The 112,672-nt window shown below is 62.6% G+C and carries 113 protein-coding genes and 1 tRNA gene (1 of these 114 cut by a window edge); 55 read left to right on the top strand and 59 right to left on the bottom strand.

The genetic code is table 11. From position 1 onward, the window contains the following. Positions 1-391, top strand: the 3' portion of a protein-coding gene (locus FHR23_RS10075) for a lipopolysaccharide biosynthesis protein (RefSeq protein ID WP_184003522.1). Its footprint begins 1,124 nt before the window's first position; the window shows 391 of its 1,515 coding nt (coding positions 1,125-1,515); its start codon lies beyond the left edge, outside the window; it ends in the stop codon at positions 389-391. A gap of 23 nt (positions 392-414) precedes the next feature. Here the strand turns inward: FHR23_RS10075 and FHR23_RS10070 are convergent, their stop codons facing one another. Together FHR23_RS10070 and FHR23_RS10065 are read right to left on the bottom strand one after the other, a co-directional pair. Continuing rightward, on the bottom strand, positions 415-681 hold the full coding sequence (locus FHR23_RS10070; protein WP_184003868.1) for an HNH endonuclease: 267 nt from the start codon (positions 679-681) through the stop codon (positions 415-417). Between the two features lie 59 nt (positions 682-740). Beyond that, on the bottom strand, positions 741-1,793 hold the full coding sequence (locus tag FHR23_RS10065; RefSeq protein ID WP_184003520.1) for a mannose-1-phosphate guanylyltransferase/mannose-6-phosphate isomerase: 1,053 nt from the start codon (positions 1,791-1,793) through the stop codon (positions 741-743). A gap of 152 nt (positions 1,794-1,945) precedes the next feature. Here FHR23_RS10065 and FHR23_RS10060 point away from each other — a divergent pair, with 152 nt between their 5' ends. The 5 genes from FHR23_RS10060 to FHR23_RS10040 are packed head-to-tail and all read left to right on the top strand — an operon-like array spanning position 1,946 to position 9,636. Continuing rightward, positions 1,946-3,334 carry a TIGR03013 family XrtA/PEP-CTERM system glycosyltransferase gene (locus FHR23_RS10060; protein ID WP_184003518.1) on the top strand — a complete coding sequence of 463 codons (1,389 nt, stop codon included), beginning with the start codon at positions 1,946-1,948 and terminating at the stop codon, positions 3,332-3,334. Between the two features lie 7 nt (positions 3,335-3,341). Beyond that, a complete protein-coding gene (gene prsK / locus FHR23_RS10055; protein WP_184003516.1) occupies positions 3,342-5,393 on the top strand; it encodes an XrtA/PEP-CTERM system histidine kinase PrsK in 2,052 nt (683 codons plus the stop codon). Next, complete coding sequence (gene prsR / locus FHR23_RS10050; protein ID WP_184003513.1) at positions 5,390-6,748, top strand: PEP-CTERM-box response regulator transcription factor; 1,359 nt, start codon at positions 5,390-5,392, stop codon at positions 6,746-6,748. The genes prsK and prsR overlap by 4 nt, the downstream gene beginning before the upstream one ends. Further along, positions 6,732-8,798 carry a tetratricopeptide repeat protein gene (locus FHR23_RS10045; RefSeq protein ID WP_184003511.1) on the top strand — a complete coding sequence of 689 codons (2,067 nt, stop codon included), beginning with the start codon at positions 6,732-6,734 and terminating at the stop codon, positions 8,796-8,798. Before prsR ends, FHR23_RS10045 begins: the two co-directional genes overlap by 17 nt. Before the next feature lie 31 nt (positions 8,799-8,829). Next, positions 8,830-9,636, top strand: a complete 807-nt coding sequence (locus tag FHR23_RS10040) for an ATP-binding protein (protein WP_184003509.1) — start codon at positions 8,830-8,832, stop codon at positions 9,634-9,636. A 51-nt stretch (positions 9,637-9,687) separates the two neighbouring features. Here the strand turns inward: FHR23_RS10040 and FHR23_RS10035 are convergent, their stop codons facing one another. Then, complete coding sequence (locus FHR23_RS10035; protein WP_184003507.1) at positions 9,688-9,864, bottom strand: DUF4169 family protein; 177 nt, start codon at positions 9,862-9,864, stop codon at positions 9,688-9,690. A 2-nt stretch (positions 9,865-9,866) separates the two neighbouring features. Continuing rightward, the gene (gene nusB, locus FHR23_RS10030; RefSeq protein WP_184003505.1) at positions 9,867-10,328 is read right to left on the bottom strand and encodes a transcription antitermination factor NusB; all 462 of its coding nucleotides are present in this window, start codon (positions 10,326-10,328) and stop codon (positions 9,867-9,869) included. A 60-nt stretch (positions 10,329-10,388) separates the two neighbouring features. Between nusB and FHR23_RS10025 the strand changes: the two genes are divergently transcribed. Further along, entirely contained in the window at positions 10,389-11,243 is an 855-nt protein-coding gene (locus tag FHR23_RS10025; protein WP_221227476.1) for a CDP-diacylglycerol diphosphatase, read from the top strand. A 4-nt stretch (positions 11,244-11,247) separates the two neighbouring features. Here FHR23_RS10025 and FHR23_RS10020 read toward each other — a convergent pair whose 3' ends face one another. From FHR23_RS10020 to hisG, 3 genes are read right to left on the bottom strand one after another with little or no spacing between them, the layout of a single operon-like run. After that, positions 11,248-12,516, bottom strand: a complete 1,269-nt coding sequence (locus tag FHR23_RS10020) for an MFS transporter (RefSeq protein WP_184003501.1) — start codon at positions 12,514-12,516, stop codon at positions 11,248-11,250. 4 nt (positions 12,517-12,520) lie between these two features. Then, entirely contained in the window at positions 12,521-13,810 is a 1,290-nt protein-coding gene (hisD, locus tag FHR23_RS10015; RefSeq protein ID WP_184003499.1) for a histidinol dehydrogenase, read from the bottom strand. Then, on the bottom strand, positions 13,807-14,469 hold the full coding sequence (gene hisG / locus FHR23_RS10010) for an ATP phosphoribosyltransferase (protein WP_184003497.1): 663 nt from the start codon (positions 14,467-14,469) through the stop codon (positions 13,807-13,809). The genes hisD and hisG overlap by 4 nt, the downstream gene beginning before the upstream one ends. Positions 14,470-14,542: 73 nt before the next feature. On the opposite strand from hisG, the gene FHR23_RS10005 reads away from it, so the two are divergent. Continuing rightward, positions 14,543-15,628, top strand: a complete 1,086-nt coding sequence (locus FHR23_RS10005) for a DUF2332 domain-containing protein (RefSeq protein WP_343043102.1) — start codon at positions 14,543-14,545, stop codon at positions 15,626-15,628. A 160-nt stretch (positions 15,629-15,788) separates the two neighbouring features. Here FHR23_RS10005 and FHR23_RS10000 read toward each other — a convergent pair whose 3' ends face one another. From FHR23_RS10000 to FHR23_RS09985, 4 genes are read right to left on the bottom strand one after another with little or no spacing between them, the layout of a single operon-like run. Beyond that, complete coding sequence (locus FHR23_RS10000) at positions 15,789-16,670, bottom strand: alpha/beta fold hydrolase (protein WP_184003495.1); 882 nt, start codon at positions 16,668-16,670, stop codon at positions 15,789-15,791. Then, the gene (locus tag FHR23_RS09995) at positions 16,667-17,563 is read right to left on the bottom strand and encodes a pirin family protein (RefSeq protein ID WP_184003493.1); all 897 of its coding nucleotides are present in this window, start codon (positions 17,561-17,563) and stop codon (positions 16,667-16,669) included. The genes FHR23_RS10000 and FHR23_RS09995 overlap by 4 nt, the downstream gene beginning before the upstream one ends. After that, the gene (locus FHR23_RS09990; RefSeq protein WP_184003491.1) at positions 17,560-18,264 is read right to left on the bottom strand and encodes a glutathione S-transferase; all 705 of its coding nucleotides are present in this window, start codon (positions 18,262-18,264) and stop codon (positions 17,560-17,562) included. The genes FHR23_RS09995 and FHR23_RS09990 overlap by 4 nt, the downstream gene beginning before the upstream one ends. Then, on the bottom strand, positions 18,264-18,551 hold the full coding sequence (locus tag FHR23_RS09985; RefSeq protein WP_184003489.1) for a BolA family protein: 288 nt from the start codon (positions 18,549-18,551) through the stop codon (positions 18,264-18,266). The genes FHR23_RS09990 and FHR23_RS09985 overlap by 1 nt, the downstream gene beginning before the upstream one ends. A 35-nt stretch (positions 18,552-18,586) precedes the next feature. Here FHR23_RS09985 and FHR23_RS09980 point away from each other — a divergent pair, with 35 nt between their 5' ends. Beyond that, on the top strand, positions 18,587-19,192 hold the full coding sequence (locus FHR23_RS09980; RefSeq protein WP_184003487.1) for a DnaJ domain-containing protein: 606 nt from the start codon (positions 18,587-18,589) through the stop codon (positions 19,190-19,192). Between the two features lie 66 nt (positions 19,193-19,258). Here the strand turns inward: FHR23_RS09980 and FHR23_RS09975 are convergent, their stop codons facing one another. The 5 genes from FHR23_RS09975 to FHR23_RS09955 are packed head-to-tail and all read right to left on the bottom strand — an operon-like array spanning position 19,259 to position 21,588. Continuing rightward, a complete protein-coding gene (locus FHR23_RS09975; RefSeq protein WP_184003484.1) occupies positions 19,259-19,747 on the bottom strand; it encodes a VOC family protein in 489 nt (162 codons plus the stop codon). A gap of 2 nt (positions 19,748-19,749) precedes the next feature. Continuing rightward, the gene (locus FHR23_RS09970; protein WP_184003482.1) at positions 19,750-20,553 is read right to left on the bottom strand and encodes a VOC family protein; all 804 of its coding nucleotides are present in this window, start codon (positions 20,551-20,553) and stop codon (positions 19,750-19,752) included. Between the two features lie 26 nt (positions 20,554-20,579). Further along, positions 20,580-20,939, bottom strand: coding sequence for a DUF1428 domain-containing protein (locus FHR23_RS09965; protein ID WP_184003480.1), 360 nt, complete (start codon positions 20,937-20,939; stop codon positions 20,580-20,582). Further along, positions 20,936-21,163, bottom strand: coding sequence for a thioredoxin domain-containing protein (locus FHR23_RS16460; protein WP_221227505.1), 228 nt, complete (start codon positions 21,161-21,163; stop codon positions 20,936-20,938). The genes FHR23_RS09965 and FHR23_RS16460 overlap by 4 nt, the downstream gene beginning before the upstream one ends. Next, positions 21,160-21,588 (bottom strand): VOC family protein, encoded by a 429-nt coding sequence (locus FHR23_RS09955; protein WP_184003478.1) that lies wholly within the window; start codon positions 21,586-21,588, stop codon positions 21,160-21,162. The genes FHR23_RS16460 and FHR23_RS09955 overlap by 4 nt, the downstream gene beginning before the upstream one ends. Positions 21,589-21,657: 69 nt before the next feature. Between FHR23_RS09955 and FHR23_RS09950 the strand changes: the two genes are divergently transcribed. From FHR23_RS09950 to FHR23_RS09915, 8 genes are all read left to right on the top strand, one after another. After that, positions 21,658-22,350 carry a winged helix-turn-helix transcriptional regulator gene (locus FHR23_RS09950; protein WP_184003476.1) on the top strand — a complete coding sequence of 231 codons (693 nt, stop codon included), beginning with the start codon at positions 21,658-21,660 and terminating at the stop codon, positions 22,348-22,350. Between the two features lie 103 nt (positions 22,351-22,453). After that, positions 22,454-23,458, top strand: coding sequence for a cobaltochelatase subunit CobS (gene cobS, locus FHR23_RS09945; protein WP_184003474.1), 1,005 nt, complete (start codon positions 22,454-22,456; stop codon positions 23,456-23,458). Between the two features lie 8 nt (positions 23,459-23,466). Further along, complete coding sequence (gene cobT / locus FHR23_RS09940; protein WP_184003472.1) at positions 23,467-25,296, top strand: cobaltochelatase subunit CobT; 1,830 nt, start codon at positions 23,467-23,469, stop codon at positions 25,294-25,296. After that, positions 25,293-25,553: a ribbon-helix-helix domain-containing protein gene (locus FHR23_RS09935; protein WP_184003470.1), complete on the top strand. Its 261-nt coding sequence runs from the start codon at positions 25,293-25,295 to the stop codon at positions 25,551-25,553. The genes cobT and FHR23_RS09935 overlap by 4 nt, the downstream gene beginning before the upstream one ends. Before the next feature lie 180 nt (positions 25,554-25,733). Next, positions 25,734-28,121 (top strand): TonB-dependent receptor, encoded by a 2,388-nt coding sequence (locus FHR23_RS09930; RefSeq protein WP_184003468.1) that lies wholly within the window; start codon positions 25,734-25,736, stop codon positions 28,119-28,121. After that, a complete protein-coding gene (locus FHR23_RS09925) occupies positions 28,121-28,858 on the top strand; it encodes a tetratricopeptide repeat protein (RefSeq protein WP_184003466.1) in 738 nt (245 codons plus the stop codon). The genes FHR23_RS09930 and FHR23_RS09925 overlap by 1 nt, the downstream gene beginning before the upstream one ends. Continuing rightward, positions 28,855-29,538, top strand: coding sequence for a Fe2+-dependent dioxygenase (locus tag FHR23_RS09920; RefSeq protein ID WP_184003464.1), 684 nt, complete (start codon positions 28,855-28,857; stop codon positions 29,536-29,538). Before FHR23_RS09925 ends, FHR23_RS09920 begins: the two co-directional genes overlap by 4 nt. Before the next feature lie 10 nt (positions 29,539-29,548). After that, positions 29,549-30,655, top strand: a complete 1,107-nt coding sequence (locus FHR23_RS09915) for a PepSY-associated TM helix domain-containing protein (RefSeq protein WP_184003462.1) — start codon at positions 29,549-29,551, stop codon at positions 30,653-30,655. Positions 30,656-30,664: 9 nt separating this feature from the next. On the opposite strand, the gene FHR23_RS09910 is transcribed toward FHR23_RS09915, so the two are convergent. Further along, entirely contained in the window at positions 30,665-31,420 is a 756-nt protein-coding gene (locus tag FHR23_RS09910; protein WP_184003460.1) for a sulfite exporter TauE/SafE family protein, read from the bottom strand. Between the two features lie 161 nt (positions 31,421-31,581). On the opposite strand from FHR23_RS09910, the gene FHR23_RS09905 reads away from it, so the two are divergent. Then, a complete protein-coding gene (locus FHR23_RS09905) occupies positions 31,582-32,631 on the top strand; it encodes an MlaA family lipoprotein (RefSeq protein WP_184003458.1) in 1,050 nt (349 codons plus the stop codon). On the opposite strand, the gene rlmN is transcribed toward FHR23_RS09905, so the two are convergent. Together rlmN and FHR23_RS09895 are read right to left on the bottom strand one after the other, a co-directional pair. Further along, the gene (rlmN, locus tag FHR23_RS09900) at positions 32,555-33,763 is read right to left on the bottom strand and encodes a dual-specificity RNA methyltransferase RlmN (protein ID WP_246359827.1); all 1,209 of its coding nucleotides are present in this window, start codon (positions 33,761-33,763) and stop codon (positions 32,555-32,557) included. The genes FHR23_RS09905 and rlmN overlap by 77 nt on opposite strands. 50 nt (positions 33,764-33,813) lie before the next feature. Continuing rightward, positions 33,814-34,323 carry a hypothetical protein gene (locus FHR23_RS09895; protein ID WP_184003862.1) on the bottom strand — a complete coding sequence of 170 codons (510 nt, stop codon included), beginning with the start codon at positions 34,321-34,323 and terminating at the stop codon, positions 33,814-33,816. Between the two features lie 213 nt (positions 34,324-34,536). Here FHR23_RS09895 and FHR23_RS09890 point away from each other — a divergent pair, with 213 nt between their 5' ends. The 4 genes from FHR23_RS09890 (at position 34,537) to FHR23_RS09875 (ending at position 37,657) form a co-directional block, all read left to right on the top strand. Then, positions 34,537-35,193 carry an outer membrane protein gene (locus FHR23_RS09890; RefSeq protein WP_184003456.1) on the top strand — a complete coding sequence of 219 codons (657 nt, stop codon included), beginning with the start codon at positions 34,537-34,539 and terminating at the stop codon, positions 35,191-35,193. A gap of 151 nt (positions 35,194-35,344) precedes the next feature. Further along, positions 35,345-36,457 carry a DNA polymerase III subunit beta gene (dnaN, locus tag FHR23_RS09885; protein ID WP_184003454.1) on the top strand — a complete coding sequence of 371 codons (1,113 nt, stop codon included), beginning with the start codon at positions 35,345-35,347 and terminating at the stop codon, positions 36,455-36,457. Positions 36,458-36,478: 21 nt separating this feature from the next. Further along, positions 36,479-36,817 carry a hypothetical protein gene (locus FHR23_RS09880; protein ID WP_184003452.1) on the top strand — a complete coding sequence of 113 codons (339 nt, stop codon included), beginning with the start codon at positions 36,479-36,481 and terminating at the stop codon, positions 36,815-36,817. A gap of 51 nt (positions 36,818-36,868) precedes the next feature. Beyond that, a complete protein-coding gene (locus FHR23_RS09875) occupies positions 36,869-37,657 on the top strand; it encodes a ubiquinone biosynthesis protein COQ4 (RefSeq protein WP_246359826.1) in 789 nt (262 codons plus the stop codon). A gap of 17 nt (positions 37,658-37,674) precedes the next feature. On the opposite strand, the gene FHR23_RS09870 is transcribed toward FHR23_RS09875, so the two are convergent. Together FHR23_RS09870 and FHR23_RS09865 are read right to left on the bottom strand one after the other, a co-directional pair. Further along, entirely contained in the window at positions 37,675-38,241 is a 567-nt protein-coding gene (locus tag FHR23_RS09870; RefSeq protein WP_184003450.1) for a carboxymuconolactone decarboxylase family protein, read from the bottom strand. 80 nt (positions 38,242-38,321) lie between these two features. Further along, positions 38,322-38,666 (bottom strand): hypothetical protein, encoded by a 345-nt coding sequence (locus tag FHR23_RS09865; RefSeq protein ID WP_184003448.1) that lies wholly within the window; start codon positions 38,664-38,666, stop codon positions 38,322-38,324. A gap of 33 nt (positions 38,667-38,699) precedes the next feature. Here FHR23_RS09865 and recF point away from each other — a divergent pair, with 33 nt between their 5' ends. After that, positions 38,700-39,782 carry a DNA replication/repair protein RecF gene (recF, locus tag FHR23_RS09860; protein ID WP_184003446.1) on the top strand — a complete coding sequence of 361 codons (1,083 nt, stop codon included), beginning with the start codon at positions 38,700-38,702 and terminating at the stop codon, positions 39,780-39,782. Here recF and FHR23_RS09855 read toward each other — a convergent pair. Beyond that, the gene (locus FHR23_RS09855; protein WP_343043101.1) at positions 39,746-41,383 is read right to left on the bottom strand and encodes an amino acid ABC transporter ATP-binding/permease protein; all 1,638 of its coding nucleotides are present in this window, start codon (positions 41,381-41,383) and stop codon (positions 39,746-39,748) included. The genes recF and FHR23_RS09855 overlap by 37 nt on opposite strands. Further along, complete coding sequence (locus tag FHR23_RS09850) at positions 41,380-42,912, bottom strand: ABC transporter ATP-binding protein/permease (protein ID WP_184003856.1); 1,533 nt, start codon at positions 42,910-42,912, stop codon at positions 41,380-41,382. The genes FHR23_RS09855 and FHR23_RS09850 overlap by 4 nt, the downstream gene beginning before the upstream one ends. Before the next feature lie 145 nt (positions 42,913-43,057). Between FHR23_RS09850 and FHR23_RS09845 the strand changes: the two genes are divergently transcribed. Genes FHR23_RS09845 through cydX form a run of 3 tightly spaced genes read left to right on the top strand, consistent with a single transcriptional unit; the run spans position 43,058 to position 45,947 of the window. Next, complete coding sequence (locus FHR23_RS09845; protein ID WP_184003444.1) at positions 43,058-44,650, top strand: cytochrome ubiquinol oxidase subunit I; 1,593 nt, start codon at positions 43,058-43,060, stop codon at positions 44,648-44,650. 23 nt (positions 44,651-44,673) lie between these two features. Then, positions 44,674-45,819: a cytochrome d ubiquinol oxidase subunit II gene (gene cydB / locus FHR23_RS09840; protein WP_184003442.1), complete on the top strand. Its 1,146-nt coding sequence runs from the start codon at positions 44,674-44,676 to the stop codon at positions 45,817-45,819. Positions 45,820-45,830: 11 nt separating this feature from the next. Next, positions 45,831-45,947 (top strand): cytochrome bd-I oxidase subunit CydX, encoded by a 117-nt coding sequence (gene cydX, locus FHR23_RS09835; protein WP_184003440.1) that lies wholly within the window; start codon positions 45,831-45,833, stop codon positions 45,945-45,947. A 20-nt stretch (positions 45,948-45,967) separates the two neighbouring features. On the opposite strand, the gene alr is transcribed toward cydX, so the two are convergent. The 6 genes from alr to FHR23_RS09805 all read right to left on the bottom strand — a co-directional run bounded on the left by alr (position 45,968) and on the right by FHR23_RS09805 (position 52,599). After that, positions 45,968-47,002 carry an alanine racemase gene (alr, locus tag FHR23_RS09830; protein ID WP_184003855.1) on the bottom strand — a complete coding sequence of 345 codons (1,035 nt, stop codon included), beginning with the start codon at positions 47,000-47,002 and terminating at the stop codon, positions 45,968-45,970. 57 nt (positions 47,003-47,059) lie between these two features. Further along, positions 47,060-48,553, bottom strand: coding sequence for a tetratricopeptide repeat protein (locus tag FHR23_RS09825; protein ID WP_184003438.1), 1,494 nt, complete (start codon positions 48,551-48,553; stop codon positions 47,060-47,062). Further along, positions 48,550-50,139: an MFS transporter gene (locus FHR23_RS09820; RefSeq protein WP_246359825.1), complete on the bottom strand. Its 1,590-nt coding sequence runs from the start codon at positions 50,137-50,139 to the stop codon at positions 48,550-48,552. The genes FHR23_RS09825 and FHR23_RS09820 overlap by 4 nt, the downstream gene beginning before the upstream one ends. A gap of 69 nt (positions 50,140-50,208) precedes the next feature. Next, entirely contained in the window at positions 50,209-50,547 is a 339-nt protein-coding gene (locus FHR23_RS09815) for a hypothetical protein (protein ID WP_184003436.1), read from the bottom strand. Positions 50,548-50,600: 53 nt separating this feature from the next. Continuing rightward, positions 50,601-51,773 carry an MBL fold metallo-hydrolase gene (locus FHR23_RS09810; protein ID WP_184003434.1) on the bottom strand — a complete coding sequence of 391 codons (1,173 nt, stop codon included), beginning with the start codon at positions 51,771-51,773 and terminating at the stop codon, positions 50,601-50,603. 13 nt (positions 51,774-51,786) lie between these two features. Continuing rightward, entirely contained in the window at positions 51,787-52,599 is an 813-nt protein-coding gene (locus FHR23_RS09805) for an SDR family oxidoreductase (protein WP_184003431.1), read from the bottom strand. 39 nt (positions 52,600-52,638) lie between these two features. On the opposite strand from FHR23_RS09805, the gene FHR23_RS09800 reads away from it, so the two are divergent. Next, complete coding sequence (locus FHR23_RS09800; protein ID WP_184003429.1) at positions 52,639-52,983, top strand: TraR/DksA family transcriptional regulator; 345 nt, start codon at positions 52,639-52,641, stop codon at positions 52,981-52,983. A gap of 128 nt (positions 52,984-53,111) precedes the next feature. On the opposite strand, the gene FHR23_RS09795 is transcribed toward FHR23_RS09800, so the two are convergent. Both FHR23_RS09795 and FHR23_RS09790 read right to left on the bottom strand, forming a co-directional pair. Then, positions 53,112-53,375 (bottom strand): DksA/TraR family C4-type zinc finger protein, encoded by a 264-nt coding sequence (locus tag FHR23_RS09795; protein WP_184003851.1) that lies wholly within the window; start codon positions 53,373-53,375, stop codon positions 53,112-53,114. Positions 53,376-53,445: 70 nt separating this feature from the next. Beyond that, positions 53,446-54,969, bottom strand: a complete 1,524-nt coding sequence (locus tag FHR23_RS09790) for a fumarate hydratase (protein WP_184003427.1) — start codon at positions 54,967-54,969, stop codon at positions 53,446-53,448. Positions 54,970-55,095: 126 nt separating this feature from the next. Here FHR23_RS09790 and FHR23_RS09785 point away from each other — a divergent pair, with 126 nt between their 5' ends. The 7 genes from FHR23_RS09785 (at position 55,096) to FHR23_RS09755 (ending at position 66,687) form a co-directional block, all read left to right on the top strand. Further along, a complete protein-coding gene (locus FHR23_RS09785; RefSeq protein ID WP_343043099.1) occupies positions 55,096-57,156 on the top strand; it encodes an EAL domain-containing protein in 2,061 nt (686 codons plus the stop codon). Between the two features lie 43 nt (positions 57,157-57,199). Next, complete coding sequence (gene ligA / locus FHR23_RS09780; protein WP_184003425.1) at positions 57,200-59,323, top strand: NAD-dependent DNA ligase LigA; 2,124 nt, start codon at positions 57,200-57,202, stop codon at positions 59,321-59,323. A 161-nt stretch (positions 59,324-59,484) separates the two neighbouring features. After that, complete coding sequence (locus FHR23_RS09775) at positions 59,485-62,898, top strand: TonB-dependent receptor (RefSeq protein ID WP_184003423.1); 3,414 nt, start codon at positions 59,485-59,487, stop codon at positions 62,896-62,898. 219 nt (positions 62,899-63,117) lie between these two features. Beyond that, positions 63,118-64,152: a sensor histidine kinase gene (locus FHR23_RS09770; RefSeq protein WP_184003847.1), complete on the top strand. Its 1,035-nt coding sequence runs from the start codon at positions 63,118-63,120 to the stop codon at positions 64,150-64,152. Beyond that, entirely contained in the window at positions 64,149-64,949 is an 801-nt protein-coding gene (locus FHR23_RS09765) for a LytR/AlgR family response regulator transcription factor (RefSeq protein ID WP_184003422.1), read from the top strand. The genes FHR23_RS09770 and FHR23_RS09765 overlap by 4 nt, the downstream gene beginning before the upstream one ends. A gap of 20 nt (positions 64,950-64,969) precedes the next feature. Beyond that, positions 64,970-65,971 (top strand): hypothetical protein, encoded by a 1,002-nt coding sequence (locus tag FHR23_RS09760; RefSeq protein ID WP_184003420.1) that lies wholly within the window; start codon positions 64,970-64,972, stop codon positions 65,969-65,971. Next, on the top strand, positions 65,968-66,687 hold the full coding sequence (locus tag FHR23_RS09755) for an ATP-binding cassette domain-containing protein (protein WP_184003418.1): 720 nt from the start codon (positions 65,968-65,970) through the stop codon (positions 66,685-66,687). The genes FHR23_RS09760 and FHR23_RS09755 overlap by 4 nt, the downstream gene beginning before the upstream one ends. 54 nt (positions 66,688-66,741) lie before the next feature. Here FHR23_RS09755 and FHR23_RS09750 read toward each other — a convergent pair whose 3' ends face one another. Both FHR23_RS09750 and FHR23_RS09745 read right to left on the bottom strand, forming a co-directional pair. Beyond that, positions 66,742-67,914: an acetyl-CoA C-acetyltransferase gene (locus FHR23_RS09750; protein WP_184003416.1), complete on the bottom strand. Its 1,173-nt coding sequence runs from the start codon at positions 67,912-67,914 to the stop codon at positions 66,742-66,744. A gap of 78 nt (positions 67,915-67,992) precedes the next feature. Next, a complete protein-coding gene (locus tag FHR23_RS09745) occupies positions 67,993-68,988 on the bottom strand; it encodes an alpha/beta fold hydrolase (RefSeq protein WP_184003845.1) in 996 nt (331 codons plus the stop codon). An 88-nt stretch (positions 68,989-69,076) separates the two neighbouring features. Here FHR23_RS09745 and phaR point away from each other — a divergent pair, with 88 nt between their 5' ends. Beyond that, positions 69,077-69,628 (top strand): polyhydroxyalkanoate synthesis repressor PhaR, encoded by a 552-nt coding sequence (phaR, locus tag FHR23_RS09740; RefSeq protein ID WP_184003414.1) that lies wholly within the window; start codon positions 69,077-69,079, stop codon positions 69,626-69,628. A 15-nt stretch (positions 69,629-69,643) separates the two neighbouring features. Here phaR and FHR23_RS09735 read toward each other — a convergent pair whose 3' ends face one another. Beyond that, complete coding sequence (locus tag FHR23_RS09735; protein ID WP_425506361.1) at positions 69,644-70,459, bottom strand: class I SAM-dependent methyltransferase; 816 nt, start codon at positions 70,457-70,459, stop codon at positions 69,644-69,646. 46 nt (positions 70,460-70,505) lie between these two features. Here FHR23_RS09735 and FHR23_RS09730 point away from each other — a divergent pair, with 46 nt between their 5' ends. Beyond that, positions 70,506-70,691, top strand: a complete 186-nt coding sequence (locus tag FHR23_RS09730) for a hypothetical protein (RefSeq protein WP_184003411.1) — start codon at positions 70,506-70,508, stop codon at positions 70,689-70,691. A gap of 15 nt (positions 70,692-70,706) precedes the next feature. Here the strand turns inward: FHR23_RS09730 and FHR23_RS09725 are convergent, their stop codons facing one another. Together FHR23_RS09725 and FHR23_RS09720 are read right to left on the bottom strand one after the other, a co-directional pair. Beyond that, complete coding sequence (locus tag FHR23_RS09725; RefSeq protein WP_184003409.1) at positions 70,707-71,873, bottom strand: aspartyl protease family protein; 1,167 nt, start codon at positions 71,871-71,873, stop codon at positions 70,707-70,709. A gap of 107 nt (positions 71,874-71,980) precedes the next feature. Beyond that, positions 71,981-73,513: a TadA family conjugal transfer-associated ATPase gene (locus FHR23_RS09720; RefSeq protein WP_184003407.1), complete on the bottom strand. Its 1,533-nt coding sequence runs from the start codon at positions 73,511-73,513 to the stop codon at positions 71,981-71,983. A gap of 117 nt (positions 73,514-73,630) precedes the next feature. On the opposite strand from FHR23_RS09720, the gene FHR23_RS09715 reads away from it, so the two are divergent. Next, a complete protein-coding gene (locus FHR23_RS09715; RefSeq protein WP_184003405.1) occupies positions 73,631-74,539 on the top strand; it encodes an EamA family transporter in 909 nt (302 codons plus the stop codon). Between the two features lie 58 nt (positions 74,540-74,597). Beyond that, positions 74,598-75,464 (top strand): aspartyl protease family protein, encoded by an 867-nt coding sequence (locus FHR23_RS09710; RefSeq protein WP_184003403.1) that lies wholly within the window; start codon positions 74,598-74,600, stop codon positions 75,462-75,464. Between the two features lie 4 nt (positions 75,465-75,468). On the opposite strand, the gene FHR23_RS09705 is transcribed toward FHR23_RS09710, so the two are convergent. Genes FHR23_RS09705 through FHR23_RS09680 form a run of 6 tightly spaced genes read right to left on the bottom strand, consistent with a single transcriptional unit; the run spans position 75,469 to position 80,970 of the window. Then, a complete protein-coding gene (locus FHR23_RS09705; protein WP_184003401.1) occupies positions 75,469-75,726 on the bottom strand; it encodes an ATP synthase F1 subunit epsilon in 258 nt (85 codons plus the stop codon). 48 nt (positions 75,727-75,774) lie between these two features. Continuing rightward, positions 75,775-77,247 (bottom strand): F0F1 ATP synthase subunit beta, encoded by a 1,473-nt coding sequence (atpD, locus tag FHR23_RS09700; protein WP_184003399.1) that lies wholly within the window; start codon positions 77,245-77,247, stop codon positions 75,775-75,777. A gap of 17 nt (positions 77,248-77,264) precedes the next feature. Then, positions 77,265-77,948 (bottom strand): hypothetical protein, encoded by a 684-nt coding sequence (locus tag FHR23_RS09695; RefSeq protein ID WP_184003397.1) that lies wholly within the window; start codon positions 77,946-77,948, stop codon positions 77,265-77,267. Then, entirely contained in the window at positions 77,948-78,826 is an 879-nt protein-coding gene (locus FHR23_RS09690) for a F0F1 ATP synthase subunit gamma (RefSeq protein ID WP_184003395.1), read from the bottom strand. Before FHR23_RS09690 ends, FHR23_RS09695 begins: the two co-directional genes overlap by 1 nt. A 54-nt stretch (positions 78,827-78,880) precedes the next feature. After that, the gene (gene atpA, locus FHR23_RS09685) at positions 78,881-80,410 is read right to left on the bottom strand and encodes a F0F1 ATP synthase subunit alpha (protein WP_184003393.1); all 1,530 of its coding nucleotides are present in this window, start codon (positions 80,408-80,410) and stop codon (positions 78,881-78,883) included. A gap of 2 nt (positions 80,411-80,412) precedes the next feature. After that, positions 80,413-80,970: a F0F1 ATP synthase subunit delta gene (locus FHR23_RS09680; RefSeq protein WP_184003391.1), complete on the bottom strand. Its 558-nt coding sequence runs from the start codon at positions 80,968-80,970 to the stop codon at positions 80,413-80,415. A gap of 316 nt (positions 80,971-81,286) precedes the next feature. Here FHR23_RS09680 and FHR23_RS09675 point away from each other — a divergent pair, with 316 nt between their 5' ends. The 3 genes from FHR23_RS09675 (at position 81,287) to ada (ending at position 84,946) form a co-directional block, all read left to right on the top strand. Further along, positions 81,287-82,231 carry a tetratricopeptide repeat protein gene (locus FHR23_RS09675; protein WP_221227474.1) on the top strand — a complete coding sequence of 315 codons (945 nt, stop codon included), beginning with the start codon at positions 81,287-81,289 and terminating at the stop codon, positions 82,229-82,231. A gap of 443 nt (positions 82,232-82,674) precedes the next feature. After that, positions 82,675-83,841: a hypothetical protein gene (locus FHR23_RS09670; RefSeq protein ID WP_184003386.1), complete on the top strand. Its 1,167-nt coding sequence runs from the start codon at positions 82,675-82,677 to the stop codon at positions 83,839-83,841. A 61-nt stretch (positions 83,842-83,902) separates the two neighbouring features. Then, on the top strand, positions 83,903-84,946 hold the full coding sequence (gene ada / locus FHR23_RS09665; protein WP_184003384.1) for a bifunctional DNA-binding transcriptional regulator/O6-methylguanine-DNA methyltransferase Ada: 1,044 nt from the start codon (positions 83,903-83,905) through the stop codon (positions 84,944-84,946). Between the two features lie 81 nt (positions 84,947-85,027). Here the strand turns inward: ada and infC are convergent, their stop codons facing one another. From infC to FHR23_RS09635, 6 genes are all read right to left on the bottom strand, one after another. Continuing rightward, complete coding sequence (gene infC / locus FHR23_RS09660) at positions 85,028-85,555, bottom strand: translation initiation factor IF-3 (RefSeq protein ID WP_184003382.1); 528 nt, start codon at positions 85,553-85,555, stop codon at positions 85,028-85,030. Positions 85,556-85,694: 139 nt separating this feature from the next. Beyond that, complete coding sequence (gene thrS, locus FHR23_RS09655; RefSeq protein ID WP_184003380.1) at positions 85,695-87,692, bottom strand: threonine--tRNA ligase; 1,998 nt, start codon at positions 87,690-87,692, stop codon at positions 85,695-85,697. A gap of 102 nt (positions 87,693-87,794) precedes the next feature. Next, positions 87,795-88,514, bottom strand: a complete 720-nt coding sequence (locus FHR23_RS09650) for a phosphatase PAP2 family protein (protein WP_184003377.1) — start codon at positions 88,512-88,514, stop codon at positions 87,795-87,797. 114 nt (positions 88,515-88,628) lie between these two features. After that, a complete protein-coding gene (locus tag FHR23_RS09645) occupies positions 88,629-88,820 on the bottom strand; it encodes a hypothetical protein (protein WP_184003375.1) in 192 nt (63 codons plus the stop codon). Between the two features lie 12 nt (positions 88,821-88,832). After that, positions 88,833-89,006 carry a hypothetical protein gene (locus FHR23_RS09640; RefSeq protein WP_184003373.1) on the bottom strand — a complete coding sequence of 58 codons (174 nt, stop codon included), beginning with the start codon at positions 89,004-89,006 and terminating at the stop codon, positions 88,833-88,835. Between the two features lie 133 nt (positions 89,007-89,139). Further along, on the bottom strand, positions 89,140-89,964 hold the full coding sequence (locus FHR23_RS09635) for an LD-carboxypeptidase (RefSeq protein ID WP_184003371.1): 825 nt from the start codon (positions 89,962-89,964) through the stop codon (positions 89,140-89,142). 42 nt (positions 89,965-90,006) lie between these two features. On the opposite strand from FHR23_RS09635, the gene FHR23_RS09630 reads away from it, so the two are divergent. The 11 genes from FHR23_RS09630 (at position 90,007) to FHR23_RS09580 (ending at position 96,665) form a co-directional block, all read left to right on the top strand. Further along, a complete protein-coding gene (locus tag FHR23_RS09630) occupies positions 90,007-91,410 on the top strand; it encodes a UDP-N-acetylmuramate--L-alanine ligase (protein WP_184003369.1) in 1,404 nt (467 codons plus the stop codon). Between the two features lie 57 nt (positions 91,411-91,467). Next, on the top strand, positions 91,468-91,722 hold the full coding sequence (locus tag FHR23_RS09625) for a DUF6356 family protein (protein ID WP_184003367.1): 255 nt from the start codon (positions 91,468-91,470) through the stop codon (positions 91,720-91,722). Positions 91,723-91,958: 236 nt separating this feature from the next. Beyond that, entirely contained in the window at positions 91,959-92,318 is a 360-nt protein-coding gene (locus FHR23_RS09620) for a hypothetical protein (RefSeq protein ID WP_184003365.1), read from the top strand. Beyond that, positions 92,315-92,521, top strand: coding sequence for a helix-turn-helix transcriptional regulator (locus FHR23_RS09615; RefSeq protein WP_184003363.1), 207 nt, complete (start codon positions 92,315-92,317; stop codon positions 92,519-92,521). Before FHR23_RS09620 ends, FHR23_RS09615 begins: the two co-directional genes overlap by 4 nt. A 2-nt stretch (positions 92,522-92,523) precedes the next feature. Further along, entirely contained in the window at positions 92,524-92,712 is a 189-nt protein-coding gene (locus FHR23_RS09610) for a hypothetical protein (RefSeq protein WP_184003361.1), read from the top strand. Between the two features lie 54 nt (positions 92,713-92,766). Next, positions 92,767-93,489, top strand: a complete 723-nt coding sequence (locus FHR23_RS09605; RefSeq protein WP_184003360.1) for an alpha/beta hydrolase — start codon at positions 92,767-92,769, stop codon at positions 93,487-93,489. A gap of 70 nt (positions 93,490-93,559) precedes the next feature. Then, on the top strand, positions 93,560-94,015 hold the full coding sequence (locus FHR23_RS09600) for a VOC family protein (RefSeq protein ID WP_184003358.1): 456 nt from the start codon (positions 93,560-93,562) through the stop codon (positions 94,013-94,015). Then, the gene (locus tag FHR23_RS09595) at positions 94,015-95,070 is read left to right on the top strand and encodes an NAD(P)H-dependent flavin oxidoreductase (protein ID WP_184003356.1); all 1,056 of its coding nucleotides are present in this window, start codon (positions 94,015-94,017) and stop codon (positions 95,068-95,070) included. Before FHR23_RS09600 ends, FHR23_RS09595 begins: the two co-directional genes overlap by 1 nt. Beyond that, positions 95,070-95,801, top strand: a complete 732-nt coding sequence (gene gloB / locus FHR23_RS09590; RefSeq protein ID WP_184003354.1) for a hydroxyacylglutathione hydrolase — start codon at positions 95,070-95,072, stop codon at positions 95,799-95,801. Before FHR23_RS09595 ends, gloB begins: the two co-directional genes overlap by 1 nt. A 37-nt stretch (positions 95,802-95,838) precedes the next feature. After that, positions 95,839-96,249, top strand: coding sequence for a hypothetical protein (locus tag FHR23_RS09585; protein WP_184003352.1), 411 nt, complete (start codon positions 95,839-95,841; stop codon positions 96,247-96,249). Between the two features lie 2 nt (positions 96,250-96,251). Next, on the top strand, positions 96,252-96,665 hold the full coding sequence (locus tag FHR23_RS09580; RefSeq protein WP_246359824.1) for a DUF6491 family protein: 414 nt from the start codon (positions 96,252-96,254) through the stop codon (positions 96,663-96,665). Between the two features lie 44 nt (positions 96,666-96,709). Here the strand turns inward: FHR23_RS09580 and hslU are convergent, their stop codons facing one another. The 3 genes from hslU to hslV all read right to left on the bottom strand — a co-directional run bounded on the left by hslU (position 96,710) and on the right by hslV (position 99,756). Next, positions 96,710-98,008 carry an ATP-dependent protease ATPase subunit HslU gene (hslU, locus tag FHR23_RS09575; RefSeq protein ID WP_184003350.1) on the bottom strand — a complete coding sequence of 433 codons (1,299 nt, stop codon included), beginning with the start codon at positions 98,006-98,008 and terminating at the stop codon, positions 96,710-96,712. Between the two features lie 67 nt (positions 98,009-98,075). After that, positions 98,076-99,212 carry an FAD-dependent oxidoreductase gene (locus FHR23_RS09570; protein ID WP_343043095.1) on the bottom strand — a complete coding sequence of 379 codons (1,137 nt, stop codon included), beginning with the start codon at positions 99,210-99,212 and terminating at the stop codon, positions 98,076-98,078. After that, the gene (hslV, locus tag FHR23_RS09565) at positions 99,202-99,756 is read right to left on the bottom strand and encodes an ATP-dependent protease subunit HslV (protein ID WP_184003348.1); all 555 of its coding nucleotides are present in this window, start codon (positions 99,754-99,756) and stop codon (positions 99,202-99,204) included. Before hslV ends, FHR23_RS09570 begins: the two co-directional genes overlap by 11 nt. A gap of 134 nt (positions 99,757-99,890) precedes the next feature. On the opposite strand from hslV, the gene FHR23_RS09560 reads away from it, so the two are divergent. Then, positions 99,891-101,075: a Yip1 family protein gene (locus tag FHR23_RS09560; RefSeq protein ID WP_184003346.1), complete on the top strand. Its 1,185-nt coding sequence runs from the start codon at positions 99,891-99,893 to the stop codon at positions 101,073-101,075. Between the two features lie 45 nt (positions 101,076-101,120). On the opposite strand, the gene FHR23_RS09555 is transcribed toward FHR23_RS09560, so the two are convergent. The 3 genes from FHR23_RS09555 to FHR23_RS09545 form a co-directional block, all read right to left on the bottom strand. Next, positions 101,121-101,534, bottom strand: coding sequence for a holin family protein (locus FHR23_RS09555; protein WP_184003344.1), 414 nt, complete (start codon positions 101,532-101,534; stop codon positions 101,121-101,123). Next, positions 101,531-102,094, bottom strand: coding sequence for a glycoside hydrolase family 108 protein (locus tag FHR23_RS09550; protein WP_184003839.1), 564 nt, complete (start codon positions 102,092-102,094; stop codon positions 101,531-101,533). Before FHR23_RS09550 ends, FHR23_RS09555 begins: the two co-directional genes overlap by 4 nt. 89 nt (positions 102,095-102,183) lie before the next feature. After that, positions 102,184-102,393 (bottom strand): hypothetical protein, encoded by a 210-nt coding sequence (locus FHR23_RS09545; RefSeq protein WP_184003342.1) that lies wholly within the window; start codon positions 102,391-102,393, stop codon positions 102,184-102,186. Positions 102,394-102,532: 139 nt separating this feature from the next. On the opposite strand from FHR23_RS09545, the gene FHR23_RS09540 reads away from it, so the two are divergent. Then, positions 102,533-103,201 carry a Crp/Fnr family transcriptional regulator gene (locus tag FHR23_RS09540; RefSeq protein WP_343043094.1) on the top strand — a complete coding sequence of 223 codons (669 nt, stop codon included), beginning with the start codon at positions 102,533-102,535 and terminating at the stop codon, positions 103,199-103,201. A 7-nt stretch (positions 103,202-103,208) separates the two neighbouring features. Here the strand turns inward: FHR23_RS09540 and FHR23_RS09535 are convergent, their stop codons facing one another. The 3 genes from FHR23_RS09535 to FHR23_RS09525 form a co-directional block, all read right to left on the bottom strand. Continuing rightward, positions 103,209-104,102 carry an SDR family NAD(P)-dependent oxidoreductase gene (locus FHR23_RS09535; RefSeq protein WP_184003338.1) on the bottom strand — a complete coding sequence of 298 codons (894 nt, stop codon included), beginning with the start codon at positions 104,100-104,102 and terminating at the stop codon, positions 103,209-103,211. A 61-nt stretch (positions 104,103-104,163) separates the two neighbouring features. Next, positions 104,164-108,792 (bottom strand): NAD-glutamate dehydrogenase, encoded by a 4,629-nt coding sequence (locus tag FHR23_RS09530; protein WP_184003336.1) that lies wholly within the window; start codon positions 108,790-108,792, stop codon positions 104,164-104,166. Between the two features lie 61 nt (positions 108,793-108,853). After that, on the bottom strand, positions 108,854-110,128 hold the full coding sequence (locus tag FHR23_RS09525) for a PAS domain-containing protein (protein ID WP_184003334.1): 1,275 nt from the start codon (positions 110,126-110,128) through the stop codon (positions 108,854-108,856). Positions 110,129-110,337: 209 nt separating this feature from the next. Here FHR23_RS09525 and FHR23_RS09520 point away from each other — a divergent pair. After that, positions 110,338-110,413, top strand: a tRNA-Thr gene (locus FHR23_RS09520). Here FHR23_RS09520 and FHR23_RS09515 read toward each other — a convergent pair. Further along, positions 110,384-112,018, bottom strand: coding sequence for a recombinase family protein (locus FHR23_RS09515; RefSeq protein WP_184003332.1), 1,635 nt, complete (start codon positions 112,016-112,018; stop codon positions 110,384-110,386). The genes FHR23_RS09520 and FHR23_RS09515 overlap by 30 nt on opposite strands. Before the next feature lie 423 nt (positions 112,019-112,441). After that, positions 112,442-112,672: hypothetical protein (locus tag FHR23_RS16455; protein WP_221227473.1), on the bottom strand; the 231-nt coding region annotated here is incomplete at its 5' end.

Below are 112,672 nucleotides of genomic sequence, written 5' to 3'. Positions count from 1 at the left end.
GATCGCGCTGAGTTTCGTGCTGATCTTCGCGATGCGGCGTCTGGGCTGGCCGACCAATTATCAGGCGGCAGGCCCGGCAGTGGCGCTGCTGCTGTCGGTGGCGAGTACTTCGCTGATCAAATCGGCCTTGCTGCGGCATATCCTGCGCGCGCCGGTGGGCGGATGGCGGTGGCCGATCCTGTGGGCGATCGTCACGGCGATACTGGTCGGCAGTCTCTTTACCGCGCTGCCCAAGCGCTTCGAATGGGCCGAACTGGCGATCGGCATCCCGGCGATCGCAGGAAGCTATCTGTTCGTGATCTGGAAATGGGCATTCGGGGCGAAGGACCGCACGCTGTTCGCGAAGCTTCCGCGGTCGGATGAGGCGACGCTGCCGGTCATGGAACGGTAGGGCAGGCCGACCCTGGGCGCAGGTCAGTGCTTGTGCGAGCGATGTGTCGGCACATGAAAATCCGGCGGCTTGTCGGCGATCCATCGCAAAAAGCGCGCGATGCCGGCATTCTCTCGTACCGCGTTCAGCCCGATATGGGTGCCGGCGAGTTCGCCATTGGTCAGATGGGCATGAATGGTGCGATGGCAGACCGGATGCAGCGCCACTGTTTCGCGTCCGCCGCGGCTTTTGGGAATGACGTGATGCCACTCGACACGCCTGCCCAGTGCTCTGCCGCACAAGGCGCAGATGCCGGACGCACCGGACGTGTCGACGAACGCATGCTGTAACCGGCGGCGCGCGCGCCGCTTCACGGTTTTTGCATGGCGGCGAGGAGTTTCTTGACCTCCTGAGATCGGCCGCGCGGAACGATCAGAATGTCGTCCCCGCTCGCCACGACGATCATGTCTTTCATTCCCGCGACCGCGATCCGCTTGCTGCCGTCGCTGCGGATCAGGCAGTTGCGGCTGTCGATTGCGACGACATCGCCACCGCAGACATTGCCGTCGGCATCGCATTCGCTGATCGCGTGCAGCGCGTCCCAGCTTCCGACGTCGCTCCACCCCATCGAGACGGGAATGACGACGACGCGTTCGGCCTTTTCCATCACCGCATAGTCGATCGAATTGGACGGCGATGCCGCAAACCGGTCGGCGTCGGGATGGATTCGCATGCCGTCACGGGTTGCCAGCCGCATCGATTCCTGCACCGCGGTCAGCATGTCGGGAGCATGGCGGCCCAGCACCTCCAGATAACGGTCGGCGCGGAACAGGAAGATGCCGCCGTTCCAGACATGATCGCCGCTCGCCAGCATCGCCTCCGCGACCGCGCGTTCGGGTTTTTCGACAAAGCGCGCCACCCGATGCGCACCCGGTGCCAGCGTCTCACCCACCTGAATATAGCCATAGCCGGTTTCGGGAGCGTCGGGCGTGATGCCGAACGTTGCCAGCCAGCCCTGTTCGACCAGCGGCAATGCGGTTTCCACGGCCGCGTGAAAGGCATCGATATCGGTGATGACATGGTCCGACGGCATCACGAGCAGCGGCGCGTCACCCGCCCCCGAGGCCAGTGCCGCCAGCGCGATGGCAGGCGCGGTGTTGCGTCCCGTCGGTTCGAGAATCAGCGTCTGGGGATGAATATCGATATGGGCAAGCTGCATCTCGATGGCGTCGGCATGTTGGGCATTGCCGACGATGACCGGCGCGGCAAAGCGCCGATCGGCCCCGCGTCGCGCAGTAAGCTGCAACATCGTTTCTTCCGCTGTCAGCGCCAGCAGTTGCTTGGGATTGTCCGGCCGTGACATCGGCCAGAGTCGGGTTCCCGAACCGCCGGACAGTATCACGGGTATGATCTTCGACGGCATCCGCAAAACTCCTTCGACGCCAGTTAGGTATGCACGCACAAGCACGTCAACCGCTCCGACGAGGTAAAAGTCTTTAGCTTTTATTTGCCATTTTCTGCGACAGCCACACTGTGTCGGGATTATTTACAGCAGCAAGGCGGTAGCACGAGCCGATGATACGATTGTTCAAACATTATGTGCCCAATGCGGTGCTGCTGCTCGGCCTGTTCGATATCGTGCTGCTGTTCCTGGCGGCGGAAGCCGGATGGGTGGTGCGCGCGCATCAGATCGGAATGCTGACCGAACCGACCTATACCCGCCTGCCGCAATTGTTCACTTTTGCCATTTCGGTCGAACTGGCGATGATCGGCGTCGGTGTGTACGGGGCGGATGCACTGCAATCGCTGCGCTTTGCCGCGGCCCGGCTGATCGTCGCGATTTCACTGGCGACGATTTTCCTCAGCGTCATTTTCTTTCTGGTACCGGCGCTGACCTTCTGGCGGTCGAACCTGCTCTACGCGATGCTGTTCGCGGTGCCGGCGCTGGTCCTGATGCGAATCCTGCTCGGCAAGACGCTGGGCAGTCAGGTGTTCAAGCGGCGGGTAGTTGTACTGGGTGCCGGAGCGCGTGCGGCACGGATCAAGGCACTGTCCAAGGCGCCCGGATCGGGCTTCGTGGTCGTCGGCTATGTATCGATGAGCGAACCGAAACCGGTCATTCCCGAAGCGATTTCGCGCGATGCGATCTACAATCTTGCCGATCACGTCGTGCTGCTGAACGCCAGTGAAGTGGTGCTGGCGCTGGAAGAGCGGCGCAATGCCCTGCCGCTCAAGGATCTGCTGCGGATCAAGACGACCGGCGTGCATGTCAACGAAATCTCGACCTTTCTGGAACGTGAAACCGGGCGTGTCGATCTCGACAGCGTCAACCCGTCCTGGCTGATCTTTTCGGATGGTTTTTCGTCGGGCCGGATGTTTTCGTCGATGTTCAAGCGCCTTTTCGATATCACCGCCAGCCTGATACTGCTGATCCTGACCGCGCCGCTGGTTCTGCTGACCGCGATGCTGGTGAAGATGGACAGCAAGGGACCGGCCTTTTACCGGCAGCGCCGGGTCGGGTTGTTCAACATCGGCTTCGACATCATCAAGCTGCGGTCGATGCGCATCGATGCGGAAGCGGCGGGCAAGGCGGTCTGGGCCGAAAAGGACGATCCGCGCATCACCCGCGTCGGACGCATCATCCGCAAGCTTCGGATCGACGAACTGCCGCAATGCTGGAGCGTGCTGAAAGGCGATATGAGTTTTGTCGGCCCGCGTCCCGAACGTCCGCAATTCGTCGACGATTTGGAACAGAAGCTGGCCTATTATGCCGAGCGGCACATGGTGAAGCCGGGCATTACCGGCTGGGCGCAGATCAACTATCCTTATGGCGCCTCGATCGAGGATGCCCGTCAGAAGCTTGAATACGACCTCTATTACGCCAAAAATTATTCGCCCTTTCTCGACGTACTGATCCTGTTGCAGACGATCCGCGTCGTGTTGTGGCCCGAAGGCGCGCGTTGAGGCGCGGATGACCGCGGCTGTGATCCTGTGGGGGCACGCGCTGGCCGCATTGTCCTTTGCGGCACTGGCGTTGCTGGCGATGCGGCGCGTTCCCGCCGGTCTGCCGCGCCGGGGGTTCGTCGCGGCGCTGGCGTGCACGGCCCTTTGGGCGCTGGCGGTCGCCGGGATCGGCGAGACGGCGGCGATCACCCAGGTGATGGGCGATGTCCGCAATCTTGTCTGGCTGGTGGTACTGCTGATCGCCTATCGCGCCAATTTCCGGCAACGGCCGCCGGTTGCGTTGCGGCTGGTCTATGCGGTGTTGCTGTGCGTCATTCTGGCAGCACTGCTGCTCGACCTGTTCGCCGAGGGGATGAAGTCACCGCATCTGGCCGAACAGATGATGGGCGCCGCCCTGCTGTTCCGGCTGATGGCGGTGGTGACGGCGCTGTTGCTGGTGCAAAGCCTGTTTGCCGCTGCCGGCCGCCCGGTCCGGACGGTGCTGCTCGCGCTCGCCGGTATGTGGCTGATCGACAGTCTGGTGCTGGCGTTCGCTTACGCCGATGCGCACTGGCCACTGGGCCTGATCGCGCTGCGCGGCGGCATGATGATTGCGGTGGCCGGGGGAATTGCACTGGCCATGTATCGCGGTAACCAGGCAGTGCAGGTTTCGCGCACGATTGCCTACCAGTCGCTCTCGCTGGTCGCGATCGTCCTCTACCTCGCCGTGATGACGGTGGCGACCAGCATGATCGCGGCGCTTGGCGGCGATCAGGCCCGGTTGTGGCAGACCGCTTTCGTCATCGGGTCGAGTACCGCGTTGCTCACCTTGTTGTCCTCGCCTTGGCTGCGGGCATGGACAAAGGTGAAGGTCGCTAAGCATCTCTTCCGCCATCGCTATGACTATCGCGCCGAATGGCTGCGTTTCACCGATACGCTGGGACAGCCGACCGATGGCGTGCCGCTGGGGCAACGCGTGGTCAAGGCGGTTGCCGATCTGGTTGATTCGCCCGCCGGAGTGTTGCTGCTGACCGATGGCGCGCGCCTTGCGGTCGGGGAGACGTGGAATTGGGATGCCGGGGACCTTCCCGAAAACGCCGCCGACGATGCGCTGGCAAGGCATCTGGCGATCAGTGAGCGGATCATAGAGCTTGATCCGGTCCGCCGTGAAAAGGCGCCCGCGGAGGATATCGATGCTACGCCGCAATGGATGCTGGCGCTGGCGGATGCCTGGGTGATCGTGCCGCTTCCGCATCTGGGAACGCTGACCGGCGCGATCCTGCTTGCCCGGCCGCCGCTCGACCGGGCGCTGGACTGGGAGGATTTCGACCTGCTGCGCATCGTCGGCCGTCAGGTGGCAAGCTATCTGGCCGAAGCACGCGCGCATGAGGCGCTGGCCGAGGCGCAGCGGTTCGAGGAGTTCAATCGACGCTTCGCATTCATCCTGCATGACATTAAGAATCTGGTCAGCCAGTTGACGCTGGTCGCGCGCAACGCCGAACGGCACGCCGACAATCCCGAATTTCGCGCCGATATGGTGGCGACCCTGAACCTTTCGGCGACGCGGATGAACGATCTGCTGGCGCGGTTGTCGAACCATGCCAAGGCACGCAGCGAAGCGGTTCGCCCGGTGGATATGACGGTGGTCGCAGAGGATGTGGCGGGCCGCAGCCGGGGTCAGCATCCGGTAACGGTGATCGGCGAACGGCATATGACGGCGCTTGCCGACCCGGTTCGCCTCGAAACGCTGCTCGGGCATCTGGTGCAGAATGCGATAGAGGCCAGCCCGGCGGAAGAGGCAGTGACCATTGCGATCGGCCATGACACCGACCGGATCACGCTCGACGTGATCGATCAGGGATGCGGCATGTCGCAGGCATTTATCCGCGACCAGCTTTTCCGTCCCTTTGTCTCGTCCAAATCGGGCGGTTTCGGCATCGGCGCGTTCGAGGCGCTGCAACTGGCGCAGGCGATGGGCGGCACGCTGACCGTGACCAGCCGGGAAGGCGCGGGCAGTCGTTTTCGTCTGACCCTGCCCGCCTCGGCCGGCCATGACCACGCGGTGGAGGAGGCCGCATGACGGATACACCACGCAAATTACTGATCGTCGAGGATGATGCCGGGCTGCAGCGCCAGTTGCGCTGGGCCTATGAAGGCTATGAAATTTTCGTTGCCGCCGACCGCGACAGCGCGATTACGCAACTGCGTGCGGAAGAACCGCAGGTGGTGACACTGGATCTTGGCCTGCCGCCTGATCCCGACGGTGTCAGTGAGGGCTTTGCCACGCTGGAGGCGATTCGTACGCTGGCACCCGATACGAAGGTGATCGTGGCTTCCGGGCATGGCGAGCGCGACAGCGCGCTGAAGGCGATCGCGCTGGGCGCGTGGGATTTCTACATGAAGCCGATCGACATCGACACGCTGGGCCTGATCGTCGAGCGCGCTTTCCATGTCCATGCGCTGGAGGCCGAAAACCGGCGTCTGGCCGCACGGGTGGAGGGCAATACTGCGCTGGGCGGGATGATTACGGCGGCACCGGAAATGCTGAAAGTGACGCGGACCATTGAGCGGGTTGCGGCGGCCGATGTGTCGGTCCTGTTGCTGGGCGCGAGCGGGACGGGCAAGGAGTTGCTGGCGCGCGGGCTGCATGAATGCTCGCCGCGCAGGGACGGGGCGTTCGTCGCGATCAACTGCGCCGCCATTCCTGAAACCCTGCTCGAAAGCGAATTGTTCGGGCATGAAAAGGGGGCGTTCACGGGTGCGGTCAAAACCACCCCCGGCAAAATCGAGCAGGCGCAGGGCGGTACGCTGTTCCTCGATGAAATCGGCGATGTTCCCCTGCCGCTTCAGGTCAAGCTGTTGCGGTTTTTGCAGGAACGCGTGATCGAACGGATCGGCGGGCGCAAACCCATTCCCGTCGATACGCGGATCGTGTGCGCCACGCATCAGGATATCGACGCGATGGTCGCGGACGGCAGCTTTCGCGAAGACCTGTATTACCGGCTGGCGGAAATCGTCGTGCGGATTCCGTCGCTTGCAGAGCGGCCGGGCGATCCGGTGCTGCTGGCGCGCCATTTCCTCCATCATCATGCCGAAACGATGCACCGGCCGATCAAGGGGTTCAGCCCCGATGCGCTGGCCGCGATCGATGCGTGGAACTGGCCCGGCAATGTCCGCGAGCTGGAAAACCGCGTGAAGCGTGCCGTCATCATGAGCGACGGCAAACAGGTGACGGCGGCCGATCTGGACCTTGCCGAACCCGATACGGCGGACGAGCCGATCAACCTGAAGGCGATGCGCGAACAGACCGACCGCCGAGCGATCCGCAAGGCGCTGGCGCGTGCCGACGGGAATATTTCGGGTACCGCGCGGTTGCTGGGGATCAGCCGTCCGACGCTTTATGACCTGATGAAGAATTATGACCTTCAGCCCTGAGCGCCTGCGCTGGCGCCGAATCGGACTTGCAGGCGGCATCCTGATGCTGATCGCGGCGGTGGTGCTGGTCGTGACGGTGGTACTGCCCGCGCGGCAGACCAGTGCCCATGCGCATCAGGCGCTGGCGCGGTCGCTGGCGTTTCTGAAGGCGGGCAATGCCAGTGCCGCACGGTCGCAGGCGTTTACGGCGGTGCAGGAAAAACCCGACTGGGGGCTGGCGCACGCAGTGCTGGCGCGCGCCTATCTGGAGCTGGGGCAGGGCGATGCCGCGCAGGGCGAACTGGACCGGGCGCAGGAACAGGGGTTCGACATGAACCGCGTGCATCAGCTCTATGCACAGGCGCTGCTGCTGGAGAGCGATCTGGATGGTGCGCAAAAAGAGCTGGCAAAAGCCGGGCCGCGCTTTCGCTCCTATACCTTGCGGGTACGCACGCAGCTTTTGATTGCGCAGGGCGATTTCGCGAATGCGGGCAAGGCGGCGCAACGGGCCGTGACCCTGCAACCCGACAGCGCACAGGCCTGGACCGATCTGGGGGAGTATCGCGTTGCGGCGGGCGATCTGGCGGGCGCGATCACGGCGTCCGTGCGCGCGGTGCAGCTTGCTCCGGGCAACACCAACGCGCTGCTGCTGCGCGCGCATATGGTGCGCGATCAATACGGGCCGATGGCGTCGCTGCCCTGGTTCGAAGCGGCGCTGAAACGCGATCCCTGGCGCTATTCGACGCTGATCGAATATGCCGCGACGCTGGGCGATCTCGGGCGGTATCGGCCGATGCTGGCCGCCGTGCGCAAGGCGATGCTCGCCGAACCGGACGATCCGCGCGGTTATTATCTGCAAGCCGTGCTGGCGGCGCGGGCAGGCAATTATGATCTGGCGCGCGGCATTCTGGCCCATGTCGGCGATGCGATGGGCGATGTGCCGGGCATGATGCTGTTGCAGGGGTCGCTCGACCTTCAGGCGAGCAATCCGCAACAGGCAGTAACCGAGCTTCAGCAGCTTGTCGGGGTGCAGCCGATGAATCTGGTTGCCCGGCGGCTGCTTGCCCAGGCTTATATCGAGTCCGGCTCGCCGCAGGATGCGCTCGACATATTGAAGCCGATGGCGACCCGTGCGGATGCCGATCCCTATACGCTGCGGCTGACCGCGCGCGCGTTCGAACAGCGCGGCGACCGGATCATGGCGGCGAAATTTCTCGACCGTGCGTCTTATCCGTCCGGCGGCGGCGCGACACCCTTCTCCCCCGATGACGGGCTGGCGACGCTTGATCTGGCGGTGGATGATAGCCCCAATCAGGCGCAGGCGATCCTGCCCTATGTTCGCGGTTTGCTGACCGATGGCCGCACGGAACAGGCGCTCGCACAGGCACAGGAGGCGGTACAGGCCAATCCGGGTGCTCCGGCGGTGCAGATGCTGCTGGGCGACGTGCTGGTGACGCAGCACCGCTATGACGATGCCGTGCAAGCCTATCGCCGCGCCGCGACGATTCGGTTCGATGAGCCGATCATGCTGCGGCTGGTCAACACGCTGGACGCGGGTGGTGACCGACAGGGTGCGGCACGGGTACTGGCGCTGTTCCTGTCGCAGAACCCGGAAAATGTGACGGCGCTGCGAATCGCTGCGCAGTGGCAGCTTGCGAGCGGCGATGATGCGGCCGCAGTGAATACGCTGGAGGGACTGCGCAAGCGGCTCGGCAATCGGGATGCGACCCTGCTTGCCCAGTTGGCGACGGCCTGTGCGGCATTGGGAGAGAATGCACGCGCGACCCGCTATGGTGCGCAGGCTTATGCGCTTGCGCCTGCCGACCCGGCGGTGGTCGATGCCTATGGCTGGGCGCTGCATGGCGCGGGAAAGGACACACTCGCGCTGCAATTGCTGCGCAAGGCGGTCGCCATTGCGCCCGATCATGCGGGGCTGCGCTGGCATCTGGCGCAGGCAGATGCGGCGGCGGGAAACAAGGCCGCTGCCATCGCCAATATTCGCGCGGCACTGGCGCAGCGCGGCTTTGCCGATCGCGACGATGCCGAAGCACTGTTGAAACAGCTTTCTTGAGCGCTCCGACCGGCACGCTATAGCGGTTGCCATGTCCGACGCGCTTACCCGTATCGCCGATGCGCTCGACCGGCTGGCGCCGCCGCCGCCCGAGCCTGCTGATCCCTACGCTCACCCCGCCTATCTCTGGCACGGTGCGGCGCTGACGCCCGCGCGCGCGTTCGCGCCGCTGCCGCTTGACCGGTTGCAGGGGCTGGACAAGCAGAAACAGACGCTGACCGCCAATCTGGAGCGGCTGGCAAAGGGACTGGCGGCGCAGGATACGCTGCTCTGGGGTGCGCGCGGTACCGGCAAGTCGGCGCTGGTCAAAAGCGCGGTCGGCGCGATTCAGGCCGATGGCGGCAATCTGTCGCTGATCGAGGTGACGGCCTCGCTCGACAGCCTGCCCGCCTTGTTCGCAGTCATTGCGAATGTCGAGCGCGCCTTTGCGATCTTCGTCGACGATATCGGTTTCGACAGCGCGGCGGAGGGCCGGGCGCTACGCTCGCTGCTCGAAGGAGGGGCCGAGGCACGCCCCGCCAATGCCCGCCTGCTCGTCACCGCCAATCGCCGCCATCTGGTGACGCGCGACATTGCCGAACAGGAAAGCGCCATCAACCCACGCGATTCGATCGACGACCAGCTTGCGCTGGCCGACCGGTTCGGGCTGAGCCTGGGCTTTCACGCCATCGATCAGGATACCTATCTGGCGATCGTGCGCGGCTATGCCGACGCCCACGGCCTGCCGATGGAGGAAGCGGATGCGATCGGCTGGGCCACCCGGCGCGGCAGCCGCTCGGGCCGCGTCGCCTGGCAATATGTCGTCGAACTGGCCGGACGCCACGGCAAGGCGCTTTAGGACCGGTTGCCATGCAGCGCTGACGGGCGGCACATGGCGGCCCTGAGAGGCTCAATCCTCCAGTCGGGCACCGTCAAGGGTACGGTCACGCTGTTCTGCGCGCGCTTTTTCGGCCTGTTTTTCCGCTTTGGTGCGCCCGAAGGCGGCGCGGTTGGCCGCGGCCTGGCGCGCCTTGTCGGTGCGCGCCTTTGCCTTGCGGGCCTGACGCAGGTTGACGACGTCGCCCATGGTCAGGCGCGCACATCCTTTGCCACTGCGTCGAGCAGGCCGTTGACGAAGCCCTTTTCACGCTTGTCGTAAAAGGCGTCGGTGACGTCGAGATATTCGCTGATGACCGCCCCCGTCGGCACGTCGCGGCGCGCGATCAGTTCATAGGTGCCTGCCCGCAGGATCTGGCGCATCGGCCGGTCGAGCCGGTCGAGCGACCATTGTGCCGACAGGCGTGCGGCAATGGCGCGGTCGATTTCGTCGCGACGGGCGTCGACGCCCTTGACGATATCGTCGAAGAAATCGCCATCGGCATCGGCATATTCAATGTCTTCGATGATCGCGCCGAGGCGGTGGCTGTGAAATTCGTGCAGCAGCGTGGGCAGGGGCGTACCCTCCATTTCCTGCTGATAGAGCGCCTGCACGGCGGCGAACCGGGCGGCGGCACGCGCCTGAGTGCGCGAACGGGCGGATTTGCTTGGCATGGGCGTGCAGATAGGCGTGCGCGACGCGGAAGGCAAAGCCTGTGTTGCCGGACGGCGCGATTGACGGTAGCGCGGGTGCTGCACGGCAAGGGAGCGGCGATGACGATCGGACGGAAACGGGGCAGGGGGCTGGCCGCCCTGCTGGGGATGGCGCTGCTTGCGGCCTGTACGACACCTGCATCGCGTCCGGCACTGCCCGCGCCGCCGGTCCATCCGCACGGACAGGTTCTCTGGCATATCCTGCACGACAAATGCGTTCCCGATCAGCAGCGCAACGGCAGGCCCGATCCGTGCGCCGAGGTCAATCTGAGCGAGGGCGTGGCACGCGGCTATGTGCTGCTGAAGGATCTGCGCGGGGTGGCGCAATATCTGCTGATGCCGACGCGCAGGATCACCGGCATGGAAGACCCTGCGCTGCTGGAGCCCGATGCGGTCGATTATTTCACCCCGGCCTGGACCGCGCGCACGCTGGTCGACGCAAAGCTGGGCCAGCGCCTGCCGCGAGAGGATGTCAGCGTGGCGGTCAATTCGCTGTACGGGCGCAGTCAGGATCAGTTGCACCTGCATGTCGATTGCATCCGGCCCGACGTTCGCGACGCGCTGAAACGGGAATTGCCGCGCATTACCCGACGCTGGTCGCGCAAGCCGCTCTCGCTGGCGGGATATCGCTATTATGCGGTGCGGCTGGACGGAAAGAACCGGCCATCCGCCGATCCGTTCAAACTGCTTGCCAAGGGCATGAAGGTCGCGCCTGCCGACATGGGGGCGTGGACGCTGGTGCTGACGGGTGTGCATTTCGCAAATGGTGCGCCGGGCTTTGTCCTGCTCGCCGCGCGCGCCGATCCGGCAAGGAAGCGCTATGGTTCGGGAGAGGAGTTGCAGGACCATGCTTGCGCCGTGGCGCAGGCGAAGTAACGGCTCACCCCGGTTCGCGGCTGCCCGTTTCGGTCAGCGCCTGTCCTTCGACGGTGGCGGGCAGGCGGCTGCGGCGCAGATAGATCAGGCCGATCAGCGCGGCGGTCAGGCCTGCCGCCGCACCCACGCCGATCGCCCAGCGCGGGCCGAAATGGTCCGCAACCCAGCCGACGATGGGGGCACCCAGCGGAACGCCGCCCAATGTGATCGCCATGCGGATCGCCAGTACCCGGCCGCGCATCGACGGCTCGGTGGTAAGCTGCATCAGCCCGTTGCTGGCGTTGAGGAACATCAGCACGCTGACGCCGGTCAGCGCCAGTGCTGCGCCGAACAGCCAGTAATCGGGGGCCAGCGCCCCGAAAATGCAGCCCAGCCCGAACAGTGCGGCGCTGGCGAGCAGATAGGGAAAGCGCGGCCGTTCCCAGCTTGCGACGATCAATGCGCCGCTGACCGTGCCGAGCGCCATCATCGACGACAACAGGCCATATCCGCTGGCACCGACGTGAAAGACCTTTACCGCCATGACCGAGGTATAGATGCCGAAATTGAGGCCGAAGGTGCCGATCAGCCCCAGCATCACCAGCAGCACGCGCAGTTCAGCGCGCGCCCAGACATAGCGGAACCCCTCCAGCAGGCTGCCGCGCTTGCGGGTGGCGCGGGCATTGGCGTGCAGGTCCTTCACCCGTAGCAGGAACAGCGACAGCAGCACCGCGCCATAGGAGGCGCCGTTGAGCAGAAAGGCCCAGCCCAGCCCGACCGATCCGATCACCAGCCCGGCGACCGCAGGGCCGATCATTCGCGCCGCGTTGAAGGTGGTGGAATTGAGCGCGACCGCGTTGGTCAGATCCTTTTCCCCGACCAGTTCGGAGACGAAAGCCTGTCGCGCCGGTGCATCGAAGGCGGCAACCGCGCCGAACAGAAAGGCAAAGGCATAGACCTGCCAGAGCTGCACCATTCCCGATATGGTCAGCGCGCCGAGGATCAGCGCCAGCGTACCCATCAGCGCCTGCGTGACCATCATCAGCTTGCGCTTGTCGAAATGGTCGGCGGCGAAACCGGTCAGCGGCAGCAACAGCAATTGCGGCGCGAATTGCAGGCCCATGGTAATGCCCACCGCCGACGCGCTGTGCTGGGTAAGGACGGTAAGCACCAGCCAGTCCTGTGCGATGCGCTGCATCCAGGTGCCGATATTGGAAACCAGCGATCCGGCAGCCCAGAGCCGGAAATTATAGCCTTTGAGCGATCGGAAGGTGTTGGTTGCCCATCGCTTCACGCGGTCAGCGCCGTAGCCGCAGCGCGACCGATCTGGCGTGCGCTGGCAGGCCTTCGGCGCCTGCCAGCGCGACGGCGGCAGGGCCGATCTTCTGCAAACCGGCTTCGTCGAGCGCGAGGAAGCTGGTGCGCTTCATGAAATCGAGCACCGACAGGCCGGAGGAGAAACGCGCGCGCCGTCCGGTGGGCAGGACATGGTTAGGTCCGGCGACATAATCCCCGACCGCTTCGGGGGTATAGCGTCCGAGGAAGACGGACCCGGCATGGCGGACCTGCGCGAACAGGGCTTCCGGATCGGCGACCGCGAGTTCGAGATGCTCGGGCGCCAGCCGGTCGACCAGCGGGCAGGCGGCGGGAAGGTCGGGCACGAGAATGATCGCACCGTTCGCGTCCCAGCTTTGCCGCGCGACGTCTTTTGTCGCCAGTTCGCCGATCTGGCGGTCCACTGCGGCGGCAACCGCATCGGCGAACCCGGCGTCGTCGGTGAACAGGATCGACTGGCTGGTCGGATCATGTTCGGCCTGGCTCAACAGGTCGGCGGCGGTCCATTCGGGATCATTGTCGGCGTCGGCGACGACCACGATCTCGCTGGGGCCCGCAACCATGTCGATGCCGACGACGCCGTAAAGCTGGCGCTTGGCTTCGGCAACCCAGGCATTGCCGGGGCCGGTGACGACATCGACCGGCTTGATCCGGCCGGTGCCATAGGCAAGGGCGGCAACCGCCTGCGCGCCGCCGATCCGCCAGACCTCGTCAACGCCCGCCAGTTCGGCCGCCGCCAGCACCAGCGGATTGATTTCGCCTTTCGGCGTGGGTGTCACCATCACCAGCCGCTCGACGCCCGCAACCTTGGCGGGAATCGCGTTCATCAGCACCGAGGAGGGATAGGCAGCGCGGCCGCCGGGGACATAGACGCCCGCTGCATCCACCGCCCGCCAGCGCGCGCCCAGCCGGATGCCGTCGGCGTCGATGGTGTCGCTGTCGGCGGGTTTCTGCTTTTCATGATAGGCGGCGATACGATCGCGCGCGAGTTCGAGCGCACCACGCAATTCGGGATCAAGGCCCTTGAGTGCCACCGCGCAGTCGGACTTTTCGATCCGCCAGCCGGTTTCGTTGAGCGCATGGCCGTCGAACTTGCGGGTGAACGCCTCCACCGCGGCATCGCCCTGTTCGCGCACGGCGGTGACGATCACCTGTACGTCGCGCGCGACATGGGCGTCACTTTCGCGCCGGGCATTGACCAGCGTGTCGAAGGCGGTCGAAAAGCCGGGTTCGGAAGCGTTGAGCCGGATCACGCTGCCTGATCCTCGATGGCGCGGCGAAAGGCATCGACCAGCGGCACGACCTGTCCCACGCGCGTCTTGAACGCCGCGCGGTTGACGATCAGGCGGCTTGTCACCTCGGCAATCACCTCGACCTCGACCAGTCCGTTTTCCTTTAGCGTGCGGCCCGAGGAGACGAGATCGACGATACGCGGCGCCAGCCCCATTTTGGGTGCCAGTTCCATCGCACCGTTCAGTTTGATACACTCCGCCTGTACCCCGCGCCGGGCGAAATGCGCCTGGGTGATGTGTGGATATTTGGTGGCGATACGAACATGGCTCCAGCCGCGCGGATCGTCTTTCGCCGCCATGTCGGCGGGTTCGGCGACCGAAATACGGCACGGCCCGATGCCGAGATCGACGGGTGCATAGAGTTCGGAATAATCGAATTCGGCCAGCACGTCGGACCCGACGATACCGAGTTGCGCCGCGCCGTGCGCGACGAAGGTCGCAACGTCGAAGGCGCGCACACGGATAATGTCGATGTCGGGGCGGTTGGTTTTGAACCGCAGGGCACGGCTACCCGAATCGGTGAAGGCGGGTTCGGGCACGATTCCGACACGTGCGAGCAGCGGCAGCGCTTCGTCGAGAATGCGCCCCTTGGGCACGGCGAGGATGATCGGATCGGACATAGGTAATGCGGGGCTTTACTTGGGGTGTGGAACGCGCGCAACAAGGGGCTGAAGGCATCCGGAGGCAATTAGGGTGAAGACAGACAGGGGCGCAGACGACAAGGTAGCCGAAGCACTGGAGCTTCAGCATATCTATTGCACCCGCATGGGCGCGCCGATCACTGCCCGCGTCGTTCAGGGAATTGCCGACGCGCTTGACGATTCGACCGATGTCGGTCGCCGCATTTGCGACTGGCCGGACGATCCCACCGCCGATGGCCTGCCGTTGCGGATAGTGGGCGGGCTGCACGCACTGGCGCAGTCGGGCGATGCGCCGGAACTGGCGGCGGTATTCGCCGGTGAGACGAGCGATGCGTCCGCCGTGGCCGAAGTGGTCGGGCGGGCTTTTGCGGCACATGGTCCGGCGATCCAGCCCTATCTGGACAGGCCGCCCCAGACCAATGAGATGGGACGTTCCGGCCCGCTGATGCTGGGGTTGATGCAGGTTGTGCGCCGGTTCGGCCAGCCGATCGAACTGCTGGAGATCGGGTCTAGCGCGGGACTGAACCTGCTGATCGACCGGCTGCACTATGATCTGGGCGGGGTGGAAACCGGGCCGAAGGATGCGCCGCTGACGATCCGTCCGGAATGGCAGGGGATACCGCCCGAGCCGGTCGAGGTGCGGTTTGCGTCGGTGCGCGGCGTCGACGTGGCGCCGGTCGATGCGACCGACCCGGCATCTGCGGCACGGCTGCGCGCCTATATCTGGGCGGACAATGTCGAACGTGCGGCGCGACTGAATGCCGGAATCGCGCTGATGCGCGACCATCCGGTTGTGGTCGAGCAGGGCGATGCCGCCGACTGGGTAGAGGCAAGGCTGGCCGAGCCGCAGGCAGCGGGCGTCACGCGCGTGCTGATGCATTCGGTGGTGCTGCAATATCTCGGCAAGGAGCGGCGGCGGCGGATCGAAAGCGCAATGTATGCCGCAGGTGCCAAAGCGACGGCTCAGCGCCCGCTCGCCTGGGTAGTAATGGAACCGCACCGGTCGCGCAAACCACGCATGGAGGTATGGGTGCAGACCTGGCCGGGCGACGGACCGAAAAAGCTGGCGCATTGTCAGGCGCATGGTGCGTGGATCGACACCACCTGCGGGGATCAGGAAGCACCGGCCTTCCTCTAGGACGGATCGCCATTCAGCCCTGATGGCCTGCAAATGGCGGCTTTCCCCGCTTCCGGTGCTCACCTACTGAAAGTACGCTGCGCGCCGGTTCACGAAAATCCACCATTTTCGCCACACCATCTTCTGAATGTCGATCCGTCCTAAAAGCCGGATTTCGGCCTCAGTCTAACCACTCCCGGATTGCGCCGTTGACGATCTCCGGCGCTTCCCAGGTCACGAAGTGTCCTGCATCGACCTTGCACACCGTCAGCGCAGGAACAAAGCAATCCAGCCCTTCAAGCTGCACCGGCGTCAGCGCGGTATCGCGCATGCCCCAGATGACCAGTGTGGGCATCTGCATCCGCGGGAAGGGGGCGTCCAGAAAGGCCGGGCGTTCGGGTGTCTCGTCCAGTGCGGGCACGACAATCGAACTGGCGCGATACCAGTTGAACATTGGCGTCATCGCGCCCGGCTTCGTCCATTGCGCGAGATAGACCGGCTTTTCTTCCGCCACCTTTGCCGGATCGACATAGGGCGCGAAGCTGGTGTCGAAAAACTGGTCCATGCCGATCGATTCGATATGCCGTTCGATCGCCGGATCGCGAAAGGCGCGGAAATACTGGCTGGCATTGCGCTGGACGGGGTCGTCGATCAGCGTTTTCTGAAAGATATAGGGATGCGGTGCGTTGCAGATAATCAGGCGCTCGACGCGGTCGGGATTAAGAAGTGCCGCCATCCACGCCACTGCGCCGCCCCAGTCATGGCCGGCAAGAATGAAGCGGTCCTTGCCGAAATGATCCATCAGCGCCAGCGCATCGGCGACCGGCTTGTCGGGCGTATATGCCTCGACGTCCTGCGGCTTGTCGGAGTCGGCATAGCCGCGCTGGTCGGGGGCGACGACGAAATGATCGCGCGCGAATTCGGCCATCTGATGCCGCCAGGTGCGGTGCGATTCGGGAAAGCCATGCAGGAACAGGATCGCGGGTGCCGCCGGATCGCCCGCAGTCACGACATTCAGGGTAATGCCGGTGGACAGGGCGATGCGTTCGGCATGTTCGGTCATGGATAGCTTACCGTCTTGGGAATTTCCGGAATGGGAATCCATTCCGTATCGTCCCCCGGTACTTTGGGGAAGCGTCCTTCCTTCCAGTCATGCTTTGCCTGTTCGATGCGGTCGCGATCCGATGATACGAAATTCCACCAGACATGGCGCGGGGTGGCAAAGGCTTCGCCACCGCAAAGCATGACACGGCCGCCCTTTTCGGAACGCAGCGTCGCCGCCATGCCGGGGCGCAGGACATAAAGCGTCTGCGGTTCCAGCGGCAGCCCATCGAGGGAGGCCGCGCCCATTGCCACATAGAGCGCGCGTTCATCGGCCTCCGCATCGACCGGCACCGATGCACCGGGTTCCAGCATGATGTCGGCATAGATGGTTTCGGCATAACAGCTTGTCGGTGCGCTTGCGCCCCACAGCGTACCCATGATTATACGTGCTTGCGCTCCGGCGTGTTCCACCAGCGGCAGGTCGTTGGCCGCGACATGTTCGAAGGCGGGGTCCATTTCCTCGCAGGCTTCGGGAAGGGCCAGCCAGGTCTGGATACCCGACAGTTCGGGACCGTGCGCGCGCTCATCACCCGGCGAGCGTTCGGAATGGACGATACCGTGCCCGGCGGTCATCAGGTTGACCGCACCCGGCTCGATACGGGCAAAGGTACCAAGCGAATCGCGATGGTCGATCGCGCCTGCGAACAGATAGGTGACGGTCGAAAGGTTGATGTGCGGATGCGGCCGCACATCGATGCCGTGGCCGGCCTCCAGATGTGCCGGCCCCATCTGGTCGAAAAACACGAACGGGCCGACCATCGTGCGCGGGCGCGAGGGCAGGGTCCGATGCACCTTGAACCCGCCCAGATCGTGGGTGGTGGGCTGAATGGTCTGGGCAAGAAGGTCGGTCATGCTGCGTCCAGTTCGTGATAATGGCGGAAGATGCCCTCTTCGTTGAAGGCCAGCCTGCGGTCGCTGTTCAGATAGGCCTTCATTCCCGGCAGGTCGGCGACGAGATCGTGAAGGCGGATCAGGTTGGGAATGTCCTTTTCCAGCGTCTGCATCCGTTCGGGGAACATGTAGCGCAGCCCTTCGACCAGTTGAAACAGCGAGCAGTCGGTATAGGTCCAGCGATGATCGATCAGCCAGTCGCCTTCATTGGCAGTGATGGCACGTTCGAAATGGTTCAGAAATTTAGGCATTCGTTCGCTGCGAAACTGTTCGGCTGCACGTGCGGCTTCCGCTTTCTGGTCGTCATAATACAGCCCGCCGCCGACCGGATGGTGCACATTATGCGCTTCGGCCACCATGTCGGCGATGGTCAGTTCAACCTGATGCAGCCATAGCCGGTCCGCCATGTTCGACGGTGCAAGGTGATGGCGTTCGCCCAGATACATCAGAATGTTGGCGACCTGTGCAATCGCGAAGCCGTCGATTTCAAGATAGGGCGGCGCAAAGGGCTTGCGCGCGAAGCCTGCCATATTTTGCATCATCGCCTCCGCGCCCGTTTCGCGCGCGCAATCGCGATAATCGATGCCGCCCGCTTCGAGCGCCAGGCGGACGAACTCGCCGCGCCCCTGGATACCCGGCCAGTACCAGAGATTATAGGGCATCAGTCTGCTTCCGGCGGTCGTGCCTTGATAGCCAGCGCATGGATTCGGTCCTCCATCAGATCGCCAAGCGCCCGATTGACCAGTCGCTGTCGATCGACACGGGAGGTGTCGATAAAGGCGTGGCTTTCGACGATGACGGTAAAATGCGATTCGCCCGATCCGTCATCGCCCATATGGCCTGCATGATGACGGCTGTCGTTAATGACCTCCAGATGCGTGGGCGCAAGGGCGGCGGTAAGGCGATCCGCGATTTCGCGGGCGACGGGTCCGGTGGCGATGTCGTTCATCCCGCCTATATAGGGCGTTTTTGACGAGGAGTCGCGTGGCACGCGGAAGTAACCGGAAAGAAAGGCCAAAGGCACGTTTTCACGGTCGGGTGGAGGCGGACGGACGCGTGTGCGCGCATCCCGATTGCCGCGAGCCGGGAGAGTTTCGTGCACCGCCGCTGGATGGACCGGCAACCGGCGAAGGGCCACGCCGCTATCGCTGGTTCTGTCTTGACCATATTCGCGAGTTCAATGCCGGATATAATTATTTCTCAGGCATGAGCGCTGACGAGATTCACGACGCGCAGCGGCCTTATTCGGGCTGGGAACGTGAAACCCGCGCCTTTGCCAGTACAGGGGCCGACCGGCCGCCGCGCTGGACCGAATTTGCCGACCCGCTGGACGCCATCGGTGCGCGCTTTCGCGACAAGGTGCAGGCGGCGCGACGTGACGGCAAACCGCTGTCGGGGCGCGATCGGGAGGCATTGCAGGTGCTGGGCCTGAAAACCGATGCCGATCGCAGCGCACTGCGCCGCCGCTACAGCGAACTGGTGCGTAAATATCATCCCGACCGTAACGGCGGCGACCGCAGCCATGAACAGGCCCTGCGCCGGGTGATCGACGCCTATCAGCAACTCAGGGAATCAGCGGCCTTCGCCTGATAATGGCCGGCCGGGTTCGGCTTCGCACGGTCCAGACACGCCAGACGTTTTCGACCGGCGCGTCGATCAGCCTGCGAGGCCGCGTCGGGCCGCCTCGATTGCGGCGATGTCGATCTTTGTCATCGTCATCATCGCTTCCATCGCGCGACGGGCGGCTTCGCGGTCGGGGTCGGCTATCGCTGTCATCAAGGCCCGTGGCGTAATCTGCCAGCGATAGCCCCAGCGGTCCTTGCACCAGCCGCAGGCGATTTCTGCGCCGCCATTGCCGGTAAGCGCATTCCATAGCCGGTCGGTCTCTGCCTGATCGTCGGTGTGGACCTGTAACGAATAGCGGTCGTTCGGCGCTTCCTGCGGCCCGCCGTTGAGCAATATATAGGGCAGGCCGCACAGCGTCATTTCCACCACCTGCACGCTTCCTGCCGGGGCACCCGGAACGTCGAGCGATGATCGGGTGATGTTCCCGACCGCGCTGTCGGGAAAGGTATCGGCATAGAATTGCGCCGCCTCCAGCGCATCGCTGTCAAACCACAGGAAAACGGATGCCTTGTTCGCCATGGTCAGGCCTCCAATTGTTTGCCGACCATGGCGAATATCGCACCCTGCGGGTCGGTGGCGAGGGTGATGTAATCGCCGCCGGGGACTTCCGCCGGTCCGTGCAGGATCGTGGCACCGCCTGCGGTGGCGCGTTTCGTTGCCGCGTCGATGTCGTCCACGCGCCAGTAATAGCTCCAGTGCGGCGGTGGTCCGTTCTTCGGCCGGTCCATCATTGCGCCGATCCGCACGTCCGCATGTTTGATAAACTGATAGTTGCCCATCTCTCCCATCGACATCGCGCCGCAGGGCTGCCAGCCGAAATGGCGGGTATAGAAGGGCAGGACGGCCTGATGATCCGCCGCCGTCAGCTCATTCCATGCGACGTGCCCGGTCTTTTCGGGGTCGAACGCGGTGCTGGTTGCATCGGGGGGTGAATCTGCGGGCGGGATGGGCTTCATGATATAGAAGGGTGCGCCCTGCGGATCGGTGACGAGCGCGATCCGTCCGACATTGGGAATGCTGTTAGCGGGCATCCAGACCGTGCCGCCATCGGCCACGATTGCCGCCAGTACCGCATCGACATCCTCTACGCAGATATAACCGAGCCAGGTCGGACGTGCCCCGCCTTCACGCATCTCGGCGGTAATCTCCATCGCGCCGCCGACGGTGGCGTCGGGAGCGTCGATCATGCGATAATCCATATCGGAAAGGTCGCTGCCGCGTTCGGCGATGTTCCAGCCCATCACGTCCTGATAAAAGCTGCGCGCTGCCGCCAGATCGCTGGTCAGCAGTTCGTACCAGATGAAACTTCCCTGCGGATTTCCCATGGCATCCTCCTTATTATCGCGCTGGTTCAGGCGTCGCTTTTGCTGTCGAACACGGTTTCAAAACCGCCCCAGAACATGCGTTTGCCGTCAAAGGGCATGTCCATGGTCTTCATGCGGTCGTCGCTCATCATTGCTTCCCACGCGGCGTCGCGAACCTCCTTTGACGGCCAGGTGATCCAGGAAAAGACGACGCATTCGCCGTCCTTCGCCTGCACCGCCCTGAAGAAATCGGTGTGCTCGCCTTTGGGAATGTCGGTGCTCCAGCATTCGACATGGTGGAGCGCGCCATGTTCGAAAAAGATCGGTTTGGCAGCTTTCGCGGAGGCGATATAGGCCTCCCGGTTCCCTTCGGGCACGGGAACCACGAACCCGTCGACATAGGTCATGCTGTCTTCTCCTTCATGCCGGAGCGGGGGCTTCGGCTTTGAAATCGGCAAGCTGCGCGGCAATGGCCGTCTGATAGGCAGGCCGGGCGGTCCATCACGCTGATCAGGTGCGTGTCATAGGCGATGCCCGCTTCCTCCAGCGCCCAGCGCATGCGAAAATCGCGAACATAGGTTCTTGCGAAATCGGGCACCCAGTCAAAGGCGAAGACAAACGGGCGGTTCATGGCACGCCCTGCGTCTGCATCGCGGTTTTCGCGCCATCCATGTCCATCCAGAACGGGCCGAAGCCATGGCCGTCCGGGTCTTCGAAGGCGCGGCTGTACATGAATCCCTCGTCCTCCGGCGGATGCGCTTCGCGTCCCCCGGCGGCAATCGCCTGTTCGGTGATGGCGTCGACATCGTCGCGACTGTCGAACGACAGCGCATAGAGCGCGCCGCTGGTCGCATGGCTGTCGGCGATCGGTTTCGACGTGAAGCCGCTGTAGAAACCGTGCGTCAGCAGCATCACCGACACGGTATCAGACCATTCCATCGCCGATGCCCGCTCATTCGAAAAAAGGTCGTTCTTCCGGAATCCGATCGCCTGATAGAAAGCAGTCGATTTTGCCAGATCCCGTACTGGCAGGTTTACGAAAATCCCCTTCGCCATCGGTCCCTCTCCTGGTTACGACTCGGAAGATATTGCGAAGCGTGACGCACGTAGTTATAAAAAACAACTATGAAATCAGAAAAAGAAACTGATAAGTCTTCTATACTAACTAAAAGGTGGTACGACGATGCATGCGGCGCGGCACTCGCGCTCGAATTTCTGGGTGAGCGCTGGTCGATGCTCATCGTGCGCGAATTGCTGCTGGGGGGCAGGCGGTTTTCCGGATTGCGTGCGAGCCTGCCCGGTATCAGCGCCAATGTGCTGACTCAGCGGCTGGCGGGGCTGGAGCAGACGGGCGTGCTGACGAAACGCAAATTGCCGCCGCCTGCGTCCGCGCAAATCTATGAACTGACGCCTTGGGGCTATGAAGCGGAGGGGCCGATCTGTGCGCTGTCGCGCTGGGCGGTGCGCTCGCCCTTGCACGATCCGAGCCTGAGCCTGAGTGCGACCGCGCTGATGCTGTCGATGAAGACCATGTTCGTGGCCGGGCGCGCGGACGGCGTGAACGGCGCGGTCGGATTTTGTATCGGCGATGACGGGTTCGTCGCCTGGGTGGAACAGGGCCAGCTGGTGGTGCGGCGTGGCGACCCGGCCGAAGCGAAGGCGGTGATCGAAACCGCGCCGTCCGCACTGTTGCCCGTGATTTACGGCGGAATGCCCTTGTCGCAGGCGGCTGCGGCGACCATGCTGTCGGTGTCCGGCGATCAGGCGCTTGCCGTGCGGTTTCTGGGGTGTTTCGCGCTGCCGCCCAAAATCGGCTGAGGGTGCTCCGGCGCTTCGTCACCGCTTTTTCCCTTGCCCCGCACGCGGACCTTCTTAAGTGGAGGGACGTTGCCTTGCGGTGCGAAAAGATACAGGAACAGTGATGGCCAGCATTCCCAATACCCAGCCCGACAGCCGTGAAACCACGGTGCTCGACGCACCCGACAAGATGGTCAAGGTGCGCGACGTGTTCGGGATCGATCTCGACATGGAATGCCCGGCGTTCAGCGAAGCCGATGAGCGTGTGCCCGACCTCGACCCGGCCTATGTCTTCGATCCCGATACGACGATGGCGGTACTGGCGGGCTTTGCCCATAACCGCCGGGTGATGATTCAGGGCTATCACGGCACCGGCAAATCGACGCATATCGAACAGGTGGCGGCGCGCCTGAACTGGCCGTGCATCCGGATCAACCTCGACGCGCATATCAGCCGGATCGACCTGATCGGCCGCGACGCGATCGTGCTGAAGGACGGGCAGCAGGTTACCGAGTTTCGCGAAGGGCTGCTTCCCTGGGCGCTGCAGACGCCGACCGCGCTGGTGTTCGACGAATATGATGCGGGCCGTCCGGACGTGATGTTCGTCATCCAGCGCGTGCTGGAGACCGAGGGTAAGCTGACGCTGCTCGACCAGAACCGGGTGATTCGTCCGAACCCGTGGTTCCGCCTGTTCGCGACGTCGAACACGGTGGGGCTGGGCGATACCAGCGGCCTGTATCACGGTACGCAGCAGATCAACCAGGGACAGATGGACCGCTGGAACATCGTCGTCACGCTCAACTATCTGCCGGCCGCGACCGAGGCGCAGATCGTGCTTGCCAAGTCGGGCGAATATGACAAGCCCGAGGGCAAGGAAGTGGTCGAGCAGATGATCCGCGTCGCCGACCTGACCCGCAAGGGCTTTGTGGGCGGCGATATCTCGACGGTGATGAGCCCGCGCACCGTCATCACCTGGGCGCAGAACGCGTTGATTTTCGGCGATGTCGGCTTTGCCTTCCGCCTGTCCTTCCTCAACAAATGCGATGAGGCGGAACGGCCGCTGGTCGCCGAATATTATCAGCGCGTGTTCGGCAAGGATCTGCCCGAAAGCGTGGTGGGCAAGGCCTGAACCAGCGGGTGGCTGAGAAATCTCCCCTCGATGCCTTCAAGGCGGTGCTGGGCGGCGCGGCGCGTGCGCTGTCGGACGAGGCGGAGATCGAGCTCGGCTTCACCGCCGACGCGCCGGTGCAGTCGGGACGGCATATCAAGGTGCCGATGCCCGCGCGCAGTCTGCCGCCCGAGCAGGTGGCCGAAGCGCGCGGCTTTGCCGACAGTTTCGCGCTGCGTCTGAAATATCACGACGCCGCCATGCATCGTCGTGGCGCCCCGCAGGAGGCGGTGGCGCGCGCGGTGTTCGATGCGGTGGAGACCGCGCGCGTCGAGGCGCTGGGATCGCGTGGGTTTGAGGGGATTGCCGCCAATCTCGACCATGCGCTCGCCATGCGGCTGCGCAGCGACCCGATCACGCGCGCGCGCAGCAAGGAGGAAGTGCCGCTTTCCACCGCAATCGGCCTGATGGTGCGCGAACGGCTGACGGGGCGCGTGCCGCCGGTGGAGGCATTGCCCGCGATGGCGCTGGTCCATGACTGGATCGAGGAGAAGGCGGGCAAGGATCTCGACGCGCTGAGCATGGCGGTGGACGACCAGCAGGCATTCGCCAGACTGACCTCGCAAATGCTCGAAGACCTCGAACTGACCGAGGGCGAGCTGATGCCCGACGATAGCGAAGAGGGTGGCAGCGACGACGAAGGCGCCGAGGATCAGCCCGATGAAGAGGGGGAGGAAGGCGACAGCGAGGGTCGCGAAGGCGACGGCGAGATGGACGCGCGCGGCGAGCAAAGCGACGATCAGCAGGGCGAGGGCGAGGAGTCCGAAGCGGAAGCCGAAGCCGGCGACGAAGGCGACGGCGAACCGGGGGACGACGGCGAAGAGGGGATGATGCCGGTGCGGCCCAATCGTCCCTGGTCCGACCTGCCGCCGCAATTCGAATACAAGCCCTATACCACGCGTTTCGACGAGGTGATCGCCGCCGGTGAACTGTGCGATGCCGAGGAACTGCAACGCCTGCGCACCTATCTCGATCAGCAGATGGCGCATTTGCAGGGCGTGGTGACAAAGCTTGCCAACCGCCTGCAACGTCGCCTGATGGCGCAGCAATCGCGGAGCTGGGACTTCGATCAGGAGGAAGGGTTGCTCGATGCCGCGCGGCTGGCGCGCGTGGTGGTCAATCCGATGCAGTCGCTCAGCTACAAGATCGAGCGCGATACCGAATTTCGCGATACGGTGGTGACTCTGCTGATCGACAATTCCGGTTCGATGCGCGGGCGGCCGATTTCGATCGCGGCGATCAGCGCCGATATTCTCGCCCGCACGCTGGAGCGGGTGGGCGTGAAGGTGGAGGTGCTGGGCTTCACCACCCGCGCATGGAAGGGCGGCCAGTCGCGCGAGGAGTGGCTGACCAATGGACGGCCCGCCAATCCGGGGCGGCTCAACGATATTCGCCACATCATCTATAAACAGGCGGACGAGCCATGGCGCCGTGCCAAGCCGTCGCTGGGCCTGATGATGCGCGAAGGGCTGCTGAAGGAAAATATCGACGGCGAAGCGCTGCTCTGGGCGCATAACCGGCTGATCGCGCGGCCCGAAGACCGCAAGCTGCTGATGGTGATTTCCGATGGTGCGCCGGTCGACGATTCGACGCTCAGCGTCAATTCCGGCAGTTATCTGGAGCGCCATTTGCGGCAGGTGATCGGCTGGATCGAGGCGCGGTCGCCGGTCGAACTGTCGGCAATCGGCATCGGCCATGACGTGACGCGCTATTATTCGCGCGCGGTGACGATCATGGATGCCGAACAGCTTGCCGGCACGCTGATCGAACAGCTTGCCGCGCTGTTCGACGAGCAGTGACGATCGAAGCGCCGCCGGGGGGCTTTGCCGGACCGGTAAAACGGTCGGTGACGATTGCCGGGCACCAGACTTCGATCAGCCTGGAGCCGGTTTTCTGGCACGCGTTGGAGGAAGCGGCGGCGGAACGCGCGTTGCCGCTGAACGCGCTGATCGCGCAGATCGATGTGCAGCGCATCGCCGCCGACGATCCGCCCAATCTCGCCAGCGCGATCCGGTGCTGGCTGTTTGCGCGCCGCGCGAACCGCGCAGACGACTGACCACCCACCCATCCATTCGACGCGGGAAACGCGCGCTGTCGGCCCCCGCATCAGGCGGTGAAGGGAAAGCCATCGCCACTTGCACCGAATGCAATATTGAAAATTATTCTCAATAGCGTTGACTCTGCGAATTATTCTCAATAGCGATCCCCTCGATAACAGAAATCGAAAGGGGCCATCATGTCATCCGCCGTTGCACGAACCAGTCGATCCACCGCCGTACCCGCCTATCTGGCGCTGTCCTGTGTCGGGTTCATTGCGTCCGCGCCTGCCGCCCATGCCGCGAATGACGATGCGGGGCTGTCCGCGGTATCGCAGGACCGACGCACCGATATTCTGGTGCATGGCGAGCGTGAACTCGACGGACCGAAGGCGACTGCTTCGATTGAAAATACACCGCGTTCGATCACGGTGCTGCCCGATACGGTGATTCAGGAAAGCGGCTCCTCGACGCTGGAACAGGCGCTGCGCACGGTGCCGGGCATCACCTTCGGCGCGGCAGAGGGGGGCAACCCCATTGGCGACCGGCCCTTTATCCGCGGCTATGACAGCCAGGGCAGCATCTATGTCGACGGCGTGCGCTCGATCGGATCGCAAAGCCGGGAAGTGTTCGATGTCGAACAGGTGCAGATCGTGCGCGGATCGGATTCGGCGCTGGGCGGGCGCGGCAATGCCGGCGGGTCGATCAACATCATTTCCAAACTGCCCCGACGCGACACATTTGTCGCCGGAGCGGTCAGCTATGGCACGAATAATTACAAGCGGATCACGGTGGATGCCAATGCGCGGCTGAGCGACAATATCGCATTCCGTATCACCGCGATGGGCCATGATCAGGATGTCGCCGGGCGCGATGCCGTCTGGCAGCGCCGCTGGGGCGTGGCACCCTCCTTCACGCTGGGCATCGACAGCCCGACGAAGCTGACGGTCGCCTATTACCACCTCACCACCGACGAACTGCCCGATGGCGGCATTCCCTATCTCTATACCAACAAGAACATTCCCGGCGCGGATGTAACCACCTATCCCGCCGATCATGTAACGACCGAAAACGGCCGCACCGGCACCGTGCCGCGCACCGCCTTTTACGGACTGAAGGATCGCGATTTCCGCAGAACCCTGATCAACGAGGCGACGATGCGCGCCAGCCATGATTTCGGCACGGTAACGCTGCGCAACACGGTCCGCTACAACCACACCAATCAGCGCTATATCTGGTCGCAGCCCGATGACAGTCAGGGCAATGTCTATGCGACCGGACAAGTGTTCCGCCGGGCGCTCAACCGGTTCGACACCACCGAAAGCCTGATCGACCAGCTGGACCTTTATGGCACGGCGCATACCGGGCCGCTCAAGCACAGCTTTGCGGCGGGCGCCGAGTTTGCATGGGAAAAGGGCGACAACGGCCGCTACAACGTCACCAACGATCCTCGCTGCACGCCGGAGGGGGTTGCACGGTATAATTGCACCGACCTGTTCAACCCGACACCCGACGATCCCTGGGTCAATTACGCATCGGACACGTCGGATGACGTGGTGCCGATTACCCGGCAGGGACCGGACACCACGACGATCAGCGAAATCCATACCAGTTCGATCTATGGTTTCGACAGCATCACGGTGATTCCGCAGCTGATCGTCAATCTGGGCGCACGCTATGACTGGTACTGGACGGGAGTCCGCGCGCCGGTGAACGATGAAGGCTTCCGTCCCGAGACCGATTACAGCGAGAGCTTTTTCAACTGGCAGGCGGGTGTGGTGTTCAAACCCACGAAGAACACCAGTCTTTACGCCTCCTACGCCACCTCCTCGACCCCGCCGGGAAGCCTGCTGGGTGAAGGCCGGGAAGGTAATGCGGTGGGCGCCAGCCGTCGGGAAAATCTCGCAAGCCTTGACGATTTGAAGGTGGAAACGTCGCGCAACTATGAAGTGGGTGCGAAGGCCGACCTGTTTCATGGCGGGCTGGGGCTGAGCCTCGCGCTGTTCCGCACCGAAACGAAAAATTCGCGCACCACCGGCCCGGACGGCTTTGTGCAATATATCGGTGCGCAGCGGGTGCAGGGCATCGAGTTCGGCATCAATGGTAAGATCACACCCGACTGGAGCGTGTTCGGCGGCTATACCTATCTCGACGCGATCGTCACCGATGGCGGTTTTGCCGCGACGACGGTGGGCGACGTCACGCTCTATGCCCCCTCGGCAGGCACCGGCAAACGGTCGCCCAACACGCCGGAGCACAGCGCGACGCTGTGGACGACCTGGCAGGTGACGCCCGCCTTCTCGATTGGCGGCGGCGCGATCTATATGTCGCGGGTCTATGGCGGATATGCCGACGAGCGCACGATCGAGGACGGTGCGGTGGTCATCACCAACCGGCTGGCGCGTGCGGTGCCCGGTTATGCGCGTTTCGACCTGACCGCCGACTGGAAGATCGACAAGCATCTCGACCTGCGCGTCAACGTCCAGAACCTGACCGACAAGCGCTATTACAACAAGGCCTATGCCAGCCATTACGCCTCGATCGCGCCCGGCCGGTCGGCCTTTGCAACGCTGAACTTCCGCTACTGATGGCGATGCTGGCAGCACTTTCGCGGGATGAACTCGACCGGCGGCTGGCGGAGCCGGCTGCCGGTCGGGCCGCGCTGATCCGGCAGGCCGCCGAAGAAGGCGTGGCCGAAGCGCAGACGGTCTTCGGTCAGATGCTGCTCGACGGGGTCGAGGTGGAGCGCGATGCGACAGCGGGGTTCGAATGGTTCGTGCGCGCGGCGGCGCAGGGGCATCTGATGGCGCTCAACATGGTCGGGCGCTGTTACGATCTCGGCTGGGGCACGGCGGTGAACAAGGCGCGAGCGGCCGAATGTTTTCGCATCGCCGCGACACGCGGGCTGGAATGGGGCATGTATAATTATGCCACCGCGCTGACGATGGGCGAGGGCGTGGCCGAGGATAAGGCGGCGGCATTCGGCTGGTTCGAAAAGGCCGCCGCGCTGGGCAATGCCAAGGCGATCAACTTCATCGGCAGCTTTTACGAAGACGGCTGGGTCGTCGAACGCGACAGGGTGAAGGCCGGTGATTGCTACGCCCGCGCGGCGCAGGGAGGCGATTTTCGCGGCGCGTTCAATCATGCCCGGATGCTGGCGGAGGACGGGCAAGGCGACCTGGCGCTGCAATGGCTGACGGCATGCGGACGCACCGCCAATGCGCGTTTCATCGAAAAGGCCGAACGCTGGCTGCGCGATTGCCCGTTCGCGGCGTTGCGCAACGATGGCGTGGATGCCCTTCGGGCAGGAGCGGAAGCGCGATGATGCTGGCGATTCCCGATGTGCTGGATGCGGCCCATCTGAAACGGCTGCGCGCTCTGGTCGACGGGGCGGAGTGGGTGGACGGCAACGCCACCTCCGGTGCGCAATCGGCGCTGGCCAAGGTCAACGAACAACTACCCGAAGGGGGGGAGGCGGCGCGTGCAGCCGGTGCGATGGTGCTCGATGCGCTGGCGGCATCGCCGCTGTTCGTCGCTGCTGCTTTGCCGCTGAAAGTCTATCCGCCGCTGTTCAACCGCTATGCGGGCGGACAGGCGTTCGGCGCGCATGTCGATAACGGTGTGCGCATTCAACGCGGCAGCGATTTTCGTATCCGGTCCGACCTGTCGGCGACGCTGTTTCTGGAAGACGCGGACGCCTATGACGGCGGAGAACTGGTGGTCGAGGATCGGTTCGGCGAGCAGCGGGTGAAGCTGCCCGCGGGTCATATGCTCCTCTATCCGGCGTCCAGCGTGCATCGAGTCGAGCCGGTAACGCGCGGTGCGCGGGTCGCCAGCTTTTTCTGGATTCAGTCGATGGTGCGCGATGAGGGTGCCCGGCGTCTTCTGTTCGATCTCGACCGGTCGGTACAGGCGCTGAATGCCGAGCTGGGCGGCGAGCATCGGCAGGTGATCGAATTGACCGGCGTCTATCACAATCTGCTGCGCCGCTGGGCGGACGCATAGGGACATGGCAATGACCAGAATACAGATGCGCAACGCCTGGTTTCAGGCACATAAATGGATCGGCCTGATTCTGGCGATCCTGATTATCCCGATTTCGCTGACCGGATCGGCGCTGGTGTGGGATCATCAGGTTGATGCCTTGCTGCACCCCGCGCGCTATCATGCGAGCGGGCCCGCGGCGCTGTCGCCTGCGACCTATGTCGCCCATGCCGAGGCGCGGCTGGGGCCGAATATGCGGGTGTCGCGTCTTATGCTGTCCGACGACGCGCCGGTTCAGGTGCAGGCGGTTGAAGCGAAGCAGTCGCGCGGGCGCCCGGCGCGCACCACCGTCTATCTGAGTCCTGCCAGCGGCGCGGTGGTGGATGTTGCGAAAAGCGGGTCGGGGCTGTTGTTCGTTTTCCATCGCCTGCACGGATCGCTGATGGTGCCGGGTATCGGGCGTCAGGTCGTCGGCTGGATCGGTGTGGCGATGCTGATTTCCTGCATCTCCGGCATCTGGCTGTGGTGGCCGACGGCGGGAAGCTGGATACGCGGACTGCGCTGGCGGCGGCATCGCAACACCGACACCAATCTGCATCACCTGCTGGGGTTCTGGATTGCGCTGCCGCTGGCGGTGCTGTCGTTCACCGGTGCGTGGATATCTTTTCCGCAGTTCTTCGGACAGTTTGAGGCAAAGCAGCCGCAGCAACAGCGTGCCGGGCCGGGCAGGCGTGAACTGATGCGCGCCAAACCGCTGGCGGCGCCCGTGCTGACGCTGGATCAGGCGTTGTCGCGTGCCGCGTCCGTAGCGCCGGGGGCGGTGCGTTCGGTGAACTGGCCGACCGACCTTCAGGCGCGATGGACGGTTACGACTAGTGGAGGACAGGCGCGGGTCGATGACGCTACCGGCATGGCGCGGCGCGACCGTGCCCGACGGGGGGAGGGCGGTTCGATGAACCTGTCGCGCTGGATGCGCGTCATCCATGACGGGCATGACATGCCGCTACTCTGGCAGTGCATCGTCTTTCTGGGCGGGATCATCCCGGCGATACTGGCGGTTACCGGCATCATCATGTGGTGGCGCGCACGCGACTGGCGCACGGCGCAGAAGCGGCGGCGGAAACGTCAAACCGCATAGAAGCCGCGGTCAGGCGTATGCGCGCCAGAAGAACAGCACCGTCACCGCCGCCGTCCACAGGATCGTCCAGACCCGGATGGGGGTGGGGGGCAGGCGCTTGCCGAACAAGGCGCCCAGCCAGCCGCCGATCAACGCACCGATCAGCATCGGAACGCACGCCCACCAGACGATCATGCCGAACCCGATAAAGACGAAGGCGGCGGCGGTGTTGGCGATCGCCAGCATCAGGGTACGCACCGCGAACAATTCTCGCGGCATCACTTTGGCCAGCAGGCCATATGTCGCGGTGGTCATCATCCCGATACCACCGCCGAAATAGCCGCCGTAAAGGCCCAGAAACGCCTGCGCGATGAATAGTGTCGTCAGACCGATGGTCACGCGTGCATGCAGCCATTCCGCTGCTTTCTTGCCGAAAACGAGGATCAGGAAAGCCAGCAGCAGAAACCACGGAATGATGAAATCGAAAGTGCGGGTCGGCGTAATGACCAGCAGGAAGCTGCCGAATAGTGCGGCAACAAATGTGGTGAGCGCCAGCCATTTGGGGCTGGCACCGCCGATCGGCCCAAGTTCCTTGCGAAAGGTCAGTGCGCTTGCCCCCGCACCGGGCAACAGCGCGAAGTTGGAGGTTGCGTTGGCGTTGGTGGCGGGCAGGCCGAGCGCAATCAGCGTCGGCATGGTGGCGAACGACCCGCCGCCCGCCAGCGCATTCATCGCCCCGCCCAGAAAACCGCCGCCCAGTGCCAGAAATAGCGAGAAACTGTCCATCTGGGCCGCTCTCTAAAGCGCAAATGCGCAAATGGCGATGGGGCGCGGCACCAAAAACGAAACCGATATCGGGACTTTGCTGAAAATCGCCCTGTCACCTGTGGAAAGGCCAGGGCGGCGGCGTCGATGGAATGGAAACCGGAAAAATTGAAGGACGCATAATGCCCCTTGGCGCGATTGCCGTCACGATGCTGCTTGCCAGTGCACCGGCGAATATGTCCGGCCCCGTGCAGGCCGCTATTGCCCGGTCGGCACCGCCATCGGCAACGCAGGCCGGTCCGGTATCGGACAAGGGGCAATCCTCGCAACGTGGCACGACGCAGGGCGCGCCGTCCAAGTCTGCTCAACCGGTTGCGGAGCAGGCACCGGACCTGATTGTCGTCGCACCCAGTCTGAATGCCCCCGACGATCCGCTGGCAAAGGTCAATGTAGCGGTGTTTTCCGGCGCGCAGAAGATCGATTCGCTTGTCTTTGCGCCGCTGGCACATGGCTATAAACACGACATTCCAAAGCCGGTCCGACATGGCCTGCGCAACTTCCTGAACAATCTTCATGAACCGGTGGTGTTCGTGAACCTGCTACTGCAACACCGAATAGGTAAGGCGGTGGAAACGCTCTGTCGTTTTGTTATCAACAGTACGCTTGGCGTCGGCGGGTTGATCGATGTCGCTAAGCGCAAGCCGTTCAACCTGCCGCTGCGGCGCAACGGCTTTGCCGACACGCTGGGTTTTTACGGCGTGAAGCCGGGAGCGTTCCTGTTCCTGCCGATCATCGGGCCGACGACGGTTCGCGATCTGATCGGCGGGACGCTGGACCGCATGATGTTGCCGCTGACCGTCGGCGTACCGTTCAGCGATCCGCGTTTTACCGTGCCCACGGGCGTGATCCGCGAACTCGACAACCGCTCCCTGTTCGACAAGCAATTGAAGAAAATCCGCAGCGACGGCGACGCTTATGTCGCGCGCCGCGATTTCTATTTCAAAAAGCGTCGTGCCGAAATCAGCGGGCTTCACACCCGCCATACCGGGATTTTGCTTTGGTACACCTCACAGCCAGAGACGAAGCAGCAATTGAAGAAACCTGCCGTAACCCTAGCTCCGCCCGCCGACGCAGCCCCCGCCAAGGCGACAGCGCCTATCCCAGCGCCGCCTGTTTCTCCGCTGCCAGCCGATCGAGCTCGGCCCGCGATTTCTTCTCCGCCGCCGTTTTGAGCTGACCGCAGGCCGCATCGATATCACGGCCGCGCGGGGTGCGTACGGGTGCTGAGATGCCTGCTTCGAAAACGATGTTGCTGAATGATTTCACCCGCTCGGGTGTCGAGCATTCGTACGGGGCGCCCGGCCATGGGTTAAACGGGATCAGGTTGACCTTGGCGGGCAGGCGATATTTTTTCAGCAGCCGCACCAGCTCTCGTGCGTCCGCGTCGCTGTCGTTTTTGTCTTTCAGCATGACATATTCGAAGGTGATGCGCCGGGCATTGTTGGCACCGGGATAATCGGCGCATGCCTGCAGCAGTTCCTCGATGCCGTATTTGCGATTGAGGGGCACGATTTCGTCGCGCACCTCCTTGGTTACTGCGTGAAGCGATACCGCAAGGTTGACGCCGATCTCCTGCCCGCATCGCTCCATCATCGGCACCACGCCGCTGGTCGACAGCGTGATGCGGCGTTTCGAAAGCGCCAGCCCGTCGCCGTCCATTACGAGCTTCAGCGCGGCCTTTACCGAGTCGAAATTATACAGCGGCTCGCCCATGCCCATCATCACGATGTTGGTGAGCATGCGCCCTTCGGGCTGGCTCGGCCACTCGCCCAGCGAGTCGCGCGCGAGCATGACCTGCCCGACAATCTCTCCAGCGGTCAGGTTGCGCACCAGCCGCATCGTGCCGGTATGGCAGAAACGGCAGTTGAGCGTGCAGCCGACCTGACTCGACACGCACAGCGTTCCCCGATCGGCGTCGGGGATGAACACCATCTCATAATCCTGTGCATCCGGGGACCGCAGCAGCCATTTGCGCGTGCCGTCGGTCGATACCTGCGCCTCGACCACTTCGGGCCGCCCGATTACGAACCGTTCGGCAAGCCAGGGATGCTGCGCCTTGGCGATGTCGGTCATCGTCGTAAAGTCGATGGCGCCGCGATTATAGATCCAGTGCCAGAGCTGTTTGGCACGCAGTTTCGCCTGACGCGGTTCCATGCCCGCCGTTTCCAGTGCGGTCCGAATGTCGTCCCTGGGCAGGCCGATCAGGTCGACCTTGCCGTCCGCACGGACGGGCGCGCCACGCGGAACGGGCACGGGATCGATATGCCCCGGAATGGGCATGGCAGGCGTCTCAACTTTCTGCATAGCCGCGCACATAAGCGATTTTGGCCGGTTTCGCCAGTGTTTCGGACGAGTCAGCCGCCGTCGGCTTTTCCGGGCCGCGCGAAACAGGCGACGGCTGCGGCATCGATGGCGGTCGCGGCTCCCTGCAAGGCATATACATCGGTGAAGGGACGGCCGCGCCGGTCGACGGTTTCGACGCTCATGGCGCGGCCGGAGCGCATTGCGCCGGTGATCGCGCGATCGGTTGCCGCATCGGGTGCCCAGGCGTCCTGATCGCCCGCGACCAGTTCGAAACGGCGATCGCCCACTGACAGGGTGACATGGGCGTTGGGGTTTCGCGGGCGGCTGAGGCGAATGTAGAACTGGTCCCGAATGCCGCTGGCGGGCCAGTCGGAGACGGTCGCGAACGGCTTTGCGTGGCGATAGCGGCCCACCGGCTCTGCAATCGCATAACAGCGCCGCGGCCCCGCTTCCTGAAAGGTGCCCCAGCTATTGTAGACGCCCAAAGCATCGGCAGCAGAGGCGGGCTGACAGACCGGAAACCCCGCGATCAATCCAAGCACCGGCAGCAACCGGACCATCGCGCGGCAAACGGATTGCCGCAGTGCAGCACCCGATTGCCGCGAGAGAAAGGCGTGCTTGGAAGGCATCCCCCGCTTTTCAAGCCCCTGTGGCTCAAAAGCAACGGAAATCCGCGTTTATCTGGCGTTCATGCAACCAGTGGCCGTCCTCCGGCATTTTCCGCATCCCTGCTCATCAGGGCATGAGTGAAAGAGAATAGAATGGAGTTTCGTATGCGTATGCTTGCCTTGACCGCGCTTGGTGCGGTTGTCGTCGCCACCCCTGCTTTCGCCCAGACCGGGCCGCAGGTGCCCTTCAACGGACCGCGGGTCGGTGTGGTCGCGGGTTATGACGGCATCTCGCCGGGTAGCTCGCAGGATTCGAACATCGACGGCACCGATCGCACGGCGAGCGGCCTGCTTTATGGTGTCGATGCCGGCTATGACGTCAATCTGGGCCATGCCGTGATCGGCGTTGACGGCGAAGTCGACGGATCGACTGCAAAGGTGAACCCCTATGACGGCAGTGACAATTATTTCGGCTATGGCCGCGTAAAGGCGGGGCGTGACCTGTATATCGGCGCGCGTGCCGGTATTCTGGCGACGCCGACCACGCTGATCTATGCCAAGGGCGGTTACACCAACGCCCGGCTGGATGTGACGGCGACCGACGGTACGCTGGCCGATGGGCGCCACTTCAATCTGGATGGGTTCCGGGTCGGCGCGGGTGTGGAAAAACAGCTTACCCCAACCAGCTATGTGAAGCTGGAATATCGCTATTCCAACTATGGCGATGCGCGGTTCGAATATTCGGACGGCACCAACACTAACAACTTCGACGTCAATACCGACCGCAATCAGGTGGTCGCCGGCGTCGGATTCCGCTTCTGAACCGTTTCCAACCGTTCAGTTTCGGACAAAGAAAGGGGTCGGAGCCGCTTGCTCCGGCCCTTTTTGTCGTTAGAGATAGTTTATTGGTACTTTACAGTTACCGCCCTGCACCATGCAGTACGAATCACGTGAAAGGCCGGGGGTTACAATCATGAAAGCGACGATCGAGCGGGCAACCTTGCTGAAGGGGCTGAGCCACGTTCAGTCGGTGGTCGAACGGCGCAACACCATCCCCATTCTGTCGAATGTCCTGATCGAGGCGTCGACCGAAGGATCGTTGCGACTGATGGCGACCGATCTTGACCTGCAGATCGATGAAACGGTGCCCGCCGCCATCGATCAGCCGGGATCGACCACGGTGTCGGCACACACGCTGTTCGACATCGCCCGCAAGCTGCCGGAAGGCGCGCAGGTCGAACTGACCGCTGCGGAGGGCAAATTGAAAATCACGGCGGGGCGCTATTCGTCCTCGCTGCCGACGCTGCCGCGCGACGATTTCCCGGTGATCGCGGAAGGCGACCTGCCCGTTACGTTCGAGCTTCCCGCCGAAACCCTGAAACAGATCATCGACAAGACGCGTTTCGCGATTTCGACGGAGGAAACGCGCTATTATCTGAACGGTATCTTCCTGCACGTCGCGGATGAGGATCAGCCGGTGCTGAAAGCGGCGGCGACCGATGGCCACCGGCTTGCACGTGTCACCGTGGCGCGTCCGGACGGGGCGGAGGAGATGCCCGACGTGATCGTACCGCGCAAATGCGTGGGCGAGCTGCGCAAGCTGCTCGATGAAATCGACGGATCGGTCGGTGTGTCACTGTCGGGATCGAAGATTCGATTCGATCTGGGGCAGGCGATCCTGACCTCGAAGCTGATCGACGGCACCTTCCCCGATTATACCCGCGTCATCCCGACCGGAAACGACAAGCTGCTCAAGATCGATCCGAAGAGCTTCATGGAGGGGGTGGATCGCGTTTCGACCATCGCCACGGAAAAGACCCGTGCGGTGAAGATGGCGCTCGACCGCGATAAGATCACGTTGTCTGTCACCAGCGCGGAAAACGGCGCAGCAGCCGAGGAAGTGCCCGGCGATTATGTCGCGTTGCCATTCGAAATCGGGTTCAACAGCCGCTATCTGCTCGACATTCTCGCGCAGATCGAAGGCGATATGGTCGAACTGCATCTTGCCGATGCGGCCGCGCCCACGCTGATTCGGGAAAATGAAAAAAGCCCGGCGCTTTATGTGCTGATGCCGATGCGCGTCTGATCGTTCAGGGAGGAGGGGAAGATGGTGTTGACGGCTGCGTTGCTGCTGCTGGCGGGAGTCGATCATGTCCCCAAATCCAGACCCGCGCGCTGCGATATTCATGCGGCGGGCGGGATGGCGTTCAAAGGGCCGTGCGCCTTTCTGCCGGAGGAGAAGGGCACATTTTCCGTACAGCGAGATATGTCCGCTCCGTTGTTCGGGAACATCGAGATGGTGACCGTGGTGGTGACCGGTCCCGGTGAGGCGATGGTGCAGGGGCTGACCGGCGACGGCATTGTTTCGCGCTGGGGTCCGGCAACCCGTTCGAAAACTGACAAGGCGTGTTGGGTCGGCGAGGACTTTCGTATCTGCGCCTATTGAAACGCAGGCGGCGATCATTTACTAACATATTTGTTAGTAAGGATGCAGGTTATGGCAACCCGAATGGTCGAGGACCGCACCATTGCCGACGCGCCGCCGACGTTCAATCCGTCGGTTGCGACGAAGCGCGACTGGCGCGGAGCCTTTGCCGCGCTGCGCAGGCTGCTCGCCGACGGCAATGATACCGTGCAGGTGTTTCGCATCATGCGGGCGCTGAACGGCGATACGGCACAGCGTAACTATCGCCGCCTGCTGACCCATCCCGGCGGGGGCAAGCTCGCCTATCGCCGGACTGAACTGGCGGAGCGGTTCAGTGATCGGGCATGGCTGGAAAGCTTGCCCGAAGGATCGGTGGGCGCGCACTATCGGGCGTTTCTGGATCGCACCGGCTTTTCGGCAACCGGGCTGGCCGACATTTCCTATACCGACCTCGATGCCCAATCGCGCGGGGTGGAGCATCCCTATGCCTGGTTCGGGCGGCGCGAGCGCGATATTCACGATATCTGGCATATCCTGACGGGGTACACGGCCGAGGAACATCTGGGCGAGGCGTGCCTTGTCGCTTTCTCCTATGCACAAACCCGCGGTCTGGGCTGGGCGGCGATCGGCACCGGTGCGGCACTCAAAAGCCTGCGTATCACCCGCGACCGGCGCTTCGCCGCAGCCGTGTGGGAGGGGTATCGCCACGGCAAGCGGGCCAACTGGCTTTCGGGCGAGGATTATGAGGCGCTGCTGGCCGAACCGCTGGAGGCGGCGCGCAAACGTCTGAACATCGCCGACCCGGTCAAATATCACGCAGCGCAGGCATGGCTGCGCGAACGGCGGATCAGCGGCATCTGACCCGCCGCTTTTTCTGCCTACTGTTTTTCCGGCACCGGCACGTTGAACCCGTTGAGCGTCATCGACACCAGACAATAGAGCCCGACCAGATAGATGAGTTCGGCCGTGCCATCCTGTCCGAAGGTATCGACCGCCAGATCGTAACAGGGCCGCGGCAGAGTGCCGCCATTGACCAGCGCATAAGCGACGTCATAGGCGACGCCTTCTTCGTCCGACAAATCGTCGGGTTTGATATTGGCGCATAGTTCGGAAAGCCGCTTGTCGTTCATGCCGTCGCGCTCGGCGACCTCGACATGGGCATACAGTTCGTATGCCGCATCGAAATGTGCGCCGGTGACCAGGATCGCGACCTGACGTGCCGGGTCGGGCAGCGTCGCCGCCATCGACATTGCCTTGGTCAGATCCCAGATCGCACCGCCCATTTTCGGCCAGCGCAACCATGGGTTCCACGGCCCCATCAGCGCGCCGTCGTCGCGAATGGCAATGAAATCATCAAATTTCTCGCCGATGCCCGCTTTCATATCGGCATAGAGCGGGCGTTGTTCGTCGCTGAGCTGGTCGGGCGGTAGCAGGGGAAGGCGCATGGGGAGTGCTCCGGTATAAAGGGAAAGGGTACGTCGCCATAGCGATTGGCGCGCGCGCCGGTTCCCCGCCGGAACCGGAATTATTGCGCGAGGACGGCGCTCGCCTTTGCCTTGCCCTCGTCGCGGATTGCGCGGGCCTTGGCGGCCCCTTCCTGCCGCACCAGCTTGGCTTCGGTCTTCAGCGCGTCGGCACGGACCTTCAGCCGCCGGGCCTCGAAACTGCCCGACTGACCCGCCTGATTGAGGATGCCTTCTGCCTGTGCCTCCATATCGGAAGCCTTGTTATCGGCAGCGGCCGTCAGCGCGTCGGCACGGGCATCGGCCTCATGCTGCAACTGTTCGGCCTGTTTTTCCTGCGGGGTTTTTGGGTGGCAGGCAGTAAGGCTGGTGAGTGCCAGCGCGGCAAAGAGGATTCCGGTTCGCATTGCGGTTATGATCCTAAGCGTTAGGGACGGGGTATGGCAATCACCCGCCTCAGTTTAAGCGATTTTCGCAACCATGCCGATGCCGTGCTGACGCCGGGGCCGGGTTTCGTGGTGCTTACCGGTGAAAACGGTGCAGGCAAGACCAATGTGCTGGAGGCGGTGTCGCTGCTCGCGCCGGGGCGCGGGCTGCGGCGGGCGGCGTTGCTCGATATGGCGCGGCAGGGTGGCAGTGGCGGATTCGGCGTCGCGGCACGGCTGAGCGGGGAGGGCGAGCTGGGCACCGGCACCCGTGTGCAGGCGCCCGAACGGCGGCTGGTACGGATCAACGGGGCGGCAGCATCGGCTACGGCGCTGGCCGACTGGCTGACCGTGTTGTGGCTGACGCCCGCAATGGACAGGCTGTTTGTGGAACCGGCGGGGGAACGGCGACGCTTCCTCGACCGGCTGACGCTGGCGCTGACGCCCGGCCATGCGCGGCATTCCAGCCGCTACGAAGCCGCAATGCGCGCACGCAACCGTCTGTTGGGCGAAGCGGAAAAGGGCGTGGCACGGCTCGATACCGACTGGCTGGCGGCGCTGGAGATGCAGATGGTCGAGCATGGCAGCGCCATTGCCGAGGCGCGCGCGCAGATGGTGGCGCTGCTGGGCGACCGGCTGGCAACGCAACCCGACGGCCCCTTTGCCCGCGCCGGCCTGGCGCTGGAGGGGTGGCAGGGCGATGCCGACACGCTGCGCCGCGATCTGGTCGAGGGGCGCAGGCGCGATGCCGCCGCCGGACGCACGCTGTCCGGGCCGCACCGCGCCGATCTGGCCGTCACGCATCTGGGCAAGGGGCAGGCGGCGGCTCTGTGTTCGACCGGCGAACAAAAGGCGTTGCTGCTGGGCATTGTGCTGGCCCATGCCGAACTGGTGGCGGATCGTACGGGCATGATGCCGATACTGCTGCTCGATGAAGTGGCGGCGCATCTCGATCCGCTGCGCCGCCGGGCGCTGTTCGAGCGGCTGGACGGGCGCGGGCAGGTGTGGATGACGGGGACGGAGGCGGCGCTGTTCGACGGCCTGCCGGACGGTGCGACCCGCTATTCGGTGGCGGGCGGCGTGATCGCCGCGGCCTGAAGGCGCGGGATCGATTCCACCGCCAGCGACTGATGCGCCAGCGCGAGCGGGGCCTGACGATGCGATACCAGCACCAGCCCCGTACCGGTCGTGTCGAGCCATTGTTTCAGCCGCTCGATCAGCGTCGCTTCCGTCGCCGCGTCCAGCCCTTCGGTCGGTTCGTCGAGCAGCAGCCAGGGCCGTTCGGTCAGCAGTGCGCGGGCCAGCGACAGCCGCTTGCGCTCGCCGCCCGACAGCATCCCGCCCGCTTCGCCCAATCTGGTGTCGAGGCCTTCGGGCGCATTGCGGATTCGCGTGTCGAGACAGGCGATTGCCAGCACTCGCCACATCGCGTCTTCGCTGACGCCGGGGCGGGCGAGACGCAGATTGTCGGCAATGCTGCCCGCCAGCATCGGTGCGTCCTGTGGTGACAGGCTGGATTGATCGCGTAGCGTCGCTGCAGTGCAATCCGCCAGCGCGTTGCCGCCGACGGCGATGTCGAACGTCGCCGGACGCAGCCCTGCCAGCCCTTCGAGCAACATGGTTTTGCCGGACCCCGACCGGCCGGTCAGGGCGATGCGATCGCCCGGACGTACCTCGTGCATGGCGAAACGCAGCGGCAGGGCCGCCGCATCGGACTCTTCATGCCGAACCGGCTCACCCTCCAGCGAGTCGAGTTCCGTGAGACGCCGCAGCCCTTCCTCGACGCTGGCCTGACGAAAGGCGGTGCGGGCAAGGGCGGCCATCGCCTCGACCGCGCCTGCAGTGGCGAGGATCGCCAGAGCCACGTGTTCGGGCGTGCCGGTGCCTGCGCCGGCGATCAGCACCAGCGCCACCGCCAGCCCCGCATAAAAGGCAAGCAGCGCGGCAATCGCACCTTCGCCCCGGAATAATGCGGCCTGCGCTTTGTCGAGCCGCGTCGCCAGCCGGGTAAGGTCGGCATCGACGCGGTCGGCCAGCCCATAAGCGGCGATTTCCGCGCGCGCGGCGGCATAGGCGACATAGCGGGTGCGCAGATCGCCCAGTGCCTCGGCGGCATCGCGCGCGGGCTGCCGTGTCATCCGCCCGGCCAGCATCCGCAGCATAAAGGGGAGAATGGCAAGCGCGATCGCCAGCACCAGCGCCGCGCGCCATCCGGCAAAGGCGGCGAGCACGACGCCGACGACCGCCGCGATCAGGCTGGCAGGCAGCGTAGGACGCCGGACGATCAGATCCTCCAGCGCATCGATATCGCCGATCAGCCTTGCACTGGCATCACCGCCGGAAAGGTCGGGCGCGTTGCGGCTGTCCTGCGCCGCCAGCTTGCCGAACAGGCGCCCGCGCAGTCCCGCCATCGCCAGCATCGCCGCCCGATGCGAGAGCAACCGTTCGCCATAGCGCGATACGGTACGCGAAATCGCCAGCAGGCGGATGGTCGCGCTGGGGATCAGATAGTTGAAGCCCATCGCCACGATCGGTCCCGCTGCCCCAGCAATCGCAGCCCCGGTCAGGAACCAGCCCGAAATGGCGAGCAACAGGATCGAAGACAGCGCCGCGACCGCCGCCGACAGCGCCGCCCATCCGATCAGGCGTTTGGTCGGGCGGTCAAGCGTCCAGGACAGCATGTTGCCGATTGTGCTCACAGCGTCACCTCCGCCCGTGCGGCCTCGGTCAGGACCGGGTCATGGGTGGCGACCAGCACGCAACGTTCGCGGCCCAGTTCGGTCAGCAGCGCGGTAATGTCCGCTGCGCTGTCGGCGTCGAGATCGGCAGTCGGTTCGTCGCACAACAGCAGCGGGCGGCCCGACAGGATGGCGCGGGCAAGCCCCAGCCTGCGCCGCTCGCCCCCTGACAGCCCCGATCCGCGATGGTCGAGCATCAGGTCCAGCCCCTCGCTGCGTTCGGTCAGCATCACACCCAGGCCGACACGTTCGGCAACCGCCCGAATGGCTTCGCGCGAAGCATCGGGTGCGGCCAGCGCGATATTGTCGGCGAGCGTTCCGGGCAGCAGCAACGGGCGCTGTGCTGCCCATGCAATCGCTTCGGGGGCGATTCGTCCGCCGCTTGCGGTGGTGACGCTGCCGTCGAAGTCGGTAATCTGCCCGGCGATGGCCGCCAGCACGCTGGTCTTGCCGCTGCCGGTCGGACCGGTCAGCGCGACAAGGTCGGTATTGCCGAGCGTGAAGGTCAGCGGCCCGATCCGCGTTCCCGGCCAGTCAATCGCCAGTCCGCTGACGGTCAGGCCGTCAAAGGCGCTTACAGGCTCTGCAGGGGTATCGGGCAGGTCGGGCACCGCTTCGTCCAGCGCCTCCATCGCCGCTTCGCCAAGCTGTTTTTCGTGATAGGCGGCGGCCAGCCTGCGCATCGGCAGGTAGAATTCGGGTGCCATGGCAAGTGCGAAAAAAGCGCGGGTCAGCGTCAGATGCTCCGGCGGTGAAAACGGCAGCAGGCCGAGCAGACTGAACCCGCAATAGACCGCGATCAGCGCCACCGCGAGCGCCGAGAAGAATTCCAGCACCGCGCCGGAGATGAAGGCGGTGCGCAATACCGCGATAGTGCGCAGCGCGACTTCGCGGGTGGCGCCGGTGACTTGCCGGGTGATCCGCTCCTCCGCGCCGAAATGGCGAATGACGGGCAGGTTGCGGACCCGGTCGACGAACAGGCCGGACAGTTCGCCCAGCGCGGTCAACTGGCGTTCAGAGGCATGGCGCGCGGCGGTTCCGGCCAGGATCATGCCGACGATGAACGGCACCATCGTGCCCAGCATGATGAGCGCGGACACCCAGCTTGCAAAGGCGGTGATGACCGCCACCAGCAGCGGGGACAGCGACGCGCCCATCCGCACCGGCTGGAACCGGGCACCGTGCGCTTCGATCGCGGCGACATGATCGATGGCAAGGGTTGCGCTCTCGCCTGCCAGCAGGGGCCGTGCGATCCGACCGCCGAGCAGACGAGGGAACAGGCGTGCGCGCCAGCGTACCGTCACCTGCTGGGCAGAGCGAATCGCGCTGTTGTGGACCAGCAGCACAGCGCCGGCGCGGATCGTCGCGCCCAGTATCAGTGCCAGCAGGGCAGGCCATTCGGGGGATCGCGCACCGACCAGCGCACCGACGCCGTCGGCAATGCCGTAGGCGAACAACGCGGCGCCTGCCACGTCGATCAGCCAGAACATGCCTGCAGGATTACGACTTTTCACGATGCTTGCCGGATATACGGATTGCTTGACCTGCGTCAAAGTGGAGATGCATGATAGCGCTAGAAGCACCGAGTGACAGGATCAACCCATCTTGTCCGCAAATGCGGGGATTGAGGGAAAAATGATAGATTTTGCTGTAGTCGAGCTATCCAGGCTCCAGTTTGCGCTGACCGCGCTGTACCACTTCCTGTTCGTGCCACTCACGCTTGGCCTTTCCTTCATGCTCGTGATTATGGAAAGTGTCTATGTGATGACCGGCCGGGAAATCTGGCGGGACATCACCCGCTTCTGGTCCAAGCTTTTCGGTATCAACTTCGTGCTCGGTGTCGCGACCGGCCTGACCATGGAGTTCGAATTCGGGACCAACTGGTCCTATTATTCGCATTATGTCGGCGACATTTTCGGTGCGCCGCTGGCGATCGAAGGGCTGATGGCCTTCTTTCTGGAGGCGACCTTTGTCGGGGTGATGTTCTTCGGCTGGGACCGGCTGTCGAAACGCGCGCACCTCCTCACCACCTTCATGGTGGCGCTGGGGTCGAACATTTCGGCGCTGTGGATCCTGATCGCCAATGGCTGGATGCAGCATCCGACCGGGTCGGCCTTCAACCCCGAAACCATGCGCATGGAAGTCACCAACTTCTATGACGTGCTGTTCAATCCGGTGGCGCAGGCGAAGTTCGTGCACACGGTCAGTGCGGGCTATGTCACTGCCAGCGTCTTTGTGCTGGGCGTGTCGGCATTTTACCTGCTCAAGGGGCGGCATATGGAGCTTGCCAAGCGCAGCTTTACCGTGGCGGCGGCGTTCGGGCTTGCGGCCTCGCTGTCGGTCGTCGTGCTGGGCGACGAAAGCGGCTATGCGCTGACCGAGAACCAGCAGATGAAGCTCGCCGCGATGGAGGGCATGTGGCACACCGAACAGGCGCCTGCGGGGCTTGCGGTGTTCGGCCTGCCGTCCAACAGCGGTCATGCGACCAATGCGGAGATCAAGGTGCCCTATGTGCTGGGCCTGATCGCCACGCGCAGCCTGACCGGACAGGTCAAGGGGATCTTCCCGCTGGTCGAAGAGGCCAAGGGCCGCATCGCCAATGGCCTGATTGCCTATGACGCGGTGCAAAAGCTCAAGGTCAACCGCAATGATATGGCAGCGCGCGAGGCGTTTGAGCGTAACAAGAATGACCTTGGCTATGCCTTGTTGCTGAAACGCTTCACGCCCGACCCGATGACGGCGGATGCGGCGACGATCGACCGGGCTGCCTGGTCGACGGTGCCCAATGTCCCGGCGCTGTTCTGGCTGTTCCGCGGCATGGCGGCACTCGGCTTTGCCTTCATCGCCTTCTTCGCAACCGCCTTTACCTTCTCAACCATGCGCCGGTTCGACCGCAAATGGTTCCTGCGGCTGGCGGTGATTGCCATTCCCTTCCCCTGGCTGGCAGCCGAAATCGGCTGGATCGTGGCAGAGGTAGGGCGTCAGCCCTGGGCGGTGGAAGGCGTGTTGCCGACCTTCCTGGCGCCGTCCAGCCTGAGCGTGGCCCAATTGTGGACGACGATCATCGGGTTCACGCTGGTCTATGGCATCATGGCAGTGATTGAGGTGCGGCTGATGCTGGCAACCATCAAGAAGGGGCCGGAACGCTATCAGCCCGCTCCGCTTCCCGGTGCTCCGGCGCCGCGTCCCGCGACGGATGAATCCTTCAACGCCGTTCCGGCCGAATAAGCCGGAACGCGAGGAGACAGGTAATGGCAATTCCATTCGATTATGAAACGCTGCGCATCCTGTGGTGGGCGCTGCTCGGTATCCTGCTGATCGGCTTCGCGCTGACCGACGGCTTCGATCTCGGCGCGGCCGCGCTGCTGCCCTTTGTCGGGCGCACCGATGAGGAACGCCGCATGGTCATCAACAGCGTCGGCGCCACCTGGGAAGGTAATCAGGTCTGGTTCATTCTGGGCGGCGGCGCGATCTTTGCGGCATGGCCGTTCGTCTATGCGGTCAGCTTCTCCGGATTTTATCTGGCGATGTTTCTGGTGCTGTGCGCACTGATCTTGCGGCCGGTGGGTTTTAAATACCGCTCGAAGCGGCCCGATCCGGCATGGCGCACCCGCTGGGACTGGGCATTGTTCGTCGGCGGACTGGTGCCCGCACTGGTCTTCGGCGTGGCCGTAGGCAATGTGCTGAAGGGCGTGCCCTTCCGCCTCGACAGCGATCTGCGTGCCTTTTACGAAGGCGGTCTGCTGGGCCTGTTCACGCCGTTCACGCTGGTGGCGGGTCTGTTGTCGGTGGCGATGCTGGTGCTGCACGGCGCCGGCTGGCTGAGCCTGAAGACCGAAGGCGTGGTGCTGGAACGTGCGCGCCGCTGGGGACAGGTTGCCGCGATTGCGTCGGTGGTGCTGTTCGTGATCGGCGGATTGTTCGTCGCCTATACCAATATGGGCTTCCGCCTGAGCGGCACGATCGACCCCAATGGTCCGTCCAACCCGAACATGACCGATGCGGTGATGGCGCCGGGTGCATGGCTCGACAATTACGGCGCGCATCCGTGGATGCTGATCGCGCCGCTGCTGGGGCTGATCGGCCCGGTCATCGCCTTTTTCGGCATTCGGGGGAATAAGGACACGATGTTCTTCACCGGTTCCTCGCTGGCGACGGTGGGCATCATTGCGACGGTCGGACTGTCGATGTTTCCCTTCATCCTGCCCAGCTCGATCGATCCGGGTTCCAGCCTGACGGCGTGGAACGCTTCATCCAGTCAGGGAACGCTGTTCACGATGGTGATCGTGACGGTGATCTTCCTGCCGATCGTGCTGGCCTACACGGCCTGGGCGTACAAGGTGATGTTCGGTCGCGTGACCGGCGAACAGGTTCGCCACAACCCTGACTTTTACTGAGGAATTGAACGATGTGGTATTTTGCTTGGGTTCTGGGCGTCGGACTGGCGGTCGGCTTTGGTATCCTGAACGGTATCTGGCACGAATTTCACAGCGACCCCGCTGAGGATGTAACCGTCCTCGACTGATGGGACGGCAGGACAGCGCTTCAGTCGGTCCAGACCCGGCTGAAGCGGCTGCCAAGCCCGGTCAGCAGTTCATATTGCGACATGCCGCTGGTCTGCGCCGCTTGCGGAAGGGTGAAGGCAATGTCGATCCAGTCGCCCTCGGCCAGGTCGGGGGCGACTTCCACATTCAGGGCAATCAGGTCCATCGACACCCGGCCCAGCACCGGCAGGCTCCTGCCATCATGCAGCCCTGCGCCCGTTCCCGAAAATCCCCGGAAATAGCCGTCGGCATAGCCCAGATTGCAGACCGCGACCTCGGTATCGGCGGGTGCCGTCCAGGTGGCGTTATAGCCGACCGTCTCGCCTGCCGGGACGCGGCGGCGCTGCAGGATCTGCGTCTGCGGAAACACCACCTGCCGGATGGACCCGGCCAGCACCGGGACCAGCGATCCGCCATAGAGCGACAGGCCGGGTCGGGTCAGGTCGAAATGATATTCGGTGCCAAGTGCTATTCCGGCGGAATTGCACAGACTCATCCGCCGCGCGCCGGTCCGGCCTGTCAGTGCCGCGAAACGCTTGCGCTGTGCAGCGTTCATGGATGTATCGTCCTCGGCGCAGGCAAGGTGGCTGATCAGGGTTTCGATCGTCAGGCCGTCGAGCAGTCCTTGCTCCACCTGTGCCGGGGAAACACCCAGCCGGTTCATCCCGGTATCGACCATCACGTCGCATGGACCGCCGCCCGAATCGCGCCAGCGCTGAATCTGCAGGGGCGTGTTGAGCACCGGACGCGCCATGCCCGACCGCACAACCTCCATATCCTCCGCCCGCACGCCGTGCAGCACCGACACCGGCAGCTTCAGGTCGGCCAGCGCTTCGGCCTCTGCCCAGGTCGCGACGAAAAAGTCCCTGCATCCCGCCGCGGCGAGCCGCTGCGCCACGCCATGCGCGCCAAGGCCATAGCCGTCCGCCTTCACCGCTGCGCCGCACGCTGCCGACCCGCTCATCCGCGCGAGCGTGCGCCAGTTTTCGATCAGGGCCGCACCATCGAGGCGCAGGCGAAGCGGAGCAGGAACCATCATGGCCGCGACGGTTAGCCGCCCGCACGAAGGATGACCAGACGCGATGCGTCGCGATCAGGCGGGTTTGCGCCATTCGTGCAGCGCCGGAATATAGCTTGGCGGAAGCGGTCGGGCATATTGTGCCAACAGTGCCTTGATCTGAGGCGTCTTCACCAGTTTGCGGTACAGGATATCCGTCGGGTCGGTCGGCGGCATGTCTGCTGCCTGTCGTGCGCGGGTAAGGTTCAGCAGCATGTCGCCGCGTCGGGAAGGGTCTTCCAGTGCCGAGCGAATCAGCGCGATTTGCGCTGTCTGATCGGAGGTGCAGCCAACACCGATTATCAGCGCGCTTTTGTTCGCGGAAAATTTCTGTTCGAGTGTGTTGACCAGAGGAGCGGCGGTATCGGAATTACCCATTCCATACAGCGCACAGGCGCGCAATGCGACGAAATAGCCGTTTGCCTGCGCATCTTCCAAACCGGCGTTCTTACTGGTGTCGAACCGGTTGAGCAGTGCCAGTGCGCGGGCGGGTTTATCGGCCATCAGGTAGGTCTTGGCGAGATTGGGCACGAGGTTCCATTGCGGATTGCCGCTGGCGATCGGACCGCTGAGCTGGCTGCGCTCCAGCGCGGTGACTGAATCCAGATCGCCGTCGCCCGTTTCCTGACGGAAGCGGGTAAGCCGAATGAGCGTCATGACATAGCCGAACTCGCCGATCGTCTTCATCGCATCGGGTTCGGCGACTTCCTTTTGCAGCATGGCGATGGCCTCTGCCGGATGCCCGGTAGAGTAAAGCGCGTTCGCCAGATCGAGGCGTTTTTGCGGATTGGGATCATATTGATATTCGGTTTGCGCATGGGCCACCAGCGCGTCGCGCTGTTTGGCAAGGGTTCCGCCCGACCATTGTTCGATATCCGGCCAGATCGCCTGATAGCGCCGATCGACCAGCATGGTGAGGATGTCCTGCGGGTCCAGTACGCCGTCGAGCAGTTTCACCGCCGCCGGGGAATCGTTCCTGGCCAGATGTTGGCGTATCCCGGCCTCTGCATAGCCTGAATATTCCATCGGGTGATCGCGGTGAAAGCCGGCATCGGCAAGCGTGGTGAGGAGGTGTAGCTTCTCCTCCGACTGTCCGGCATAGTCCAGTCGCCGGGCCAGAGAGGCTATCGTATCGCTATCCAGACGCGCGAACAATTCGGGCTTTTCCTGCACGCCGGTTTCGATGAAATGCGCCGCTTCGACCAACAATCCTTTGTCCAGTAACGCCTGAATCAGCATCCACTGGGCAGGAGGGAAATCCGGATTGACCTGCGCACATTGGCGAGCTTCGGCCAGCGCGTCCGGGCGCTTCAGTTTCTGGATAAGGGAACTGCGCCAGCAGATCAGTGTGGGCCGTATCCGACTGTCCGACGGCAGCGATGCAATGAGCTTCGCCATGGCATCCACCTTGGCAGCGTCGGTTGGGAGCGTATTGATGGTTTGAGCCTTTTGCGCGGCTTCGGCATCCGAAGGCGGAGCCGGCTGCGGTACGGCCTGCAACAGCAAAAGGGCGGCAAACAATCCGATCATGCGGGAACCTTTCCGTGCGTTTCCTTCAGTCCGAACAGGGTTACGACCAGCGCCAGCGCGACCACGGCAAAGGTGTACCACAGCCCGGCATAGGGATCGCCGGTGCGCGCGACGATATACTGGCTGATGAACGGCAGGAAGCCGCCGAAATAACCGGTTCCGATATGATAGGGGATCGACATCGAACTATATCGGATGCGGGCCGGAAACATCTCGCTCAGCAGGGCCGCGACCGGGCCATAGGTCATGCCCGACAGCGCGCTCAGCGCGACGATCCCGATCAGGATCAGCACGATATTACCTGCGGACGGCTGCACTTTTTCCATCGAATAGCCCGCGCGTGCCAGCGCCGCATCAATGTCCTGCGCGCTGGTGTCGGTCAGCCGCACCCCGCCGATGGTCACGCCGACACTGTCCGATTGCGCAGTGGTATAGGTGACGCCGCGTTTGGAAAACCGGTCGAGCAGCTTGCCGCAGGCGTCCGGCTGCTCATCGGCAAACGGATCGAAGGCGCAGGCGGGGCCGCTTACCACCACGGGTGCGCGTTCGGCGGCGTGCGATAGCTGCGGATTGGCTGCCCCGCCGATCAGCCAGAACAGCGGGAACAACAGGGCCAGTGTCAGTGCATAGCCGATGACGATGGGTTTTTTACGCCCGACCCGGTCGGACAGCCTCCCGAACAGCACGAACCAGAACAGTCCGAACAACGCGCCCGCGCCGGTGATGATCTGTGCGGTGGTTGCCTCTACCCGCATCGGTCCGGTCAGGAAGGACAGGACCGAGAACATCGCGGTGTACCAGATCACGGTCAGCCCGGCAGCGATGCCGAACAGCGCGACCAGAATGCGTTTCCAGTTGCCGGGATAGGTGAAGCTTTCGACGAACGGGTTGCGCGCGGTCTCCCCGGCTTCCTTCATCGCCTTGAACACCGGGCTTTCCGACAGTTTGAGGCGCATCCACAGCGACACCGCCAGCAGTGCGAGCGAAAAGACGAAGGGGATGCGCCAGCCCCAGGCATCCCATACCGTCACGGGCATAGCGAACTTCGCCAGCAGCACGATGGTCAGGCTCAGCACGAAGCCGCCCGCCACGCTTGCCTGAATGAAGCTGGTGTGGAACCCGCGTTTGCCCGGCGGTGCATGTTCGGCGACATAGATGGCCGCCCCGCCATATTCACCGCCCAGCGCCAGCCCCTGCATCACGCGCAGCAGGATGATGATGACGGGTGCCGCCATGCCGATGGTCGCGACCGAGGGCACCAGTCCGACCCCCGCCGTTGCCAGCCCCATCAGGGTGATGGTGACGAGAAACGTATATTTGCGCCCCAGCCGGTCACCCAGATAGCCGAACAGGATTGCGCCCAGCGGGCGAAAGCCGAAGCCGATGGCGAATCCGGCCCAGGCGAGCAGCGTCTGAATGACCTCGTTCCCGCCGGGAAAGAAGCTGCGCCCGATGATCCCCGACGCGGCCAGCGTGCCGTAGATGAAGAAATCATACCATTCGAACACCGTGCCCAGCGACGATGCGGTGATGATCAGCCGCATATCCTTCGCGCTGGGCTCGGCCGCAGCCTGTGCGCCCGCCATGCAATCCCCCCTGTATTTTGACGCTACCCTAGCAGGCGGCGGGGGGACGGCAAGATGGCAGCTTGCGTGTCAGCAGCCGCCGCCGACGCGCGCATTCACCACGACGGCTCCGGTGGTCAGACCATCCTTGCGGTCGAGGATCACCATCATCGAATGGTGCGCATCGCGCGTGAACAGCATCGGAAGATAATCGGGAATGTCGGGGCCACCCTTGCCGATGGTTGCATTGGCGCCGGAGGCAGCTGCTTGCGCCCGGTAATAGGCCGCGACCTTCGCTTCGGGATCATGTGTCGTAAAGTGATAGCGCAGCCCGCACGATGTCGGTTCGGGTGGCGTGGCCAACGTCGCCCCCGGATAGGGTGTGCCGAACGCTGCGACACTCACGAGAATCAGCAGGGCAGCCATCATCGACGTGACTCCTCCGTCCCGATGCTGCGCCCGGTCGGGGCTATCGTCAATCGCTATCGCATCGCCCTGACTGCGGGCGTATCGAGACATTGGAGCAGCGCAGGCCGCGACAGATCGCGGCTGGCGGGCGGCGTGGTGGTGTCGGGGATTTCGGTCGGCCTGCCGATGGGAATCGTCGTGAAGGCATCGCCCAGCCCGTCGCATTTCGCCGTTGCCGTCAACAGGCGCGGCGGCGTGTCATAGCCTTCCCAGGACAGGCGGAACGTGCCCCAGTGAATGCCGATCGCGTGGGCTGCGTGCAGCCGGTCGAACACACGTACGGCATCGACCGGGCCGATATGGCTGCCGATGCCCATCTGTCCCGGCACAAAGCGGAACGCGCCGATGGGAATCAGCGCCAGCCGGATCGGGCCATAGGCGGCTGCCTCGGCGGGCCATTTGCCGTCACCGAACCCGGTATCGCCTGCGAAGAACAGATTGCCGTGCGGCAGGCGGACGACGAAGCCCGACCACAGCGCGCGATTGCGGTCGGTGAACCAGCGGCTGGACCAGTGATGGGCGCGGGTGACGACGACCTCCACGCCGGGTTTGACGTTTACCGTGCCGCCCCAGTCGCGCGCCACCGCCTTTGCCCCTGACTGCGCGATGACGCTGTCATTGCCCAGGCTGGTGACGATCAGCGGGTGGTCGCGCTCCCACAGTCGTTTAAGCGTCGCTAGGTCGAGATGGTCGTAATGATTGTGGCTGACCAGCACGAGGTCGATCTTGGGCAGGTCGGCAAAGGCGATGCCCGGTTCGGCGACGCGTTTCGGGCCGAGGCCGAACGGCCCCGCATGGTCGCTCCATACCGGATCGGTAAGGATGTTGAGGCCGTCCGCCTGCACCAGTACGCTGGCATGGCCGACCCAGGTGACCAGCATCCGGCCGTCAGTGACGCGTGCGGGCGGTTTGCCCTGCGTCACCGCGACATGATCGGGCCATTTCGGGCGCGCGTCACGGCCCAGCAGATAGCGGGTGATGAAGCCGCCCCGGCTCTTGCCCGCGGGCGGACGCAGCGTGTCGTTGCCATCGGGGTTGAAGAAACGCTGCCCGTCGAAATGACTGCTGACCGGCCCGTGATAATAGATGCGATCAAGGTAGCGCGGTACGATCACCGCCGCCAGACACAGGGCAACGGTTGCGAAAAGCAGGATCGTGCCGATGACCGTCGCAATTTTCCGGATCATGCGCCCCTCATTATCAGGCCATGGTCAGCCCGCCATCGACCCTGTATTCCGAACCCGTCACATATGCAGCGTCTTCGGACAAGAGAAAGCTGGTGACTGCAGCAACATCTTCGGGCTTGCCAAGCCGTCCCAGCGGGACCGCATTGGCTACCTTTTCCCGATAGGCATCGATGTCTTCCCGGTTCATCCCGCCGCGGGCGTGGAAATGGGTTTCGGTCGCGCCCGGCGTCACCACGTTGACGCGGATGCCGCGCGGGGCGAATTCGGTGGCGAGGCTGCGCGCCGCCTGGCGCACGGCTGCTTTCGACGCCGAATAGACCAGCATATCGGTGCGCCCGCCGCCGACCGTGCCCGATCCCACGAGCACGATCGCACCGCCATCCTTGATCGCCTTGGCGAGCGCTTTCGCCTGCAACAGCGGCCCGCGGATATTCAGGTCGAAATGCCGATCGATATCGGGCGCATCGATCTCTTCCAATGTCTTGAATGCGCCATATCCGGCATTGAGAAAAACCCCGTCCAGCCCGTCAGGGGCAAAGTCCTGCACCGCCTGCGCCAGCGCTTCGACCGTATGCACCAGAGAGGCATCGTTCTGAATGACGGTTGCACTGGGCAGCGCCTTTTTCGTCGCCTCGATATGGTCCGGGCTGCCACCCGTCAGCAACAGGCGCGCACCCTCCTCACTCAACCGTTTCGCCGTGGCGAGGCCGATGCCCGACGTGCCGCCGGTGATGAGGATACTGGTATTGGTAAAGCGCGCCATCTGGGCCTCCGGGTGGTTGCTGGTGGCATATAAGCGCGACGCGGCGAATAGAGTTCCGCCCATGCTTCCAATGCGTTACCCGACCTGTCAGAATGGCGAGCCATGACCGGGCTTTCCGACGAGCAACTGGAACAATATCGCACGCGCCTGATTGCGCGGCGTGCCGAGTTGAAGGCGCTGGACGAGGCGTCGCGCGAATCACGGGCGGCGGTGACGCTCGATCAGCAGTCGGTGGGACGGTTGAGCCGCATGGACGCGATGCAGCAACAGGCGATGGCGGAGGCCGAAGCGCGCAGGCGTGTGTCTGAGATCGCACGCATCGACTCGGCGCTCAAACGCATCGAAGATGGCGACTATGGCTGGTGCCTCGAATGCGGCGAAGACATTCCCGCAAAACGGCTCGATTTCGATCCCAGCGTCGCCAAATGCCTGGAATGCAGCGGTTGAGTTTCAGGAACTGATCCGACCGGAATATCGTCATTGCGAGGAGCAAGACGACGAAGCAATCCAGCTTTCCGATTCACACGGACTGCCGCGTCGTTATCGCTCCTCGCAGTGACGGTTGCGGCAGATACCTAACGCAACTGGCTGTCCTTGCTTCCGCGTCGGTTGATCCCTGAACTGCGCTGCTGCGTGTCGCGTGAGGACTGACACTCGATGCACGTTTTGACGCCCGGAATCGCAGCACGGCGCTTTTCGGGAATGTCCTCACCGCACATGACGCAATAGCGGGCGCTGTCGCCTGTCGGCATCCGTGCCCGCGCTTCGCGCACCGCGTCGCTGACCGTATCGTCGATCTGATCCTGCACCGCGCCATCGCGCGCCCAGCCGCCTGCCATCATCCTATCCCGTTGTTGTTCTTAACGAAGATAGGAAAGGCTGGTGCCAATTTCCAATCGCTGGCCTGACTTACACCTTTTCCAGCAGCCCTTCCTTCCTGATCTTCTCGCGCCAGACCAAGGGCGCGAGGTGGTGGACGCTTTGCCCTTCGCTGTCGACCGCGACCGTCACCGGCATGTCCTGCACCTCGAACTCATAGATCGCTTCCATGCCAAGATCCTCGAACCCGACGACCTTCGACCCCTTGATCGCGCGGCTGACCAGATAGGCCGCACCGCCGACCGCCATCAGATACGCGCTTTTGTGATCGGCGATCGCCTGAATCGCCATTTCGCCGCGCTCGGCCTTGCCCACCATCGCGAGCAGCCCCTGTTCGAGCATCATGCGGGTGAATTTGTCCATGCGGGTCGCGGTGGTCGGGCCTGCCGGGCCGACGATTTCCTCACCCACCGGATCTACGGGGCCGACATAATAGATGACGCGGTTTTTGAAGTTGACCGGCAGTTCCTCACCCGCATCGAGCATGTCCCGGATGCGTTTGTGCGCGGCATCGCGTCCGGTCAGCATCTTACCCGACAACAGGATGCGGTCGCCATGGGTCCAGCTTGCGACTTCCTCCGGCGTCAGCGTGTCGAGATTGACGCGCTTGGCCTCGGCGGGCGGCGTCCATTCGACCCTGGGCCATGCCGACAGGTCTGGCGTCGGCAGATAGCTGGCGCCCGAACCGTCGAGCGTGAAATGTGCGTGGCGGGTCGCGGCGCAGTTGGGAATCATCGCAACCGGCTTGTTCGCCGCATGGCATGGCGCGTCCAGGATCTTCACATCGAGGATGGTCGAAAGCCCGCCCAGCCCCTGCGCGCCGATGCCAAGCGCGTTGACCGCATCGAAAATATCGATGCGAAGCTGTTCGATGTCGGTCTTTGCCCCGCGCGCCTTCAACTGGCCCATATCGATCGGGTCCATCAGGCTTTGCTTGGCAAGCTTGACGCAATGCTCCGCCGTGCCGCCGATGCCGATGCCCAGCATCCCCGGCGGGCACCAGCCGGCTCCCATTTGCGGGATCATTTCCAGCACCCAGTCGACGATATTGTCGCTTGGGTTCATCATCTTGAACTTCGATTTCGCCTCGCTGCCGCCGCCCTTCGCCGCGACATCGATGCTGACGGTCGAACCGGGCACCATCTCAACCGACAGGACCGAGGGCGTATTGTCCTTGGTATTGCGGCGGGTGAAGGCGGGATCGGCGAGGACCGATGCGCGCAGCTTGTTCTCCTTATTCAGATACGCCTTGCGCACGCCTTCATCGACGACCTCTTGAAGGCTGCGCGAGGTGTCGTCGAGCTGGCAGTCCATGCCCCATTTGACGAAGACGTTGACGATTCCGGTATCCTGACAGATCGGGCGATGCCCTTCCGCGCACATGCGGCTGTTAGTCAGGATCTGCGCAATCGCATCCTTCGCCGCCGGGGACTGTTCGGCGTCATAGGCTTCGCCCAGCGCCTGAATATAATCCATCGGGTGGTAATAGCTGATATATTGCAGCGCGTCGGCGACGCTTTCGATCAGGTCGGCAGCGCGAATGATGGTCGTCATCGGGGTCTCCTTGTCGGCGGTGAGCCATATGCCGCCGGACGCGCGCGGCCAAGAGGGGTGTGGATAATCGGTCGTTAAGCATGTTCCAAAGGCATTGGGAAACCGAATGGCGGCTACTGAATAAAAGTGTCGCAGCGTCAATCCGCCTTTTCCCGTATTTCCAATGCCTTACGTGGGCATCAGGAAGAAGCTGCCCTTGATGACGGACAGCGCGCACTGTTGCTCATTCGCGAATTTGAGGCGCAGGGGTCGGGCTGGTTCTGGCAGACGGACCGCAACGGCTGCCTGGTCTATCTTTCGCGCAAGGTGGCGGATCAACTGGATACCGCTGAACAAGCTGCGATCGGATCGGCGTTGACTGACGTGTTTCAGCTTGATGCTGAAAATCCGGATACCGAACGGACGCTGGGTTTTCATCTGACTTCGCGAACTTCTTTTGCCGAATATTCGGTTTGCGCGGTCAACGGAGATGAAACCCGCTGGTGGTCGATTTCCGGTCGTCCGGTCTTTGATTCGGTCGGACGGTTCGAAGGGTTTGTCGGCAATGGCAGCGATCTGACCGAGAAACGCCGGTCGGAGGCGGAGATTACCCGGCTGGCGCTGTTCGACGCGCTGACCGGGCTGGCCAATCGCCAGCGCATGCGCCTGTCGCTCGACCAGACGCTGGCCGATAACAAGGCATATCGCACGACGACGCTGCTGCTGCTCGATCTCGACCGGTTCAAGGCGGTCAATGATACGCTTGGCCATCAAAGCGGCGATGCGCTGCTGAAGCAGGTGGCGGAGCGTTTGTCCCGCATTGTCGGTGATCAGGGGCTGGTCGGTCGGCTGGGCGGGGACGAGTTTCAGGTCATTCTGCCCAATGAGGGTAGTCAGGATAAAATTTCCGAATTGTCCCGCGCGATTATTTCCAGCCTGTCGCACCCCTATCTGATCGACGGATCGCGGGTGTCGATCGGATGTTCGATCGGTGCAGCGATCGCCCCGGATGACGGTGCGGATTCCGAAACCCTGACCCGCAACGCCGACCTTGCGCTCTATGCCGCAAAAGGCGACGGGCGAGGGGTGCAGCGTTTTTATCGGCCGGAAATGCTGGCAGGTGCGCAAAGCCGCAAACAGCTTGAGGATCATTTGCGCGAAGCGCTGATCGAGGACCAGTTTCACCTCGCCTATCAGCCGGTCGTCAGTACGAAGGACGCCCATATTGTCGGTTTTGAAGCCCTGCTGCGCTGGGAACATCCGACACGCGGGGCCATCTCTCCGGCGGACTTTATTCCGATCGCCGAGGATTGCGGGCTGATCGAACGGATCGGCGAATGGGTGCTGCGCCACGCCTGCGCCGAAGCGGCGCGCTGGCCGGGAAATGTCCGCGTTGCGGTTAATGTGTCGCCGATTCAGTTCGCCAACCCGTCCCTTCCCGCACTGGTGGCGAGTGCAATCGCCAATGCCGAGTTGCCGCCCGAGCGGCTTGAGCTGGAAATCACCGAAAGCGTGTTTGTCGAGGATAGTGACGCCGCCGAGCGCATGTTCCGCAATCTGAAGGCGTTGGGAGTGCGGCTGGCGCTGGACGATTTCGGTACCGGCTATTCCTCGCTCGGCTATCTGAAAACCGCGCCGTTCGACAAGATCAAGATCGATCAGAGCTTCGTGCGCGGTGCTGCGGTTCCCGGCAACCGCAACGCCGCGATCATTCGCGCAATCGTGATGCTGGCTGAAACGCTGGGCATGGAAACCACCGCCGAGGGGCTGGAGGTTCAGGATGAAATCGACCTGATCCGCGATCTGGGATGCAGTCATATCCAGGGCTATGTCTATGGCAAACCGATGCGCGCGGCAGAGGCGCGGCGTCGGCTGGAAGCAGGGGCGGTTGCCCAGCCTCTGGGATTCCGGGTGAGTCGCAGTCCGCGGGTAAAGATGCTGCGCTGGGCGCGATTGCAGGTCGGAGGCGAGGTCGGTGACGTGCGAATCCGCAACATCTCCACAACCGGCGCCATGATCGACGGGATCGAATTTCCCGAAGAGGCCATCGGCAGCGAAGTGCTGATTGGGCTGCTGGAAAGTCGCATGTTCCCGGCCAGGCTTCGCTGGAGCGCCGACGGCAAGGCCGGCATTGAATTTGACGAGGCGTTCGACCTTGAATGGCTGTCGCCGAAACGCCCCGCGCGGCCGCTGCGCAAGACGGGATAATGCCGACTTGATCGCATGACGACGGCGGCGTACCGCTTCGCCCATGCAGCCGCTTCCCGACACTGAAACTGCCGCCGCACAGGAACTGGAGCGGCTGGCGCAGGAAATCGCGCATCACAACCGGTTATATCATACCGAGGATGCACCGGAACTCAGCGATGCCGACTATGATGCGCTGGTGCGGCGCAACGCCGCGATAGAGGCGGCGTATCCTCATCTCGTGCGCTCCGATTCGCCGTCGCGCAGTGTTGGTGCCGCGCCTGCCTCCCACCTTGCCAAGGCGCGCCATGCCCGCCCGATGATGAGCCTCGACAACGCCTTTGCCGATGAAGAGGTGGAAGCGTTCGTCACGCGCGTACGGCGCTTTTTGAAGCTTGATGAGGATGCGCCGGTCGCACTGACCGCCGAACCGAAAATCGACGGGCTTTCCTGCTCGCTGCGGTACGAAAACGGACGACTGGTGCAGGCACTGACCCGCGGCGACGGGCAGGTGGGGGAGGATGTGACGGCCAATGTCCGCACGATTGGCGATATCCCCGAAGCCTTGCCCGATGGCGCGCCGGACATTTTTGAGGTTCGTGGCGAAGTCTATATGGCAAAACAGGATTTTGCCGATCTGAATGCGCGGTTGCTGGCCGAGGCGGCGACGCCCGACAAGGCGCGGCAGTTCGCCAATCCGCGCAACGCCGCCGCCGGATCGCTGCGGCAAAAGGATGCAGGCGTGACTGCCCGTCGCCCCTTGCGCTTTCTGGCGCATGGCTGGGGGGAGGCAAGCGCGCTGCCCGGTGCCACTCAGACCGAAATGGTTGAGGCGATCCGTGCTATGGGCTTTCCGGTTGCCGACAGCTTTACCCGGACCGCAAGCGTTGACGGCGCGCTGACCGTCTATCGCGCGATTGAGGCGGCGCGTGCCGACCTGCCCTTCGATATCGACGGGGTGGTCTACAAGGTCGACCGGCTCGACTGGCAGGAGCGGCTCGGCAATGTCGCGCGTGCCCCGCGCTGGGCACTGGCGCATAAATTCCCCGCCGAACGCGCGCAGACGACGCTCGAACGCATCGATATTCAGGTCGGACGCACTGGCAAGCTGACTCCGGTGGCGCGGCTGGAGGCAGTGACCGTCGGCGGCGTCGTCGTCACTAACGCAACATTGCACAATGCCGATGAGGTCGAGCGGCTGGGCGTGCGCCCCGGCGACCGGGTGGTGGTGCAGCGTGCGGGCGACGTCATCCCGCAGATTGTCGAGAATCTGACGCGTGACGTCGAACGCGATCCCTGGATCTTTCCCGACCATTGCCCCGAATGCGGCAGTGCGGCCGAGCGCGAGCCGGAAGAGGTGGACTGGCGCTGTTCGGGCGGCCTGATCTGTCCGGCGCAGCGGGTGGAGCGGCTGCGCCATTTCGTGTCGCGTCATGCGCTCGATATCGAAGGGCTGGGCCAGACCAGTATCGAGACCTTTTTTCAGGATGGCCTGATCGAACAGCCCGCCGATATTTTCCGGCTCGATCTGGACACGCTGATCGCCCGCGACCGCTGGGCCGAAACCAGCGCCCGCAATCTGATCGAGGCAATCGACGCGCGCCGCAATCCGCCGCTCGACCGGTTTCTGTTCGCGCTGGGGATTCGCCATATCGGCGAGGTGACTGCGCGCGACCTTGCCCGTCGCTGGACAAGCTGGGACGCTTTTCGCGCGATGGTCGAACGGATGGAGGCGCGACGCGGTGAATTGCCGCAGGCGTTGGGAGAAGCCGACGACAAGTTTCTCGCGCGCATTGCCAAAGAGATGGCCGCGATCGCCGAAACCCCCGGAGTCGGCCCGGAAGTAGCGCTGGCGCTTGCCGACTTTTTTGCCGAGCCGCATAACCGTCAGGCGGTCGATGACCTGCTCGAACAGCTCACTCCGGCGGATGTCGTCCACGAAACCCGCGAGTCGGAGGTCAGCGGGCTGACCATCGTGTTTACCGGTGCGCTGGAAACGCTGTCGCGCGACGAAGCCAAGGCGCAGGCCGAGGCACTGGGTGCGCGCACTGCCGGTTCGGTATCGAAGAAGACCGGGCTGGTGGTCGCCGGACCGGGGGCGGGATCGAAGCTGAAAAAGGCCGAAGAGCTGAAGATTCGCGTGATCGATGAGGCTGAATGGGCGCAAATTGTTGAAGCCGCGAAGTGATGCTTTTTTGCAACGCAGCACGATTGTTTTTGCGCTGAGGGAACCTCTGCGTTGACTGTCATCCAAACGAAATAAAAGGAACGCATTGGGCGCCGTGACGACGAACTACGTCGCGCGGATAGAGCATCCGCTTTCTTCAAAGCTCCTAAGGGGAATTTTCAATGCGTAATCAGTTTCTGATGGGTGCGGCTGTTGCTGCGCTTATCGTTCCTGCCGCAGCCAGCGCACAGCAGCTCACCACCGGGATTCAGGGCACCGTCACCAGCGAAGCCGGTGCACCGGTTGCGGGTGCGACGGTCGTCGTAACCGATACGCGTACGGGCAGCAGCCGTTCGATCACCACCGGTCCGCAGGGACGTTTCAACGCCGACAACCTGACGCCGGGTGGTCCCTATGCCGTCTATGCCTCGGCCGACGGCTTTGAAGGCCAGACGGTCAACAACATCACCACCACGCTGCAGGGCAATACCAGCCTGACCTTCAAGCTGGCTTCGGGGCAGGGCGACATCGTCGTCACCTCCTCGCGCGCCAATGTCACGCAGCTTGCGGTTGGTCCCGGTGTCTCCTTTGGCCAGCAGACGATTGAGAATGCACCGTCCTATGGTCGCGATATTCAGGACGTCATCCGCTACGACCCGCGCGTCACGCTGAGCAACAGCGATGGCCAGACGACCTATTCGTGTCTGGGCGGCAACAACCGTTCGAACGGTTTCACCGTCGACGGTATCCAGCAGGGCGATGTGTTCGGCCTGAACGGCACTGCCTATGCCTCGCGTACTTCGGCACCACTTCCTTATGATGCGATGCAGGAAATTCAGGTACAGTTCGCGCCGTATGATGTGGAATATGACGGCTTCACCGGCTGTCAGGTGAACGTCGTCACCAAATCGGGGACCAACAAGTTCCACGGCAACGGCTATTTCGAATATTCGGATAATGGCCTGCGTGGGACGAAGGTGCAGGGCAATCCCGTCGGCAATATCGACCCGGAAAAGCGCTGGGGCGTCTCGCTCGGCGGTCCGATCATCAAGGACCATCTGTTCTTCTACGGTGCCTATTCGCACATCTCGACCGCGAAGGCGCAGGATTACGGTCCGGAAGGCGCTGGTTATCCGAACACGCTTTCTGGCGTGACCGAAGCGCAGTTCAATCAGATCTCGCAAATTGCAAAGACTGTGTATGGCGAAGACACCGGTCCGCTGGTCAACAACCTGCCTTATACCAATGACCGGTATTTCGGTCGACTTGACTGGCAGATCAACGATAAGCACCGGTTGACCGCGACCTATCAGCATCTTGATGAAGTTGCGCTCAGCGCTGATGACTTCGGTACCAACGCAGGTAATGTGCAGTTGGTCGGGAAAAATACCTATGAGAATTCGGGCACCAAATCTGATTATTATTCGGCACGCCTGTTCTCGAACTGGACCGACAATTTCTCGACCGAAATCCGCTATTCGCATGCGCAGGTCGATGACATTCAGGATCCGTTCGGTGGCGGCGAAGCACAATCAAGTAATCCCATTCCCCGTCTGATCGTCGGAATCGATAACGGCACGGGTGATAATGCTACGGTCCTGATCGGTCCCGGCCAGTATCGGTCGGCTAACCAGTTGAACACCACGATCGATCAGGGCACCGCTCTGGCGAAGCTGACCATGGGCAGCCATAAGATCAAGTTCGGGATGCAGTATAACAAGGCGAAGATCTACAACCTCTTCGTTTCTAACGCGACGGGTACGCTGGTTTTCGACAATGTGTCGGACTTCCAGAACGGCATCCTGTCGAACGGTACGAGCACCAATACGTCTCCGGACACTGTCGTTTCCGGCAACAGCCTGGGCGCATTCGGTAATTTCTCGGCGACCGGTGATGTTAACGACGCGGCGGCGCGCTTCACCCGCACGATCTTCTCTGGCTTTGCCCAGGACGACTGGCAGATGACCGATGCGCTCAACATGGTCGCCGGCGTTCGCGTGCAATGGTATAGCGGCGATCACCCGCTTTCAAACCCAACCTTCACGGAGCGTTACGGTCGTACTAATACGGTGGGCTTCAGCAAGCTGCCGATTCAGGTGCTGCCGCGGGTTGCCTTCACCTATGATGCAGGCGATTTCGGCCCGCTGACCCAGAACAAGCTGCGTCTGGGCGTCGGCATGTTCACCGGCGGCGACCCGCTGGTTTGGTTTTCGAACGCTTATTCCAACAACGGATTCGCCAGTGCGCGCGGCACCCTGACTGCGGCGGGCTGTCCTTCCGGACCGGTTAACGTGCTGAGCGGTGGTTCGTTTACGGGCATTCCGAGCTGTGTCGTCGCTGATGGTGCTGCAGCCGCAGCACAAGGTGCGTTCACGGTTCAGTCGATCGATCCCAACATCAAGATGCCGACCGTGCTGCGTGCCAATGTCGGCTTCGAGAGCGATCTGAACTTTGCATCGTCGGGTTTGCTGAGCAACTGGCATGTAAAGGCCGATTATATCTTCAGTCATTATCGCAATCCGTTTGCGGTTGCCGATCTGACACAGGTCGTCGATCCCAGCCAGGGACTGAACGGTTACACGATTGACGGTCGTCCGATTTATCGTTCGATGGACCCGCTTGCAGCCGGTTGTAATGCGGTGCTGGAAAGTTCCAGCCCGACGCCGACCTATAGCGGCGTTACCGCGGCTTGTTTCAATACGAGCCGCTATGGTGCGATCGACCTGACCAATTCGGCCGGGTATAACAGCCAAGTGGCTTCGTTCATCCTGTCGAAGCATGTCAATCACGGCATCTTCACGGACGGCGGCTCGTTCGATTTCATGGTCGGCTATGCCTATACCGATGCGCAGGATCGCCGTGCCCTGACCAGCTCTCAGGCTACGTCGAACTTCAAATATCCCTCGACGTTCGATATCCAGAACCCGGCTGCCGCGCGTGGCCTGTTCTCTCAGACGAATAACATCTCGATGAACATGAACTTCTCCGAGACGTTCTTCGGCGACCTGAAGACGAAGCTGGGCATTACGTTCAACGCAACGTCAGGTACGCCGTTCAGTCTGACCTACAAGAGCTCCAACCTGTTCGCGATCACGAACTATGGCTATAACGCTCTGATCTATGTGCCGACCGGTTCCGGCGATCCGAACATTTCGCCGCTGTCCTATGTCGACAATGGCGGCAATCTGACGGCTGCGGATGTCGATGGCTATGCGAACTTTGCCAAGACCCACGCCTGCACCAAGAATTATGTGGGTCGGTCGATCGCGCGCGACAGTTGTACCAATCCCTGGTATTTTGACATGGACCTAGTATTTTCTCAGGAACTGCCGGGGCCGGGTCACCTGTTCGGCGTGAACGACAAGATCAAGGTCTATGCCATGGTCGACAACTTCCTGAATCTGCTCGACAACCACTGGAACGTGCTGGAACGCAACACTTCCTACGGTTCGATCGCGCTAGGCGATATCAGCGGTATCGACCCTCAGGGGCGCTACATCATGAGCAATGCGTCGACGTCGAGCTATGACTATCGCAATGTCGACACCACGGCCTCGCTGTGGCGCCTGAAGGTCGGTGTCAGCTACGACTTCTGATCCCAACGATCTTTGAAACCTGACTGCCGCCGCTCCCGAAAGGGGGCGGCGGTTTTCTTTTGGGGGCGGGGCGTTAGCGCGCTTGCTCTATGCAGGGCAGGCGTCGTCGCTATACTAGACGGGGAAACTTAACCGCTTGAGGCCGTTATTCCCCCGGTGCCCAAACCTTCCGCCATCCTCTCCCGCCCCTTTTTCGAGGATAAGAGCCGCGCCTTCTGGATGCTGCAGGCCGGCGGCTGGACGGGCTATCTGCTGCTGCGCACCGTGTCTTCCATTTCCAACACCTTTTCGTGGAAGACGGTGATCGCCAATATCGTCGAGGCGATCGTCGGCTATTGCATCACGCTGCTCTTGTCGGTGTGCTATTCCTATTATCGCCGTTTGCCGCGCTTTTCGGGCATTCTCGTAACGCTGCTCACCCTCGTCGCCGCGACGGTGATCTATGCGATCATCGACGCCTATGCCTTTTCCTTCCGCAACGATGCTGCCGGGCTGACGGTCAACCTCGTCATCGGCACGCTCTACATCGCCTTCACCGTACTGGCGGGCTGGTCTGCGCTGTATTTCGGCATTAATTTCTATCTGATCGTCGAGGATCAGAATATGCAGCTTCGCCTGCTGGAAACACAGGCTTCGACCGCGCAGCTCGCGATGCTGCGCTATCAGCTCAATCCGCATTTCCTGTTCAACACGATCAATTCGATCTCGACCCTGGTGCTGCTCAAGGAAACCGAGCGTGCCAATGCGATGCTGGCGCGATTATCCAATTTCCTGCGCTACACGCTTGCCAATGAACCCACCGCGCTCGTCACGCTGGCGCAGGAGGTGGAGACGCTGAAACTCTATCTGGAGATTGAGAAGATGCGGTTCGACGAGCGGCTGCGGCCCAAATTCGATATCGATCCCAGAGTGGCTAAGGCGCAATTGCCATCGCTGCTCTTGCAGCCGCTGGTCGAGAATGCGATTAAATATGCGGTAACGCCGCAGGAAGAGGGTGCCGAAATCGCGGTGTCGGCGCGGCTCGCCGGAGACAGGGTGCGGATCGCCGTATCCGACAGCGGTCCGGGATTGACCAAGGCAAGCCGTCGTCCGAACCAGTCTACCGGCGTCGGCCTGACCAACATCCGGGAAAGGCTGGCTCAGGCATTTGGCGTCGACCATCGTTTCGAAACGCGGCCGAACCCGGGGGGCGGGTTCCGCGTTGAGATTGAAATACCGTATAAGCGTAAGGAAGCCGAAGGTAAGGCAGCATGACCATCCGTACCATATTAGTCGATGACGAGCCCCTCGCCATTCAGGGTCTTGAACTGCGTCTCAAGGCGCATGAAGACATCGAAATCGTCGAAAAATGCCAGAACGGCCGTGAGGCCATTCGCGCGATCAAGACGCACAAGCCCGATCTGGTGTTTCTCGATATCCAGATGCCCGGTTTTGACGGCTTTTCCGTCGTGCAGGGGCTGATGGAGGTTGAGCCGCCGCTGTTCGTCTTCGTCACCGCCTATTCCGACCATGCCATCCGCGCGTTCGAGGCGCAGGCGGTCGATTATCTCCTCAAACCGGTCGAAGAGGCGCGACTTGCCGACACGCTGGAACGCGTGCGCGAACGACTGACCCAGAAGCGCGGTCAGGCCGAGGTCGAGAAGCTGAAGGAAGTGCTGGCCGAAGTCGCGCCCGAAGCGGCGGAAGAATTTGCCGACGGCAGCGACCAGCTTGCCGCCAACCGCTATGAAAAGCTCATCAACATCAAGGATCGCGGCCAGATTTTCCGCGTCGATGTCGATACGATCGAGCGGATCGACGCGGCGGGCGATTATATGTGCATCTATACCGGCGATAACACGCTGATCCTGCGCGAAACGATGAAGGATCTGGAAAAGCGGCTCGACCCGCGCCGGTTCCAGCGCATCCACCGTTCGACCATCGTCAATCTCGACCTGGTTCGTCAGGTCAAGCCGCATACCAACGGCGAATGCTTCCTGATCCTCGATTCGGGTGCGCAGGTGAAGGTCAGCCGCAGCTATCGCGACGTGGTCGCCCGCTTCGTGCATTGATGCGGGCAATGCGCGTCTGAATGTCCGGTTCCCGGCTGGTCCGGTATGACGCGCTGATCCTTCGCCGGGAATTGCGCGACGCCTTTGCGGGGTGGTCCGACCGGGTCGTGCTGCTGCTTGCAGTGCTGATGGCAGCCGGGTTCTTACATGAAGTGGCGAGCGGATCGCGTCTGCGTGCCCTGCTGATCGCCGGGGGCATCGGGGCCGCCCTGGGCGGAGCCGTGGCCGGAACGGTTCGGCGGCGGCTGCAGGGCTTTGCAACGGATTCGATCCTCGCTGTCGATGCGCTCAACCCGGCCGCGTGCCGGACCTATCGTGCCGTATCGCACTCCGTAGCGATCCTGTTGTGCTTCGGCATCAGCGGCATCATCGGGCTACATGCCATGGCGATTGCGTTGGCGGGCTATGGCATGGCTGTCCTTGCGGAGAGTCTTGGGGGTGGGGTACGGCGGTTAGCCGTCCCACGGCGCAGGCAGGATCGGCCTGCGCCGCGCATGGGATATGGTGCGCCGTCTTACAGGATGTTTTGGCGCGCACCGGCGGCGGCAATCGCCGCTGCGGTTTGCGCATGGCTGGCGACAACCATGCTGACCCGGGTGCCGTCGATGCCGATGGTTGCCGCGATCGCCTTGCCCTGGCTGTTATGGGCAAGTGCCGTCGATACGCAGGCGGTGCGCTTTATGGCGCAATCCGGGATCGCAACCCGGCAAATGGTGCGGCCCCCGCTTGGCGGGATGGCGTTATTTACCGTCCCCTATGGCCTGTTTTGCCTGGTATTCGTGGGCATGCCCGCCGTTATTGTCATCTTCCTGACGTTTCTGGCCATGGCGGTGGTGCTGATTGCCCGGATATCGGTCCAACAATTCTGTGCGCCGCGCATGGCGCAGATTCTGCTCACCGGAATCCTGATCGCAGGCGTCCTGATTGCGGTCAGCCTGCCGCCGGCACTGCTGCTTTACATTCCCGTCATGCTGGTGTTGCTGTGGCGCAGGGCACGGGCGGTGCGGTGGATGCAGGGATGAACGAAGCGATCGGTCTCGAATCGCTGGCCATGGAGCGTGATGGCGAGACGGTGCTCGATTCGGTGTCGATGACGGTTGCACCGGCGACATGGTTCGGACTGATCGGCGCCAACGGATCGGGCAAGACGACACTGCTGCGCGGCATTGCCGGGCGATTGCCGATTGCGCGGGGTATCTGCCGGTTGCACGGTGCCGATCTGTCCCGATCGCGGGAAGAGCGGGCGCGCCTGACCGGCTTCATGCCGCCGATCGAAACCTTGCCGGAACGGTTGAGCGCCACTGATCTGTTTGAGATTCTGTGCGGAGACCATGTGACGGCATCGGGCAATATCGGCGATCTTGCAGCGGCGCTGGATCTTGACGCTCTGCGGCACCGTCCGATCGGTCAGTGCTCGGCCGGAATGCGGCAACGGATCGCCATCGCGCTTGCCTTTGCAGGCGGGCAGCCGATCGTCGTCCTTGATGAGCCGTTCAACTGGCTCGATCCGGTTGCCGCCTATGATGTTCGGGCGGCCTTGCGGGAAAAGGTGCGGACCGGGCTGACGCTGGTGACGGCGCTGCACGACCTCACCACGCTGACTGCGGCATGTGATGCGGCGGCGTTGCTGCGCGCCGGCCGGGTTCAGGAACGTTACAGCGCTACCGATCTGCGCGATGCGGCGCGGTCGCCGCTGGAATTTGAACGCCGCATGATCGCGGGGCTGCGGTCCCGGTAACGATGCCGCCGCCGGTCGGCCCGAATTGTCGAGGCTGACCGGCGCACGACCGGTTTACCGTTCGACGCACATGGCGATGCCCATGCCGCCGCCGATGCACAGGGTGGCGAGCCCCTTTTTCGCATCGCGCTGCTTCATCGCATAGAGCAGGGTGGTCAGCACGCGCGCGCCCGATGCGCCGATGGGGTGGCCCAGTGCGATCGCGCCGCCATGGACGTTCACCTTGTCGGCGGGCCAGCACATTTCCTTGCCGACCGCCAGCGCCTGCGCGGCAAAGGCTTCGTTCGCCTCGATCAGGTCGAGGTCATCGACGCTCCAGCCCGCTTTTTCCAGCGCGCGACGGCTGGCGGGCACGGGACCGATACCCATGATCGACGGATCGACACCGGCAGAGGCCCAGCTTGCGATCCGCGCCAGTACCGGCGCGCCGCGCTTTGCCGCTTCGTCGGCCGTCATCACCACCAGTGCCGCCGCACCGTCATTGATGCCGCTGGCGTTGGCCGCCGTCACCGTGCCGTCCTTTTTGAAGGCAGGGCGCAGGCCCGACACACCGTCCAGCGTCGCCCCGGCACGGATATATTCATCGTCCTCGACCACCGTATCGCCCTTGCGGCCCTTGATGGTGACAGGGGCGATTTCTTCCTTGAATAATCCGTCGGCACGCGCCTTTTCCGCCAGATTTTGCGAATGCACCGCGAATTCGTCCTGTTCGGTGCGGCTGATCGCATATTGCTCGGCCAGATTTTCGGCGGTGATGCCCATATGATAGCCGTTGAACACGTCGGTCAGGCCATCCTTGATCATCGTGTCGATCAGGGTGACGTCGCCCATCTTCGTTCCGGCGCGCAGCGCCTGCGCATGGGTGGAAAGCGACATGCTTTCCTGCCCGCCCGCAACCATGATGCTGGCATCGCCGTTCTTCACCGCCTGATAGGCAAGCGCCACCGCCCGCAGGCCCGACCCGCACACCTGATTGACACCCCAGGCGGGGATTTCTTTGGGAATGCCGGCGGCCATCGATGCCTGCCGCGCCGGATTCTGGCCCTGTGCGGCGGTCAGCACCTGACCCAGAATGACTTCCGATACTTCTTCACCGCTGACGCCCGACTGGGCGAGCGCCGCCTCGATCGCCACACGCCCCAGTTCATGCGCGGGAGTTTTGGCGAACGCGCCCAGAAAGCTGCCGACCGGTGTGCGCTTGGCGGCGGTGATGACGATATCGGTCATGAAGATTCTCCTGCGGCAAGAGGTGCGGGTGGAAGCCTGTGGACGATCATCTCCATAGGCGGTCTTTGGTTCGGTAGCCTATGTAGTCGGCACCGCGGCACATATCCAGTCGGCCAGTGGTTCCCACAGGACGGTACGTGCCCGCCCGCCGACGACCATGCCGACATGGCCCGCACTGGTCCGGCGCTGGTCGGGCAGGCCGATGGCGCTGGCGGCGGGGACGATCCGGTCGGTGGTGGAGATGAACTCGACTATCGGTGCGTCGACGGCTGACGGATCGACAATTTTGTCGCCGATCGCCCAGCGTCCCGTACCGGGCATATCCATGGCAAAGAAATCGTCGAACATCTGGCGTCCGGCGGCATAGGGCAGCGGTGCACCGCTATTGGCCCAGTCCTCCAGCACGATGAAAGCGCGTGCGGCATCGCTGTCGGGGTCGAGCGTCGCGAATCGTTCATACTTGGCTATGGTCCGTGCCGGATCGAGCCGCCAGAACCCCGATTGCAATACCTCCATCGGCACCAGCCCCAGCGCTTCGCAGGTCGGCTGTGCGCTGTGCCAGAGGGCGTCGATGTCGTTGAGCGCCAGCGGCCCGAACCCGCTGAAACGCCATGGTGCGGCGATCAGCGCCAGCCCGGATATGGGAAGGTGCATGGCCGCCGCAAGCGCCAGCGTACCGCCCAGGCAATAGCCGACCAGCAAGGGAGGTGTATCCAGCGTGCGCAACAGCGGCAGCAGCAGTGATTGGATATGCCAGCCGATATCCTGATCGCGATCATCGGCACAGGGCGTCCCCCAGTCGAGCAGCAGTACGCGCCTGCCGGTGCGTTCGGCCAGCCATTGCGCCAGCGAATTGCCGGGTGTGAGGTCGAGGACGAAGGGCGGGTTGATCAGCGATGGGATCAGCACCAGCGGCGGCCCGTCACCGCCGATTTCGAGCAGGCATGCGCGGTCCTGACGTGCCGCTGCACGCAAAACCGGCCGCTCGTGGCGCGGCGCCTTCTGATAGGCGGTCAGTCCCTGCAATGCTGCGGTGCGTCGTTCCGGCGATGTTGCAGTCTCATTGCGCAACATGTCGAGAAATAAAGGGAGTGGACGCGGACTGTGTTGCGGCGCATCATGATTTGGTGATACTGCCGGTTCAGACATTAGCGAGGGCCTCATGAAGAAAACAACGCCGGGGGACGGCCCCGTCATCATCAAGAAATACGCCAACAGGCGTCTCTATAACACCGAAACTTCTTCCTACATCACGCTCGACCATCTTGCCGCGATGACGCGCGAGGGCCGCGACTTCAAGGTGATTGATGCCAAATCCGAAGAGGATATTACCCATAATGTCCTCACCCAGATCATCATGGAGGAGGAAAGTCGCGGGCAGACGATGTTGCCCGTCAGCTTCCTGCGCCAGTTGATCGCGCTGTATGGCGACTCGATGCAGGCGATGGTTCCGGGCTATCTGGAAGCGTCGATGGACAGTTTCCGCCGCAACCAGCAACAGTTCAAGTCGGCGGTTGAAGGCGCGTTCGCCAACACGCCGTTTGCGGAAATCACCAAGCGCAACATGGCGATGTTCGAAGCGGCAGCCTCCGCATTCAAACCTGAGGCTGGAAAAGCCGAGGAAAAGGGCAACGGCAGTAAGGACGACGAAATCGCCGCCCTGCGCGCCGAACTGTCGCGGCTTCAGGACAAGGTTGAAAAGCTCAACAAATAAACTGGTCGGCGCGTGTCATTTCGGCTTGCGAAATTTCAGCGTCATTCGATCGCTTTCACCGATCGCAGCGTATTTGGCGCGGTCGGTATCGCCCAGCGCATAGGTGGGTGGCAGGGTCCATACGCCCTTGGGATGGTTGGCATCATCCTTCGGGTTGGCATTGACCTGTGACGCGCCGACGAACTGGAACCCGGCATCCTCGGCCAGCTTGCGGACGGTCGACACCTTGACATAGCCGCTCGATTGTTCGCGGGCGGTATCGGCGTTTTCGGGCAGGCGATGGTCGACCACGCCCAATATGCCTCCGGGTTTCAGCATGGCGTACATCTGCGCAAAGGCTTGCGGCGCGTAATCGACGCCCTTTTGCTGATACCCCATGCGCCAGTTGTGGACGTTACGGAAGGTCAGCACGACATCCGCGCTGCCGTCGGGAACACCGGCTTGTCCGGCTTCGGCGGGAAAGGCGGCAGTGTGGATGAAACCATAGACGGCGGGATGCGCGGCCTTCAGCTTTTCGATGCCGTTCAGCCCGTTCGGCATCGGCGCCACTTCGTACAGCGTGCCTTTGGCGTGGAGATATGGCGCCAGAATCTGGGTATACCATCCGCCCCCTGGCCAGATTTCGACCACGGTATCGGTTGGCTTGACACCGAAAAAGGACAGCGTCTGAACGGGATGGCGATACTGGTCGCGCGCCACTGCATTTGCCGGGCGCGTAGGGGCGGCAACCGCCTTTTCCAGTGCGGCGGTGGTCGGTGATTGCGACATTGCCCCGGCAGCGCTAAGCGCGACAACCGCGGTGAGCGGCAGGGCAGTGGCAGCAAAAATCATGCGCATCGATTCTCTCCTCCAGCCATTTTTAGAGACAGGGTAGCGCGTGCACGAGGGTTTGTGGATAGCGGTCGGCGGATGTCTTTTCCTCGCCATTTTGGCGGGACTGGCCGAATACCGCCGCGCGCGCCGGCGCAATCTCGATCGCGTCGGCATTATTTCCTGGCCCGGTGTGCAGATGCTGGCGCTGATCGCGGCGCTGGTGCTGACGATATTGGCGCTGAAAAACTGACAGCGTAGCTGCGCTTCAATAAAAATCCGCGAGTTTGAGCGTGCGGCGCGATCCGTCGCACATGCCCAGATGCACCACCTCGCCCGGCGGTCCGGCCGACCAGCGCGTATCGCTGCTGTCGCCGCTGGCAACCGGCTGCCCATCGACGCGGCAGATCGTGTCGCCGTCCTGCCAGCCCGTATGCGCCGCCGGGCTGTTCGCCATGACGTGCAGCACGCGCAGCCGGTCCCGGTCCAGCCCGACGAGCAGGCCGCTGGTGGAGCGGATAGGCTGCTGGTCGGCCAGTGCACCGGGTTGAAACACCATATGCCCTGCCCGCGGATCGAGCAGCACGCGATAGCCCTGCAGGAACGCCGTGCCGATGCGACCGGCAAGCCCCGTCTTTTCCGAGAAACTGTCCGCCCCCTCGATCCGCAGCTCGACATGCTTTGCCGTCAGATTGGCGACATGCAGTTCCGGCACTACCGTCAGTTGCATTTCGATCGGGCCGCCCAGCCCATAGGAGACGGAGGTTGTGATCCGCTTGCTGTTCATACCCGTGCGCATCCACGCCGCCTTGCTGATGGTGATCGCCCCGCCATCGCCGGTATCGACCAGTACGGGCTGAATGCGCTGTCCGTGCAGCGTCAGCCGGGTCAGATATAATTTGCTTCCCGCCACCTGATGCAGCGGTGCGCTCGCCCCGGTAAACGGCATGGTGCCGCTGGGCAGCAATCGGAAGCGGTGCCGGTCATACTCGATATCGAGCGCGCAGCAGGACAACAGGTCGGCACCGATCAGCGCATCGACCGGCGCCTTGCTGCCGGTCGCCATGGCGGTCAGTTGCGCCACCGCGATCCGACCGCCGGTACGTTTCAGCGCACCGACATGGATGGAGCGCGGACTCGCCCAGCCGATGGCTACGGTGCCGCCCACCGCATCGGCATCGGCACGTGCGCTGATCCGCATGCCCGCTGAACGCGCAAAGCTGCTCGATACCACTGAAACGCTGACGCCGGTGTCGAGGATCGCCACGGCATCCCTGCCGTTGATTTTCAGGTGAAAGCGGATCTGGTTGCCCGGCGTCAGCGTGAACGGCACCCATTGCTCCGCCGCATCGCCCGCCAGCTTCAGTCGTGCCGGTTCGGCATGCAGAGGCGTCCATGCCAGCAACAGACCGAACAGGAGGAAAAGCCGCGCCATTGTCGGCAATCTAGCGGCTGCATGCGCCGGATGCCATGGCGTAAATGGCACGCTCCGCCGCAGATCGGCGGGTGGCGCATGGGTTCACATTACAGGGAACCGCAAGTTCAAAGACATGCCTCCAGCAGCGCCTGATCGAACCCGAACTGTTTCGCTTTATCGAGCGTATAGGGGCGCAGGCCCATCGACTGATATTCGCCGATGATCTTACCGTCCGCGCTTTCGTCCATATATTCGAACTTGAACAGTTCCTGCGTCACGATCACCGGACCTTCCATGCCGATCACCTCGGTAATATTGGTGACGCGGCGCGAACCGTCGCGCAGGCGCTTGACCTGAATGATCAGGTCGAGGCTGTCGGCGATCTGGCGCGAAATCGCTTCCTTGGGCACCTTGATGTCCGACATCATCACCATATTCTCCATACGCGCGAGGCATTCGCGCGGGGAGTTGGAGTGCAGCGTCGCCATCGAGCCGTCGTGACCGGTGTTCATCGCGGCGAGCAGGTCGAAACATTCGCTGCCGCGAATTTCGCCCAGGATGATGCGGTCCGGACGCATACGCAGTGCGTTCTTCACAAGGTCGCGAATTGTGATTTCGCCGACGCCTTCCAGGTTCGGCGGGCGCGTTTCGAGCGGCAGCCAGTGCGGCTGTTGAAGGCGAAGTTCGGCCGCATCCTCGATGGTCAGCACGCGTTCGCCGGGGTCGATCATCTTTGACAATGCGTTGAGCATCGTCGTTTTACCCGAACCCGTACCGCCCGAAATCACGACGTTGAACCGGCACGCGCCCGCAATTTTCAGCGCGGTCGCCATCTTCTGGCTCATCGAACCGAAGCCCGCCATCATGTCGAGCGTAATCGGCTTGGCGGAGAATTTACGAATCGAGATCGCCGTGCCCTTCAGGCTGAGCGGCGGCACGATCACGTTGACGCGGCTGCCGTCCTTCAACCGGGCGTCGGCCAGCGGCGTGGTCTGGTCGACGCGGCGGCCGACCGAGTTACAGATGCGTTGCGCGATCTGGAACAGATGCTCTTCGTCGCGAAACTGGATATTGGCGAGTTCGAGCTTGCCCTTGCGTTCGACGAAGGTCTGGTCGGGGCCGTTGACCATGATGTCGCTGATTGCGGCATCGGACAGCAGTTCCTCCAGCGGGCCGAGGCCCAGCAGTTCGTCGACCAGCACCTTTTCCAGCGCGAACTGCTCGCGCCGGTTGAGCGTCAGTTTCAGCTCGGCGAGCACTTCATGGATGATCGGCCGGAATTCCTCCGCCAGTTCGTCCTTGCTCAGCGTCGCCGCCGCTTCGGGGTCGACTCGTTCCAGCAGGCGCGGAAGCACCTGTTCCTTGATCCTGTGGATCGAGCTTTCGAAACCTTCGACACGGCTGTTGCCCGGATCGCCGGATGCGGCCTGACGCTCGGCCAGCCGCGACATGGCGTCATTGCCGGACCGTTGCGGCGGATCGTCCGAATCGCCGGGGAGCGGCGGCAGGTCGGCACTTTCGATCGGCGGAAACTGCTCTCCGCCCTCCGACTCTGGCTGCGGTTTTCCCCCGCCCTGCATGGGCCGGGCTACGCCAAAGGATGGCCGTCCCCCAACCGGGCTGCCCCCTGGTCCGCCACGTCGGCCGAATGCGCTCATTCCTGATCCCTCAAAGCCTGAAACTTTCTCATCAGCCTGTCGGACTAACGATCAAGTTTTGACAATTTGCTAACCAAAGGCGATCGGGGCGCCACGACAAAATAAAAGAAGGGTGTTGTGGAGGAGTATCGAAAGGTGCGCGCGGGTCTTGCGCTGGCGCTATGCGGGTTTCTGTGCCTGTCGCTGGGGGATTCGGTTACCAAGACATTGGCCGGTGAATGGCCCGGCAGCGCGGTGGCGGCATTACGTTATGGCTTCGGGTTGCTGGGGCTGATCCTTGCGGTGGCCTTTACCTATGGACGCAAGGGGTTTGTCTGCCCGCGCCCCTGGCTTCAGGCGGCGAGGGGCGGTGCGGTGGCGCTTGCCACCTTCTGCTTCTTCATGGCGGTTCAGGCGATGCCGCTTGCCAATGCAACCGCGATCGAATTCACCAATCCCATGCTGACCGCGATTTTTTCGGCGGTGCTGCTGAAGGAACGCGCGCCACGCGCAGCCATCATCGCCACGATATTCGCCTTCGCAGGTGTGCTGGCGGTGCTGCGGCCGGAGGTCGCGCGGATCGGCTGGTCGGCGGGCTGGCCCTTGCTGGCGGCGTGCGGCATGGCGTTGCTGATCATCGCCAATCGCAAGGCTGCGGGGGCTGCTCCGGTGCTGGTGATGCAGTTGCTGATCGCTGCATTCGCCTTCCCCTTGCTGGTGCTGGCGGCAGCGGTCGGCCATATCAGCGGCGCGCCTGCTTTTCACATTCCCCCGCCCGACTGGACGATTTTCGCACGATGCGCACTGGTCGCGGTGACGGGCACCACTGCGCATCTGCTGATTTTTCTGGGCACGACAAAGGCCAGCGCGCCGGTGGTCGCGCCGATGGTTTATGTGCAGATGCTGGCGGCGATCGGGATCGGCTGGGCGGTATTTTCGGAGGCGCCCGACCTGATGACGCTGGGCGGTGCCGCGCTCATCATCGGCAGCGGCATCTATCTGTGGCGTTCGCAGCGTTCACCCGACCTGGGCGGTGCACCGGACTAACGGGTTTGCAACATAAGCCCCCTTGTGTATTACGTGAACAATACACAAGGGGGCGTTGATGCGCATTGTTATACCGGCCGTTGTGGCTGCGCTGTCCGTCGGAACGATTGCATTTGCGGCGCCTGCCGCAGATGCGGGGAAGCGCGAGGCCGTACCTTTCGAGCTGCGGGGCGGGCATATCTTCGTCAACGCTTATGTGAACGGGCAGGGGCCGTATCGCTTCGGCTTCGATACCGGGGCCAGCGGCGTAGGACGGGCCGACGTCACGCTGACCCATGCGCTTTCTCTGCCGGTGGTGGACAGCGCGGCCAATTCGGACGGCGTGCGCGTCAGCCGGGCCGATGTTGTGAAGGTGCACCGGTTGCGGGTCGGTTCGCTGGAACGGCGCAGCGTCCGGCTATTGTCGCGCGACTATCATCAAAAGGGCAGGTCTGCCGCAACGCGCTTCATGGGCATTATCGGTCGTGACTTTTTTGAAAACCGGCTGCTGACCATCGATTATCGAACGCGGCAGATCACTTTTTCACGCGGTCATCTGAATCCCGATGCGCCCGGCGTTGTGCGCTATAGTCCCGGTTTTGCGATCCCGCTGTGTTTCGCGAAAGCCTGTTTTCCGGCCAAGGTCGATACCGGTTCCAGCCGCGGGCTGGTGCTGCCGGAGAGCGTCGCCACAAAAGTCGCATCCGGGGCCCCCGTCCGGCTCGGCACGGTGTCGCGCACCAACAGCAGTGCGGCCCTGTATCGGGTGCAATTCGATATGCCGATGCGGGTAAGCGGCGTTGCGCTCGATGGCGGGCAGGCGCTGTTCGTGAAGCCGTCCACCGATACGATCAATATCGGTTCGGATTTCCTGAAACACTATGTGCTGACGATCGATCAGCGGCGGCACCTGTTGCGGATCAGCCGGCCCACCGTCGGCGGATAAGCGCTTATTCCGCTTCCGCGTGTTCGGCCAGGACGGTCAGGCCCTTGTCGTTGACCTCGGCAAAGCCGCCGACGATGCGGATGGTTTCGGGCTGGCCCTTTTCCTCGCGAAAGACGGTCAGGGTGCCGTCGCGTACCGTCGTCATCATCGGTGCGTGATGGTTCAATATGCCCAGATCGCCCTCGGTGCCGGGGACGACGACCATATACACCTCTTCCGACCGGACGAGCTTTTCAGGGGTGACGAGTTCGAAATGCAGCATGGGTCGGTTCCTGTGCCCCTCCCACGGCGGGGAGGGGCGTAAGAGAGATTAGGCTTCGCTGGCCAGCTTTTCGGCCTTGGCGACGGCTTCGTCGATGCCGCCGACCATGTAAAAGGCCGATTCGGGCAGATGGTCATAGTCGCCGTTCACCACCGCCTTGAAGCTGCGGATCGTGTCTTCCAGCTCGACGAACTTGCCCGGAATGCCGGTGAAGACTTCCGCAACGTGGAAGGGTTGCGACAGGAAGCGCTGGATCTTGCGCGCACGGCTGACGGTCAGCTTGTCCTCTTCCGACAGCTCATCCATACCGAGAATGGCGATGATGTCCTGCAACGACTTATATTTCTGCAGGATCGACTGCACCGCGCGGGCGGTTTCATAGTGATCCTGACCGACGACGCGCGGTTCCAGCACGCGGCTGGTCGAATCGAGCGGATCGACGGCCGGATAGATACCGAGTTCCGAAATCGCACGGTTGAGCACCGTCGTCGCATCAAGGTGCGCGAACGAGGTTGCCGGTGCCGGGTCGGTAAGGTCGTCGGCGGGCACGTACACGGCCTGCACCGAGGTGATCGACCCCTTGTTGGTCGAGGTAATGCGTTCCTGCAGCGCACCCATATCGGTCGACAGCGTCGGCTGATAGCCCACGGCCGAGGGAATACGGCCGAGCAGTGCGGACACTTCCGCACCCGCCTGGGTAAAGCGGAAGATGTTGTCGACGAAGAACAGCACGTCCTGACCTTCGACGTCGCGGAAATATTCCGCGATGGTCAGGCCCGACAGGGCGACGCGGGCACGCGCGCCCGGCGGTTCGTTCATCTGGCCATAGACCAGCGCCACCTTCGATCCTTCGGTGATGGCGTTGCCTTCATCGTCCTTGGCGATGACGCCCGCGTCGAGGAATTCGTGATAGAGGTCGTTGCCTTCACGGGTGCGTTCGCCGACGCCCGCGAAAACCGACGTGCCGCCATGGCCCTTGGCGATGTTGTTGATCAGTTCCTGAATGAGAACGGTCTTGCCGACGCCCGCACCGCCGAACAGGCCGATCTTGCCGCCCTTCGCATAGGGTGCGAGCAGGTCGATCACCTTGATGCCGGTGACGAGGATCGCGCTTTCGGTCGACTGATCGACGAATTCCGGTGCCTTGGCATGGATCGGTGCGCGCAGGTCGGTAGCAATCGGGCCGCGCTCGTCGATCGGCTCACCGACGACGTTCATGATACGGCCCAGCGTCTGCGGACCCACCGGCATCTGGATCTGGTTGCCGGTATCGGTCACTTCCTGACCGCGGGTCAGACCGTCGGTGCCGTCCATCGCGATGCAGCGCACGGTATTCTCGCCCAGATGCTGCGCAACTTCGAGCACAAGACGCTGGCCGTTATTGCTGGTTTCCAGCGCCGACAGGATTTCCGGCAGGTTTTCCGGGAAATGCACGTCGACAACGGCGCCGATCACCTGCGCGATCGTGCCGACATTGTTGGTGCCCTGCGTCGGGCGGGTCATTTCAGCGGCGGTTGCCATGTCTTCTTCCTTGCGTTTCAAGCCTTGTGGGCAGTGTCGGCCGGGGCCGTGCCTCTGGAAATCGTAACGGTGATGGTTGCGTGTGCGGGGGCGGCGCCATCGGCTTCGGGGGCGGAGACCACCCGGATGCTGTTGCCGTGCAGCGTAGCTTCACCCGAATTGCGTTGGGTCAGTGCACTGGTGATGGTGTCGCCCGCGCCGATCTGAAACCGGCTCAGAAAGCCGCTGACGATGCGTTTCGGGGTCATCAGCATGGTACGTGCCGATTTGCCCTTTGCATCGCCCTTCACCGTCACGTCGAAGGTAAAGGTCAGCATGTCGGCCCTATCCGCGCTCGCGCCTGCTGCCCCAAAAGCGCCCATCACGGTGACTGCACCGGAATCGCTCTTCATCGGCTTCATTCTGCCCGCCGCCTGATAGGCCGGGCTGCCGTTCGTGGCAGTATAGCTGCCAACATCGAAGCCGAATTGCTTCGCGTCCGCTACGATTTGCGCAGGGTGCGCGAACATCTGCTGCCAGCGCTGCTGCAACACCAGTTCGGGCTTGACGGCACGCCCTTCGGCCATCGCCGCCTGCTCTTCATTCATGCCGGCGGTGTTGACGGCAGACGCATTGCCCCCTTCCGGCGGCGCACCCGCCTGACAGCCGGCCAGCGCGACCGCGCCCAGCATCGCAGCAAAGGGAAGGGCGGTACGCAGCATTACAGCGCCTCTGCACCCGAAATGATTTCGACCAGTTCGGTGGTGATCGCGGCCTGACGCTTGCGGTTATATTCGATGTTCAGCCGCTTGATCAGGTCGCCCGCATTGCGCGTCGCATTGTCCATCGCGGTCATTTTCGACCCCTGTTCGGACGCCGCATTCTCGCGCATCGCACGGAAGAGCTGCACCGCCACATTGCGCGGCAGCAGGTCGGCCAGAATGCCTTCCTCATCGGGTTCGTAATCGATCGCCGCCGACACGTCGGATTTCGGCGCGTCCACGGGGATCTGGACCGGGATGATCTGTTGCTTTGTCGGCACCTGTGCCAGCACCGATTTGAATTCCGAATAGAACAGGTGCGCGATATCGAACTCGCCCGCCTCGAACCGCCCGATCAGGTCTTCGGCCCAGCGATGCGCGTCGTCGAAATGCAGCTTGCCGAGGTCGCCCGGTTCTTCGGAATGGACGATCAGGTCGGGATAGAGACGGCGCAGCACCGCGCGGCCCTTGCGCCCGATACAATAGAATTTGACAGTCTTTCCCGCCTTGATCAGCGCATCCGCCTCACGCCGGGCAAGCCGCGCGATATTGGTGTTGAACGCGCCCGCCAGCCCCTTGTCGCTGGTCGCGACGACGAACAGATGCACCTGATCCTTGCCGGTACCGCTAAGCAGTTTCGGCGTGGTGCTGCTGATCGTCACCTTCGACGCCAGCGATGCCACGACCTTTTCCAGCCGCTGAGCATAGGGGCGACCGGCCTCGGCCGCGGACTGCGCACGGCGCAGCTTCGCGGCGGCGACCATCTGCATCGCCTTGGTGATCTTCTGCGTCGACTTTACCGAGCCGATGCGACCTTTGAGAGCCTTCAGGCTGGCCATGACGAACCCTTCAGTTCGGCACCCCGGCACCGGGCCGGGGCGACGATATCCAACTTATGCAAACGTCTTCGCGAATGCGTCGAGTGCGGCGACCGTCTTGTCCTTGACCTCGCCCTCGAACTTCTTGCTTTCGCGGATTTCGGTCAGGATGTCGGCATATTTGCTGCGGAAATCGGTCAGCAGCGTCGATTCGAAACGCACCACGGCATCGACCGGGATGCTGTCGAGATAGCCGTTGGTGCCGGCGAAGATCGACACCACCTGTTCCTCGAACGGCAGCGGCGAGAATTGCGGCTGCTTCAGCAGCTCGGTCAGGCGCGCACCGCGATTAAGCAGCTTCTGCGTCGCGGCGTCGAGATCGGAACCGAACTGCGCGAACGCGGCCATCTCGCGATACTGGGCCAGTTCCAGCTTGATCGAGCCGGATACCTTTTTCATCGCCTTGGTCTGCGCGGCAGAACCGACGCGGCTGACCGACAGGCCGACGTTGATGGCGGGGCGGATACCCGCGAAGAACAGGTCGGTTTCAAGGAAGATCTGGCCGTCGGTGATCGAAATCACATTGGTCGGAATATAGGCCGACACGTCGCCCGCCTGCGTCTCGATGATCGGCAGCGCGGTCAGCGAGCCTGCACCGTTCGCTTCGTTCATCTTCGCCGCGCGTTCCAGCAGGCGGCTGTGCAGATAGAAAACGTCGCCCGGATAGGCTTCGCGACCCGGAGGACGGCGCAGCAGCAGCGACATCTGACGATAGGCGACCGCCTGCTTGGACAGATCGTCATAGACGATCAGCGCGTGCATCCCGTTGTCGCGGAAATATTCGCCCATCGCGCAGGCGGTATAGGGGGCGAGGAACTGCAGCGGTGCGGGTTCGGATGCAGTTGCCGCGACGACGATGGAATATTCCATCGCGCCGTTTTCTTCAAGCTGGCGGACGATTTGCGCCACCGTCGAGCGCTTCTGCCCGACCGCAACATAGATGCAGTAGAGCTTTTTCGATTCGTCGTCGCCGGCGTTGACATTCTTCTGGTTGATGAAGGTGTCGATGGCGACGGCGGTCTTGCCGGTCTGACGGTCGCCGATGATCAGCTCGCGCTGACCGCGACCGATGGGAACCAGCGCGTCGATCGCCTTCAGGCCGGTCTGCACGGGTTCATGCACCGATTTGCGCGGGATGATGCCCGGCGCCTTCACCTCGACGCGGCTGCGCTCGGAATATTCGATCGGCCCCTTGCCGTCGATCGGGTTGCCCAGACCATCGACCACGCGGCCCAGCAGCCCCTTGCCGATCGGCACGTCGACGATGGTGCCGGTGCGCTTCACGGTGTCGTTTTCACGGATTTCGGCGTCGGAGCCGAAAATCACGACGCCGACATTGTCGGCTTCCAGGTTGAGGGCCATGCCCTGTACGCCATTGGCGAACTCGACCATTTCACCGGCCTGAACATTGTCGAGGCCGTGAATGCGCGCGATGCCGTCGCCGACGGACAGCACGGTGCCGGTTTCGGAAACTTCGGCTTCGGTGCCGAAGCTGGCGATCTGGTCCTTGATGACCTTGGAGATTTCTGCGGCGCGGATATCCATTGTCAGCCTTCTTTCATCGCATGCGCGAGGGTGTTGAGACGGGTCTTGATCGAACTGTCGATCATCTGGCTGCCGATCTTCACGATCAGGCCGCCCAAAAGTGCGGGATCGACCGACAGGTCGACATTGACGTCACGGCCGATCCGCTGGCGAAGCTGCTGTTTCAGCGCATCGACCTGATCATCGGTCAGCGGGTGGGCGGACGTGACTTCGGCGGTGGTTTCGCCACGATGCGCGGCGGCCAGCTTGCGATAGGCGCGAATGATCGCGGGCAGATGCGACAGACGGCGGTTTTCCGCAAGTACGCCCAGAAAATTGTGCGTCGTCTTATCGAGACCCATCGAATCGGCAGCCGCCGTGACAGCCTTTGCCGCTTCGGTGCGACCGATCAGCGGGCTGGTCGTCAGCCGCGCGAACTCGTGCGATTCGGCCAGCGCCTCGCGAACCTTCGCCAGGCTTGCCTCGACCGCCTCGATCGTTTTCGTTTCAGCGGCAAGCTCGAACAGTGCGAAAGCGTAGCGTCCGCTTAGGCTTGCCTGAATGCCGGTGGAGGTGTCCACGCGTCGATCGTCCCCTGTTGAATACTGAACCCATACAAAAAAAGGGCAGCAAATGCGCCCTCATATGGGTTTCGCGGCTGCTAGCATCGCACGCGGGACAAGGCAAGCCGGTGATGTCCGCGACTTTGGTCGGTACCGCATGGCGGATCGCGAAGGTAGCGATACCACCCGTCAGGAGGTGACAGGCGGCTGGTTCATTAGGGTTAGCGCAGGCTGGATTTTCAGAGTAAATCATGCCTAAAACGCGCTGGAAATATCGTTACGCACTCGCAATGGTGTTTCTGTCGGTGATTAGCGCTGAGCATAGGAGGGGGAATTGGGCAGACGGATTCGACTCATGGCGATTGCGGGGGCTGTCGCTGCGACAGTGACGCTGGCCGGGCAGGCATTTGCCGAAACGGCTACGCAGGATGGTTACTTCGCTGCGCCCGACCGGGAGGCCAGCTATCTGCAGCGGCTCGCGATCGACGGTTTCGACGGCAAGGCGGGGCCGGAGCTTGAGGATGCTATTACCCGTGCGCTGATGGCCAGCGGCCATTTCGATGTGATGACCGCAACACGCCGCGCATTCCGCAATGGCGATGCACAAGGGTTGCTATCCGGAACGATTCTGACGTCGGTCAACCGCAGTCGCTTTCGCGATACGCGTGAAACCTGCGTCGAGCGCAAGGATGGCGATTGCGTCAAGCATGAACGCAAGAAGGTCGATTGCCTGCGTCGTACCGCCACGGTGCGGGCCAGTCTGCAAATCGAACGAACCGCGGACAGCCGCATCGTCTATTCGCAACAAATTCCGCAATCGACGACGCTGAGCTGGTGCCCCGGCGACCGGCACGAGGAATCCATCGACACTGTAATGATGCGGATGATCGGTCAGATCGCCGGGCAGTTCGCCGCCGACATTACGCCCGAGCACAAGCGCTATGCGATTCGCTTCCGCGAAAGCCGCAAGGATATGCCGAAGGAAATCGGCAAGCAGTTCAAGGAAGCGGTGCATATGACCAAGCGGGACGTCGATGCCGCCTGCCAGTCCTGGCAGGCGCTTGATGCACAGCTTCCCGACAATGCCTCGATCACCTTCGACCTCGGTCTGTGCGCGGAACATAAGGGCGATTATCAGGGCGCACTGGCGAAATATGAACGCGCTAGCCAGTTGATCGGCGGCAGCAATAATGAAGGCGATGAAGGGGTCGCCCGCATCCACCGCCTGATCGCCGGACGCGAGGATCAGCGCCGTTTTGCGCAAGACGGCGCGATGTAAGCCATCAGCACATCTTCGACCGTCAGCAACGGTATTAGCAGTATCGCCAAACCGATATCATCGGCCTAAGGTTATGGAAAATTGTTGAAATAGCCTGGGGGCAAGAAATGATTTCAACCATATTGATGGCGGTAACGCTGGTTGCTGCCAATGGTGGCGGCGCGTCCAAGGCCGCGCAACAAGTCTCTCAAAAGAAGCAGCAAGAGGCCTTGGTTAAGCTGAAAGACGCAGCGCAGGCGGCTGAAAAGGGGAACTGTAAACGGGTAATTGCCCTTGCCGTGCCGTTGGCGGATCGTCCGCCCGCGGGACTGCCGTCGGCCTTTCAATATTGGGCGGCCAGCCTGTCGGCGGGCTGCGAGGCACAAAATCAGGACTATGATGCCGCCTATCGGCATGTGGTGATCGCCACACGGTCCGATGCAGCCCCGGACGCACTTTGGTACATGCGGTTGTGGCTGGAACATCACAAAGGTGACGACGCCGCAGCGGTCGCCACCGTCGAAGCCATGTCCAGCGGCCGGGGAAGGGCTTTGAACGCTATTCCTCGTCCCCTTCTGTTCGATCTTGATACGGCATTGAAGAAAGCCGGAAATACGGCATTGCGCATTCGTCTGCTCAAAGTCTTGTCGGCGGATAGCTATATTCCCGACGATACGGTGTTGCCGCCCGATGCATTCAAGCAGCGCTACGCAACGCTTCTTTTCGCGCAGGGGCAGAAAGATGAGGCGCGAGCGGTCGTCAAAAGCATTCGTGAACCGGCAATCGTTCGCGACATGCTTTTCGAGCCGGGGTTGAGGACGCTGTTCGGGCCGGATTATGATTTTCGTGCGCTGGTCGAACGCAGGAATGCCGCATTGAAGCGGATTGCGCAGGAACACCCGGACCTTCTGGAGCCTGTTGTGATACGCTCGGTCTATCTGCAGATACTAGGCAAACCGCAGGAGGCTTTGCAGATACTGAACGCGGCGCGTGCAAAGATTGATGTGCCGAACCATTATTCCGATGCGCAACATCAAGTCATCTGGTTCTGGAACGAGTGGGCGTCGGCGGAAACGATGCTTGGAAAATATGACGATGCGGTTGCCGCCTTTCGTCAGGCGACGTCCAAGCAAGAGGATGGTGGTGCAAATGTCAGTCAGGTTATCAACCTGGCGGCAACGCAACTTCAATTTGCGCACCCTGAAGCGGCACTCTCGACCCTAAAAGCATTTGATGATGATAGCAGGTCGACCAGCCCGTTCGGCGAGATGCAGTTTCGAGAGGTGCGTGGATGCGCCAACAGCCGGTTGGGGCACGCGGATAAAGCAAATTCCGATCTGGAGTATTTGCAGCAGCATGAAGCGGATGCTCCGGCGGCGCTGACGGATATGTTGATCTGCATGGATGATGTCGATTCTGCGGCTGCGTCCTATATCCGCCGCCTGCAAAATCCGGAGCAGCAGGCCGGAGCACTGATCGAATTGAGCGATTTTGCCGATCCGCCGGTACAATTGCCGTCCTATCCCGGACAAAAGGTGCTGAAACAGTTGAAAGCGCGTGCGGATGTACGGGCGGCTGCAGCGCAGGCAGGCGGGATACGGCACCTGAATGTTCAGGATGTTTCTTATTGAGATGCTTTGAACGCAAGCATCGGGATGGGCGCTTGCCCCTTGCGGCGCTATATCCCGATGCATGGTGACGATCCTGCCCGATCCCGATACTGCCTGGGCCGCGTTCGAACGGCGCGACCGGGCGTGGGACGGGCGGTTCGTGGTCGCGGTGACGACCACCGGCATCTATTGCAAGCCAAGCTGTCCGGCGCGCCGTCCCAAACGTGCAAATATTCGTTTTCTCGCAGATAGCGATGCGGCGCGCGAAGAGGGCTTTCGTCCCTGTCTGCGCTGTAAGCCCGATGCCGTAGGGCGCGATCGTATTGCGGTGGCGCAGGCCATTGCGCTGATCGAGCAGGCAGAGGATGCGCCCACGCTCGACAGGCTCGCCGATACGGTCGGCTATGCGCCGCATCATTTCCATCGGCTGTTCAAACGCGCGACCGGGGTGACTCCGTCTGCCTATGCGCGTTCGCTCAAAGCGCGCCGTGCCGTCGATGCGCTTCATCAGGAGGAGAGGGTGACCGATGCCGTCTATGCTGCGGGCTATTCCGCGCCCAGCCGCTTCTACGACCATGCCGGAAAGCGACTGGGCATGACGCCCGGCGCCTGGAAACGGGGCGGGGCAGGTGTCACGATCCGCTGGACGCTGGCCGACACCAGCCTTGGTCCGTTGCTGATCGCCGCCACCGACAAAGGGCTGTGCCGCGTATCCTTTGACGAGGATGCGGCCGCGCTCGAAACGCGGTTTCCCAATGCCGATATCGTTCCAGGCGGCGCAGCGCTGGCGAATCTCGCCGCGCGCGTGGTGGCGGAAGTGGAGACGCCGGGGCGTGACACGGACCTGCCGCTCGACGTGCAGGGCACTGCCTTTCAGGAAGCGGTCTGGCAGGCGTTGCGGGCGATTCCGGCGGGCGAAACGCGCAGCTATGCCGAACTTGCCGCGATGGTGGGCCGCCCCAATGCGGTGCGCGCGGCAGGCACGGCGTGCGGCGCCAACAATGTGGCGATTGTCATTCCCTGCCACCGCGTCCAGCGTGGTGACGGCACCATGGGCGGCTATGCCTATGGCGTCGAGCGCAAGCGCATCCTGCGCCGTCGTGAGGGCGTGGAGGACAAGGGCTGAGATATGCCCTCAATCTGATGATATAAATATGGGCGATAGCCGCCTGCCGCGCATCAAAGCCGCAGCAGGCGGTGGGTCATCTTATTTCGGCGACAGCACCATCAGCATCTGACGGCCTTCCATGCGCGGATAGGATTCGACCTTCGCGTCCTCGGCGCAATCCTCCGCCACACGCTGGAGCAGCGCCATGCCGAGTTCGCCGTGGCTCAGTTCGCGACCGCGGAAGCGCAGGGTGACCTTCACCTTGTCGCCTTCGCCGATGAACTTGTGCACGTTGCGCATCTTGGTGTCGTAATCATGGTCGTCGATGTTCGGACGCATTTTGATCTCCTTGATCTCCTGCGTCTTCTGCGTCTTGCGCGCGGCATTGGCCTTTTTCTGGGCCTCGTACTTATACTTGCCGACATCGAGGAATTTGGCGACGGGCGGGTTCGCATTGGGCGACACCTCGACCAGATCCAGCCCGACATCGGCTGCCTGTTCCATCGCTTCTCGCGTAAACATAACGCCCAGATTCTCGCCATTCTCGTCAATCACCCGAACCTTGGGCGACTGAATGAATTCATTGTAGCGAGGGCCGTTCATCGGCGGGGGCGTGTTACGCCGCATAGGGGGTCGTATAGCGGATTCTCCTTTGTTCAGTACGATACCAATATAATAGCTAATAAACGCAGCGCAAACCGGGTTCAGCACATATCGTCGCCGAACCTGCTGATGGGATCGTGATCATGCTGCGCTTTCGGGCATGTCAGCGCAAATCGGGCGGTGTCGCATCCGCCTTCAGCGTGGCGATTGCGTCGTCGAGGGACAGCACTTCCTGTCCCTGACTGCCCAGCCGGCGAATCGCCACCGTGCCTTCGTCCGCCTCGCGCTTGCCGACGACCAGCAGGTTGGGAACCTTGGCAAGGCTGTGTTCGCGCACCTTATAGTTGATCTTCTCGTTCCGCAGATCGGTTTCGACGCGGATGCCCGCCGCCTTCAGCTTCGCCGCAGCTTCCTTCGCGTACGAGTCGGCGTCGGACACGATCGTCGCGACCACCGCCTGCACCGGGGCCAGCCATTGCGGCAGCTTGCCCGCGAAATGCTCGATCAGGATGCCGATAAAGCGCTCGTAACTGCCGAAGATCGCACGATGGAGCATGATCGGGCGGTGCCGCTCGCCATCCTCCCCCACATAGCTGGCGTCGAGTCGCGCGGGCAGCACGCGGTCGGACTGGATGGTGCCGACCTGCCAGGTCCGCCCGATCGCATCGGTCAGGTGCCATTCCAGCTTGGGTGCGTAGAAAGCACCTTCGCCGGGAAGCTCTTCCCAGCCATATTCCTCGGTTGCCAATCCGGCTGATTTCACTGCGTTGCGCAATTCTTCTTCGGCCTGATCCCATTCGGCATCGGTGCCGAAGCGCTTTTCCGGGCGCAGCGCCAGCTTGATCGAATAGCTGAAGCCGAAATCGCGATAGATGCGGTCGGCCAGTTCGCAGAAGTTGCGAACCTCGTCCACAATCTGATCCTCGCGGCAGAAGATGTGCGCATCGTCCTGTGTGAACTGGCGCACGCGCATCAGACCATGGAGCGCGCCATGCGGCTCGTTGCGGTGACAGCAGCCGTTTTCATACAGACGCAGCGGCAGGTCGCGATAGGATTTGATCCCCTGTTTGAACACCAGCACATGCGCGGGGCAGTTCATCGGTTTCAACGCCATCCATTCGGCGGCGTCGGAAACCAGCGGTCCTTCATCCTCGGTATTGGGCACTTCGTCGGGGATGACGAACATATTCTCACGATACTTGCCCCAATGGCCCGACTGCTCCCACTGGCGCGCGTCCATCACCTGCGGCGTCTTGATTTCGCGATAGCCCGCTGCGTCGATCGCGCGGCGCATATAGGCTTCCAGCTCGCGCCAGATGATATAGCCGTGCGGGTGCCAGAAGACGCTGCCATGCGCCTCCTGCTGCAAATGGAACAGGTCCATTTCCTGCCCCAGCTTGCGATGATCGCGCTTGGCCGCTTCCTCCAGCCGCGTCAGATGCGCCTGCAATTGTTTCTTGTTGAGCCAGCCGGTGCCGTAGATTCGCGTCAGTTGCGCATTTTTCTGGTCGCCGCGCCAATAGGCGCCTGCGACGCGCATCAGCTTGAATGCCTGCGGGTCGAGCTTGCCGGTGCTGGCCAGATGCGGCCCGCGGCACATGTCGAGCCAGTCCCCGCCCGACCAGTATACCGTCAGTTCCTCGCCTTCGGGAAGCTCGGCGGCCCATTCGGCCTTGAACGTCTCGCCATCGGCCTTCCATTTGGCGATCAGGTCTTCGCGGCTCCACACCTCACGGCGCAGCGGCTTGTCGGCGCGGATGATGTCGCGCATCTTCTCTTCGATGGCGGGCAGGTCGTCCATCGAGAAGGGATCGCGTCCCTCCGGTGCCTTCACGTCATAGTAAAAGCCGTCCTCGGTCGCGGGACCGAAGGTGATCTGCGTCCCCGGCCACAGCGCCTGCACCGCTTCGGCCAGCACATGCGCATAGTCATGGCGCACCAGTTCCAGCGCGTCGGCCTCATCCTTCGCGGTGATCAGCGCCAGTTCGGCGTCATGGTCGAGCGGACGCATGATGTCGCGCACTTCGCCATCGACCTTTGCCGCCAGCGCCGCCTTGGCCAGACCCGGCCCGATCGCGGCGGCGATGTCCGCGGGCGTAGTGCCCGGCGCAACCTCTCGGACGGAACCGTCGGGCAGCGTGATCGTGATCATCTCGGACATGGGAAGGATGTGACTTTCGTGTTCAGGGTTGCTGTTGCGCGCGCTTATGCCGCCGCACCCGCCACATAGGCAAGCAAAAGGGGAAGTCGAGTCCCGGCGTGTTCAGGAAGGCGGAAGGGAGGATGCTTCCACCTTCTGCCGCCGATGCCGTGCCGTGCGCAGCCGCGCCGCATACAGGCCGACCGACGAGCCGACAAAACTCCCGATGATCAGGTCGCTCAGGAAATGCCAGTTGCCGAGCAGAAGCAGTATGGCAATTACCAGCAGTCCTGCCGATATCAGCCAGACTGCCCTGGGGTAGGTCGTCATGAAAATCACTGCAAAGGCTGTGCTGAGCGCCATGTGTCCCGATGGAAAGCTGTCATCGCGAGTACCGTCGAACCAGTGAAAGGCGTGCTGGGCGCCTTTCAGGACATGGCTTGGGTTGGGGACGCCGAATGCGGTCTTCAACACGAAGGAATTGAAAGCGTACGCCAGCATCGAACAAAGACAGGCAAGCGCAAGTGTCCGTGCCAGCGATGGAATGCGGTTAAACACAAGGCGTATTATCGCCAGTAACAATACCGTGCCGGCCTCCGCCAGCATCACCGGATTGCTGCCTACGCCGACACCCGATTTGCGGATATGCCGGGATAGCGGCGCGATATGGTCTGCAAGCGGAACATCGACATAGGAAAAGCTGAGCGCAGCCAGCAGAATGCAGCCACCCAGTGCGATCAGCCAAATTCCGAAATTTCTGGAAATGTCAGAGGTCCCTGGCGAAAAGGCGGTGCTATTTGCTGCTGCATGCCCTTTGACATGCTGCACTGCAAGGTCAAGCAAAGACATCTTTCGACCAGCCGAGGCGATTGCTGCGATAAGCACGCGAAGGGTGTATGCCGATTCTGGACGGCCTGATCGACGCGACCGCTGCTCAACCTTTCGCTTTTACCGGAATTACACCGATTCGCGTCGAGCGGCGGCCGTCATCTCCCGCCTTAGCTGGCTACGCAATGTCGGGCTGAGCAAATGCATTTCCACCCCTTCATATCCTTCGCGCGCCAGCGTTCGGCGAATATCCTTCAGGCTGGAGCATTCATTGCCGCGAGCCAGTTGAAACGCACGTTCGATCACACCCGCTTCCTGCATTGCCAATTCCTCTCAGCCGCGCAAAACGATATTGGTCTGCCAAGGCTGGTTTCGCGCCCGGTCGAGATAATATTCGGCCATTTCATAGTGACGCGCGGCGGCTCTGTGGCTGCGCGCCGTCTCGGCACGTTGCCGCTCTGTTTCTGCGCGCTGGAGATAATATTCCCTGACGGGATCTTCGGACAAGGCGGCACCTCTTCAATCACAATGCCCGCCCCGGACGAACCTCTAGTCCTCTAAACGTCGAAATGCCTTGATCGTTGTTAGGACGAAAAGATTTTTTCATATCGGTGGCGACGCTCCGCCGCCGGGCGTCCGGCTATATGCTGGTCAGTCCGAAAGGTACCACCATATTCCCCGCATAATGGCCGATTTCCGCGCGCCCCAGATAGGGTACGCCCATTTCCGCGCACCAGCGTTCGATCATCTGCGTCGCGCTTTCGCCCCAGGGCGGGTCGTTTTCCTGCACATCGACAATCTGCCCCAGCCGGATGCCGGCAATCCCCTTTAGCTGCGTGGCATGGGCCAGCGTGAACAGCATCCGGTCGATCCGGTACATGGGTTCTGACACTTCCTCGATCATCAGCACATGGTCGGTCAGGTCGGGCAGCCATGGGGTGCCGATCATGCTCGACAGGATGGCAAGATTGAACGCGGCCGCCGGTTTTCCGTCCAGACCCGGCTCCAGCACCGCGCGCCGCTGGTCGACCAGCCAGCCCAGCGCGCGCGCCACTTCATGTCCATGATCGCCGCGTCGGCCGATCTCGATCGGCATCGGTCCGTGCACCGGCCTGCCGATCCGCCGGGCATACAACGCACCCAGCAGGAACCCCATGTCGGAATAGCCCAGATAGGTTTTGTGCCGCGCGGCCGGACCAAGCTGCGGAATGGCGGTGTCGAGGATGCGGTTGGAGCCATAGCCGCCGCGTGCGAACCAGATGGCGTCGAACGCCGCGTCATTGGCGAATTCTAGGAACGCATCGGCGCGTTGTGCGTCCGTCCCGGCGAAATGGCCCGACGACCAATAGCATTGCGGATGAAAGACCAGATCGACATGCGGATAGGTCAGCGCGGTCAGCGCCTGAACGCGGCTTGCCACTTTTTCGTCGATCGGTCGCCCCGGTGCGACCACGCCTATCCGCATTCTGCTTGCTCCCAGCTTCGAAAATCGGAATAGCCTCGCACGATGGACATGCGCAAACCCTGTTTCTTCGTCGGCATCGGCGGCAGCGGCATGATGCCGCTCGCGATGATCCTCCATGCTCGCGGTGTTCCGGTCGCGGGATCGGACCGGGCGCTCGATGCGGGCCGCGTTCCCGCCAAGTTCGATGCGCTGCGGGACCGCGGCATCGACCTCTATCCCCAGGACGGCAGCGGTATCACCTCGCCCGATCAGGTGGTGATCGCATCGGCTGCGGTGGAGGATAGCGTTCCCGATATGGTGAAGGCGCGCGAAGTCGGTGCCGAGCGTATGACCCGCCCCGAACTGCTCAGCCGGTTGTTCAATGACGCGGTGCTTCCCATCGGCGTGGCGGGCACCAGCGGCAAATCGACCGTTACCGGGATGATCGCCAGGATTTTCCACAGTGTCGGACGCGATCCCACGGTGATGAACGGCGCGGTGATGAAAAACTTCGTTGCCGACGATGCGCCGTTCGCCAGCGCGCTGGTGGGCAAGGGCGATGCCTTTGTCAGCGAAGTCGATGAAAGCGACGGCTCCATTGCGCTCTACAATCCGAAAATCGCAGTGCTCAACAATGTCAGCCACGACCATAAGTCGATGGAGGAACTGCGCGCCCTGTTCGGCGATTTCGTGCGGCGCGCCGATGCGGCGGTCATCAATATCGGCGATGCGGAGGCAGCCGCGATCGCGATGACGGTGGATCGCGAACAGCGCCTGACCTTTGCCGTTGATCGTGAGGCGAACCTGACCGCCCGCCATTTGAAACCCGATCCGTTTGGGATTGCGTTCGATCTCTATATTGCGGGCGATTTCCGCCGTCGCGTGACGCTGGCGGTGCCCGGCGCGCACAATGTCGCCAATGCTCTGGCGGCACTGGGTGTGGCGTTGTCCACCAGCATTCCTCCCGGACGGGCACTCGACGCGCTGGAAGGCTTTACCGGGCTGAAGCGGCGGTTCGAACGGGTGGGGGAAGCCGGCGGCATCGCGGTGATCGACGATTTCGGCCACAACCCCGACAAGATCGCCGCGACGCTCGATACCTGTCATGCCTTTCCCGGCCGGTTGCTGATCCTGTTTCAGCCGCATGGCTTCGGCCCGCTGAAGGTGATGCGCCGCGACCTCGTCGCGATGTTCGCAAAGAAACTGGCAAAGGGGGATGAGCTGGTGCTGTGCGATCCGGTCTATCAGGGCGGAACGGTATCGCGCGACGTGACCAGCGCCGACATTGTCGCGGACGTGGCGGCGACGGGATGCAACGCGCGTCATATTCCCGACCGCGCGGCGGCGGCGGCGCATCTGGTCGCGACCGCGAAGCCCGGCGACCGTATTCTCGTCATGGGCGCGCGTGACGATACGCTCAGCCTGCTTGCGAAGGATATGCTGGAGTCCATCGCCGCCAGATCGTGACGAAATGCTGCGGGTGCGATACAGTCGATTCGCGCCTCTTGCATAAGGATCCCGCCGATGCTGCACCGCCTGTTTCTCGACCATCCGCAATCGGTGGGGGAAAGCTATGGCGAGCATTTCGGGGTGGCGTCGCGCTTCGGCGCGCGGCTGGTCGTCGGCGGGCTGGCCTGCATGGTGCATGCGGTCCTGCCCTTCGCGTTCAAAACCTCGGGCAGCGACACGGTAAAGGGGCTGCATGAAAAGCTCGTCCGCCCGCGTGACGTGGTGCGCGACGCGCGCATACAGCAGACCGTCATCGACTATGTGATCTGATCGCGCCTGCGATTCTGTAAAACCGGCTGATTTTTCGAAACGCGCATTCCTCCCATATTGTCACAAAGTCTTTCCATAAAGGAAAGCTGGCTTGACAAATTCATATGCAGCAATGTAAAGGATATTTACCTAAAGGGAAATGGAGGTTGACCATGTGGAAAGCGTACCTGCAACGGCGGCGCGCATGCTATCGGGATCCGGCGCATGGCCGCTATGTTCGTCGGTTGGCGGTCGCCATGCTGCTCTATCTGGTGGTTCTGTTCGCCGTGAAACGGTTGTTGCCGCTCGACGATATGCAGGGGCCGCTCTTGTGGATTGCAGCAGCCTTGCCCGGCATTCCCGTCGCAGCGGTATTTTTCCTGATTGTCAGATACATTGTCGAACTGCGTGACGAATATCGGCGCCTGCTTGAAGTGCGTAAAACGCTGGTTGCCACGGGTGTTACCATGACGATCGCATCGATCTGGGGAACCATGGAATTGCTTGCGCATGCTTCGCATCTTCCGACTCTGTACATTCCGGTGATCTGGTATCTCGCTCAGGGCATTGGCGAATTTGTGAACATGGTGCTTGAACGCCGGGGAGAAGCGGCATGAAGAACCGCCTCAAGGTGCTTCGTGCCGAACGCGACTGGAGCCAGCAGGATCTGGCCGACCGGCTGGACGTCTCGCGGCAGAGCGTGAATGCCATCGAAAAGGGCCGCTATGATCCCTCGCTGCCGCTGGCGTTCAAGATCGCGGATGTGTTCGACCTTGCGATCGAACAGATTTTCACCAACCCCCGGCTGGAAAGGGAATGATCATGACTTGTAATCAACACCGCAAATCCCTGTCCATCGCGATGTGCGTCACACTGCTGCTGCTGTTCGCGCACCATCGCGATCGGGCGGAACCCGCCGGGGCAGCGCCGCAAACCGTTGGCCCCGGCGCTCATCTCGAACTCGATATGGGTAAGTTCCGCGCCAGCGCCCATATCGTTCTGCCCGATTGATCCGGGATCGCGTGCCGCCTTTCTCCCGCGCAGTTCGGGCGCTAGGAAGTAAGTATGACTGACACACCGCTTCCCCTCGCGCATCATCGCACCGACGGCAAAGGCCCGACGATCCTCTTCCTGCCCGGATATGCTTCCGACATGGCAGGCACCAAGGCGGTGGCGATCGAACAATGGGCGCAACAACAGGGGCGTGGCTTTGTCCGCTTCGACTATCGCGGCTGCGGGGAAAGCCCGGGCGCGTTCGAGGAATTCACGCTTGCCGACTGGCGCGACGATGTGCTGCGCGTCATTGATGATCTGACATCGGGACCGGTGGTGCTGGTCGGCTCATCAATGGGTGGATGGCTGATGTTGCTGGCCGCACTTGCCCGGCGCGACCGGGTGGCCGGACTGGTGGGCATCGCCCCCGCGCCGGATTTCACCGACTGGGGCTTTACCGCCGAACAAAAGGGCGTGCTGCTCAATACCGGGCGGCTTGAGGAAGAGTCGCCCTATTCGGACGAACCCACCGTGACCACGCGTGCCTTCTGGGCGTCGGGGGAGGCCAACCGGCTGATGTTCGGTCCGATTGCTTTTGCAGGGCCCGTGCGCATTCTTCAGGGGATGCAGGACGGCGAAGTGCCGTGGATTCGCGCAACCCGGCTGGCCGAACTGCTGCAATCGGATGACGTCCGCACAACGCTGGTGAAGGGCGGCGATCATCGCCTGTCGCGGCCGCAGGATATCGACCTGATCCTGCGCGAAATCGACGATATCTGCACCACGCTCGGCTGATCCGGGGTTTCGACCGCGTGGCGGGCTTCCTATCTGGCGCAGGACATCGAAGCCATTGCAGGGAGCAGCCATGAAATATCTCCACACCATGATCCGCGTCACCGATCCCGACGCCACCATCCGTTTCTTCAATCTGCTGGGGTTGCAGGAGATGCGCCGCATGGAGAGCGAAAAGGGCCGCTTCACGCTGATCTTTCTCGCCGCGCCCGAAGATGTCGGGGCCGATGGCAAGCATGCCGGCGCAGAAGTCGAACTGACCTATAACTGGCCTGCGGAAGACGGCAGCGCGCCGGAGGATTATGCCGGTGGCCGTAATTTCGGCCATCTCGCCTATCGCGTCGACAATATCTATGAAAGCTGTCAACGGCTGATGGACGGCGGGGTCACGATCAACCGGCCGCCGCGCGACGGCCATATGGCCTTTGTGCGCACGCCCGATAATATCTCCATCGAACTGCTGCAGGCGGGCGATTCGCTGCCGCCGCAGGAACCCTGGGCATCGATGCAAAATAGCGGAGAGTGGTAATGCGCTCGCGCTTCCTCGCCGAATGCGGCGCGGAGGCGCCCATTATCCAGGCGCCGATGGCGGGTGCCGGGGGTGTCGCCCTCGCCGCCGCGGCGATCCGTGGCGGGGCGGTCGGGTCGCTTCCCTCCGCCATGCTGTCGTCCGATATCATGCGCGAACAGGTGGGCGCGGTGCGCAGACAGGCCAGCGGGCCGCTCAACCTCAACTTCTTTTGTCATACGCTGGGCGATCCGCCCGACGACAGCGCATGGCGTGCAGTGCTTGCCCCCTATTATGCAGCGGAACAGGTGACGGCAGGCGATCCGCCGCCGCTGCGGCGTCCCTTCGATGCGGAGAAATGTGCGGCGGTGGAAGCGCTGCGTCCCGATCTGGTCAGCTTTCATTTCGGCCTGCCCGAACCGGCATTGCTGGCGCGGGTGCGTGCCGCCGGAATTCGTATCGTCGGCAACGCAACAACGGTGGAAGAGGCGCGCTGGCTGGCGGAGCGCGGATGCGATGCGATTATTGCGCAAGGGGCGGAAGCCGGTGGCCATGCCGGCTGGTTTCTGGATCGCCATCGCCCGATCCCGCTTGCCGAACTGCTGCCCGCGATCGTTGATGCGGTGCCCCTGCCGGTCATCGCGGCGGGGGGCATCACCAACGGCAGTGATCTTGTCGAAGCCCTGCGTTCGGGCGCCGATGCGGTACAGATCGGCACGGCCTATCTCGCGACCTCCGAAAGCCTGATCGGTGCGCCGCATCGCGCTTTGCTGGGCACGGCGCAGGCGGACGATGCCGCTTTCACCACGCTGTTTTCCGGGCGGCAGGCGCGCGGGATCCGCAACTATATCATGCGTGAACTGGGCCTCACACCTCCGGCGGTCCCGCCCTTTCCTTATGCTTCTGCGGCGCTTGCACCCCTGCGGGCAAAGGCGGAGAAAGAAGGACGCGCCGACTATTCGCCGCTATGGGCAGGGGCAGGCGCCGCAAGCGTGCGTACCATGCCCGCCGAAGCGCTGACCCGTGCGCTGGTGCACGAGGCGGAAGCTGCACTTAAAGCGATGGAGGAAGCCTGATGCCGCTCGATATCGTCCGTATCTCCGCGCTCAGCGACAATTACATCTGGCTGGTTCACGACACGGCATCGGCAAAGACCATGGTGGTCGATCCCGCCCAGGCCGAACCCGTGCTGGAGGCAGCGCGCGAACGTGGCTGGCATATCGACGCGATCTGGAACACCCACTGGCATCCCGATCACACCGGTGGCAATGCGGCGATCAAGGAAGCGACGGGCGCGACCGTCATTGCGCCTGCGGCGGAGGCGGAACGCATTCCCACGCTCGATCGCGCTGTGAGGGAGGGCGATGTGGTGATGCTGGGCGATCACGCCGCGCGCGTTCTCGAAGTCCCTGCCCATACCGCCGGGCACATTGCCTATCACTTTGCCGACGATCGGGTGATCTTTATCGGCGATACGCTGTTCGCCATGGGCTGCGGGCGGTTGTTCGAGGGCACGGCGGAGCAGATGTATGCCAATATGCAGCGGCTCGCCGGTCTGCCCGACGATACGACCGTCTATTGCGCGCATGAATATACGCAGGCGAATGGCCGCTATGCATTGACGGCGGAACCGGATAACGTCGCAATCATTGAACGGATGCGGGTCGTCGATCGCTTGCGGGATTCCGATAAGCCGACGGTCCCGACGACCATTGGCGAGGAACGCGCGACCAATCCTTTCATGCGCGCCGCCAGCGCCGCCGAACTGGCGCAGCGACGAACGGAAAAGGACAATTTTCGCGGCTGACTTCATGCCCGTGGCGCTGGTGTGAAGGAGAAAGACGATGCTGCGATATGTTCTGCCCATGATGCTGCTGTTAAGCGGATGCAGCATGGCGACGCACGATGACGCCCAGCAGAAATTCAGCGCTAAACAGCGTGCCGAGATGGAAAAGACGCTGGCCGGGCTGACACCGGGCAAACCGACATCGTGCGTGTCGGTATCGATGGTTCAGAACATCGACACCTACCCCGATACCATGCTGTTCAAGTTCAATCGCAATCGCGTCTATCGCAATGATCTGTCGGGCGGCTGTCCGGGGGCCAGCTTCGGAGAATTTCCGGTATTCCAGGTCCATGGATCGCAATATTGTTCAGGCGATATCGTCAATTTCCGGGATAGTTCGACCGGAATGCTGACGGGTAGCTGCGCGCTGGGTGAATTCACACCCTATACAAAATCGAAAGGGGCCTGACGATGCGTGCATTGACGCTGATGGCACCGCTGTTGCCGGTGCTCGCGCTGGCCGGGTGCGCGTCCGCCCGCTCGCAGGATGCCGAACACGCCCGGACGAAACAGGAACTTGCCGATGCGCTGAAGGGCGCGACGCAGACCGGCCAGACCGAATGTATCGATCCGCAATTCATGGACGGGCCTCAGATTATCGGCGACCACATCCTGCTCTACCGCAACGGGCGGAAAATCTATCGCAATAACCTGCTTGGACCATGCCCTTCGCTGGATGAGACTTCGACGCTGATCGTGAAGCAGTTCGGATCGCAGCTTTGTCGCCACGATCAGTTCCGGGTGCGCAACATGGGCGAGTCCATTCCATCCGCCTTCTGCCAGCTCGGCAACTTCACCGTATATCAACTGCCGAAGAAGCGGTGAGGGACAAGCCGGCGGCGGTTCATGTGCCGCCGCCGGCTCGGTCGTTACAGAACGTAGCGGCTCAGATCTGTATTGCGCGCGATGCTGGACAATTGCTTTTCCACATAGGCAGAGTCGATCGTCAGCGTTTCGCCGTTGCGCTCTTCGGCGTCGAAACTGATTTCCTCCAGCAACTTCTCCATCACCGTCTGCAGCCGCCGTGCGCCGATATTCTCGACCTCGGCATTCACTTCCGCCGCGATCCGCGCCACCGCGTCGATACCGTCGTCGGTAAAGGTCAGCGTGACCCCTTCAGTGCCGATCAGCGCCTTATATTGTTCAGGCAGCGACGCACGCGTGTCGGATAGGATGGACACGAAATCCTTCTCCGTCAGCGCCTGTAACTCGACCCGGATGGGCAGCCGCCCCTGAAGCTCGGGCAGCAGGTCACTCGGCTTGGCGACATGAAAGGCACCCGACGCGATGAACAGGATATGGTCGGTCTTCATCGGCCCGTATTTGGTGGAAACCGTCGTGCCCTCGATCAGCGGCAACAGGTCGCGCTGCACGCCCTCCCGGCTCACCGATCCGCCACGCACGTCGCTGACCGCGATCTTGTCGATTTCATCAAGGAAGACGATGCCGTTGGCTTCCGCATCGGCCAGCGCCACCCGGCTGACCTCATCCTGATCGAGGCGCTTGTCCGCTTCTTCCTCGACCAGCTTTTCGAACGCGGCATGGACGGTCAGCTTGCGGCGTTTCATCTGTGCGCCGCCGAACGCCTTGCCCATCATGTCGGACAGGTTGATCATCCCGACATTGCCGCCGCCGGGAATTTCGAACGGCATCTGCGGTGCGGCTTCCAGCTCGATCTCGATCTCGGTATCGTCCATATGGCCGTCGGCGATCCGCTGACGAAAGCTTTCGCGCGTCGCCTGGCTTGCATCCTTGCCGGTCAGTGCGTCGAGCAGGCGGTCAAACGCAGCCTCTTCGGCCTTGTCCTTCACCGCGGCACGACGGCGTTCCTTTTCCAGCCGGATCGATTCCTCGACCAGATCGCGGGCAATCTGTTCGACGTCGCGACCGACATAGCCGACCTCGGTAAATTTGGTTGCTTCCACCTTCACGAACGGCGCATCGGCCAGCTTTGCCAGACGACGTGAAATCTCCGTCTTGCCGCAGCCCGTCGGCCCGATCATCAGGATGTTCTTGGGCGTCACCTCATCGCGCAGTTCGGGCGCCAGCTTCTGGCGGCGCCAGCGGTTGCGCAGCGCGACCGCGACGGCGCGCTTGGCGTCCTTCTGGCCGATAATATGCGCATCCAGCGCAGTGACGATTGCCTTGGGGGTCAGTGTGTCGTTCATTCCATACTCGGTCATCATGGTCAGGGGAGCCTGCCGGACAGGCATATCGGGATGGCGTGTGCCGGGATCAACAGCGCATACGAACGGCGATCCTTTGATGCTCGCGGATCAACGCGCTGGTGGTTCCCGGATCGGGGGTGAGCGAGTCGTCGCCGATATCGGCAGTGCCGCCCAGCAGCAGCCCGTCTGAGCGCGAAAACATATAGGCGCCGCCTGAGGTTTCGAGCGCATATCGCACCTCTGGCTGCGGCAGCAGTACGGCAAGCTGGCCCCGCATCGGCTGCAACTCGCTATCGCCGAACAGATCGCGTGCGCCCAGCCCGGTACAGTTGAAGACCAACCCTTCGGACAGAGCCGACACGTCGGCAGGCGTGGCGAAATCGCGGACCACCACCTCGCCGCCGGCCAGCCGGATATCGCGCAGCATCGCTCGCAAGAATCGCGGCGGTTCGATCAGCATGCCGTCGAACTGTTCGACATAGGCATAGCCGAAATCATGTTCGCTTCTGGGAACGGGCCGGGATTCGGGCAGCATGGACGCCAGCAATTCGTCCTTGCGGCTGGGGTCGGATGGTTGGTCGGACAGCGAATAGTTGGTCATCCAGCGGATGCCATATTCCTCCCCGATCATGATCTGATAGCGTTGATAGGCATAGGCCGCCGCCTGCTTGAGCTGCGCGGCGAATTGCGGCGTGAGCTGCGAGCGTTTGTAAAGTAGCGACGGAAACCACTGACCGCCCGCGATGTTCGACGTCGTATCGGGGGGCAGTGCCTTGGCATAAAGGGTGACCGGAAACCCCGCCTGCTGCACCAGCCGCGCGGTGGTCAGCCCGATCACGCCCGCACCCAGTACCGCGACACTGCCCTGATATCCGGGCAGGCCAAGGTCGATTGCCAGTCTGGACGTGCCCCAGCTCAGCGTGATGCCCGATCCGCCATGACCGTAATTATGCACCAGCCGCTTGTCGCCGAACGCTTCGGCACGCACGACAAAGCCCGATGGGCGCCAGGGACGCAGCCCGACAAGCTGACGGATCAGCCGGTCACGCGACACGTCCGGCTTCGGAAGGCAGCGTGCCGGTGAAAGCCCCGGCCGCTGGCCCATGCCTGTCGCCGTACACCCGCCCAGCAGCATCGATCCGCCTGCTCCGGCGAGCATGGCACGGCGGTTCAGCAACGGCAGAGCGGCTGCCTCAGCTATCACTATCCAGAGTCTCGATGGTCAGATTGTCGTTGGTGTAGACGCAGACATCGGCGGCGATCTTCATCGCCTTGCGGCAGATGGTTTCGGCATCCTTTTCATATTCGACCAGTGCGCGGGCGGCGGCGACGGCGTAATTGCCGCCCGATCCGATTGCCGCGATGCCGCCTTCGGGTTCCAGCACGTCGCCATTGCCTGTGACGACCAGCGTCACATCCTTGTCGGCGACGATCAGCATCGCCTCCAGATTGCGCAGATATTTGTCGGTGCGCCAGTCCTTCGCCAGCTCGACCGCGGCACGCAGCAACTGGCCCTGATGGCGTTCCAGCTTGCTCTCCAGCCGCTCGAACAGGGTAAAGGCATCCGCCGTCGCCCCTGCAAACCCGGCGATCACCTTGCCGTCGCCCAGCGGGCGGACCTTCCGTGCATTGGGTTTCATGATCGTCTGGCCGGCGGTGACCTGTCCGTCACCCGCAATCACCACCTTGCCGCTGCGCCGCACGGAAACGATGGTCGTCCCGTGCCATGTCGTCGATTTGTCACTCATGCCCGGCCATATGGGATGGCAGGCGCTCGGCTGCAATCGATCCCTGCCGATGACGCTTTTATCCAATCGTTCCCGCCGCCATGGTGACACAATGAAAGCAGTGATCGCAGCGATCTGAACGTGGAGGACGGACCATGGTCGACTCGGTTTCGGACGAACATTCCGGTGGTATGACCAGCCGGATCAAACGCATCCTGCTGACCCCGAAAACGGAATGGCGGCGTATCGATGCCGAACCCATGACCGTCGGCGGTATCTTGCGAGGCTGGGTGATGCCTTTGGCGGCAATCGGGCCGGTGGCGGGGTTGATCGGCAGCTTTCTGTTCGGCTTCTCCTTTTTCGGGATCGGCTATCGCCCGTCACTCGCCGGAGCGTTCGTGACCGCGCTGTTCGGCTATATCATGGCGATTGTCGGCGTGTTTGTGCTGGCATTTCTCATCAACGCCCTAGCGAGCAGTTTCGACGGTACGCCCAACCGTGTGCAGGCGATGAAGGTCGCGGGCTATGCGGCAACCGCCGGATATCTTGCAGGGATTTTCCAGCTTTTCCCGTTGCTCGCCTTTCTCGGACTGCTGGGTCTGTACAGCCTGTATCTGTTCTGGGTCGGTCTGCCGATACTGATGCGGGTGCCCGAAGCAAAGGCAGCGGGCTACGCCATCGTCACCATCATTGCGGCAATGATCGTCTATGTGGTTGCCGGGCTGATCGCGGGCGCGCTGTCCGCAGCGGTGGTCCCGCGCGCCATGACCGGGTTTGCAGGGCATGACGGCGCGGTTTCGGGCAAGCTGACGATCCCCGGTGCCGGGTCGGTCGATCTCGGCAAGCTCGACGCCGCGTCAAAGCGTCTGGAAGCGGCGAGCCGCAACGGCACGACCACCCCGCCGGTGGATGCCGACCGGCTGGCCGCCATGCTTCCCGCCGCCATTCACGGCTTTACGAAAGGCGATGTCGAAACATCCAGTACCTCAGCCGGGAATTTCGGCGGCAGCCATGCCCGCGCCACCTATGGCAATGGCGATCAGCATTTCCGTTTGTCGGTAACCGATACGGGGGCGGTGGGGGCTCTGTCGGCGCTGGGTGGTGCGTTCAACGTCAAGTCGAGCAAAACGACCGCCGACGGCTATGAACGCACGCAGATGGTCGATGGACGGATGGTCAGCGAAAAATGGCGCGGGTCTTCGAAGCGCGGCAGCTATGGCGTGATGGTCGCGGAACGCTTCATGGTGGAAGCGCAAGGGACGGCACCCGATATCGATACGCTCAAGGATGCAGTCACTTCGATCGATTATGCCGGGCTGGAGAGCCTTGCAAAGCAATAACGGGGGATGCCGGACGGTACTTGACAGGCCGTCCGGCAACGGCCCTTACTTGTCGCTTCCTTTCGCCTTTCCCCATTGCCGCGCCGCCGTATAGCCCAGATAGCCCGTGCCGAAGAGCATGTAGAGCGGTTCGGGCAGGCCGTTCAGATAGGTGCGCATGGCCTGCGCGATGGCCTGCGCCAGTTCCGGTCGCACGGCGCCGATCAGGCCCATCGGAATGGACCATAGCAACAGCGCATACATGACATAGAGGAAGCTGGGGCGCGCCCGGCTGGTCCAGGGATCGGTCGATTGCGCTTCGGCGATGATCGCCGACAACTGCGTCTTCGTCGTTTCCATTTCCTGACTGCCCTGGAGTTCGAGCAGCTTCAGTTTCGCTGCGTCGCGTGCCTTGGGGTCGGGAATGATCTTGTCGATCAACCCGGCAATCGGCCCGATGATTCCTTCTATCAGGCTCATGCCGCCTCTCCCGTATCGAGCGAACCGATACGGTTCGCAAGCCAGCCGTACAGGAACGCTTCATTGGCCGGGCGCTGCTCGGCAAGGCGCAAATAGCGTTCGCCCTGCAATGCCTCCATCGCCTTCAGCAATACGACCCCACCCTTATCGCCGCGCAGCTTCAGAAATGCGCGCAATGCCGTCATGCTTCGGTCGCCGATCCGTCCGTCCACGCCAATGTCGGCATAATCTTTCTGCTCGCGGTTCAGCGCGTTCAATGCGCGTTGCAGAAAGCTGACCGCTGTCGTCGGGCCCATATTGACGCCGGTATCGAAAAGTTCGGCGGCTATGTTTGGGGCATGCTCCGCCACCCGGTCGAAATGGGGGCTTGTCCAGTAAAGATCGCGGTAGATCGCGACTGCGGCGGTGCGGGGCAGGTCGCGAACCGGTCCCGTATATCCCTGTTTACGGGCCACGGCTTCGGTGATGCCCCAGTGTGTCGGACCGCCCCGGTCGGCGGGGTGGTGCACATAGCCGCCCTCGCGCGCAATGACCTCATCAATCAACGCGTCAATATCCATCATACCCTCCTGTTCAGAGGTGATGTATAACCATATAGGTTATTTGTAGGACAGTGAAATTATATATCGGGTTGTCGGCCGAACTATTTTCAGGAATCCTCGTCTTCCGGCGGTGCCTGACAATCAGGCTTCGGCTCGTCCTGTTCGGAATCGGCAAGGGCCGCCCTGATGGCCTGAGCGGTTTTGCGCGCTGCTTCCGGAGTCATCGATACGGCCAGCCCGTCCGGGCCGTCGAGCATGACTTCATCCTCTTCGCGTGTTGCCCTGGAGGCATCGTGATACGGCCCGCGTGTGACCATGATATCCCTCGATCACTTCTGAAAATACATGAAAGCTAAACGATCAAACGATTTTTTGTGCTGGTCTGTTCCCGAATTTATCGCATAAGGGACTGGGGCTATGCTAATACGTTCGTTTTTGGAGACACACCGCACACCGGTGATTGGCGAAGGTGACCGCGAAGCGCTGGAGGCAGCGGCTTCGCGAACCGTAAAATTTGCAGCGCGACAGGTGGTGGTGCGTGAGGGCGAAGCACTGTCGCAATGCACGCTCCTGCTCAAGGGGTTCGTGCATCGTTTCAAGGATACCGAAGACGGTCGCCGCCAGATTCTGGCGATTCATATCCCGGGTGATTTCGTCGATCTGCACAGCTATCCGCTGAAACATCTCGAACATTCGGTCGCAGCGACGACCGAGGTAGAGGTCGCAATCTTTCCTCACTCGGCGGTACGCGAACTGACCGCGCGTTCGACGGCGCTGACCGAACTGCTCTGGCGTGCGACGCTGATCGATGCTGCGATCAATCGCGAATGGCTGGTATCGATCGGTGCGCGCTCGGCAGAGGCGCGACTGGCGCATCTGTTCTGCGAATTACAGGCGCGGCTGGAGCGGATAGGGCAGGGGGACCGGAACGGCTTCGATCTGCCGCTGACCCAGATCGATCTCGCCGATGCGACCGGGCTGACCCCGGTGCATACCAACCGCATGTTGCGCCGCCTTCGCGTCAGGGGACTGGTCGAGTTTCGCGAACGCCATGTCTTCATTCACGATCTTGACGAACTGCGTCACGTTGCCGATTTCGATCCCGGCTATCTGTTTCTCGAATAAACGAAGTTCAGCCCTGTAATTTTCCGGCGATCAGCATGATCTGGTCGTTTACCGATTGGGGAACGATCTCGCCCGACCGGTTGCTGATTGCCTGCCAGTGCTCAGCTACTCCATCCGGCGACAGTGCATCGCCGGTCAGCCGAATGCCGGGCGTCAGCGTAACCTGTGCGGTCTGGAACACGCCCGCGCCGGCACTGACGATTGCGTTGGACGGCGCATCCTCTGACACCAGAAACAGTGCTGCCGGGGACACGGTTTCGGGGGCGAATGCCTGAAAGCTCTCCGGCGGCAGGATATCTTCGGTCATCCGGGTTCCCGCGACCGGCGCCAGCGTGTTGACGCGGATGCCGTATTTCGTGCCTTCCAGCGTCAGCGTTTTCGCAAGGCCGAGAATACCCAGTTTGGCGGCCGCATAATTGGCCTGTCCGAAATTGCCGAACAATCCGCTGGCAGACGACGTCATCAGGATGCGGCCATATTGCTGCTCGCGCATGGTCTCCCATACCGCCTTGGTACAATTTGCGGAGCCGGTCAGATGTACCTGAAGCACGCTATCGAAATCCGTCATGTCCATCTTGACGAAGGATTTATCACGCAGGATTCCGGCATTGTTGATCAGGATATCGACCCGACCCCAGCGCTCTTTCGTGCGGGCGACCATCGCCTGCATCTGTTCGAATTCGGTCACGCTTCCGCCATCGGCCATTGCTTCGCCGCCGGCCGCCGTAATTTCCTCGACGACCTGCATGGCGGCGTCCGAATGACCGGTACCGTCGCGCGCACCGCCCAGGTCGTTGACGACCACTTTGGCGCCTAGTCCGGCCAATGCCAGTGCGTGCGAACGCCCCAGTCCGCCACCGGCACCGGTGACGATCGCAACCCGGTCGTCGAAACGGATCATTGCACTATCCCCTTTGGATCAAAAGGGGCGGCAGCGTCCGGCTCCCGCCCCCTATTTCGGCTTAACGGGCGAGCAGGACTCGTGCCTGTCCGGCAATCTGCGCCAGCATCGCGGCATTGGGTGCGGATGCCTGCCGTGCCCGCTGGACCAGGTCGACAAACTGTTCGACACGCGGCCGGTTCTCCTCCAGCCATGTATCGACCGCGGCTTCAGGATCGGTGCCGTGATTGCGGCTGAGGAAGTCGAGCCGCAATTGCTGGAAATCGCGCGCCAGCCCGGCGATCAGCAGACGTTCCCACGGATCGCCGGTGGTGATGCGCGCGGCGGTTGCCTGCACCCAGTCGAGACCCAGCCGCTGGCCCAGCCGGGTAAAGGCGCGGGTGAGCACGGTTTCGTCGATATCGCAGCACTGACCGAGTTCGGCCAGACCCACCGCACCGTCGAGTTCGAACAGCCGCACGACTTTCCTGACCAGCGGTTTGGGCGCGCCGGTTTCTTCCAGTCGCGCAGCAATCCGTCCGCTTTGCGCGCGGACCTCTTCGAGCAGCAGGGTCTTGGCCTGACGATCGAGATTGGCAATGCCCTTTTCCAGCCGCTCGACTACATCGCCTGGCGAGGCGCCGGGCTTGCAGGCGCGCAACAGGTCGGCGATCTGCGACCGCACCGCGATTGCTACCTCGTCGAACAGCGCGATCCGCGCCCCTTCCGACATGTCGGTGCGTTCGATATCGCGCCACAGGGCGGGCAGTCCGAACAGGCGTTCCGCGACGACGAACATCGCCGCGATATCGCCCATCGCCGCGCCTTCCTCCTCGGCAAGTTCGAACGGATGCAACGCCCCCAGCCGGTTGATGATGCGGTTGGCCAGCTTGGTCGCGACGATCTCGCCGCGCAGCCGGTGGTGTTCGATCGCACCGGCATGGCTCTTGCGCATCGCAGCAGGGAATGCGGCGAGCAGATCGTCGCGCAGTTCGGGCTCATGACCCAGCCCGCGCTGCTCAATCGCATCCTGCAATGTCAGTTTTGAGGTGGCGAGCAGTACCGCCAGTTCCGGGCGGGTCAGGCCATTGCCTTCCTGCGAACGGCGCAGCAGTTCCTCATTGGTCGCCAGCCCCTCGACCGCGCGATCAAGCCGGCCGCTGTCTTCGAGGATTTCTATCAATCGGACATAGCTTGGCACCGCCACCGCGCCGTCATTTTCCATGAAGGACAATGCCAGCGTCTGGAGGCGGTTATCCTCCAGCACCAGATCGGCGACACCGTCGGTCATCTTCGCCAGCAGCTTGTTGCGCTTGTCAAAGGTCAGGCTGCCCTCGGCAACCTCGCGGTTCAGCGCGATCTTGATATTGACCTCATTATCCGAACAATCGACGCCTGCCGAATTGTCGATAAAGTCGGTGTTGATCCGCCCCCCGCGCTCGGCAAAGGCGATGCGCGCTGCCTGGGTGATGCCCAGATTGGCACCTTCGCCGATCACCTTAGCGCGCAATTGCTCGGCATTGACGCGCAGCCGGTCGTTGGCGGGATCGCCGACCTCGATATTCGCCTGCGCCGCCGCCTTGATATAGGTGCCGATGCCGCCGAACCAGATCAGGTCGACCGGTGCGGTCAAAATAGCGGATATCAGTTTGCCGGGTTCGATCTCGCTGACATCCAGATCGAGCATCTGCTGGATCTGCTTGCTCAGCTTGATGGTCTTTTCGGTGCGTGCAAAGACGCCGCCGCCCCTGGAAATCAGCTTCTTGTTATAATCCGCCCAGCTCGATCGCGGCAAGTCGAACAGACGCTTACGCTCTTCCCAGCTCGTTTCGGGGTCGGGATCGGGGTCGAGGAAGATATGGCGGTGATCGAATGCGGCCTGCAAGCGGATTGCCCGGCTCAGCAGCATGCCGTTGCCGAATACGTCGCCCGACATGTCGCCGCAGCCGACGACGCTGACCGGATCGGTCTGCACATCGACGCCCATTTCGAGGAAATGGCGCTGCACGGATACCCAGCCGCCGCGCGCGGTGATGCCCATCGCCTTGTGGTCATAGCCGTGGCTGCCACCGCTGGCGAAGGCATCGCCCAGCCAGAAATCGCGGTCGGTCGCGATCTGGTTGGCGACGTCGGAAAAGGTTGCTGTGCCTTTATCGGCGGCAACGACGAAATAAGGGTCTTCGCCGTCATGCACGACGACATCGGCGGGATGGACCACCTTGCCGTCGACGATATTGTCGGTGATCGACAACAGCGTGCGGATGAAAATGCGATAGCTTTCCTTGCCTTCTTCGAACCACGCTTCGCGGCTGGTGGCGGGGGAAGGGAGCTGTTTGGGATAGAAGCCGCCCTTGGCCCCTGTCGGCACGATCACTGCGTTCTTCACGCGCTGCGCCTTCATCAGGCCGAGGATTTCGGTGCGGAAATCGTCGCGCCGGTCGGACCAGCGTAGCCCGCCGCGTGCCACCGGGCCGGCGCGCAGATGAATGCCTTCCACCCGCGGCGAATAGACGAAAATCTCCCGCCATGGCAGCGGTTGCGGCAGGTTCGGAATCCTGGCGCTGTCGAGCTTGAACGCCAGCGCTTCCTGGGCTGCGGGGGCAAAGGCGTTGGTCCGCAACGTTGCCTGCACCACGCCGCGATAGGCGCGCAGGATGCGGTCGTCATCGATGGCGGAAACTGCGACCAGCCCGTTCTCGATGATCTCGTCCGCTGTTTTGGCCAGCGTCTCCGCATCCTTGCGCAATGCCGGGTCATGGTGCGCGCCGAACCGTTTGATCAGCCCGTTGGCGACGTCGGGGGCGCCACGCAGCGCGTCGACCACCGTGCTTAAACCATAGGACATGCCGGTCTGACGCAGATAACGGAACCATGCCCGCAACAGCACTACGGCATCCGGCTTCATTCCGGTCTCGACGATCAGCCGGTTGAACACATCGTTTTCGGCATGGTTTTCCAGCACTGCGGCAATCGCGCCCTCAATCACGGGCAGGTCTAGCGGCTGCGCCGGTTCATTGCCGTCCGCCAGCGCCACCTCGAAATCGTGGATGAAGCCGTTGGCCTCATCGCCCATCTGCGTGGGGACTTCTTCCAGCACGCGTAATCCGAAATTTTCGAATACCGGAACCGCATCGGAAAGTGCCAGTGCACCGCCCAGCCGATACAGCTTGATCCGCAACCGGCCGTTTTCGGTATCGGAGTCCCCGCGGATGATCCGCACCGCCCGGTCCTGATCGGATTCAAGATCGGCGAGGCGCAATATGTCGCGTGCAGCCTCTGCCGGGTCGTTGGAATTGCGGTAATTGGTCGGGAATGCCTGCGCATAACGCAGCGCCAGACGGGTGGCGCGCGCGGGATCGATTTCCGCGATTTCCGCTTCCACGGCGGACTGCCAGCCGCGCATCATGCGTTCCAGCCGGTCGTTCAGCGCCTCGGCGTCGGGCATCCGTGCATCGCCACGCAGGTCGAGTGTATAGCGCAGCAGCGCGACTACCCCGTCTTCCAGCGAGATCGACCAGCTCAGCAGATCGGCATTGGCCGTTTCCATCAGCATTTCGCCGATGGCCAGACGCCGCCCGGTCGACAGTTCGTCGCGTGGGAGCCAGACAAATGCAAACAGGTGCCGCCCCAGCGCGCTACGGATCAAGATCAGGCGCGAGCGCGGACGATCCGCGATCGACATGGAGGTCAGCGCCAGCGTTTCCAGATCGTCCGCGGTGAAGGCTGTCGTCAAATCATGGGGCAATTCTGTCAGCGCGTGCGCCAGTGCCTTGCCGGTATGCCCCTTGGGGTCGAAGCCGAACTGTTTTTCAAGCGTTGCCAGACGCGAGCGTAGAACCGGTACGTCGCCCGGATCGGCATGCATCGCGGCACTGGTCCACAAACCGGCATGGATGGAGATGCCCGTCAATGTGCCGTCTTCGCGTTCAGGGACAAGGATCAGGTCAAGCGGCGCCCGGCGATGCACGGTCGAAATGAAATTCGATTTCAGCAGTAACGGGCATTCACCGCCCTTCTGGATCCAGTCGAACGCGCGCTGTCGCGACGTATCGGCGAGCAGCGGGATGTTCAGCGCGTCGCGGGCAAGGCCGAGCCGGTTGGTTAACTTGCCGTCCGGCGACCAGCTTTCATGGCCCAGCAATGTGAAATTACGGTCGAGAAACCAGCGCAACAGGGCAGCGCCCTCGCTGTTTTCCATGCGATCCGCATCTTCGATCATCAGTGCTTCCATCGCGTGCCAGTCTTCGACGGCATGGCGTGCATGGAGCAGATTTTCGTTGAGTTCGTCGATCAGCAGGCGACGCGGCTTGGCGTCGGCGCGCTCCATTTCGATATAGACCATCGATTCGGGCGATCCCTCGCCGATCGATTCCAGCTTGCCGTCCTTCGTGCGGCTGACCTTGATCACCGGATGGAGAATGCGGTCGATGGCAATATTATGTGCACCGATGGTCGCTGCGATCGAGTCGACCAGAAACGGCATGTCGTCATTGATGACGGCCAGACGCATGTGTCGCCGTCGCCCCTGCGTAAAGGTATCGAGGGCGATCGCCGGTGTCCCGTCGGGCCGTATTGCCGCCGTATCGGCGACAAACCGCGCCGCATCGGCACGCTCCTGCGATTCAAATCCCTCAAGCTCTCCTGGTAGCGCGTCTTCGACCAGCCGCGCCGCGAACGCCTGTGACAGCGACTTTCTGCTTTGCTTCGTCATGGCGCGCCTATGCGCCTGCTTGCGCGCTTGCTCAAGCCCTGTCGACAGAGTGCGGGATTCTTCAGCCTGCGACTCGGCGAACTGCCTGCTTGATCAGTGCATCCGCCTTGTCGACGCGTGCGACGATGTCCACCGCGCCGTCATCGCCTTTGCGAGCCAGCAGCAGCACGAATTCCGAATCGCCCGCTCCAACCGGTACATGCGCCAGCGCCGGACGCGCCCTGAGCGTCGCCAGCGCGCGTTCATAGCGGTCGGGCCTGGGCGCAGGGCGGCGCGCGGCACGCTCCGCCTTGACCAGCGCCTTCAACCCGCCATCGGTTTCGTTGAGCAGATCGCCAAAACGGCCCTGGGGCACCTGAAGCCGTTTGCCGTGCGACAATGCGGCTGCGAATTCGGTGATTCGCGCCTTGTCGTAATCGCTGCCGAAAACCAGTTTGACGACCGGGGTCATCGGCGCACGTTCCTGAACCTTCAGCTGCGCCTGTTCGAGCAGGGCGGTATAGCTTTCCGGCTCGGCCTCGGCAGCCAGCGAAAAGTCATAGGCCCGGCTCAACGCGCGATACAGCGCGGCACGCGATCGCGTATCGGCTGCGCGCACCGCGGCTGCGGTCTCACGCGCAAGCATCAGCCGGTCGGCAAGCGGCGTCGTGTCCGATGCCGATGCGGTGTCGTCGTCCTGCGTCTCTTTTCTTTCCTGATCGGAAGCAATGTCGGGGCCATCGGCCCAGACAGCCGTGCTTAGCGGCGTGCGCGGCGCCGTTTTGCGCGCTTCCTCAATTTCACTATTCAGCTTCGCCTGGGTTTCGGCGTCGACCAGTTCCTTCCAGTTGATGACGCCGTAAATGAAGTCGATTGCCTCGCCGTCCGACGAAAACGGCATCAAAATGCCGCGATACAGCGTGTTGTGGCCGCGCTGGCCGATAAATTCGGCTTCGAATCCGATGGGCGCGCGGTTGGCGATAATCTGCAGATAGTGATCGGTCAGCCGTGACAGCAGCGACCGGCTCGGCACTTCGGCGATATGGTCGATCCCGATATCCACGCCGCATTCTTCGCGCAGGGCCACGCCGAGAAAGCGAATCGCCGGGTTTTCCAGCCCCTGCGTAAAATCCAGCAGCACACTATGCGGACCGAAATCAGCGATGTTTTCCGGATTCAGGTCGTCGATCGACGGATAGGTGCGCCCCTTCAGCAGCGATACCCAGTGATTATAGGCGCGCACATGCATGCGCCGCTCGTCCGTACCGATTTCCAGTGGCGAATCGGCAACCGCGTCGTTGCCGTCATCGACATCGTCATGGTCCATCCGGTCTTCGATTCCGCGGGCGCTGTCCATAGGTTCAATCCCCTGTGCGGCCGGTTAGCCGCGTTTACTCACCCTGCCTTGTGCCGCAATGTGGTAAATCTTCTGTAAAGGGAGGGGGGCACGCATCCCGCCGGACGTGTTTCCTCCCGACAAGCGGTGCATTAGGCGTTCGGCAACGCTTGTCAGCTATGAAACATGCTGGTAAGCGCCGCCTCCTTAAAGGCGCGTGCGCGCCGTGTGCCGCTTTAGCTCAGTTGGTAGAGCATCGCATTCGTAATGCGGGGGTCACAGGTTCGAGTCCTGTAAGCGGCACCATTCCCGGTCAAAGATGGGCACCGTTCCTTCTAGGCGCGGGGGCCCGTTACAGACGCCGTTCTCCAAAACCGCTTTTGGTCCACAGATAACAATCTGCTCGTTGGAAACGGTGACAATAGACACCAACATCCGCAGATAAGCCTTCCGAAGCGTCGGGTCGTCATCGCGCAGCCGGGCGGAGAAAAGATCGCCGAACCGGGCGATAGTGGCCGAAGTGATTTTCCGCGTCCCCTTCACGAGCTGCGTCTCGAGCGTGTCGATACGCGCCGTTGTTGCGGCAAGCGCGGTGCGGTTCTCTTCCATGCGCTTTGCGAAAATCGGATCGCGCGGACCCATCTGGCCGGTTTCGACAAGAATGAGCAAGCGCTCGATACCAGTCCTCAAGCGGGTCTGTTCCGACCGGGCATGGGACAATTCCTGCTCGCGCTGCGCGCGCTTTTTATCGGAGAGATTCAGCACGTCGGCGAGAAGGGATTGCAGTCGCTCAGGTGCGAGCAACTGCTTCTCGATCGCTCCGAGCACCACATTGTCCAGCGCCTCCCGGCGAATGTTCGGCGTGTCGCATTCCTGCGCCTTGTTCACGCGATTGGCGCAAACATAGTAATTGTATCGGCCGCCCTTGCCGGATCGGATCGTCATGGCGCAAGCGCATCCCGGCGATCCGCACTTGGCGATGCCGGTCAGCATCGTGGTGCCAGCGGCAACGTGAGGTGGCGTGCGGCGCGGATTGCGAGATGCACGAAGAGCGTTCACACGGTCAAACCTGGCCTGGTCGATAATCACCGGGCAGGAAACTGCGATCCAATCTTCCGGGTCCGGCACATTGCCGTCGTCGTCGACCGTTTTGTCGTAATATACTCCAGTATATGTGACGCGGCCGAGGATGCCTGCGATGTTGCCATTCGAGAACTTCGCGCCGCGGAGGGTTATGTCACGCCGGTTGAGCTCACCCACGATCCAGCGTCCGCCCCGCCCCATATCCGCCCAGTCGAAAATCTGATCGACCACTGCCGCTTCCGATGGGACGATGCGCAGCTTCATCCGCTCCTTTTCGCCGTCCTTCCTGGCCACATAGGTCTCATAGCCAAAAGCCACGGGGCCGCCGTTATAAAATCCCTGACGGGCGTTCTCGCGGCGGCTCTTCGCGGTGTAGATTGAAGCGTCGATCGCCTGTTGCTCAGCAACCATGGCGCTGATCGTTTGCCCCAAGCGCTTCGTGCGCCGCCCTTCGCCGAAATTTTCTGTGATCGAGATCACTTCGACGCCGACATCGGCGAGGCCATCGAGCGAATTGAAGAAGACGCGCATGTTTCGCGCGAGCCTTGCAATCCGGTAGATTAGAACCGCGTCAACTGGAGAAGGCGTCTGTGTCGCCTTCTCGATCATGAGATTGAAGGCGGGCCGTTTCGCAGACTGACCACTCAATCCGGCGTCGGAGAATTCCCCGATGATGTCGATATTGTTTCGGCGCGCATAATCATGGATCGCGGTGCGTTGAGCCTCGATGCTCTGCGCCTTTCCGTCTTCCTTATCCACGCTTAACCGCAAATACACGTAGGCCCGTATTTTCGCGTTGCCTTTCGATCTACGGCCGTTCGCCATCATCCATTCTCCCAAAACAGGCTGGTGAGGTCAGGGCCGAGCACCGCCAGGACGATTTGAATCTCTTCACTGGAAATAGGCAAGTCTGAAGGGAGCCAGCTATAGACCGGAACCGGCCGCATCCGACCGCGAGCCTTCGCATTACTACTCCTGCTGGCTACACCGCCGCTCGCGAACCCGTCGTTTTGCGGTGCAGGTGCGCTCTGATCTGGATCGGGTGGAGAGAGGTCCATCCCTCTCGTCTGCCGCGAATTATCGCAGCGAAGTTCCCGTCAAAACGCCACGGAAAACCATAGGATTCACCCTTTGAACAGCTTCCGGAACTGCGGATCGGACGCGAACGCAGAGTAACCCTCGTTCATCCGGGCCATGATTCGCGCCGTGAGGATGCTGGGACGGCTCTTGAGGTAGAGCGGCCGATATGCATCAAACGCCGTTTTCGCCTCGGCCATGATGATCTGCCAGCGCGAAGGCGGCGCGCCCGGCGGAGTAGCGCGACGCCCCCGCCTGCTCGGGACCGGTTCTCGGGTGATGGCCGCCGCGTTGGGGATGAACGTCGAACTGGACTTGTACCGGTTTTGCGCCGGTCACCTGAGAGTTTAAAGTTCGTTCCAGGAGACCGACGAGATGATCAAGCATAGTGTAGAGTTCAAACAG

The organism is Stakelama sediminis (assembly GCF_014199335.1).
Lineage (GTDB): Bacteria > Pseudomonadota > Alphaproteobacteria > Sphingomonadales > Sphingomonadaceae > Sphingomonas > Sphingomonas sediminis.
This window is presented reverse-complemented; position numbering and strand designations above follow the sequence as displayed.

What these genes read in the sequence shown, in the direction of transcription:
- FHR23_RS10065 (WP_184003520.1), bottom strand. Translation starts at nt 1,793, where the DNA reads ATGCCGTCGAAGATCATACCCGTGATACTGTCCGGCGGTTCGGGAACC.
- FHR23_RS10060 (WP_184003518.1), top strand. Translation starts at nt 1,946, where the DNA reads ATGATACGATTGTTCAAACATTATGTGCCCAATGCGGTGCTGCTGCTC.
- prsK (WP_184003516.1), top strand. Translation starts at nt 3,342, where the DNA reads ATGACCGCGGCTGTGATCCTGTGGGGGCACGCGCTGGCCGCATTGTCC.
- prsR (WP_184003513.1), top strand. Translation starts at nt 5,390, where the DNA reads ATGACGGATACACCACGCAAATTACTGATCGTCGAGGATGATGCCGGG.
- FHR23_RS10045 (WP_184003511.1), top strand. Translation starts at nt 6,732, where the DNA reads ATGACCTTCAGCCCTGAGCGCCTGCGCTGGCGCCGAATCGGACTTGCA.
- FHR23_RS10040 (WP_184003509.1), top strand. Translation starts at nt 8,830, where the DNA reads ATGTCCGACGCGCTTACCCGTATCGCCGATGCGCTCGACCGGCTGGCG.
- FHR23_RS10035 (WP_184003507.1), bottom strand. Translation starts at nt 9,864, where the DNA reads ATGGGCGACGTCGTCAACCTGCGTCAGGCCCGCAAGGCAAAGGCGCGC.
- nusB (WP_184003505.1), bottom strand. Translation starts at nt 10,328, where the DNA reads ATGCCAAGCAAATCCGCCCGTTCGCGCACTCAGGCGCGTGCCGCCGCC.
- hisG (WP_184003497.1), bottom strand. Translation starts at nt 14,469, where the DNA reads ATGTCCGATCCGATCATCCTCGCCGTGCCCAAGGGGCGCATTCTCGAC.
- FHR23_RS10000 (WP_184003495.1), bottom strand. Translation starts at nt 16,670, where the DNA reads ATGACCGAACATGCCGAACGCATCGCCCTGTCCACCGGCATTACCCTG.
- FHR23_RS09995 (WP_184003493.1), bottom strand. Translation starts at nt 17,563, where the DNA reads ATGACCGACCTTCTTGCCCAGACCATTCAGCCCACCACCCACGATCTG.
- FHR23_RS09990 (WP_184003491.1), bottom strand. Translation starts at nt 18,264, where the DNA reads ATGCCCTATAATCTCTGGTACTGGCCGGGTATCCAGGGGCGCGGCGAG.
- FHR23_RS09985 (WP_184003489.1), bottom strand. Translation starts at nt 18,551, where the DNA reads ATGAACGACATCGCCACCGGACCCGTCGCCCGCGAAATCGCGGATCGC.
- FHR23_RS09975 (WP_184003484.1), bottom strand. Translation starts at nt 19,747, where the DNA reads ATGGCGAACAAGGCATCCGTTTTCCTGTGGTTTGACAGCGATGCGCTG.
- FHR23_RS09970 (WP_184003482.1), bottom strand. Translation starts at nt 20,553, where the DNA reads ATGGGAAATCCGCAGGGAAGTTTCATCTGGTACGAACTGCTGACCAGC.
- FHR23_RS09965 (WP_184003480.1), bottom strand. Translation starts at nt 20,939, where the DNA reads ATGACCTATGTCGACGGGTTCGTGGTTCCCGTGCCCGAAGGGAACCGG.
- FHR23_RS16460 (WP_221227505.1), bottom strand. Translation starts at nt 21,163, where the DNA reads ATGAACCGCCCGTTTGTCTTCGCCTTTGACTGGGTGCCCGATTTCGCA.
- FHR23_RS09955 (WP_184003478.1), bottom strand. Translation starts at nt 21,588, where the DNA reads ATGGCGAAGGGGATTTTCGTAAACCTGCCAGTACGGGATCTGGCAAAA.
- FHR23_RS09950 (WP_184003476.1), top strand. Translation starts at nt 21,658, where the DNA reads ATGAAATCAGAAAAAGAAACTGATAAGTCTTCTATACTAACTAAAAGG.
- cobS (WP_184003474.1), top strand. Translation starts at nt 22,454, where the DNA reads ATGGCCAGCATTCCCAATACCCAGCCCGACAGCCGTGAAACCACGGTG.
- FHR23_RS09930 (WP_184003468.1), top strand. Translation starts at nt 25,734, where the DNA reads ATGTCATCCGCCGTTGCACGAACCAGTCGATCCACCGCCGTACCCGCC.
- FHR23_RS09925 (WP_184003466.1), top strand. Translation starts at nt 28,121, where the DNA reads ATGGCGATGCTGGCAGCACTTTCGCGGGATGAACTCGACCGGCGGCTG.
- FHR23_RS09920 (WP_184003464.1), top strand. Translation starts at nt 28,855, where the DNA reads ATGATGCTGGCGATTCCCGATGTGCTGGATGCGGCCCATCTGAAACGG.
- FHR23_RS09915 (WP_184003462.1), top strand. Translation starts at nt 29,549, where the DNA reads ATGACCAGAATACAGATGCGCAACGCCTGGTTTCAGGCACATAAATGG.
- FHR23_RS09910 (WP_184003460.1), bottom strand. Translation starts at nt 31,420, where the DNA reads ATGGACAGTTTCTCGCTATTTCTGGCACTGGGCGGCGGTTTTCTGGGC.
- FHR23_RS09905 (WP_184003458.1), top strand. Translation starts at nt 31,582, where the DNA reads ATGCCCCTTGGCGCGATTGCCGTCACGATGCTGCTTGCCAGTGCACCG.
- rlmN (WP_246359827.1), bottom strand. Translation starts at nt 33,763, where the DNA reads ATGCAGAAAGTTGAGACGCCTGCCATGCCCATTCCGGGGCATATCGAT.
- FHR23_RS09895 (WP_184003862.1), bottom strand. Translation starts at nt 34,323, where the DNA reads ATGGTCCGGTTGCTGCCGGTGCTTGGATTGATCGCGGGGTTTCCGGTC.
- FHR23_RS09890 (WP_184003456.1), top strand. Translation starts at nt 34,537, where the DNA reads ATGCGTATGCTTGCCTTGACCGCGCTTGGTGCGGTTGTCGTCGCCACC.
- dnaN (WP_184003454.1), top strand. Translation starts at nt 35,345, where the DNA reads ATGAAAGCGACGATCGAGCGGGCAACCTTGCTGAAGGGGCTGAGCCAC.
- FHR23_RS09880 (WP_184003452.1), top strand. Translation starts at nt 36,479, where the DNA reads ATGGTGTTGACGGCTGCGTTGCTGCTGCTGGCGGGAGTCGATCATGTC.
- FHR23_RS09875 (WP_246359826.1), top strand. Translation starts at nt 36,869, where the DNA reads ATGGCAACCCGAATGGTCGAGGACCGCACCATTGCCGACGCGCCGCCG.
- FHR23_RS09870 (WP_184003450.1), bottom strand. Translation starts at nt 38,241, where the DNA reads ATGCGCCTTCCCCTGCTACCGCCCGACCAGCTCAGCGACGAACAACGC.
- FHR23_RS09865 (WP_184003448.1), bottom strand. Translation starts at nt 38,666, where the DNA reads ATGCGAACCGGAATCCTCTTTGCCGCGCTGGCACTCACCAGCCTTACT.
- recF (WP_184003446.1), top strand. Translation starts at nt 38,700, where the DNA reads ATGGCAATCACCCGCCTCAGTTTAAGCGATTTTCGCAACCATGCCGAT.
- FHR23_RS09850 (WP_184003856.1), bottom strand. Translation starts at nt 42,912, where the DNA reads ATGTTCTGGCTGATCGACGTGGCAGGCGCCGCGTTGTTCGCCTACGGC.
- FHR23_RS09845 (WP_184003444.1), top strand. Translation starts at nt 43,058, where the DNA reads ATGATAGATTTTGCTGTAGTCGAGCTATCCAGGCTCCAGTTTGCGCTG.
- cydB (WP_184003442.1), top strand. Translation starts at nt 44,674, where the DNA reads ATGGCAATTCCATTCGATTATGAAACGCTGCGCATCCTGTGGTGGGCG.
- cydX (WP_184003440.1), top strand. Translation starts at nt 45,831, where the DNA reads ATGTGGTATTTTGCTTGGGTTCTGGGCGTCGGACTGGCGGTCGGCTTT.
- alr (WP_184003855.1), bottom strand. Translation starts at nt 47,002, where the DNA reads ATGGTTCCTGCTCCGCTTCGCCTGCGCCTCGATGGTGCGGCCCTGATC.
- FHR23_RS09825 (WP_184003438.1), bottom strand. Translation starts at nt 48,553, where the DNA reads ATGATCGGATTGTTTGCCGCCCTTTTGCTGTTGCAGGCCGTACCGCAG.
- FHR23_RS09820 (WP_246359825.1), bottom strand. Translation starts at nt 50,139, where the DNA reads ATGGCGGGCGCACAGGCTGCGGCCGAGCCCAGCGCGAAGGATATGCGG.
- FHR23_RS09815 (WP_184003436.1), bottom strand. Translation starts at nt 50,547, where the DNA reads ATGATGGCTGCCCTGCTGATTCTCGTGAGTGTCGCAGCGTTCGGCACA.
- FHR23_RS09810 (WP_184003434.1), bottom strand. Translation starts at nt 51,773, where the DNA reads ATGATCCGGAAAATTGCGACGGTCATCGGCACGATCCTGCTTTTCGCA.
- FHR23_RS09805 (WP_184003431.1), bottom strand. Translation starts at nt 52,599, where the DNA reads ATGGGCGGAACTCTATTCGCCGCGTCGCGCTTATATGCCACCAGCAAC.
- FHR23_RS09800 (WP_184003429.1), top strand. Translation starts at nt 52,639, where the DNA reads ATGACCGGGCTTTCCGACGAGCAACTGGAACAATATCGCACGCGCCTG.
- FHR23_RS09795 (WP_184003851.1), bottom strand. Translation starts at nt 53,375, where the DNA reads ATGGCAGGCGGCTGGGCGCGCGATGGCGCGGTGCAGGATCAGATCGAC.
- FHR23_RS09790 (WP_184003427.1), bottom strand. Translation starts at nt 54,969, where the DNA reads ATGACGACCATCATTCGCGCTGCCGACCTGATCGAAAGCGTCGCCGAC.
- ligA (WP_184003425.1), top strand. Translation starts at nt 57,200, where the DNA reads ATGCAGCCGCTTCCCGACACTGAAACTGCCGCCGCACAGGAACTGGAG.
- FHR23_RS09775 (WP_184003423.1), top strand. Translation starts at nt 59,485, where the DNA reads ATGCGTAATCAGTTTCTGATGGGTGCGGCTGTTGCTGCGCTTATCGTT.
- FHR23_RS09770 (WP_184003847.1), top strand. Translation starts at nt 63,118, where the DNA reads ATGCTGCAGGCCGGCGGCTGGACGGGCTATCTGCTGCTGCGCACCGTG.
- FHR23_RS09765 (WP_184003422.1), top strand. Translation starts at nt 64,149, where the DNA reads ATGACCATCCGTACCATATTAGTCGATGACGAGCCCCTCGCCATTCAG.
- FHR23_RS09760 (WP_184003420.1), top strand. Translation starts at nt 64,970, where the DNA reads ATGTCCGGTTCCCGGCTGGTCCGGTATGACGCGCTGATCCTTCGCCGG.
- FHR23_RS09755 (WP_184003418.1), top strand. Translation starts at nt 65,968, where the DNA reads ATGAACGAAGCGATCGGTCTCGAATCGCTGGCCATGGAGCGTGATGGC.
- FHR23_RS09750 (WP_184003416.1), bottom strand. Translation starts at nt 67,914, where the DNA reads ATGACCGATATCGTCATCACCGCCGCCAAGCGCACACCGGTCGGCAGC.
- FHR23_RS09745 (WP_184003845.1), bottom strand. Translation starts at nt 68,988, where the DNA reads ATGTTGCGCAATGAGACTGCAACATCGCCGGAACGACGCACCGCAGCA.
- phaR (WP_184003414.1), top strand. Translation starts at nt 69,077, where the DNA reads ATGAAGAAAACAACGCCGGGGGACGGCCCCGTCATCATCAAGAAATAC.
- FHR23_RS09735 (WP_425506361.1), bottom strand. Translation starts at nt 70,459, where the DNA reads ATGATTTTTGCTGCCACTGCCCTGCCGCTCACCGCGGTTGTCGCGCTT.
- FHR23_RS09725 (WP_184003409.1), bottom strand. Translation starts at nt 71,873, where the DNA reads ATGGCGCGGCTTTTCCTCCTGTTCGGTCTGTTGCTGGCATGGACGCCT.
- FHR23_RS09720 (WP_184003407.1), bottom strand. Translation starts at nt 73,513, where the DNA reads ATGAGCGCATTCGGCCGACGTGGCGGACCAGGGGGCAGCCCGGTTGGG.
- FHR23_RS09710 (WP_184003403.1), top strand. Translation starts at nt 74,598, where the DNA reads ATGCGCATTGTTATACCGGCCGTTGTGGCTGCGCTGTCCGTCGGAACG.
- FHR23_RS09705 (WP_184003401.1), bottom strand. Translation starts at nt 75,726, where the DNA reads ATGCTGCATTTCGAACTCGTCACCCCTGAAAAGCTCGTCCGGTCGGAA.
- atpD (WP_184003399.1), bottom strand. Translation starts at nt 77,247, where the DNA reads ATGGCAACCGCCGCTGAAATGACCCGCCCGACGCAGGGCACCAACAAT.
- FHR23_RS09695 (WP_184003397.1), bottom strand. Translation starts at nt 77,948, where the DNA reads ATGCTGCGTACCGCCCTTCCCTTTGCTGCGATGCTGGGCGCGGTCGCG.
- FHR23_RS09690 (WP_184003395.1), bottom strand. Translation starts at nt 78,826, where the DNA reads ATGGCCAGCCTGAAGGCTCTCAAAGGTCGCATCGGCTCGGTAAAGTCG.
- atpA (WP_184003393.1), bottom strand. Translation starts at nt 80,410, where the DNA reads ATGGATATCCGCGCCGCAGAAATCTCCAAGGTCATCAAGGACCAGATC.
- FHR23_RS09670 (WP_184003386.1), top strand. Translation starts at nt 82,675, where the DNA reads ATGCGGTTGTGGCTGGAACATCACAAAGGTGACGACGCCGCAGCGGTC.
- ada (WP_184003384.1), top strand. Translation starts at nt 83,903, where the DNA reads ATGGTGACGATCCTGCCCGATCCCGATACTGCCTGGGCCGCGTTCGAA.
- infC (WP_184003382.1), bottom strand. Translation starts at nt 85,555, where the DNA reads ATGCGGCGTAACACGCCCCCGCCGATGAACGGCCCTCGCTACAATGAA.
- thrS (WP_184003380.1), bottom strand. Translation starts at nt 87,692, where the DNA reads ATGTCCGAGATGATCACGATCACGCTGCCCGACGGTTCCGTCCGAGAG.
- FHR23_RS09645 (WP_184003375.1), bottom strand. Translation starts at nt 88,820, where the DNA reads ATGCAGGAAGCGGGTGTGATCGAACGTGCGTTTCAACTGGCTCGCGGC.
- FHR23_RS09635 (WP_184003371.1), bottom strand. Translation starts at nt 89,964, where the DNA reads ATGCGGATAGGCGTGGTCGCACCGGGGCGACCGATCGACGAAAAAGTG.
- FHR23_RS09630 (WP_184003369.1), top strand. Translation starts at nt 90,007, where the DNA reads ATGGACATGCGCAAACCCTGTTTCTTCGTCGGCATCGGCGGCAGCGGC.
- FHR23_RS09625 (WP_184003367.1), top strand. Translation starts at nt 91,468, where the DNA reads ATGCTGCACCGCCTGTTTCTCGACCATCCGCAATCGGTGGGGGAAAGC.
- FHR23_RS09620 (WP_184003365.1), top strand. Translation starts at nt 91,959, where the DNA reads ATGCTGCTCTATCTGGTGGTTCTGTTCGCCGTGAAACGGTTGTTGCCG.
- FHR23_RS09615 (WP_184003363.1), top strand. Translation starts at nt 92,315, where the DNA reads ATGAAGAACCGCCTCAAGGTGCTTCGTGCCGAACGCGACTGGAGCCAG.
- FHR23_RS09610 (WP_184003361.1), top strand. Translation starts at nt 92,524, where the DNA reads ATGACTTGTAATCAACACCGCAAATCCCTGTCCATCGCGATGTGCGTC.
- FHR23_RS09605 (WP_184003360.1), top strand. Translation starts at nt 92,767, where the DNA reads ATGACTGACACACCGCTTCCCCTCGCGCATCATCGCACCGACGGCAAA.
- FHR23_RS09600 (WP_184003358.1), top strand. Translation starts at nt 93,560, where the DNA reads ATGAAATATCTCCACACCATGATCCGCGTCACCGATCCCGACGCCACC.
- FHR23_RS09595 (WP_184003356.1), top strand. Translation starts at nt 94,015, where the DNA reads ATGCGCTCGCGCTTCCTCGCCGAATGCGGCGCGGAGGCGCCCATTATC.
- gloB (WP_184003354.1), top strand. Translation starts at nt 95,070, where the DNA reads ATGCCGCTCGATATCGTCCGTATCTCCGCGCTCAGCGACAATTACATC.
- FHR23_RS09585 (WP_184003352.1), top strand. Translation starts at nt 95,839, where the DNA reads ATGCTGCGATATGTTCTGCCCATGATGCTGCTGTTAAGCGGATGCAGC.
- FHR23_RS09580 (WP_246359824.1), top strand. Translation starts at nt 96,252, where the DNA reads ATGCGTGCATTGACGCTGATGGCACCGCTGTTGCCGGTGCTCGCGCTG.
- hslU (WP_184003350.1), bottom strand. Translation starts at nt 98,008, where the DNA reads ATGAACGACACACTGACCCCCAAGGCAATCGTCACTGCGCTGGATGCG.
- hslV (WP_184003348.1), bottom strand. Translation starts at nt 99,756, where the DNA reads ATGAGTGACAAATCGACGACATGGCACGGGACGACCATCGTTTCCGTG.
- FHR23_RS09560 (WP_184003346.1), top strand. Translation starts at nt 99,891, where the DNA reads ATGGTCGACTCGGTTTCGGACGAACATTCCGGTGGTATGACCAGCCGG.
- FHR23_RS09555 (WP_184003344.1), bottom strand. Translation starts at nt 101,534, where the DNA reads ATGAGCCTGATAGAAGGAATCATCGGGCCGATTGCCGGGTTGATCGAC.
- FHR23_RS09550 (WP_184003839.1), bottom strand. Translation starts at nt 102,094, where the DNA reads ATGGATATTGACGCGTTGATTGATGAGGTCATTGCGCGCGAGGGCGGC.
- FHR23_RS09545 (WP_184003342.1), bottom strand. Translation starts at nt 102,393, where the DNA reads ATGGTCACACGCGGGCCGTATCACGATGCCTCCAGGGCAACACGCGAA.
- FHR23_RS09535 (WP_184003338.1), bottom strand. Translation starts at nt 104,102, where the DNA reads ATGATCCGTTTCGACGACCGGGTTGCGATCGTCACCGGTGCCGGTGGC.
- FHR23_RS09530 (WP_184003336.1), bottom strand. Translation starts at nt 108,792, where the DNA reads ATGACGAAGCAAAGCAGAAAGTCGCTGTCACAGGCGTTCGCGGCGCGG.
- FHR23_RS09525 (WP_184003334.1), bottom strand. Translation starts at nt 110,128, where the DNA reads ATGGACAGCGCCCGCGGAATCGAAGACCGGATGGACCATGACGATGTC.
- FHR23_RS09515 (WP_184003332.1), bottom strand. Translation starts at nt 112,018, where the DNA reads ATGATGGCGAACGGCCGTAGATCGAAAGGCAACGCGAAAATACGGGCC.